The 110,108-nt window shown below is 70.1% G+C and carries 118 protein-coding genes and 1 tRNA gene (1 of these 119 cut by a window edge); 60 read left to right on the top strand and 59 right to left on the bottom strand.

Features of this window, described 5'->3' with window-relative positions; translation table 11 throughout:
- The first annotated feature begins 356 nt into the window (after positions 1-356).
- Positions 357-1,589: an ATP-binding protein gene (locus AB0J87_RS05085; protein ID WP_363962693.1), complete on the top strand. Its 1,233-nt coding sequence runs from the start codon at positions 357-359 to the stop codon at positions 1,587-1,589.
- A gap of 386 nt (positions 1,590-1,975) precedes the next feature.
- On the top strand, positions 1,976-2,398 hold the full coding sequence (locus tag AB0J87_RS05080) for a hypothetical protein (RefSeq protein ID WP_363962692.1): 423 nt from the start codon (positions 1,976-1,978) through the stop codon (positions 2,396-2,398).
- A gap of 153 nt (positions 2,399-2,551) precedes the next feature.
- On the opposite strand, the gene AB0J87_RS05075 is transcribed toward AB0J87_RS05080, so the two are convergent.
- A complete protein-coding gene (locus AB0J87_RS05075) occupies positions 2,552-2,779 on the bottom strand; it encodes a CGNR zinc finger domain-containing protein (RefSeq protein ID WP_363962691.1) in 228 nt (75 codons plus the stop codon).
- 177 nt (positions 2,780-2,956) lie between these two features.
- Between AB0J87_RS05075 and AB0J87_RS05070 the strand changes: the two genes are divergently transcribed.
- Both AB0J87_RS05070 and AB0J87_RS05065 read left to right on the top strand, forming a co-directional pair.
- Positions 2,957-3,451: a hypothetical protein gene (locus AB0J87_RS05070; protein WP_363962690.1), complete on the top strand. Its 495-nt coding sequence runs from the start codon at positions 2,957-2,959 to the stop codon at positions 3,449-3,451.
- A gap of 101 nt (positions 3,452-3,552) precedes the next feature.
- On the top strand, positions 3,553-4,065 hold the full coding sequence (locus AB0J87_RS05065) for a hypothetical protein (RefSeq protein WP_363962689.1): 513 nt from the start codon (positions 3,553-3,555) through the stop codon (positions 4,063-4,065).
- Positions 4,066-4,073: 8 nt separating this feature from the next.
- Here AB0J87_RS05065 and AB0J87_RS05060 read toward each other — a convergent pair whose 3' ends face one another.
- Entirely contained in the window at positions 4,074-4,208 is a 135-nt protein-coding gene (locus AB0J87_RS05060; RefSeq protein WP_363962688.1) for a hypothetical protein, read from the bottom strand.
- A 43-nt stretch (positions 4,209-4,251) separates the two neighbouring features.
- Here AB0J87_RS05060 and AB0J87_RS05055 point away from each other — a divergent pair, with 43 nt between their 5' ends.
- Entirely contained in the window at positions 4,252-4,611 is a 360-nt protein-coding gene (locus tag AB0J87_RS05055) for a hypothetical protein (protein WP_363962687.1), read from the top strand.
- Positions 4,608-4,877: a hypothetical protein gene (locus AB0J87_RS05050; RefSeq protein ID WP_363962686.1), complete on the top strand. Its 270-nt coding sequence runs from the start codon at positions 4,608-4,610 to the stop codon at positions 4,875-4,877. Before AB0J87_RS05055 ends, AB0J87_RS05050 begins: the two co-directional genes overlap by 4 nt.
- A 345-nt stretch (positions 4,878-5,222) precedes the next feature.
- Here AB0J87_RS05050 and AB0J87_RS05045 read toward each other — a convergent pair whose 3' ends face one another.
- On the bottom strand, positions 5,223-6,128 hold the full coding sequence (locus AB0J87_RS05045; protein WP_363962685.1) for a hypothetical protein: 906 nt from the start codon (positions 6,126-6,128) through the stop codon (positions 5,223-5,225).
- A gap of 112 nt (positions 6,129-6,240) precedes the next feature.
- Here AB0J87_RS05045 and AB0J87_RS05040 point away from each other — a divergent pair, with 112 nt between their 5' ends.
- From AB0J87_RS05040 to AB0J87_RS05015, 6 genes are read left to right on the top strand one after another with little or no spacing between them, the layout of a single operon-like run.
- Positions 6,241-7,203 carry an STM4015 family protein gene (locus tag AB0J87_RS05040; RefSeq protein WP_363962684.1) on the top strand — a complete coding sequence of 321 codons (963 nt, stop codon included), beginning with the start codon at positions 6,241-6,243 and terminating at the stop codon, positions 7,201-7,203.
- Positions 7,203-8,150 carry an STM4015 family protein gene (locus tag AB0J87_RS05035; protein ID WP_363962683.1) on the top strand — a complete coding sequence of 316 codons (948 nt, stop codon included), beginning with the start codon at positions 7,203-7,205 and terminating at the stop codon, positions 8,148-8,150. Before AB0J87_RS05040 ends, AB0J87_RS05035 begins: the two co-directional genes overlap by 1 nt.
- A gap of 5 nt (positions 8,151-8,155) precedes the next feature.
- Positions 8,156-9,196 carry an STM4014 family protein gene (locus AB0J87_RS05030; RefSeq protein ID WP_363962682.1) on the top strand — a complete coding sequence of 347 codons (1,041 nt, stop codon included), beginning with the start codon at positions 8,156-8,158 and terminating at the stop codon, positions 9,194-9,196.
- Positions 9,197-9,219: 23 nt separating this feature from the next.
- Positions 9,220-10,011 carry an STM4013/SEN3800 family hydrolase gene (locus AB0J87_RS05025; RefSeq protein WP_363963105.1) on the top strand — a complete coding sequence of 264 codons (792 nt, stop codon included), beginning with the start codon at positions 9,220-9,222 and terminating at the stop codon, positions 10,009-10,011.
- Positions 9,998-11,263, top strand: a complete 1,266-nt coding sequence (locus AB0J87_RS05020; RefSeq protein WP_363962681.1) for an STM4012 family radical SAM protein — start codon at positions 9,998-10,000, stop codon at positions 11,261-11,263. The genes AB0J87_RS05025 and AB0J87_RS05020 overlap by 14 nt, the downstream gene beginning before the upstream one ends.
- The gene (locus AB0J87_RS05015) at positions 11,257-12,087 is read left to right on the top strand and encodes an STM4011 family radical SAM protein (RefSeq protein ID WP_363962680.1); all 831 of its coding nucleotides are present in this window, start codon (positions 11,257-11,259) and stop codon (positions 12,085-12,087) included. Before AB0J87_RS05020 ends, AB0J87_RS05015 begins: the two co-directional genes overlap by 7 nt.
- A gap of 2 nt (positions 12,088-12,089) precedes the next feature.
- Here the strand turns inward: AB0J87_RS05015 and AB0J87_RS05010 are convergent, their stop codons facing one another.
- From AB0J87_RS05010 to AB0J87_RS05000, 3 genes are all read right to left on the bottom strand, one after another.
- Entirely contained in the window at positions 12,090-13,424 is a 1,335-nt protein-coding gene (locus tag AB0J87_RS05010; protein ID WP_363962679.1) for a DUF6745 domain-containing protein, read from the bottom strand.
- Positions 13,424-13,720 (bottom strand): hypothetical protein, encoded by a 297-nt coding sequence (locus AB0J87_RS05005; RefSeq protein WP_350728630.1) that lies wholly within the window; start codon positions 13,718-13,720, stop codon positions 13,424-13,426. The genes AB0J87_RS05010 and AB0J87_RS05005 overlap by 1 nt, the downstream gene beginning before the upstream one ends.
- A 137-nt stretch (positions 13,721-13,857) precedes the next feature.
- Positions 13,858-14,460 (bottom strand): CGNR zinc finger domain-containing protein, encoded by a 603-nt coding sequence (locus AB0J87_RS05000; protein ID WP_363962678.1) that lies wholly within the window; start codon positions 14,458-14,460, stop codon positions 13,858-13,860.
- A gap of 28 nt (positions 14,461-14,488) precedes the next feature.
- Between AB0J87_RS05000 and AB0J87_RS04995 the strand changes: the two genes are divergently transcribed.
- Positions 14,489-15,370 (top strand): arginase family protein, encoded by an 882-nt coding sequence (locus AB0J87_RS04995; RefSeq protein ID WP_363962677.1) that lies wholly within the window; start codon positions 14,489-14,491, stop codon positions 15,368-15,370.
- A 38-nt stretch (positions 15,371-15,408) separates the two neighbouring features.
- Here AB0J87_RS04995 and AB0J87_RS04990 read toward each other — a convergent pair whose 3' ends face one another.
- Entirely contained in the window at positions 15,409-16,965 is a 1,557-nt protein-coding gene (locus AB0J87_RS04990) for a DUF4434 domain-containing protein (RefSeq protein ID WP_363962676.1), read from the bottom strand.
- Between the two features lie 96 nt (positions 16,966-17,061).
- Between AB0J87_RS04990 and AB0J87_RS04985 the strand changes: the two genes are divergently transcribed.
- Positions 17,062-17,844, top strand: coding sequence for an SDR family oxidoreductase (locus tag AB0J87_RS04985; RefSeq protein ID WP_363963103.1), 783 nt, complete (start codon positions 17,062-17,064; stop codon positions 17,842-17,844).
- A gap of 52 nt (positions 17,845-17,896) precedes the next feature.
- On the opposite strand, the gene AB0J87_RS04980 is transcribed toward AB0J87_RS04985, so the two are convergent.
- Positions 17,897-18,313, bottom strand: a complete 417-nt coding sequence (locus tag AB0J87_RS04980) for a VOC family protein (RefSeq protein ID WP_363962675.1) — start codon at positions 18,311-18,313, stop codon at positions 17,897-17,899.
- Between the two features lie 43 nt (positions 18,314-18,356).
- On the opposite strand from AB0J87_RS04980, the gene AB0J87_RS04975 reads away from it, so the two are divergent.
- From AB0J87_RS04975 to AB0J87_RS04945, 7 genes are all read left to right on the top strand, one after another.
- Entirely contained in the window at positions 18,357-18,803 is a 447-nt protein-coding gene (locus AB0J87_RS04975) for a MarR family winged helix-turn-helix transcriptional regulator (protein ID WP_363962674.1), read from the top strand.
- 109 nt (positions 18,804-18,912) lie between these two features.
- Entirely contained in the window at positions 18,913-20,067 is a 1,155-nt protein-coding gene (locus AB0J87_RS04970) for an ABC transporter ATP-binding protein (protein ID WP_355191198.1), read from the top strand.
- Positions 20,060-21,154 carry an ABC transporter ATP-binding protein gene (locus AB0J87_RS04965; RefSeq protein WP_355191196.1) on the top strand — a complete coding sequence of 365 codons (1,095 nt, stop codon included), beginning with the start codon at positions 20,060-20,062 and terminating at the stop codon, positions 21,152-21,154. Before AB0J87_RS04970 ends, AB0J87_RS04965 begins: the two co-directional genes overlap by 8 nt.
- Positions 21,151-22,047 carry a sugar ABC transporter permease gene (locus tag AB0J87_RS04960; protein WP_363962673.1) on the top strand — a complete coding sequence of 299 codons (897 nt, stop codon included), beginning with the start codon at positions 21,151-21,153 and terminating at the stop codon, positions 22,045-22,047. The genes AB0J87_RS04965 and AB0J87_RS04960 overlap by 4 nt, the downstream gene beginning before the upstream one ends.
- A gap of 4 nt (positions 22,048-22,051) precedes the next feature.
- Positions 22,052-22,873, top strand: a complete 822-nt coding sequence (locus AB0J87_RS04955; protein ID WP_192790434.1) for a carbohydrate ABC transporter permease — start codon at positions 22,052-22,054, stop codon at positions 22,871-22,873.
- Positions 22,874-22,875: 2 nt separating this feature from the next.
- Entirely contained in the window at positions 22,876-23,151 is a 276-nt protein-coding gene (locus tag AB0J87_RS04950; RefSeq protein WP_350728620.1) for a DUF2160 family membrane protein, read from the top strand.
- Positions 23,152-23,169: 18 nt separating this feature from the next.
- A complete protein-coding gene (locus AB0J87_RS04945) occupies positions 23,170-24,939 on the top strand; it encodes an ABC transporter substrate-binding protein (RefSeq protein ID WP_350728619.1) in 1,770 nt (589 codons plus the stop codon).
- 116 nt (positions 24,940-25,055) lie between these two features.
- Here the strand turns inward: AB0J87_RS04945 and AB0J87_RS04940 are convergent, their stop codons facing one another.
- From AB0J87_RS04940 to AB0J87_RS04915, 6 genes are all read right to left on the bottom strand, one after another.
- Complete coding sequence (locus AB0J87_RS04940; protein ID WP_363962672.1) at positions 25,056-26,081, bottom strand: dienelactone hydrolase family protein; 1,026 nt, start codon at positions 26,079-26,081, stop codon at positions 25,056-25,058.
- Positions 26,071-27,351, bottom strand: a complete 1,281-nt coding sequence (locus AB0J87_RS04935; protein WP_363962671.1) for a Gfo/Idh/MocA family oxidoreductase — start codon at positions 27,349-27,351, stop codon at positions 26,071-26,073. The genes AB0J87_RS04940 and AB0J87_RS04935 overlap by 11 nt, the downstream gene beginning before the upstream one ends.
- Positions 27,352-27,360: 9 nt before the next feature.
- On the bottom strand, positions 27,361-28,644 hold the full coding sequence (locus AB0J87_RS04930; RefSeq protein WP_355191186.1) for an extracellular solute-binding protein: 1,284 nt from the start codon (positions 28,642-28,644) through the stop codon (positions 27,361-27,363).
- 45 nt (positions 28,645-28,689) lie between these two features.
- Positions 28,690-29,556, bottom strand: a complete 867-nt coding sequence (locus AB0J87_RS04925; RefSeq protein ID WP_355191184.1) for a carbohydrate ABC transporter permease — start codon at positions 29,554-29,556, stop codon at positions 28,690-28,692.
- A complete protein-coding gene (locus AB0J87_RS04920; RefSeq protein WP_363962670.1) occupies positions 29,540-30,505 on the bottom strand; it encodes a sugar ABC transporter permease in 966 nt (321 codons plus the stop codon). Before AB0J87_RS04920 ends, AB0J87_RS04925 begins: the two co-directional genes overlap by 17 nt.
- 214 nt (positions 30,506-30,719) lie before the next feature.
- Entirely contained in the window at positions 30,720-31,673 is a 954-nt protein-coding gene (locus AB0J87_RS04915) for a LacI family DNA-binding transcriptional regulator (protein WP_363962669.1), read from the bottom strand.
- A 179-nt stretch (positions 31,674-31,852) separates the two neighbouring features.
- On the opposite strand from AB0J87_RS04915, the gene AB0J87_RS04910 reads away from it, so the two are divergent.
- From AB0J87_RS04910 to AB0J87_RS04885, 6 genes are read left to right on the top strand one after another with little or no spacing between them, the layout of a single operon-like run.
- Positions 31,853-32,743, top strand: coding sequence for an NAD(P)-dependent oxidoreductase (locus AB0J87_RS04910; RefSeq protein ID WP_363962668.1), 891 nt, complete (start codon positions 31,853-31,855; stop codon positions 32,741-32,743).
- A complete protein-coding gene (locus AB0J87_RS04905; protein WP_363962667.1) occupies positions 32,740-33,612 on the top strand; it encodes a 5-dehydro-4-deoxyglucarate dehydratase in 873 nt (290 codons plus the stop codon). The genes AB0J87_RS04910 and AB0J87_RS04905 overlap by 4 nt, the downstream gene beginning before the upstream one ends.
- Entirely contained in the window at positions 33,609-34,664 is a 1,056-nt protein-coding gene (locus AB0J87_RS04900; protein ID WP_363962666.1) for a mandelate racemase/muconate lactonizing enzyme family protein, read from the top strand. Before AB0J87_RS04905 ends, AB0J87_RS04900 begins: the two co-directional genes overlap by 4 nt.
- A complete protein-coding gene (locus AB0J87_RS04895; RefSeq protein ID WP_363962665.1) occupies positions 34,661-36,595 on the top strand; it encodes a DUF6807 family protein in 1,935 nt (644 codons plus the stop codon). Before AB0J87_RS04900 ends, AB0J87_RS04895 begins: the two co-directional genes overlap by 4 nt.
- A 56-nt stretch (positions 36,596-36,651) precedes the next feature.
- Positions 36,652-37,650, top strand: coding sequence for an acyltransferase family protein (locus tag AB0J87_RS04890; RefSeq protein WP_363962664.1), 999 nt, complete (start codon positions 36,652-36,654; stop codon positions 37,648-37,650).
- A gap of 13 nt (positions 37,651-37,663) precedes the next feature.
- Entirely contained in the window at positions 37,664-38,887 is a 1,224-nt protein-coding gene (locus AB0J87_RS04885; RefSeq protein ID WP_363962663.1) for an acyl-CoA dehydrogenase family protein, read from the top strand.
- Positions 38,888-38,912: 25 nt separating this feature from the next.
- On the opposite strand, the gene AB0J87_RS04880 is transcribed toward AB0J87_RS04885, so the two are convergent.
- On the bottom strand, positions 38,913-39,503 hold the full coding sequence (locus AB0J87_RS04880; protein WP_363962662.1) for a DUF6879 family protein: 591 nt from the start codon (positions 39,501-39,503) through the stop codon (positions 38,913-38,915).
- A 62-nt stretch (positions 39,504-39,565) separates the two neighbouring features.
- On the opposite strand from AB0J87_RS04880, the gene AB0J87_RS04875 reads away from it, so the two are divergent.
- A complete protein-coding gene (locus tag AB0J87_RS04875; RefSeq protein ID WP_363962661.1) occupies positions 39,566-40,126 on the top strand; it encodes a kinase in 561 nt (186 codons plus the stop codon).
- Positions 40,127-40,144: 18 nt separating this feature from the next.
- Here AB0J87_RS04875 and AB0J87_RS04870 read toward each other — a convergent pair whose 3' ends face one another.
- Positions 40,145-40,999: a helix-turn-helix domain-containing protein gene (locus AB0J87_RS04870; protein WP_363962660.1), complete on the bottom strand. Its 855-nt coding sequence runs from the start codon at positions 40,997-40,999 to the stop codon at positions 40,145-40,147.
- On the opposite strand from AB0J87_RS04870, the gene AB0J87_RS04865 reads away from it, so the two are divergent.
- Positions 40,965-41,507 (top strand): TIGR03086 family metal-binding protein, encoded by a 543-nt coding sequence (locus AB0J87_RS04865; protein WP_350728603.1) that lies wholly within the window; start codon positions 40,965-40,967, stop codon positions 41,505-41,507. The two genes, AB0J87_RS04870 and AB0J87_RS04865, sit on opposite strands and share 35 nt — an antisense overlap.
- Positions 41,508-41,660: 153 nt before the next feature.
- Here AB0J87_RS04865 and AB0J87_RS04860 read toward each other — a convergent pair whose 3' ends face one another.
- The 4 genes from AB0J87_RS04860 to AB0J87_RS04845 all read right to left on the bottom strand — a co-directional run bounded on the left by AB0J87_RS04860 (position 41,661) and on the right by AB0J87_RS04845 (position 45,321).
- Positions 41,661-42,581 carry a polyphosphate polymerase domain-containing protein gene (locus AB0J87_RS04860; RefSeq protein ID WP_363962659.1) on the bottom strand — a complete coding sequence of 307 codons (921 nt, stop codon included), beginning with the start codon at positions 42,579-42,581 and terminating at the stop codon, positions 41,661-41,663.
- A gap of 44 nt (positions 42,582-42,625) precedes the next feature.
- Positions 42,626-43,165 carry a DUF4956 domain-containing protein gene (locus AB0J87_RS04855; protein WP_355191456.1) on the bottom strand — a complete coding sequence of 180 codons (540 nt, stop codon included), beginning with the start codon at positions 43,163-43,165 and terminating at the stop codon, positions 42,626-42,628.
- 87 nt (positions 43,166-43,252) lie between these two features.
- Complete coding sequence (locus AB0J87_RS04850) at positions 43,253-43,921, bottom strand: response regulator transcription factor (RefSeq protein ID WP_350728600.1); 669 nt, start codon at positions 43,919-43,921, stop codon at positions 43,253-43,255.
- On the bottom strand, positions 43,918-45,321 hold the full coding sequence (locus AB0J87_RS04845) for an ATP-binding protein (RefSeq protein ID WP_363962658.1): 1,404 nt from the start codon (positions 45,319-45,321) through the stop codon (positions 43,918-43,920). Before AB0J87_RS04845 ends, AB0J87_RS04850 begins: the two co-directional genes overlap by 4 nt.
- 211 nt (positions 45,322-45,532) lie before the next feature.
- On the opposite strand from AB0J87_RS04845, the gene AB0J87_RS04840 reads away from it, so the two are divergent.
- Both AB0J87_RS04840 and AB0J87_RS04835 read left to right on the top strand, forming a co-directional pair.
- A complete protein-coding gene (locus AB0J87_RS04840; protein ID WP_363962657.1) occupies positions 45,533-46,081 on the top strand; it encodes a hypothetical protein in 549 nt (182 codons plus the stop codon).
- Between the two features lie 444 nt (positions 46,082-46,525).
- Positions 46,526-47,314: an SDR family NAD(P)-dependent oxidoreductase gene (locus AB0J87_RS04835; RefSeq protein WP_363962656.1), complete on the top strand. Its 789-nt coding sequence runs from the start codon at positions 46,526-46,528 to the stop codon at positions 47,312-47,314.
- Positions 47,315-47,674: 360 nt separating this feature from the next.
- Here AB0J87_RS04835 and AB0J87_RS04830 read toward each other — a convergent pair whose 3' ends face one another.
- On the bottom strand, positions 47,675-48,340 hold the full coding sequence (locus AB0J87_RS04830) for an alpha/beta fold hydrolase (RefSeq protein WP_363962655.1): 666 nt from the start codon (positions 48,338-48,340) through the stop codon (positions 47,675-47,677).
- Positions 48,341-48,376: 36 nt separating this feature from the next.
- Entirely contained in the window at positions 48,377-49,327 is a 951-nt protein-coding gene (locus tag AB0J87_RS04825; protein WP_363962654.1) for a zinc-binding dehydrogenase, read from the bottom strand.
- An 80-nt stretch (positions 49,328-49,407) separates the two neighbouring features.
- Between AB0J87_RS04825 and AB0J87_RS04820 the strand changes: the two genes are divergently transcribed.
- The 3 genes from AB0J87_RS04820 to AB0J87_RS04810 all read left to right on the top strand — a co-directional run bounded on the left by AB0J87_RS04820 (position 49,408) and on the right by AB0J87_RS04810 (position 52,240).
- Positions 49,408-50,013, top strand: coding sequence for a TetR family transcriptional regulator (locus tag AB0J87_RS04820; protein ID WP_363962653.1), 606 nt, complete (start codon positions 49,408-49,410; stop codon positions 50,011-50,013).
- Positions 50,014-50,231: 218 nt separating this feature from the next.
- Positions 50,232-51,200 carry a hypothetical protein gene (locus AB0J87_RS04815; protein ID WP_363962652.1) on the top strand — a complete coding sequence of 323 codons (969 nt, stop codon included), beginning with the start codon at positions 50,232-50,234 and terminating at the stop codon, positions 51,198-51,200.
- Positions 51,197-52,240 (top strand): hypothetical protein, encoded by a 1,044-nt coding sequence (locus AB0J87_RS04810; protein ID WP_363962651.1) that lies wholly within the window; start codon positions 51,197-51,199, stop codon positions 52,238-52,240. The genes AB0J87_RS04815 and AB0J87_RS04810 overlap by 4 nt, the downstream gene beginning before the upstream one ends.
- Before the next feature lie 16 nt (positions 52,241-52,256).
- On the opposite strand, the gene AB0J87_RS04805 is transcribed toward AB0J87_RS04810, so the two are convergent.
- Positions 52,257-52,958, bottom strand: a complete 702-nt coding sequence (locus AB0J87_RS04805; RefSeq protein WP_363962650.1) for a helix-turn-helix domain-containing protein — start codon at positions 52,956-52,958, stop codon at positions 52,257-52,259.
- 114 nt (positions 52,959-53,072) lie between these two features.
- Between AB0J87_RS04805 and AB0J87_RS04800 the strand changes: the two genes are divergently transcribed.
- Positions 53,073-54,230 (top strand): FAD-dependent monooxygenase, encoded by a 1,158-nt coding sequence (locus tag AB0J87_RS04800; RefSeq protein ID WP_363962649.1) that lies wholly within the window; start codon positions 53,073-53,075, stop codon positions 54,228-54,230.
- 18 nt (positions 54,231-54,248) lie between these two features.
- Here the strand turns inward: AB0J87_RS04800 and AB0J87_RS04795 are convergent, their stop codons facing one another.
- The gene (locus AB0J87_RS04795; RefSeq protein WP_350728589.1) at positions 54,249-54,944 is read right to left on the bottom strand and encodes a class I SAM-dependent methyltransferase; all 696 of its coding nucleotides are present in this window, start codon (positions 54,942-54,944) and stop codon (positions 54,249-54,251) included.
- Positions 54,945-55,030: 86 nt separating this feature from the next.
- Here AB0J87_RS04795 and AB0J87_RS04790 point away from each other — a divergent pair, with 86 nt between their 5' ends.
- The 4 genes from AB0J87_RS04790 (at position 55,031) to AB0J87_RS04775 (ending at position 59,588) form a co-directional block, all read left to right on the top strand.
- The gene (locus AB0J87_RS04790; RefSeq protein ID WP_185079465.1) at positions 55,031-55,225 is read left to right on the top strand and encodes a hypothetical protein; all 195 of its coding nucleotides are present in this window, start codon (positions 55,031-55,033) and stop codon (positions 55,223-55,225) included.
- 3 nt (positions 55,226-55,228) lie between these two features.
- A complete protein-coding gene (locus AB0J87_RS04785) occupies positions 55,229-56,329 on the top strand; it encodes a histidine kinase (RefSeq protein ID WP_363962648.1) in 1,101 nt (366 codons plus the stop codon).
- The gene (locus tag AB0J87_RS04780; protein ID WP_363962647.1) at positions 56,326-56,958 is read left to right on the top strand and encodes a response regulator transcription factor; all 633 of its coding nucleotides are present in this window, start codon (positions 56,326-56,328) and stop codon (positions 56,956-56,958) included. Before AB0J87_RS04785 ends, AB0J87_RS04780 begins: the two co-directional genes overlap by 4 nt.
- Positions 56,959-57,041: 83 nt before the next feature.
- Positions 57,042-59,588 carry a tetratricopeptide repeat protein gene (locus AB0J87_RS04775; RefSeq protein ID WP_363962646.1) on the top strand — a complete coding sequence of 849 codons (2,547 nt, stop codon included), beginning with the start codon at positions 57,042-57,044 and terminating at the stop codon, positions 59,586-59,588.
- On the opposite strand, the gene AB0J87_RS04770 is transcribed toward AB0J87_RS04775, so the two are convergent.
- Complete coding sequence (locus tag AB0J87_RS04770; RefSeq protein ID WP_363962645.1) at positions 59,564-59,923, bottom strand: hypothetical protein; 360 nt, start codon at positions 59,921-59,923, stop codon at positions 59,564-59,566. The genes AB0J87_RS04775 and AB0J87_RS04770 overlap by 25 nt on opposite strands.
- A 157-nt stretch (positions 59,924-60,080) precedes the next feature.
- Between AB0J87_RS04770 and AB0J87_RS04765 the strand changes: the two genes are divergently transcribed.
- Positions 60,081-60,794, top strand: a complete 714-nt coding sequence (locus tag AB0J87_RS04765; RefSeq protein ID WP_363962644.1) for an expansin EXLX1 family cellulose-binding protein — start codon at positions 60,081-60,083, stop codon at positions 60,792-60,794.
- 6 nt (positions 60,795-60,800) lie between these two features.
- Here the strand turns inward: AB0J87_RS04765 and AB0J87_RS04760 are convergent, their stop codons facing one another.
- A complete protein-coding gene (locus AB0J87_RS04760) occupies positions 60,801-61,790 on the bottom strand; it encodes a GlxA family transcriptional regulator (protein ID WP_363962643.1) in 990 nt (329 codons plus the stop codon).
- A gap of 131 nt (positions 61,791-61,921) precedes the next feature.
- On the opposite strand from AB0J87_RS04760, the gene AB0J87_RS04755 reads away from it, so the two are divergent.
- Complete coding sequence (locus AB0J87_RS04755; protein WP_363962642.1) at positions 61,922-62,548, top strand: DUF2238 domain-containing protein; 627 nt, start codon at positions 61,922-61,924, stop codon at positions 62,546-62,548.
- Between the two features lie 125 nt (positions 62,549-62,673).
- On the opposite strand, the gene AB0J87_RS04750 is transcribed toward AB0J87_RS04755, so the two are convergent.
- A complete protein-coding gene (locus tag AB0J87_RS04750) occupies positions 62,674-63,504 on the bottom strand; it encodes a maleylpyruvate isomerase family mycothiol-dependent enzyme (protein WP_363962641.1) in 831 nt (276 codons plus the stop codon).
- A 323-nt stretch (positions 63,505-63,827) separates the two neighbouring features.
- On the opposite strand from AB0J87_RS04750, the gene AB0J87_RS04745 reads away from it, so the two are divergent.
- Positions 63,828-63,956, top strand: a complete 129-nt coding sequence (locus AB0J87_RS04745; protein ID WP_363962640.1) for a hypothetical protein — start codon at positions 63,828-63,830, stop codon at positions 63,954-63,956.
- Here the strand turns inward: AB0J87_RS04745 and AB0J87_RS04740 are convergent.
- Positions 63,949-64,794 carry a helix-turn-helix transcriptional regulator gene (locus AB0J87_RS04740; protein WP_363962639.1) on the bottom strand — a complete coding sequence of 282 codons (846 nt, stop codon included), beginning with the start codon at positions 64,792-64,794 and terminating at the stop codon, positions 63,949-63,951. The two genes, AB0J87_RS04745 and AB0J87_RS04740, sit on opposite strands and share 8 nt — an antisense overlap.
- 59 nt (positions 64,795-64,853) lie before the next feature.
- Here AB0J87_RS04740 and AB0J87_RS04735 point away from each other — a divergent pair, with 59 nt between their 5' ends.
- Entirely contained in the window at positions 64,854-66,425 is a 1,572-nt protein-coding gene (locus AB0J87_RS04735; RefSeq protein WP_363962638.1) for an FAD-dependent oxidoreductase, read from the top strand.
- 65 nt (positions 66,426-66,490) lie between these two features.
- Here the strand turns inward: AB0J87_RS04735 and AB0J87_RS04730 are convergent, their stop codons facing one another.
- The 9 genes from AB0J87_RS04730 to AB0J87_RS04690 all read right to left on the bottom strand — a co-directional run bounded on the left by AB0J87_RS04730 (position 66,491) and on the right by AB0J87_RS04690 (position 79,415).
- Complete coding sequence (locus AB0J87_RS04730) at positions 66,491-68,104, bottom strand: FAD-dependent oxidoreductase (RefSeq protein ID WP_363962637.1); 1,614 nt, start codon at positions 68,102-68,104, stop codon at positions 66,491-66,493.
- Positions 68,104-69,216 (bottom strand): hypothetical protein, encoded by a 1,113-nt coding sequence (locus AB0J87_RS04725; RefSeq protein WP_363962636.1) that lies wholly within the window; start codon positions 69,214-69,216, stop codon positions 68,104-68,106. The genes AB0J87_RS04730 and AB0J87_RS04725 overlap by 1 nt, the downstream gene beginning before the upstream one ends.
- Positions 69,213-70,181: an acetylxylan esterase gene (locus AB0J87_RS04720; protein ID WP_363962635.1), complete on the bottom strand. Its 969-nt coding sequence runs from the start codon at positions 70,179-70,181 to the stop codon at positions 69,213-69,215. Before AB0J87_RS04720 ends, AB0J87_RS04725 begins: the two co-directional genes overlap by 4 nt.
- Positions 70,182-70,217: 36 nt before the next feature.
- Positions 70,218-71,114, bottom strand: coding sequence for a carbohydrate ABC transporter permease (locus AB0J87_RS04715; RefSeq protein ID WP_363962634.1), 897 nt, complete (start codon positions 71,112-71,114; stop codon positions 70,218-70,220).
- A complete protein-coding gene (locus AB0J87_RS04710; RefSeq protein ID WP_363962633.1) occupies positions 71,111-71,983 on the bottom strand; it encodes a sugar ABC transporter permease in 873 nt (290 codons plus the stop codon). Before AB0J87_RS04710 ends, AB0J87_RS04715 begins: the two co-directional genes overlap by 4 nt.
- Positions 71,984-72,097: 114 nt before the next feature.
- Positions 72,098-73,462, bottom strand: coding sequence for an extracellular solute-binding protein (locus AB0J87_RS04705; protein WP_363962632.1), 1,365 nt, complete (start codon positions 73,460-73,462; stop codon positions 72,098-72,100).
- A 44-nt stretch (positions 73,463-73,506) separates the two neighbouring features.
- Positions 73,507-74,772 (bottom strand): enolase C-terminal domain-like protein, encoded by a 1,266-nt coding sequence (locus tag AB0J87_RS04700; protein ID WP_363962631.1) that lies wholly within the window; start codon positions 74,770-74,772, stop codon positions 73,507-73,509.
- Positions 74,769-75,686 carry an NAD(P)-dependent oxidoreductase gene (locus AB0J87_RS04695; RefSeq protein WP_363962630.1) on the bottom strand — a complete coding sequence of 306 codons (918 nt, stop codon included), beginning with the start codon at positions 75,684-75,686 and terminating at the stop codon, positions 74,769-74,771. The genes AB0J87_RS04700 and AB0J87_RS04695 overlap by 4 nt, the downstream gene beginning before the upstream one ends.
- Before the next feature lie 183 nt (positions 75,687-75,869).
- Positions 75,870-79,415 (bottom strand): hypothetical protein, encoded by a 3,546-nt coding sequence (locus AB0J87_RS04690; RefSeq protein WP_363962629.1) that lies wholly within the window; start codon positions 79,413-79,415, stop codon positions 75,870-75,872.
- A 196-nt stretch (positions 79,416-79,611) separates the two neighbouring features.
- On the opposite strand from AB0J87_RS04690, the gene AB0J87_RS04685 reads away from it, so the two are divergent.
- Positions 79,612-80,616: a LacI family DNA-binding transcriptional regulator gene (locus AB0J87_RS04685; protein ID WP_363962628.1), complete on the top strand. Its 1,005-nt coding sequence runs from the start codon at positions 79,612-79,614 to the stop codon at positions 80,614-80,616.
- Between the two features lie 64 nt (positions 80,617-80,680).
- Here AB0J87_RS04685 and AB0J87_RS04680 read toward each other — a convergent pair whose 3' ends face one another.
- Complete coding sequence (locus AB0J87_RS04680; protein ID WP_350728579.1) at positions 80,681-81,061, bottom strand: helix-turn-helix domain-containing protein; 381 nt, start codon at positions 81,059-81,061, stop codon at positions 80,681-80,683.
- Between the two features lie 134 nt (positions 81,062-81,195).
- On the opposite strand from AB0J87_RS04680, the gene AB0J87_RS04675 reads away from it, so the two are divergent.
- Complete coding sequence (locus AB0J87_RS04675; RefSeq protein WP_363962627.1) at positions 81,196-81,612, top strand: RidA family protein; 417 nt, start codon at positions 81,196-81,198, stop codon at positions 81,610-81,612.
- Positions 81,613-81,646: 34 nt separating this feature from the next.
- On the opposite strand, the gene AB0J87_RS04670 is transcribed toward AB0J87_RS04675, so the two are convergent.
- The gene (locus AB0J87_RS04670; RefSeq protein WP_363962626.1) at positions 81,647-82,294 is read right to left on the bottom strand and encodes a response regulator transcription factor; all 648 of its coding nucleotides are present in this window, start codon (positions 82,292-82,294) and stop codon (positions 81,647-81,649) included.
- 4 nt (positions 82,295-82,298) lie between these two features.
- Positions 82,299-83,429 (bottom strand): histidine kinase, encoded by a 1,131-nt coding sequence (locus AB0J87_RS04665; RefSeq protein WP_363962625.1) that lies wholly within the window; start codon positions 83,427-83,429, stop codon positions 82,299-82,301.
- A gap of 160 nt (positions 83,430-83,589) precedes the next feature.
- Here AB0J87_RS04665 and AB0J87_RS04660 point away from each other — a divergent pair, with 160 nt between their 5' ends.
- The 3 genes from AB0J87_RS04660 to AB0J87_RS04650 all read left to right on the top strand — a co-directional run bounded on the left by AB0J87_RS04660 (position 83,590) and on the right by AB0J87_RS04650 (position 86,381).
- Complete coding sequence (locus tag AB0J87_RS04660; RefSeq protein ID WP_363962624.1) at positions 83,590-84,303, top strand: ATP-binding cassette domain-containing protein; 714 nt, start codon at positions 83,590-83,592, stop codon at positions 84,301-84,303.
- The gene (locus AB0J87_RS04655) at positions 84,300-85,061 is read left to right on the top strand and encodes a hypothetical protein (protein ID WP_363962623.1); all 762 of its coding nucleotides are present in this window, start codon (positions 84,300-84,302) and stop codon (positions 85,059-85,061) included. Before AB0J87_RS04660 ends, AB0J87_RS04655 begins: the two co-directional genes overlap by 4 nt.
- A gap of 468 nt (positions 85,062-85,529) precedes the next feature.
- Positions 85,530-86,381 (top strand): aminoglycoside phosphotransferase family protein, encoded by an 852-nt coding sequence (locus AB0J87_RS04650; protein WP_363962622.1) that lies wholly within the window; start codon positions 85,530-85,532, stop codon positions 86,379-86,381.
- Positions 86,382-86,567: 186 nt separating this feature from the next.
- Here AB0J87_RS04650 and AB0J87_RS04645 read toward each other — a convergent pair.
- Positions 86,568-86,639: transfer RNA gene (locus AB0J87_RS04645), tRNA-Arg, on the bottom strand.
- Between the two features lie 116 nt (positions 86,640-86,755).
- On the opposite strand from AB0J87_RS04645, the gene AB0J87_RS04640 reads away from it, so the two are divergent.
- The 5 genes from AB0J87_RS04640 (at position 86,756) to AB0J87_RS04620 (ending at position 89,385) form a co-directional block, all read left to right on the top strand.
- Positions 86,756-87,145 carry a response regulator gene (locus tag AB0J87_RS04640; protein WP_357726914.1) on the top strand — a complete coding sequence of 130 codons (390 nt, stop codon included), beginning with the start codon at positions 86,756-86,758 and terminating at the stop codon, positions 87,143-87,145.
- 48 nt (positions 87,146-87,193) lie between these two features.
- A complete protein-coding gene (locus AB0J87_RS04635; RefSeq protein WP_350728567.1) occupies positions 87,194-87,832 on the top strand; it encodes a hypothetical protein in 639 nt (212 codons plus the stop codon).
- A gap of 76 nt (positions 87,833-87,908) precedes the next feature.
- Entirely contained in the window at positions 87,909-88,571 is a 663-nt protein-coding gene (locus tag AB0J87_RS04630; protein ID WP_363962621.1) for an AIM24 family protein, read from the top strand.
- A 36-nt stretch (positions 88,572-88,607) separates the two neighbouring features.
- Complete coding sequence (locus AB0J87_RS04625) at positions 88,608-88,910, top strand: winged helix-turn-helix domain-containing protein (RefSeq protein WP_363962620.1); 303 nt, start codon at positions 88,608-88,610, stop codon at positions 88,908-88,910.
- Complete coding sequence (locus tag AB0J87_RS04620) at positions 88,900-89,385, top strand: YbaK/prolyl-tRNA synthetase associated domain-containing protein (RefSeq protein ID WP_363962619.1); 486 nt, start codon at positions 88,900-88,902, stop codon at positions 89,383-89,385. Before AB0J87_RS04625 ends, AB0J87_RS04620 begins: the two co-directional genes overlap by 11 nt.
- Here the strand turns inward: AB0J87_RS04620 and AB0J87_RS04615 are convergent.
- The 3 genes from AB0J87_RS04615 to AB0J87_RS04605 form a co-directional block, all read right to left on the bottom strand.
- A complete protein-coding gene (locus tag AB0J87_RS04615; RefSeq protein WP_363962618.1) occupies positions 89,382-90,446 on the bottom strand; it encodes a cellulose binding domain-containing protein in 1,065 nt (354 codons plus the stop codon). The genes AB0J87_RS04620 and AB0J87_RS04615 overlap by 4 nt on opposite strands.
- Before the next feature lie 118 nt (positions 90,447-90,564).
- A complete protein-coding gene (locus tag AB0J87_RS04610) occupies positions 90,565-91,407 on the bottom strand; it encodes a universal stress protein (RefSeq protein WP_363962617.1) in 843 nt (280 codons plus the stop codon).
- Positions 91,408-91,419: 12 nt separating this feature from the next.
- Positions 91,420-91,767: a hypothetical protein gene (locus AB0J87_RS04605; protein WP_225963971.1), complete on the bottom strand. Its 348-nt coding sequence runs from the start codon at positions 91,765-91,767 to the stop codon at positions 91,420-91,422.
- A 116-nt stretch (positions 91,768-91,883) separates the two neighbouring features.
- Between AB0J87_RS04605 and AB0J87_RS04600 the strand changes: the two genes are divergently transcribed.
- The 3 genes from AB0J87_RS04600 to AB0J87_RS04590 all read left to right on the top strand — a co-directional run bounded on the left by AB0J87_RS04600 (position 91,884) and on the right by AB0J87_RS04590 (position 94,041).
- Positions 91,884-92,318, top strand: a complete 435-nt coding sequence (locus tag AB0J87_RS04600; RefSeq protein WP_363962616.1) for a CBS domain-containing protein — start codon at positions 91,884-91,886, stop codon at positions 92,316-92,318.
- Positions 92,319-92,440: 122 nt separating this feature from the next.
- A complete protein-coding gene (locus AB0J87_RS04595; protein WP_363962615.1) occupies positions 92,441-92,947 on the top strand; it encodes a SigE family RNA polymerase sigma factor in 507 nt (168 codons plus the stop codon).
- Entirely contained in the window at positions 92,944-94,041 is a 1,098-nt protein-coding gene (locus AB0J87_RS04590) for a hypothetical protein (protein WP_363962614.1), read from the top strand. The genes AB0J87_RS04595 and AB0J87_RS04590 overlap by 4 nt, the downstream gene beginning before the upstream one ends.
- Positions 94,042-94,086: 45 nt before the next feature.
- On the opposite strand, the gene AB0J87_RS04585 is transcribed toward AB0J87_RS04590, so the two are convergent.
- From AB0J87_RS04585 to AB0J87_RS04540, 10 genes are all read right to left on the bottom strand, one after another.
- The gene (locus AB0J87_RS04585; protein ID WP_363962613.1) at positions 94,087-95,217 is read right to left on the bottom strand and encodes a hypothetical protein; all 1,131 of its coding nucleotides are present in this window, start codon (positions 95,215-95,217) and stop codon (positions 94,087-94,089) included.
- Positions 95,214-95,714, bottom strand: coding sequence for a SigE family RNA polymerase sigma factor (locus AB0J87_RS04580; RefSeq protein ID WP_363962612.1), 501 nt, complete (start codon positions 95,712-95,714; stop codon positions 95,214-95,216). Before AB0J87_RS04580 ends, AB0J87_RS04585 begins: the two co-directional genes overlap by 4 nt.
- 78 nt (positions 95,715-95,792) lie before the next feature.
- Positions 95,793-96,638 (bottom strand): geranyl diphosphate 2-C-methyltransferase, encoded by an 846-nt coding sequence (locus AB0J87_RS04575; RefSeq protein ID WP_350728557.1) that lies wholly within the window; start codon positions 96,636-96,638, stop codon positions 95,793-95,795.
- 17 nt (positions 96,639-96,655) lie between these two features.
- On the bottom strand, positions 96,656-97,822 hold the full coding sequence (locus AB0J87_RS04570; RefSeq protein WP_363962611.1) for a family 2 encapsulin nanocompartment cargo protein terpene cyclase: 1,167 nt from the start codon (positions 97,820-97,822) through the stop codon (positions 96,656-96,658).
- 38 nt (positions 97,823-97,860) lie between these two features.
- A complete protein-coding gene (locus AB0J87_RS04565) occupies positions 97,861-99,246 on the bottom strand; it encodes a family 2B encapsulin nanocompartment shell protein (protein WP_363962610.1) in 1,386 nt (461 codons plus the stop codon).
- A gap of 129 nt (positions 99,247-99,375) precedes the next feature.
- The gene (locus AB0J87_RS04560; RefSeq protein WP_363962609.1) at positions 99,376-100,395 is read right to left on the bottom strand and encodes an iron chelate uptake ABC transporter family permease subunit; all 1,020 of its coding nucleotides are present in this window, start codon (positions 100,393-100,395) and stop codon (positions 99,376-99,378) included.
- Positions 100,392-101,390 (bottom strand): iron ABC transporter permease, encoded by a 999-nt coding sequence (locus tag AB0J87_RS04555; RefSeq protein ID WP_363962608.1) that lies wholly within the window; start codon positions 101,388-101,390, stop codon positions 100,392-100,394. Before AB0J87_RS04555 ends, AB0J87_RS04560 begins: the two co-directional genes overlap by 4 nt.
- Positions 101,387-102,382, bottom strand: a complete 996-nt coding sequence (locus tag AB0J87_RS04550; RefSeq protein ID WP_363962607.1) for an iron-siderophore ABC transporter substrate-binding protein — start codon at positions 102,380-102,382, stop codon at positions 101,387-101,389. The genes AB0J87_RS04555 and AB0J87_RS04550 overlap by 4 nt, the downstream gene beginning before the upstream one ends.
- A 10-nt stretch (positions 102,383-102,392) precedes the next feature.
- The gene (locus AB0J87_RS04545) at positions 102,393-103,268 is read right to left on the bottom strand and encodes a siderophore-interacting protein (RefSeq protein ID WP_363962606.1); all 876 of its coding nucleotides are present in this window, start codon (positions 103,266-103,268) and stop codon (positions 102,393-102,395) included.
- Positions 103,269-103,368: 100 nt separating this feature from the next.
- Positions 103,369-104,202, bottom strand: coding sequence for an alpha/beta hydrolase (locus AB0J87_RS04540; RefSeq protein WP_363962605.1), 834 nt, complete (start codon positions 104,200-104,202; stop codon positions 103,369-103,371).
- A 169-nt stretch (positions 104,203-104,371) separates the two neighbouring features.
- On the opposite strand from AB0J87_RS04540, the gene AB0J87_RS04535 reads away from it, so the two are divergent.
- From AB0J87_RS04535 to AB0J87_RS04520, 4 genes are read left to right on the top strand one after another with little or no spacing between them, the layout of a single operon-like run.
- Positions 104,372-104,821, top strand: a complete 450-nt coding sequence (locus AB0J87_RS04535; RefSeq protein WP_192790359.1) for a hypothetical protein — start codon at positions 104,372-104,374, stop codon at positions 104,819-104,821.
- 10 nt (positions 104,822-104,831) lie between these two features.
- Entirely contained in the window at positions 104,832-105,428 is a 597-nt protein-coding gene (locus AB0J87_RS04530; protein WP_350728549.1) for a cell wall protein, read from the top strand.
- A 15-nt stretch (positions 105,429-105,443) separates the two neighbouring features.
- Positions 105,444-106,199 carry a MauE/DoxX family redox-associated membrane protein gene (locus AB0J87_RS04525; RefSeq protein ID WP_363962604.1) on the top strand — a complete coding sequence of 252 codons (756 nt, stop codon included), beginning with the start codon at positions 105,444-105,446 and terminating at the stop codon, positions 106,197-106,199.
- Positions 106,200-106,236: 37 nt separating this feature from the next.
- Complete coding sequence (locus tag AB0J87_RS04520; RefSeq protein WP_363962603.1) at positions 106,237-106,683, top strand: hypothetical protein; 447 nt, start codon at positions 106,237-106,239, stop codon at positions 106,681-106,683.
- A gap of 50 nt (positions 106,684-106,733) precedes the next feature.
- Here AB0J87_RS04520 and AB0J87_RS04515 read toward each other — a convergent pair whose 3' ends face one another.
- The 5 genes in view from AB0J87_RS04515 to AB0J87_RS04495 are tightly spaced (each overlapping or abutting the next) and all read right to left on the bottom strand, a layout consistent with a single transcriptional unit that may run on beyond the window.
- On the bottom strand, positions 106,734-107,354 hold the full coding sequence (locus AB0J87_RS04515) for a VOC family protein (protein ID WP_363962602.1): 621 nt from the start codon (positions 107,352-107,354) through the stop codon (positions 106,734-106,736).
- Complete coding sequence (locus AB0J87_RS04510) at positions 107,351-107,926, bottom strand: alkylhydroperoxidase domain protein (protein WP_363962601.1); 576 nt, start codon at positions 107,924-107,926, stop codon at positions 107,351-107,353. Before AB0J87_RS04510 ends, AB0J87_RS04515 begins: the two co-directional genes overlap by 4 nt.
- Positions 107,923-108,513 (bottom strand): CMD domain protein, encoded by a 591-nt coding sequence (locus AB0J87_RS04505; RefSeq protein ID WP_363962600.1) that lies wholly within the window; start codon positions 108,511-108,513, stop codon positions 107,923-107,925. Before AB0J87_RS04505 ends, AB0J87_RS04510 begins: the two co-directional genes overlap by 4 nt.
- Positions 108,510-109,502 (bottom strand): putative FMN-dependent luciferase-like monooxygenase, encoded by a 993-nt coding sequence (locus AB0J87_RS04500; protein WP_363962599.1) that lies wholly within the window; start codon positions 109,500-109,502, stop codon positions 108,510-108,512. Before AB0J87_RS04500 ends, AB0J87_RS04505 begins: the two co-directional genes overlap by 4 nt.
- Positions 109,499-110,108: the 3' portion of an ABC transporter ATP-binding protein gene (locus AB0J87_RS04495; RefSeq protein ID WP_363962598.1), read on the bottom strand. Its footprint extends 929 nt past the window's final position; 610 of the gene's 1,539 nt are visible here — the last part of the coding sequence; the start codon falls outside the window, past its right edge — the gene reads right to left on this strand; its stop codon occupies positions 109,499-109,501. The genes AB0J87_RS04500 and AB0J87_RS04495 overlap by 4 nt, the downstream gene beginning before the upstream one ends.

Genomic DNA, 110,108 nt, shown 5'->3' with positions numbered 1-110,108 from the left:
CCGCCCGTTGCCCGGTCACCGGGTGGGCCTCCTGGAGCCCGCCCCGAGCGGTCCTCGCTGCCGCTCGGTCGCCTTCCTGGAGCGCGCATGGTCCTTCGCAAGGGGGCGCTTCGCGCACGGGGCTCAGGCGATGCTTCCAGTCGGGCCAAGCCCCGACCCCTTCGCTGGGACGCTCTTCGGCAAAGCGCCCACACGGGCATCGGCAGAACGCCCACGCCTCATGCGGCAGAACGTCCACGTAATGTTCGGCAGAACGCCCACATAGCTAGCGGCAAACTGCCCATACAACCGGTTGACCTCCGGTAATCTCCGTCAGTGTGACACAGCCAGCTCTGTTCTCTCGCCGCGCCCAAGCCATGACCCTGGAAGCACTGGCGGACACGCGGGTGGTCGTCGTCAACGGCGCTCGGCAAGTTGGAAAGAGCACGCTGGCGAGCTTGATCGCCAGCCAGGTGGACAACGCCCGCCAGCTCTACCTGGATGACCCTGCGATCCTGGCCGCAGCCGAAGAGGATCCCGTCGGCTTCGTCCGGCACGACGCACTTCTGCTGATCGATGAGATCCAGCGTGCCCCGCAACTACTCCTGCCGATCAAGCACGAGGTTGATCGGGATCCGCGAGCAGGCCGTTATCTCCTCACCGGTTCCGCACGCCTACTGGACCTACGCGATCTGCCAGACGCCCTGCCGGGCAGGACGGAGACCATCGAGTTGTGGCCACTGTCCCAGGGGGAGATCGACAGCGCTCCGGATGGCTTCGTGGATTACGTCTTCACACATGGCGCCGACGTTTCCATGCGTCCCTGCTCGCTGCGTAAGCCTGACTACGTGGACAGGGCGCTGCGCGGCGGCTACCCGGAGGCGGTCCGGCGGGACCCGGGACGCCGGCGCAACAGGTTCTTCGACTCCTACATAACCGATCTGATCACCAGAGACGTCCGCCAGATCTCCGACATCGAGCGTCCGGCAGAGATGCGCAGGCTTCTCAGCGTCATAGCGGCCCGGATGGGAGGACTGGCGGTGGTCCAGTCGATCGCCGGCGACGTGGGTCTTCCTCGGATGACGCTCTCCCGCTATTTGGACCTCCTGGAACTGGTCTTCGTGATCAAACGCATACCTGCCTGGTCGTCGAATCTCACTCGCCGCGCCATCTCCACGCCCAAGCTGCTCGTCACAGACAGCGGACTCGGCGGCCAGCTCATCGGCATGTCACCAGAACGCGCTAGAGACGTCACCGCCCCCGTTGGCCCCCTGCTCGAGAATTTCGCGATCGGTGAGGTGGCACGTCAGCTCACCTGGGCCAACGAACCCGTCCAGCTGCTCCACTACCGAGACCGCGACAAAGTGGAGGTGGACATCGTCCTGGAGCACGCATCCGGCGAAGTGATCGGCATTGAGATCAAAGCCGCCGAAACCGTCCGAGGCGACGACTTCCGTGGACTGCGCCACCTGGCCGACAGGCTCGGAGCAAGATTTCGCGCTGGGTTCGTCCTCTATACCGGCGAACAGGTCCTGCCTTTCGGCGAGAGGCTGCGCGCGCTCCCCATGGCGTCCTTGTGGACGCTCGGCAACACGACCGAGAAAGAATAGCCAGGTCAGCGCGCCAAAGCACGTATTTCCCTGTACGGGGCGGGCGGACCTGGAGCCGAGCCGGTGGCCCAGATCTGTTGAGCACACCACGAGAGTCACTATCGCCTTCCGGCCTGCCGCCATTACTCGCCCTTCGTACGGACAGCCTCTGGTCCGTTGCTGGATAAGGGCAGCCCTTGGGACTATCCGCAATTCCGCTTGCCCGGCGGCCGCGGTCGGCGAAAGCGCCCTTGCAGGCGCTGGCCGCACAGAGGTGGAGGCGTTGCCAGCCGCCCGAGGCGGCGTTCCATACTCTTTTACTGTGGATACACGGATGTTGTGGCATGGCGGGGTCACGGGTACGGATGGAGCCGGCGTCCCCCTCCACCGACCTGGTACGAGGAAACATGAGTCGTGACGTCTCCGTCGGCCTGGAGTTCCAGCGCGACATCGACTTCGAGGAAATCCTCGATCGGCTCGCTCGGGCCGGTTGGGAATTCCTCCGCGAAGAGGACTCCATCTGGTACTCGACCGACTCCGACTGGAAAGTTCTGCCACTGGCCCGCCTGGACGAGGCGAAGCGCGACATGCGTACCGCTTACGAGGCCGGGGAGGCAGTGAGCATCACGGCCAGGCTGCCCGATGAGGAGACCTTCGCGAACGTGCTGTTCCACGAGAAAAGGACGTCGGTCTGGCTGATCCCCCTACTGGATTACCGCGCCATCGCGCACCTGCCTGAGTTCGTCGATCTCGGCTGGTATCTCGAGAGGTTCCTGGCTCCGTGCCGAGATCTGCCCATCCTTCGAACGGAAGCCAGCGAGCAGCGGTGACGGTGCCGGATGGGAGGGCATGCTGACGCGCCGGGCGGTTGAGGGTCTCGCTGCCGCCGGAAGCGCGACGAGCTCGGTGGAGGTGCCGGCAGGACCTTCAACGGCGGTGGGGAGCCTCAGCCACTACGGGCCTATGCGCCCTGGCGGGCACCCTCAGCGATGGCGGGCGCGGTTGGCGCAGCGGGTCGAGCAGAACTGGCGCTTGCTCGGGCGACTGTGGTCCACGAAAGCGTCCTTACAGGGGTCGGCCGTGCAGAGGCGCGGGTGTTCCCAGTCGCCCGTGGCGGCGAGGTCGAGCAACTCGGCGACGGATCGTACGGCGAGCTGTTCAGCCAGGTCGGGCACCATCCGGAGCGGTGAGCCGCTGGCGTGGTACTCCACCCGCGTCCTCCACCATCAGCGGTCCTCGTTGCCGCTCGGTCGCCTTCCTGGGGCGCGCCTGACGCGCACCATGATCTGCCTGAGTCGCTGGTGTGCGATCACCGCACCCACCTCGCAGAACGGCCCGACGCCACCGCTTCGTTAATGGTTGTACGTCCTGGGAGCCAGCCTGGAACCATGACGGCCATGGAACGAGTCGTGATCCTGGGGCGTGGCGGTTCAGGAAAGTCGACGCTGGCGGCCCGCCTGGGCACAATCACCGGACTCCCCGTCATCGAGCTGGACAAGCACTTCTGGCGACCAGGTCTTGAAGCGACGCCTCCCGATCAGTGGGCTGCCATCCAAGGTGAACTCGTCCGGGCCGAGACTTGGATCATGGACGGCGACCTCGGTCCCTACGACGTCTTGGACGTCCGGCTCCAAGCGGCGGACACCGTCATCCTGCTGGACTTCTCGTTCTGGCGCTGCGCCTGGCGAGCGATCCGACGCTCTCGAGAACGCGCCGACTTCTGGTTGTGGGTATGGGCCTACCGACGCCGAAGTCGACCGCTTCTCCTCACGGCGGTCGCGACTCACGCAGGTGATGCGAAGCTGCATATGATCCGGAATCCGTACGCGCTGAGACGCTTCATAGCCCAGGTCACGGACGATCAGGCCTCAGCCCGACCGTAACCACATCCATGCCAGCCGAACACCACTTCCCCACTTTTCTGCCGCCGGAAGCGGGATACCGATGCGATCATTCACCTGAAGCATGCCCTTACCGTTGAGGCGTGCAAGAGGCGCTCACGTATCTAGGTCAGACATTCATCAACTTTCGTGAGTTCCTCTTCGAGGATCACGCACGTCGCTGGGTCGACATCAAGCGCTTCGGTATGTCTCACTCGGATGTCGGCGATACCCACATACTGACGGAGCTGATCGGCCATGAGCAGTTCCGGGACGACTATGCCGGAGGGGGAGTCGAGGCCGATGGGCTTCGCCATGGCCCCTACTGGCTGCGGAACGTGAGCCCGGCCGCATACGTGCGCATGGACGAGATGGGCGCGAACGCCATGCTGCGCGACTGGGCGGCACAGTCGGGCCCTCTTCCTGTGGCTCTGTCCGCCCGGCTGGAGCACGAGGTTCATCCGCTGGTCGCAGGAGCCACGGAGAGATACCGGCTCTCAGATCTCGGTCATGAGGCCTTTCACGACTGGGGTGGGGTTCATATCGACTTTCACGAGCTGGTCTTCATCGACCGCCCCGCCAAGATCTTGTCGCTCCTGGTCGCCGCTGACGACTGAGCGCGGGTTCAGGAGGGCTGGTAGGTCGGCCGGTCAAGGACGTACCGCCGCTGGTGTGTAGTGGAGTTTCCGCGGGTGAGGCGGCGGGCCAGGCCGGCGATGGCGGCCCACCGGATGATGGCCTCGGATCGGCTGGGCCGCATGATTCCTCGCTGAACATGACATCGATAGGGGAGGAGTTCGCCCGTGCTGCAGGAACTCTGCGAGCAATCGCGTTCACGTCGTACCCTGAAGACCATGAAAGGCGGTGTCATGAGTGCTCAGCCCGTTGGCAGTGGCCCGGTAGACCATCCGAGAGTGCCGAAGACGATCGGCGGCATCTCCAACGCGCTGCGCGGAAGCCGCCGCGCTCAGTTCTTCGCCGAGCTTCTGGAAGCTCAGCAGGGCCCTGAGCTAGACGGGGTCTTGACCGCTTGGTGGGGTCGCGCGATGCTCGACACCGATCCCGACCGGGATCGGGTACGCGCGGCGGCCGAAGCCGGAACCCTGCCGACCATGACCATGGATGAGGTCCTCCGTCGACGGCGGGAGAGCGGCACCCGGTGAGCGAGGACGACGATCTATGGCCTGTTGTGCCTTCAGAGATCGTGGCTGACACGCTTGCTGACCCGTCGGTCTCAGCGGAGGTCTTCTCGACGGTGGCGGCACTCACGGTCGCGATCTGTGAGGACCCATGGCTGACTGGAAGCGAGCAAGTCGGTGCCGATCTCGATTGGAGGGAGATCTTGATACCTAAAGGGTATGGCATCGCGGAGTATCGGATCGACAGGAAGAACCAGCAAGTAATCCTCACCCGCATAGTTCTGTTCTGACAGAATCCGCCTGTCACCGCTCCTCACTCTCGATCATCTCCTGCAGTCGGGGCAGCACTGATCCCTTTCCGTACCAAGTTTGAAGCCGGTCGGATAAACCGGTGAACAGGTCCTGCCTTTTCGGCGAGAGGCTGCGCGCACTCCCCATGGCGTCCTTGTGGACGCTCGGCAACACGACCGAGAAGGAATAGCCGGGTCAGCGCGCCAAAGCACGTGTTTCCCTGTGCGGGCGGGGGCGGGTCTAGGGTCGAAACGTTCGAGAATTCGCCATTGTCGAAGTGCGGAACATTTCCGGCTTCGTCTACCGCGACATGGTGGACATGCCACAGGACGTACACCTTCACGCTACCCATCCCCGTCGAGGTCGAAGGCGACGTCGGCGAGCCGGACCGTCCGCACCTCCGAGTCGTCCAGGAGCTTGCGCACGTCGGCGAGTTTCCAGCTGTCTACGACAAGCCCGTACACGAGGCCTTCCTTGGCCGCCCCGTCGAGCCACCTGTAGTCCAGCATGAACGCGCTGAGGTCGTACCCCTCGCCGAGTTGCCCGACCCACTTGCGGAACTCCGCCAGCGCCGGCTCGGGCTCGGTCTCGCACTGGTAGGTGAGTTCGCCCTGGATGAGGTCCTCGGTCATGTCGCGGTTCCAGACGACCGCGTTCAATGGGGGATCGTTGCTGGAGTCGTCGTACTGGAACCAGGACGGGGCGTACACGTAGGAGACGTCCCGTCCTCCGCAGATCTTGTGCCTGCGGTTGAAGGCGATGAGCCGCTCGCTGGTCATCGGCTTCGCGAACTGCACGACCGCGACCGCGTCGAGCGTCTGGGGAAGCGCGTCGATGGTCTTCCGAACGTCTGCCGGAACGACTTCGGGGTCCGCCTCCAGGACGGAGATCGCATAGGAGAAGCTGCCGGACGGCCCGTCGAGGGAGGGGGCCCGGACGGTGCCGAACCAGTTCGGGACGATCTCGTACTCTTTCCCCCCACCGCCGGGACCGGCCAGGCGTGGCTCGCCCTGCAGGGTGTAGGTGGTGTTCAGCAGCCATCCGGCGTCGTCGTGACCGCCCGACAGGCGCTTGTCCGGGTTCGCGACGCGGGCGGCGGTGCCGTACACCAAGGCCGTCCGCTCGTCGTCGACGAACAACCACAGAAGCCGGTCGAACGCGCTCAAGGCCAGGTACAGCGCCGTGGTGACGGCCAGGACCTTGATGAGGGACCGGGCCACGTACGCCCAGTCGGGCTCCCGCACGTTCATCGGCGCGCTCCTAGATCAAATCGGGTACGGCGCACCATAGCCGGTGGGACGGAAGTGTCGGCCGGTTCTGGTAGGACAGGACGCGTCAGGCCCCCCGACCCGAGGATCATCCGTGACCGACGACGACAATCCGAGCTGCTCGGACCGCTACACCGGCACCTACGCCGGCCTGCCCGTGGCCGACGTCCCCAGGGACGAGGACGGGTGGCAGCCCGACCCCGGTTCCGTGGCGTGGCGGCTCAGCGCCGGCTGGGACGGCGGCCGCATCGCCGAGTGCTTCGACCGGTTCTTCGCGCACGTCGACACCGCGAAGGTCACGGCCATCGTGATCGGCGCGTGGGAAGACTGCTACAGCGACAGCAGCGCGTCCATCGTCCGCCGCCTGGCCGACGAGGCCGGCAGGCTGCCCGAGCTGCGCTCGCTCTTCCTCGGCGCGATCTCGTCGGAGGAGTCCGAGATCTCCTGGATCCAGCAGTCCGACATCACGCCGCTGCTGGAGGCGTACCCGAAGCTTGAACGGCTGGAGGTGCGCGGCGGCTCCGGGCTCCGGATGCGGCCGGTGCGGCACGAGGCGCTGAAGAAGCTGCGGTTCGAGTCGGGCGGCCTGGACGGCTCGCTGGTCCGCGCCGTGGCCGCCAGCGACCTGCCCGCGCTGGAGCACCTGGAGCTCTGGCTGGGCGTCCCCGAGTACGGCGGCGACAGCAACGTCTCCGACGTCGACCCCATCCTCAGGGGTGAGCGGCTGCCCGCGCTGCGTCATCTGGGGCTGCAGGACAGCGAGATCCAGGACGAGCTCGCCGCCGCCGTGGCCACCGCGCCGATCGTGGCCAGGCTCGAGACGCTGCGCCTGTCGATGGGCGTGCTCACCGACGCCGGGGCGGAGGCGCTGCTCAGCGGCCAGCCGCTGACCCATCTGCGCGTGCTCGACCTGCACCACCACTACATGTCCGACGAGATGATGCGGCGGGTGACCGAGGCCCTGCCCGGGGTGGAGGTCGACGTGTCCGAGAACGAGGAGCCGGACGTGGACGAAGAGGATGGCGAGGCGTGGCGTTACGTGGCGGTGGACGAGTGATGCGGGAGTTCGACGAGCAGCCCAGCCACTACGAGACCTACGACCAGAGCTACGTCAGCCTGCCGGTGGCCGAGGTCCCCTGGCAGGGCGACGACGAGAAGCCGCCCGAGGCCGGGTCCGCGGCCTGGCGGCTCAGCGCTCACGCCTACGACGACGACCTCCCCGACCACATCGCCGAGTGCTTCGACTGGTTCTTCGAGCACATCGACACCTCGCAGGTCACCGCCGTCGTGATCGGCGGTTGGGAGGAACCTTACGACGGCGACAGCAGTCACCTCGTCCGCCGCCTGGCCGACGAGGCCGGCAGGCTGCCCGAGCTGCGCTCGCTCTTCCTGGGCGCGATGTCGCCGGAGGACTGCGAGATCTCCTGGATCACGCAGTCGGACATCACGCCGTTGCTGGAGGCGTACCCGAAGCTGGAGCGGCTGGAGGTGCGCGGCGGCACCGGTCTGCGGTTCTCGCCGGTGCGGCACGAGTCGCTGAAGGTGCTGCGGTTCGAGACGGGAGGGCTGCCGGGAGAGGCGGTTCGCGGCGTCGGCGCGTGCGACCTGCCCGCGCTGGAGCACCTCGACATGTGGTTCGGGGTCGACACGTACGGCGGTGACGCCACAGTGGGCGACGTCGCCGGGACCCTGGGCGGGGAGCGGTTGCCCCGGCTGCGCCACCTGGGGCTGCAGAACAGCCAGATCCAGGACGAGCTCGCCGCCGCCGTGGCGTCCGCGCCGATCGTGGCCGGGCTCGAGACGCTGAGCCTGGCGATGGGCGGGCTCACCGACGCCGGGGCGGAGGCGCTGCTCAGCGGCCAGCCGCTCACCCACCTGCGCCGGCTGGACCTCTCTCACCACGACATCGGCCCCGAGATGAGGGCCCGCCTGACCGCGGCGCTGCCGGGCGTAGACGTCGACCTGTCCGGCCCGGGCACGGGCTACGTGGCCGTGACGGAGTGAGTGGCGTGCGGTTCGCCGTGGTCGGGACGCCCGGGGATCGGCGGGTGACGATGTTCCGGGACGCCGCGGTGGCCGCCGGGCTGGCGGAGCCCCACGTGATCCCGTGGCGGGACGTGCTGGCCGGGCGGGAGATCGGCGCGCCCGAGGGTTCGTTGCTGCGCGTGGATTCGCCGGGCGAGGACGCCGGGGCCGACGAGTTGCTGCGCGGGCCCGGGGATCCCGCGCGGGTCGGTGGCGGGGCGGCCTGGTTCAAGGCGTTCACGGCGGGGCTGTCGCGGGTGGCCGCCATCCCGGGTGTGCGGCTGCTCGGCGACGTCGAGGAGATCGCGGTGATGTTCGACAAGCGGCGCTGCCACGCCGTGCTGGCCGGGGCGGGGGTGCCGGTGCCGCCCGCGTTCGAGGCCGGTTCGTACGACGGGTTGCGGGCGGAGATGGAGCGCCGGGGCTGGTCCCGGGTGTTCGTCAAGCCCGCGCACGGTTCGTCGGCGTCCGGGGTGATCGCGTTCCAGGCGCACGGCGACCGGGTGCGGGCCGTCACGTCGGCGGCCTGGGTCGACGGGGTGCTGTGCAACTCGCTGCGGGTGCGCACGTACACCTCCGCCGGTGACGTGCGGCGGATCGTCGACTTCCTCGCCGGCGACGGGCTGCACGTCGAGCGGTGGTTTCCGAAGGCGTCCACCGGCGGGAGGGTGTTCGACCTGCGGGTGGTGACCGTGGCCGGGGTCCCGACGCACGCGGTGCTGCGGGCCGGCCGCAGCCCGATGACCAACCTGCACCTCGGCGGGTCGCGGGGTGATCTGGACGCCGTACGGTCGCGGCCGGACCTGTGGGAGCGGGTGCTGGAGGCGTGCTCGCGGGCGGCGGCCTGCTTTCCCCGGAGCCTCAGCACGGGGGTGGACGTCATGGTGGGAGCGGATTGGCGGTCGGTGGCGGTGGCCGAGGTGAACGCGTTCGGGGATCTGCTGCCGGGGTTGGGGGATCTCGCGGGGAACGGGCGGGACACGTACGCCGAGCAGGTACGCGCGGTCCTGGCGGGGGCGCGGTGAGCACAGGCGAGCCGGCGTTCGACATGAACGGGATCGTGGGGAGCCACGACATCCTCCTCGTCACGCTCGACACGCTCCGCCACGACGTCGCGGTCGCGCTCGAAGCCGCCGGGCTGCTGCCGAACCTCCTGCCGCCCGGCGCGTCCTGGGAGCGGCGGCACAGCCCGGGCAGCTTCACGTACGCCGCCCACGCCGCCATGTTCGCCGGGTTCCTGCCCACTCCGGTGACCCCGGGGCCGCATCCCCGGCTGTTCGCGGCCACGTTCCCGGGCAGCGAGACCACCGGGGGGCGCACGTGGGTGTTCGACGCGCCCGACCTGCCCGCCGGCCTCGCGCGCGCCGGCTACCACACGGTGTGTGTCGGCGGCGTCGGCTTCTTCAACAAGCTGACCCCGCTCGGGTCCACGCTGCCGAGCCTGTTCGCCGAGAGCCACTGGGAGCCGGCCTTCGGCGTGACGAACCCGTCGTCGCTGGAGCGCCAGATCGACCGCGCCGAGGAGGTGCTGGCCGACCGGCGCGAACCGGTCTTCCTGTTCGTCAACGTGTCGGCCCTGCACCAGCCGAACCACTTCTACCTGCCGGGAGCCGCCGGAGACTCGCTGGAGAGCCACGCGGCGGCGCTGCGGTACGTCGATCAGCACATCGGACGCCTCTACGCGCTGATGCGCCGCCGCCGTCCCTGCCTGGTGATCGTCTGTTCCGACCACGGCACGGCGTACGGCGAGGACGGCCACGTCGGCCACCGGATCGGCCACGAGGTGGTCTGGACGGTCCCCTACACCGAGTTCGTTCTGGAGAGCAATGCGGCCTTATGAGGGTTACGTCTACGCCTATCCGCACAAGACCGCCTACCGGCCGCTCGATCCGCGACCGCGGCTCAAGGAGGTGTGGGCCGGGGAACGGCCGGGAGCGTTGTACGTACACATCCCGTTCTGCGAGATGCGCTGCGGCTTCTGCAACCTTTTCACCCGCACCGGCGCCCCGGAGGAGCTGGTCGCGGCCTACCTCGACGCGCTGGAGCGGCAGGCCGTCCAGGTACGGGACGCGCTGGAGGAGACCGCGTTCACCACGGCCGCGTTCGGTGGCGGGACGCCGACGTACCTCAGCGCTCGCGAGCTGACCCGGCTGTTCGACCTGACCGAGCGCACGATGGGGGTGGATCTCGCCCGGATCCCGCTTTCGGTGGAGACCTCCCCCGCCACCGCGACCCCCGACCGCCTGTCCGTCCTGGCCGAGCGCGGCACGTCCCGCGTCTCGATCGGCGTGCAGAGCTTCGTCGACGCCGAGGCCCGCTCCGCCGTACGCCCGCAGAAGCGGGCCGAGGTGGACGCGGCCCTCAACGCGATCAGGGCCTCGGGCGTGCCGGTGCTCAACATCGACCTGATCTACGGCATCGACGGGCAGACGCCGGAGTCGTGGCTGTACTCGCTGGACACCGCGCTCGGGTGGCGGCCCGAGGAGCTCTACCTGTACCCGCTCTACGTCCGGCCGCTGACGGGGCTCGGCAAGCAGGGGCGGGCATGGGACGACCAGCGGCTCGAACTGTACTGGGCCGGGCGCGAGCACCTGCTGGCCGCCGGGTACGAGCAGGTTTCGATGCGGATGTTCCGGCTGCCCGGCACGGGTTCGACCACCGGCTACTGCTGCCAGACCGACGGGATGGTAGGGCTGGGGTGCGGGGCGCGCTCGTACACGAGCGAGCTCCACTACTCGTTCGAGTACGCCGTGGGGGCGCGGCACGTGCGCTCGATCATCGACGACTACGTGCGGCAGGACGAGTTCGACGTGGCCAACGTGGGCTTCTCCCTGCCGCTCGAGGAGCGCAAGCGGCGCCACCTCATCCAGTCGCTGCTGCAGGGCGACGGGCTCTCGCGGCGGCTGTACGCGGAGCGGTTCGGCGGAGACGTGCTGGCCGACTTCGCCCTGGACGAGTTCGGCGAGTGGCTGCTGGCGGACCCGGCGACGGTCCGGCTGACGCCGGAGGGGCTGGCCTACTCCGACGCGATCGGGCCCTCCCTCTTCTCACCCGAGGTCAGGAGGCTCATGGAGGGGTACGCGGCGTGCTGACCATCCTCTACCGCGGGCCCCTCGCGAGCTGCGACTACGACTGCGCCTACTGCCCGTTCGCCAAGCGGCGCGACAGCCCCGAGCAGTTGCGGGCCGACCGGGAGGCGCTGGAGCGGTTCGCGGGCTGGGTGGGCGAGCAGCCGTTCGAGGTGTCGGTGCTGTTCACGCCGTGGGGTGAGGGCCTGGTCAGGTCGTGGTACCGCCGGGCCCTCGTGGAGCTCTCCTGGCTGCCCAACGTCGCCAAGGTCGCCATCCAGACGAACCTGAGCTGCCGTACCGACTGGCTCGCCGAGGCGTCGGACCGGGCCGCGCTGTGGGTGACGTATCACCCGACGCAGGTCACGTACGACCGCTTCCTGGGCAAGCTCCGCTCGCTGCCGGTGCGCCACAGCGTCGGCATCGTCGGCGACCCCGCGCACCTGCCGGACGCGCGGCGGCTGCGGTCGGACCTGCCCGCGCAGACGTACCTGTGGGTGAACGCCGAGGAGGGCCGCCTCTACACCGACGAGGAGGCGGCCGAATGGTCGGCGATCGACCCGCTCTTCCACGTCAGCCGCTTCCCGCACCGGAGCGCCGGGCTGCCGTGCCGGACGGGCGACAGCGTGATCTCGGTGAACGGCGACGGCACCGTGCGTCGCTGCCACTTCATCCCGGAGATCCTGGGCAACCTGTACGACGGCTCCTACCGCGCGGCGCTGCGGCCCCGGCCCTGCCCCGCTGCGGCCTGCGACTGCCACATCGGCTACGTGCATCTGGAGCCGCTCGGCCTCTACGACGTCTTCACCGGCGGCGTCCTCGAACGCATCCCGGCGGTCTGGCCCTGACCTCAGGTCTCGCGTTCGGGCCGGTAGTCCTCCTCAGTGACCCCGAACGTCCACGCGACGCCCTCCCGCGCCCGCTCCACCCACGGCGGCACCCGCAGGAAGTAGGTGCGACTGGTGCCGTCGGGCTCGGGCGTGGAGTTGACGACCTCCACCATGGCCAGCGGTTCGTCGTCGGAGAGCTCCACCCGCCACAGGACGCCCGTCTCGTCGGAGTGCACCGGCTTGGCCCCCGACTCGGCCAGGTAGCGGTCGAGGCCGAAATGCTCCAGCATGGCCCGGCGCAGCTCGGCGTTCTCCTCTTCGCGGATCCGCTCGACGGTCAGCTCGCGCATCGCGGCGCCGAAGTCGGCCGGAACGGGCATGCCGTGCCAGGCGTGCAACGCGAACCCGTCGGAGTAGGACAGGGCCGGGCCAACGGCCCGATGCAGCCGCCCCACCTCGTCGAGGTGCAGCTCGGCGGGGCGCTCCGTGACGATCGCCAGCCGCTCGAACGGCCACCACCAACCGGTGCGCTCGGCCGTCCGCTTGAGCCCGTCGAGCCCGTCGAACGCCGACAGCCAGGGGGCGTCGTGCTGCCCCAGCACCGCGTCGAGCGTCACCCGGCGCAACGCCACACCGACCTGACCAGCCTCGCCGCCCCCGCCGGCCTCGCCGCCAAGCTCGGCGATGCCCCGGCGGATGTCGTTGACCAGCCGGTTGACCTGCGGCCAGAGCCGTCCGCCGGTCTCGTCCCACAAGGCCGCCCAGCCGACGGGGCCCAGCTCGGCGTGGGCGGCCGCCCTGGCCCGCTCCCATGGCACCGTACGGACCGCGTCCCGCACCGACCGGCCGGGATCCCCGTACGACTCCCACGATCTGAGCGCCTCACCCACCGCCCGGCGCAGCTCTGGAACGCCCTGGTCACCGGGCTCCTGCTCGTCGGAATTGCTCTCGCCACGCGGATCGCGCATCACGGCGCGGCCATCCCCCGACGAGCCGTCCCCACTCGGTGACCTGGTCGGCGAGTCGTCCCCACTCGGTGACCCGGTCGGTGAACCGCCGCTGCCCGCCGACCCGGTTGATGAGCCGTCCCCGCTCGCTGACCCGGTCGGCGAGCGGCCGTCGTCCGGTGAGCGGTGCGGCAGGGCCCCCAGTCCGGCCTCCTCCAGGGCGCGGCGCACCGCGTCGCCGCCCGTCAGCCAGGCCGCCGCGACGGCACCGGCCGCGGGCGAGGGCAGCACCAGCACGTGTTCGGGCTCGGCCAGCCCGGCCTCGCGGTACGCCTGCCGGACGGCCGCCTCCGGATCCTCGCCCGGCCCGGTGGCCACGGCCACCTGCTCCCACGTCAAGGTCGTCATCAGTCGGCCACCACCCGGTAGGAGCCGGGCACGTATTCACGCTGCCTGATCACCCTGTACCAGCCCTTGGGCAGCGAGATCGCGGCGTGCTCCTCGTGCACGAGCCGCCCTCCTTCGGGCAGGTGCAGGAAGCCGCCGGCCAGGGTGCCGGGGCCGGGGATCGCGTGGCAGTGTCCGGTGGCCTCGCCATAGGCCAGCACCAGCCGCCCGCGAGCGTCCCGCGGCTCCGGCCGCAGCGTGCGCGGGGCGGACTCCTCCGGCACGGGCATGATCAGGATGTCGCCCTGTCGATACATCGACCAACCTCCATCGTCGGGGGGATGATCGAAAGCTATCGACCCGGACCGACAATTCCCGCTGCCCGGGACGCCGCCGCAGGGGGCGCGGGGGCAGCGGCCTTCGGGAGCGGGGGGCAGCACCGATAGCGGGGGGCTCAGCGGCGGCGGGCGCGGGAGGCGGCGGCGTGGGCGCGGTTGGCGCAGCGGGTCGAGCAGAACTGGCGCTTGCCCGGGCGGCTGTGGTCCACGAAGGCGTCCTTGCAGGGGTCGGCCGCGCAGAGGCGCAGCCGTTCCCAGTCGCCCGAGGCGGACAGGTCGAGCAGCTCGGCGACGGATCGTACGGCGAGCCGTTCGGCCAGGACGGCTCCCTCCGGGGCGGTGAGGCGTTGTCGGGGTGCACCGTCCGAGTCCTCCACCGCCACCCGGATCGGCAGTTCGCCCGCCCACTGCGCCAGGGCGCGCGTCCGGTCGGGAGGATCGCAGGACAGCACGGAACGCAGCCGCTCCCGGACCGCCCGCACCGCCCGCAGGTCCCCCGCGTCCGGCCTGCCGGTTCCCGCCGAGTCCTCGCTCGGCGCACCACTGAGCGGCCCCCCCACCGACAGCACCCTCGCCCGCGTCTCCGGTGAAAGGTGCAGTTCGTGGCAGAAGCGGTGCAGGGCCGCCGTGTCGGGCAGGCGCTCCGGGTCGTCCAGGTACTCGTCCCACGTGTTGGCCAGATCCAGTGCCACAAGACCCGTTTCAGCGAACTGGCGCATCCATCCTCCCTCTGTTACCGTCACGACTATGAACAGAATAACCCCTGACAGGCACCTGACGATCCTCGACGCCCCGTCCAATCTCGGCCTGCGCCCGCTCGCCCCCGACACCATCCCCGGCTGCTACAAAGCCCCCTGGGCGCTGCGGAACGCGAGCCTCGTGCGGCGGCTCGGCGCCGCCGACGCGGGGACGCTGGTCCCGCCCCGCTATGTCGCCACATGGGAGCCCGGGAGCGGCGTGCGCAACGGCCCAGCCATCGCCTCGTACGCCCGCAGGCTCGCCGACAAGGTGACCGGCATCCGGGCGGCGGGAGGGTTCCCGGTGCTGCTCGGCGGGGACTGCTCGATCCTGCTCGGCCCCGCCCTCGCCCTGCGCAGGAGCGGGCGGTACGGGGTGGCGTACCTGGACGCGCACGCCGACTTCCGGCACCTGGGCAACAGCCCGCACGTCGGGGCGGCGGCCGGGGAGGACCTGGCGCTGATCACCGGGCGCGGTGACGACTACCTGGCGGACATCGACGGGCTGCGGCCGTACGTCAGGGACGAGGACGTGATCGTGATCGGGGTCCGGGACGAGGAGGACCTGCGGGACATCGCGGACAGCGGCATCGCGCACCTTCCGGGCACCGACATCTCCCTCGACGACGCGAGCAAGGTGCTGGTGCGTGACGAGCTCGACGGGTTCTGGATCCACGTGGACGCCGACGTCCTCGACCCGTCCGTGCTGCCCGCCGTGGACTCCCCCACCCCGGGCGGGCTCGACGCCGCGCAGCTCACGGAGCTGATCCGCGGCCTGGCGCAGCTGCCGGGAGCCGCCGGCCTGGAGGTGACGATCCTCGATCCCGACCTGGACGAGGACGGCAGCCAGGCCGCCCTGCTGGCGGACATCCTCGTGTCGGCGCTGACCTAAGGCGCTGACCTAAGGGGCTGACCTAACGGCCTAACGGCCTAACGGATCGTGTAGCCGCTCGTGCTGGAGTGGCCGGTCTCGTTCGTGGCGGTGATCGAGGTCCAGGGGCCCGTGGGTACGTACGGGGCCCACGCCGACTCCAGCCGCCCCCGCCCGTACCACTCCTGCTTGACCACCGCCCCCTGCGGGTCGAAGCGGAGCATCCCGCCGCGCAGGTTGTAGCCCTCGACGAGGATGCCGGGCCGCCCGTTCATCTCCTTGCGGGTGGCGCCGACGATGATCGGCTGCCGCCAGCCGTTCACGATGTCGTCGGCCAGCGAGGGTGTGTCGTAGCGGGCCTGGCAGGTGAAGAACGGGTCCCACCCATAAGAGATGATTTTTCCGGCGTAGGTCCCCGCCGCCATCACCTGCGTATCGATCCGGCCCTTCGTGGTACGCCCGCGCAACGGCAGCGGATCCACCCGCCCGCACTCCCCGTCCACCGGCGTCGGCTCGAACCCCTCCACGTTCACCCACAGCTCCACCCCGGACGGCACCCGCCGCGCCGCGGCCTCGATGTAGTCGCGCGTGGACCCGTAGTACGCCCGGGCATTGCTCACATCCCCGACCACCGGCGCCAATCGCGGAGCGACGTGCGCCTCCTCCTCATGAACCCCGTACACCGGCACCTTCCCCGTCCCCCGCCCGTCCTGCACGGCGACGGCCATGGGCGCCCCGGCCCGGGTCGCGGCGATGTCCGCCAGCCCCTTCTCCACCTGCCCGGGCGGGAACCCGCGCCCCCTCCGGGCGTCGATGTACGGGCTGACCACGATCTTCTTCCCGGGCAGGGCCGCGGCGACGACCGCGTGCTGGGCCGCGTACAGCTCGATGATCGGATCCTTCGGCCCCCGCCCCCGCATGGCCAGCTCGAACGACTGGTAGACCCCGCCGAACGCCGCCGACCTCCCGAACCGCTCCCGGTAGTCGGCCAGCACCCGCGCGGTGAAGGCGCTCAGCGCGGGGGTGTGCGCGCTGTCGGGCTCCCACGGCTTGCCCTCCTGCTGCGGCGCGGCGGGCAGCCCGGGGAACACCGTCATCCCGTACGCGGCCGCCTCGGTCATCAGGTGGCCGAGCCCGTCGCCGTCCGTGGAGACGAGCACGAGATCCTGGACGGGGTCCGCGCAGGACCCGGCCAGCGAGACCCGGTAGAAGATCCGGCCCCGGCTCTCGATCCGCCGGTCCAGCCCCGGGCAGCGCAGCAGCCCCTTCCCGAACTCCTCGCTGGTCACGTACGTGTAGACGTGACGGACCCCGGGCACCTCGGCGCACGGCCGCCCGTCCACGAGGCAGTCGGCGAAGACGGGATCCTCGCGGGCGCTGAACCTCGGCCCGAACGTGATGAGCGTGTCGCCGCCGATCGCGTGGACGGCCTCGACCATGCGCCGCGTCACGCACGGATCGGCGCGGGGGATGACCCAGTAGCCGGTGACGACGTACGGGGCGACGACCCGGGTGTCGCGCGACTGGCACTCCTCCACCCCGGAGGAGTCGCCGGGCACGACCAGACTCGCCGCGAAGGCGCCCGCCACGACCAGCCACAGGATGATCCGGTGCACCCACGCCCCTTCCACGCCACCCCCAGCCTACGCATCCGGCGCGCCGTGCACGTGTCCCGGCGTGACCTCCGGCACCTGATCACCGACAATGACATGGTGCGCATCGATCTCAGCGGCAAGACCGCGCTGGTCACCGGCTCGACTCAGGGCATCGGGGCGGCCATCGCCGAAGGGCTGGCGCTGGCGGGGGCCCGCGTCGGGATCAACGGCCGCACCGAGAGCTCCGTCGCGATGGCGATGGAGCAGATCGGCGTCGGCGACCTGATCGAGGCTCCAGGCGACGTGACTTCGGACGAGGGCTGCGCGGCGGTGCTGGACGCGCTGCCGCAGGTGGACATCCTGGTCAACAACCTGGGGATCTTCGGGGCCAGGCCCGCGCTCGAGATCGACGACGCCGAGTGGCGGCGCTATTTCGAGGTCAACGTGCTGGCCGCGGTCCGGCTCACCCGTACGTACCTGCCGGGCATGATCGAGCGCGACTGGGGCCGGATCCAGTACATCGCCAGCGACTCCGCCGTGGCCATCCCCGTCGAGATGATCCACTACGGCATGACGAAGACCGCGCTGCTGGGCGTCTCCCGGGGCTTCGCCAAGGCGGCGGCGGGCACGGGGGTGACGGTCAACTCGGTGCTCGCCGGGCCGACGCACACGGGAGGCGTGGAGGAGTTCGTCTACCAGCTCGTGGACAAGGACCTGCCGTGGGAGGAGGCGCAGCGGGCGTTCATGCGGGAGCACCGGCCACAGTCGCTGCTGCAGCGCCTGATCGAGCCCGAGGAGATCGCGAACATGGTCGTCTACCTCAGCTCGCCCTTCGCCTCCGCGACCACGGGCGGCGCGGTGCGGGTGGACGGCGGCTACGTGGACTCGATCCTCCCGTGAAGACCTCCTCCGAAGATCTCCCCTGAAGATCTCCCCTGAAGATCTTCCATGATCAGTACGACTGGAGCTCGATGAGGTTGCCCTCCGGGTCGCGCAGGTGCGCGGTCCGCAGGGTGGGCGCCCAGTCGGGGCGGTCCTGGGGCGGGGCGACGACCGTGGCGCCGTGGCGGGTCAGGCAGTCGGCGGCCGCGTCGACGTCGTCCACCTTCATGACCAGCATGGCCGTGTCCTGAGCCGTGTCCTGAGCCGTGTCCTGAGCAGCCTGGGGCAGGTCCGCGGTGCCGACGGCGGCCGCGAGCCGGTCCCGGCCGAACAGGACCAGCCCGGCCTGCCCCTCGATGTCCCAGTTGGCGTATCCGGGCAGGACCTTCACCGGCTCGACGCCGAGCAGCTCGCGGAGCACGGCCTGGTAGAAGGCGGCACTGGCCGGGAAGTCACGCACCAGCAGGCGGGGGTAGAGCGCGTCCATCGGAAGCCTCCAGCGAGAAATAGTGGGTAACTACCAATTATTGGTGACAACCTACACTAGGGACATGGACCTGCCGCCCACCCTGCTCGCGATCACGACCTTCGTCCTGCACAAGGTCGGGGTGGGGAGCCGCCGCGCCGTGGCGGCCCGGCTGGCGGACGAGGCCGGGCTGAGCCTGTGGCAGTTCGCCGTGCTGGCCACCCTGGCCGACTCCGGACCCGCCGCCCAGCGCGAGATCGGCGGCCGGCTGGGGCTCGATCCGAGCGACATGGTGCGCCTGATGGATGAGCTGATCGGCGCGGGGCTGGCCGAACGCGACCGCGACCCGGCCGACCGGCGGCGCTACCGGGTCTCGCTGACGCCCGCGGGCCGCGACGCGCTGGAGCGGGGGCGGGCCCTGGTGGAGCGCGTGGAACGGGAGACGCTGGCGCCGCTGACGGCGGACGAGCGGGAGCGACTCCACGAGCTGATCACGAAAATCTTCAGATAACGGCGATGAGCAGGGAAAAAGCCGCCGGAGTGATAGGCCCGGCCGTTCACGGCTGTCCCGACATCGAATCGTGATTACTCATCCGTCACATTCTGCACAGCAACACCACATGCCCTCTTTGCACACAGTTACAGATCATGTTAGATGGAGGCGAGCAGAGAGGACCGGCACAGTGACGCTGATTCTCGATGGCGTCTTCGTACGGCAGCGCGGGGAGACCTGGCTTGACGACGTTCGCCTGGAATTATCCAACGGAATGACCACACTCGTCGGCCCGATGACCGCGGGAAAAACGACATTGATGCGCGTCGCCGCCGGACTGTTACCGCCGGATTCGGGCCGCGTCGTGGTCGACGGAAAAGACGTCACCGCGATTTCGGTGCGGAAACGCTCGGTCGCCTTCGTCTATCAGCAATTCATCAATTACCCGTCCCTGACCGTCCACGAGAACATCGCCTCTCCTCTCCGCCTCGACCCGAAGTTCCGGGGCGCGGGGATCGACCGCCGGGTGCGCGAGGTCGCCGAGCTCATGGGCATCGCGGGGCTGCTCGACCGCCGCCCCGCCGAGCTGTCGGGCGGCCAGCAGCAGCGCACCGCCATCGCCCGGGCGCTGGCCCGCCCCGTTGACCTGCTGCTGCTCGACGAGCCGCTGGCCAACCTGGACTTCAAGCTCCGCGAGCAGTTACGCGCCGACCTGAAGACCATGTTCGCCGACTCCCCCGGCGTGGTCCTCTACTCCACGGCCGACCCGAACGAGGCGCTGACGTTCGCCGCCCCGACCGTGGTCCTGGGCGAGGGCAGGATCCAGCACGTCGGCGACGTGGCCGAGATGTACGCGCACCCGCCGACGCTGGCCGTGGCCGCCACGCTCAGCGACCCCCCGCTCAACCTGCTGCCCGGCGTCGTACGCGACGGCCGGATCGAGGTCCTGGGCACGTCGTTCCCCGCGCCCCGCGCGCACGCGTCGGGCCGCGAGGTCATGCTCGGCATCCGCCCCCACCAGGTGAGCATCGAGCGCGCCGGCCCGGGGGCGCTGGAGCTGCCCGCCGAGATCAGGCTGGCCGAGGTGACCGGCAGCGCGACGTTCGTGCACCTGCTCCTGCAGGGGAGCGTGCACCTGGTCGCGCACCTGACGGGCACCCGGCTGTTCACGCCCGGCGAGTCCGCGGTCGCGTACGTGGACCCGGCCCATGTCTTCGTCTTCGACGAGGACGGCGGGCGCCTGCTCGCCACCAGCGCCGCGGAGGTCGACCTGCATGGCTGACATCCGCCTGGAAGGCGTGGGCCACAGCTACGACGGCGGCGAGACCTGGGCGCTCAAGCCGATGACCTGGACCTGGCAGAGCTCCCGGGCGTACGCGCTGCTCGGCCCGAGCGGCTGCGGCAAGACCACGCTCCTGAACATCATCTCCGGCCTGCTCACCCCCACGGTGGGCCGGATCTTCTTCGACGACCGCGACGTCACCGACGTGCCCACCTCGGGCCGGAACATCGCGCAGGTCTTCCAGTTCCCGGTCCTGTACGAGGAGATGTCGGTCTACGACAACCTCGCCTTCCCCCTCCGGAACCGGAAATATCCGAAGAAGGAGATCGACGAGCGGGTCCGCCAGGTCTCCCGGCTCCTCGGCCTCGACCACCTGCTCGGCCGCAGGTCGCGCCGCCTGGACGCGGGCCGCCAGCAGATCGTCAGCCTGGGCCGCGGCCTGGTGCGCTCCCAGGTGGCGGCGGTGCTGCTGGACGAACCGCTCACCGTGGTCGACCCGGCGCTGAAGTGGACGCTGCGCAGCAAGCTCAAGGAGATCCACCGCGACACCGGACACACGCTCGTGTACGTCACGCACGACCAGACGGAGGCGCTGACGTTCGCCGACGAGGTCGTGGTGCTCAACGACGGGGCGATCGTGCAGGCGGGCGAGCCGGCCGAGCTGTTCCTGTCGCCGGCGCACGAGTTCGTGGGGCACTTCATCGGCTCGCCCGGCATGAACATGCTCCCGGCCGAGATCGTCGGCGACGTCGTACGCGTCGGCCAGGCGGACGTCGGCCAGGTCTCCGGTGAGCTGCCTCCCGGGCCGGTCAGGATCGGGGTGCGCCCCGAGTTCGTCGAGATCACCGGCGCGGGCCGGTCGCCGGGCGTACCGGCCACGGTGACCGGGATCGACCGGATGGGCGCGTACGACCTGGTCCACGCCAGGGTCGGCGAGCACCCGATGATCGCCAGGACCGAGGCGGGCTCGCCGTACCGGCCCGACTCGGTCGAGTTCCTCCACTTCCCCGCGGACCGGACGTTCCTGTTCCGGGACGAGGTCAGGTGCGGCTCCCTCGCGCCCTTGAACGGAAGGGGTACGGCGTGACCGAGGTCCAGGAGGAGCCGCGGGCCGCGGACCTGAAGCGGAAGGACAACCGGGCCTGGTTGCTGGTGCTGCCGGTGGTCGTGTCGGTGGCGTTCACCGCCGTGATCCCGCTGATGACCGTGGTCAACTTCTCCGTGCAGGACGTCTTCAACCCCAATGACCGGATCTTCGTGGGCCTGGAGTGGTTCCGCGAGATCTCGCGCGACCCGGAGGTGCGCTCGGCGTTCGTGCGGACGCTGCTGTTCTCGGCGCAGGTGCTGCTGCTGGAGATCCCGCTCGGGGTCGCGCTCGCGGTGGTGATGCCACGCCGCGGCTTCTGGGTGTCGGTGGCGCTGGTGCTGGTCGCGCTGCCGCTGCTCATCCCGTGGAACGTGGTGGGCACGATCTGGCAGATCTTCGCCCGCGGCGACATCGGGCTGGGCGGCTGGACGATCAACAACGTCCTCGGGATCAACTTCAACTACACGCTGGACTCCACGGACGCCTGGATCACGGTCCTGGTCATGGACATCTGGCACTGGACGCCGCTGGTGGCGCTGCTGGCCTACGCGGGCCTGCGCTCGATCCCGGAGCCGTACTTCCAGGCCGCGCAGATCGACGGCGCGTCGGCGTGGGCCACGTTCCGGCACATCCAGCTGCCCAGGCTGCGCGGGGTGCTGACGATCGCGATCCTGCTCAGGTTCATGGACAGCTTCATGATCTACACCGAGCCGTTCGTGGTGACGGGCGGCGGCCCGGGGAACGCCACCTCGTTCCTCAGCATCCTGCTGTCGAAGATCGCGGTCGGGCAGTTCGACCTGGGCCCGGCGGGCGCGTTCTCGCTGCTCTACTTCCTGATCGTGCAGATCCTCTGCTACGTCTTCTTCACCGTGCTGACCAGGTCGGGGAGGTGACCCGATGGCCAGGCGCACCGAGCGGCGACTGCCCTGGGCACGGACGGTCTTCTGGCTGTACGTGGCCACGCTGATGCTGCCGCTGCTGTGGATGTTCGGCATGTCGATCCGGCCGAACGAGGACATCCTCGGCAGTTTCTCGCTCATCCCGCAGCGCGTTACGTTCGACAACTACGCCACTTTCTTCTCCGACTCCTCCTGGTATTCGAGCTATCTGAACTCCATCATCTACACCTCGATGAACGCGGTGATGTCGCTCGTCGTGGCGCTGCCGGCGGCGTACGCGTTCTCGCGGTTCCGTTTCGCCGGGGACAAGCATCTGTTCTTCTGGCTCCTGACGAACCGCATGGCGCCGCCGGCGGTGTTCCTGCTGCCGTTCTTCCAGATTTACCAGAGTGTCGGGCTCTTCGACACGCATCTCGGCGTCGCCATCGCGCACATGCTCTTCAACGTGCCGCTCGCCGTGTGGATACTCGAGGGCTTCATGTCGGGAATTCCCCGGGAAATAGACGAGACCGCGGCGATCGACGGCTATTCGCTGCCGCGTTTCTTCATTCGTATATTCCTGCCGATGATCCGGTCCGCGATCGGCGTGACGCTGTTCTTCTGCTTCATGTTCAGCTGGGTCGAGCTGCTGATCGCCAGGACCATCACCTCGGTGAACGCCAAACCGATCGCCGCCACGATGACGCGGACGGTGAGCGCCGCGGGCGTGGACTGGGCGCTGCTGGCGACGGCGGGCGTGCTCACCATCGTCCCCGGCGCGATCGTCATCTGGTTCGTCCGCAACTACATAGCCAAGGGATTCACCATGGGGAGGGTCTAGGGATGCTGGAGTGGATGGTCTGGACCGTCCCGACGGCCCTGGTGTTCGCCGGGCTCGCCCTGCTGCTGGTCGTCATGGCGGTCTGGGCCCGCGTCTCCCCTCCCGTGGCCAGGCGCGGCTTCCTGCGCATCGAGACCGACCGTGGCGACCGGCTCTACATCGGCCTGATCAGCGCGGCCGTCGTGCTGGCCGGCTGGATAGCTGTCACCGACCTGTCCATGTGGCTCGCACTCGGTTGCGCGCTGCTGGTGGCGGTCGTGATCGGGATATGGGGCTAACAGAGGAGGAGCCGAGCGATGAGGCATCGGGCAGGCAGGTCCGCGGCGGTAGGTCTGGCCGCGCTCGTCCTGGTAGTGGCCGGCTGCACGCAGGGCGCGAAGAAGCCCACGAGTGATTTCAAGGAGTCCGACGGCAAGGCCGCGGCGCAGCGGTGGGTGACGGAGGAGTTCACGCCGAGCACCCTGTCCAAGGACCAGCAGCTGGCGGAGATGGACTGGTTCATCAAGGCCGCGGCGCCGTACCGGGGCATGCAGATCAACGTGGTCTCCGAGACGATCACCACCCACGAGTACGAGTCTCAGACACTGGCCAAGGCGTTCACCGAGATCACCGGGATCAAGATCAAGCACGATCTGATCCAGGAGGGTGACGTCATCGAGAAGCTGCAGACCCAGATCCAGGGCAACCAGAACATCTACGACGCGTACGTCAACGACTCCGACCTCATCGGCACCCACTCGCGCGGCGACTACGTCTTCCCGCTGTCCGACTACATGGCGGGCGAGGGCAAGAACGTCACCTCACCCACGCTCGACCTGGACGACTTCATCGGCATCAGCTTCACCACCGGCCCCGACAAGAAGATCTACCAGCTCCCCGACCAGCAGTTCGCGAACCTGTACTGGTTCCGCTACGACTGGTTCACCGACCCGGAGATCAAGAAGCAGTTCAAGGCCGCGTACGGCTACGACCTGGGCGTCCCGGTCAACTGGGCGGCCTACGAGGACATCGCCGACTTCTTCACCAACAAGATCAACGGCAACGGGACCATCGACGGCAAGAAGGTCTACGGCCACATGGACTACGGCAGGAAGGACCCGTCGCTGGGCTGGCGCTTCACCGACGCCTGGCTGTCCATGGCGGGCAACGGCGACCCCGGCATCCCCAACGGCCTGCCGGTGGACGAATGGGGCATCAGAGTCGAGAACTGCCGCCCGGTCGGCTCGTCGGTCACCCGCGGCGGCGACGTCAACGGCCCCGCGGCGGTCTACGCGCTCACCAAGTACGTGGACTGGCTGAAGAAGTACGCGCCCCGGGAGGCCGCGGGCATGAACTTCAGCGAGGCGGGCCCGGTCCCGGCGCAGGGCAACATCGCCCAGCAGGTCTTCTGGTACACCTCGTTCACGGCCGACATGACCAAGCCGGGCCTGCCGGTCGTCAACAGCGACGGCACACCCAAGTGGCGCATCGCGCCGAGCCCGCACGGCGCCTACTGGAAGCAGGGCAACAAGCTCGGCTACCAGGACGCCGGCTCGTGGACGCTGCTCAAGAACACGCCGCAGGACCGCCGGGCCGCGGCCTGGCTGTACGCGCAGTTCGTCACGTCGAAGTCGGTGTCGCTGAAGAAGTCGATCAAGGGCCTGACGTTCATCCGCGACTCCGACATCCGCAGCGACTTCTTCTCCGAGAACTCCAAGAAGTACGGCGGGCTCATCGAGTTCTACGCCTCGCCGGCCCGCAAGCAGTGGACCCCGACCGGGACGAACGTCCCCGACTATCCCAAGCTCGCCCAGCTCTGGTGGCAGAACGTGGCCACCGCGGTGACCGGTGAGACGACCGCCCAGCAGTCGATGGACAACCTGGCCAAGCAGCAGGACGAGATCCTGGCCCGGCTGGAGCGGCGCGGCTACGGCGGCAACTGCGCGCCGAAGCTGAACCCGGAGCGGCCCGCCCAGTACTGGCTCGACCAGCCGGGCGCGCCCGCGCCGAAGCTGGCCGACGAGCGGGGCAAGCCGGAGACGCTCGACTACGACAAGCTCATCGCCACCTGGAAGTCGGGGAACTAACCGCTGAGATGGATCCGCAGCGAAGCGAGGACATCCATCTCAGCCCGCCGAGCTGGCTCGGCCAATGAACGCAGAGCGCCGCCGCCCGGGGGCAGGTCCCGGGCGGCGGCATTCTCCTAGGCCTTCAACCGCTGAGCCAGCCAGTCGAAGGCCTGCTCCTGCCTGGTCACGTCGAAGCTGTGGGGCACGTCTGCCCACACCGCCTCGTAGGCGTCAGGAGCCTCGCGATAACGTTCCTCGATCATGGTGTGCGCCCGGCGCATGCCCGGCTCGGGGAAGAGCTCGTCGCGCAGGGCGTACTGGACCATGAGCGGCTCGGGCGCGCGGGCGGCCACCAGGTCGGGCCAGTCGCCCAGGCGCGGCAGCCCCGGCGGCCAGAGCATCCAGGTGTGCTTCTCGACGTACCCGTCGATCATGTCGCGGTAGGAGGAGACCATCGCGGCGACCACGACGGCCCGCATGTCAGGGTCGAACGCGCCGAGCAGCGCGGCCCGCAGGCCGCCGCCGGAGAGCCCGACGCATCCGACGGTGCCCACGTCGGGCCTCGATCGGAGGTACGCCGCCGCGGCCAGGTCCTCGCCCGCCGCCACGCCCGCGAAGGACGTGCCGAGCGCGGCACAGTACTTGGCGACCACGTGCTCGTGATCCCTGGCCGCCGCGTCGTAAGGGCCGGGCTCGTTTACGCCGAGCGGGAAGCGGCGGCTGCCCCAGGTGAGCACGTCGGGGGCCAGCACCACGAACCCGCGCCGGGCCAGCTCGTTCGCGTACGCGCGACCGCCGTAGAGCCGCTCGCGGACCCGCTGGACCTCGAGGGATGGACCGGAGGGACCGTCGGCGATCTTCTCCTTGCCCACCCACTTCATCCCGCCGTGGCAGTGCAGCGCCACGACCCCGGGCAGCGGCCCGGCCGCGTCAGCGGGACGCAGGAGGTACGCGTGGGTGCGCGGCCCGAACCCCACCGACCAGGAGAGCTCCTCCCCGGCGAGGTCCCCGTCCGTCCACGAGCGCTCGACCCGCACGTCACCGGCGGCCAGGTCGAGCACCCCCATCGCGGCACGCGCAGCCCGCCGCAGCTCGGGCCCCGGAAGAGACGGGTACGGCCCGAGCCGTGCGGCGGCGACCTCGGCCAGCTCAGCGAACACGCGTGCCGTCGTCCACCAGGTGCACCGGCTCGCCGGTCGCGGCCGACACGTTGGCCGAGTGGCCGGTCAGCACGCTGCGGATCCCGTCGCGGTAGCCGGCCTGCCGGGCCAGCGGGTCGTCGCCGGGGCCGCGGAAGACGTCGTTCAGCAGCAGCCGGTCGCCGCCGCCGTGGCCGCCGGCGCCGCTCTCGATCGGCACCTCCTCCGCCTCGCTCCAGTGGCGGTGCAGGGTGAGCTTCTCCCAGGAGTCGGCCTTGTGCTTCTTGGAGGCGGAGCTCGGGTCGATGGCCGCGTGCGGCGGGGTCCACGCCCGCTCGACGACCTCCAGCTCCAGCCGCCCGCCCGTGCCGTTGAACGCCACCCGGTAGCCCTCGGCGGGCGCGTAGGCGTTCAGCGCGTAGGTGAGCACGGCGCCGTTGGTGTAGCGGACCATCACCGACATGGTGTCGTCGATGGTGATCCCGTCGCTGAAGACGTCCTGGTCGCGGAGGTAGCCGTCCTCGTGCTCGGCGTCCAGGTAGAGCCGCTTGAGCCGGGGGTCCTTGGAGATGTCCAGGATGAACGGGTCCGTACCGAGACCCGGGGCGCCCTGGCCCCGCACCGGACGGTCGGTGACGCCGCGCTCGCGGGCGTTCTCCGAGCCGTAGAAGCGCAGGTCGGCCTGGGCGAAGACGGTCTGCGGGGCGGCGGCCAGCCACCAGTTGACCAGGTCGAAGTGGTGGGTGGACTTGTGGACGAGCAGCCCGCCCGAGTTGATCCGCTCGCGGTGCCAGCGGCGGAAGTAGTCGGCGCCGTGGATGGTGTCGAGCGTCCACTCGAAGTGCACGGACGTCACCCGGCCGATCGCGCCCTCCTGCAGCAGGCGGCGCACGGCCGAGTTACGCGGCGAGTAGCGGTAGTTGAACGTGACGATCAGCTTGCCGCTGCTGCGCTCGGCCGCCTCGGCGATGGCCGCGCAGCCCTCGGCGTCGATGGTGAGCGGCTTCTCCACGATGACGTCACGCCCGGCGTCGAGCGCCGCGCACACGTACCGGGCGTGCGTGGCGTCGACGGTGGTGACAATGACCGCGTCGGCGAGCTCGAGCACCTTGTCGAACTCATCGGGCGCGAAGCGCGGCACCTCGTGACCGATCCGCTCGACGTAGTAGTCCATGCGAGTCCGGTTCGTGTCGCACAGGGCGACGATGGTGCCGGCGTCGCGCCACTCCCCGAGCAGCGCGTCGACATACATCTGCGCACGATGCCCGAGCCCGACGAACGCGTACTTCATGTCTCTCCTTTAGCCTGCGATCGAGGCGTTGGCCTCGGTGATGAACTTCTGCGCGGCGTCGTCGGGGGTCATCCTGCCGAACAGGACCTCCTCGGAGTAGCGCGTGAGGATGTCTTCCATGGCGCTGGCGCCCTTCGGCGGAGCGGCCGGCGGGTCGGCCAGCTCACCCTTGACCTTGTCGAGGAACTCCAGCGTCTTCTTGTCCGTGGGCGGCAGCTTGTCCTTGACCGCCGCCAGCACCTTGGAGCTGGCCGGCAGGCCGCGGTCGCTGAGGATGATCCCGCCCGCCTCAGGGTCGTTGATCATGAAGTCGATGAACTTGGCGGCCTCGGCCGCGTGCTCGGACTTCGACGAGGCGGTGTAGAACATCGCGGGCTGCAGGAACATGCCGCCGGTGGTGGCGCCCGGCAGCTTCGGCATCCGGAGCAGGTCCACGTCCTTGCCGGACTTCTTGGCGATGCCGCCGAGCTGGTTGCTCCACCACATGCCCATCGCGCCGGTGCCGGTGGCCAGCAGCGACTGGTCCACGCTCTGGGCGCCGATCTCGGCGGTCTTGGCGGCGTCGGGCGAGCCCTTGGTCTTGATCAGGTTCTGGTGAGTGGCCCACCAGGCTTTGATCGTCTCGGGCGAGACGCCGATCTTGTTGCCGTTGTAGAAGGGCTCGCCCTTCTGCGCGGCGAAGATCTGCAGGTAGGCCGGGTTGAAGCTCTGCTGCGTGCCGTAGATCTTCCCGGCGCTCTTCTCGCTGACCTTCGACGCCAGGTTGACGTAGTCGTCCCACGTCCACTTGGTGTCGTCGGGGAGCTTCTGCCCCGCGGCCTCCAGCTCGGTCGGGCTGACGACCAGGGAGAAGGCGTTGACGCCGGTGGGGATGGCGAACTGCTTGCCGTCGATGGCGCCGGTGGCCAGCACCTTGGGGTCGATGTCGCCGGTGTTGACCGAGCTGGCCAGGTCGGCCAGCGTGCCGCGGTCGGCGTACTCGCGCAGGCCGCGAATCTCGAGGGTGATGACGTCCGGCGCGTCACTGGCCGCGACCTTGGTGGACAGCGACTCGTAGTATGCCGCGAAGTCGGAGAACTCGCCCTCGACGTCGATGGTCGGGTTCTTGGCCTCGAACTTCTTGATCGCCTCTTCGGTCATCTGCTGCCGCGCGGCGCTACCCCAGTAGGAGAAGCGCAGCTTGACCTTGCCATCGGCGCTTTCGCCGCCGCTGCCGCTGCCGCAGGCCGCGGTGACCGCCAGCATCGCGGTGGCGAGCAATGCCGCCGACCACACCTTCTTGCCAGAGCTCACGGCTCTACCTCCTAGGGGTTTCCTCTTGTTGGGGGGTGGATGGAGCTACTTCAGCCCCGTCGTGGCCACGCCACGGATCAGGTACTTCTGGCCGGCCAGGAAGAAGCCGAAGATGGGACCGAGCGCGATGATCGACATGGCGAACATGGGTCCCCATTGCGAGTCGCTGCTGGCGTCCAGGAACGTGCGCAGCGCGACCGGGACGGTGAAGTTGTCCGGGTTGTTGAGGTAAAGGAGCTGGCTGAGGAAGTCGTTCCACGTCCAGATGAACGTGAAGATCGCGGTCGTGGCCAGCGCGGGCAGGCAGAGCGGCATGACCACTCTGATGAAGATGCGCCAATAGCCCGCTCCGTCGATCTCGGCCGCCTCGTCCAGCTCCCTCGGCAGCGTACGGATGAACTGCACCATGAGGAAGACGAAGAACGCGTCCGTCGCCAGCACCTTGGGCATCACCAGCGGCCAGATCGTGTTGATCAGGTCGAGCTTCGAGAACATGATGTACTGCGGCACGATCACGACGTGGTGGGGCAGCATGATCGTGCCCAGCATGATGGCGAACCAGAGCTTCTTCAGCGGGAAGTTCAGCCGGGCGAAGGCGTAGGCCGCCAGCGAGCAGGCCACCAGGTTGGCCACCACGGACAGCGCGGTGACGACCGCGGAGTTCCACAGGTAGTAGCCGAAGGGGTGCTTCAGCGCCGTCCAGCCCTCGGTGTAGTTGTCGAAGGTGACCTGGCTGGGCCACAGCCCCGGCTCCCGGAAGATCAGCTCCTCCGGCTTGAGCGAGCTGGAGATCATCCAGAGCAGCGGATAGAGCATGACCAGGCCGAAGCCGATCAGCAGGATGTGCTTGACCACCGGCCCGCCCTTGAGGGGGCGGAACAGCACCGGGAGCGGCCTACTTGGTGTCGCCATAGAAGACCCAATACTTAGACGCGAGGAAGTTCACTCCGGTCAGGGCGGCGATGATGAGCAGCAGGATCCACGCCATCGCCGCGGCGTAGCCCATGTCGTAGCTCTTGAACCCCTTCAGATAGAGGTAGAGCGTGTAGAAGAGGGTGGAGTCGGCCGGGCCGCCCTTGCCGTTGCTGACGATGAACGCCTGCGTGAACGACTGGAACGACTTGATGACCTCGAGCACGAGGTTGAAGAAGATGATCGGCGTCAGCAGCGGCAGCGTGATCGAGCGGAACTGGCGCAGGGTCCCGGCGCCGTCCACCGCCGCCGCCTCGTAATAGCTGCTGGGGATCTGGCGCAACCCGGCGAGGAAGATGATCATCGGGGCGCCGAACGTCCACACGTGCAGGAGGATCAGCGTGCCCAGCGCCGTGTCGGGGTCGCCGACCCAGCCGGGCCCCTGGATGCCGAAGATCGACAGCGCCGCGTTGACCAGGCCGTCGGCGCCGAAGACCTTGCGCCAGAGGATCGCGATCGCGACGCTGCCGCCCAGCAGCGAGGGCAGGTAGAAGATCGAGCGGTAGAACGACAGCCCGCGCAGCCCCCGGTCGAGCACCAGGGCCAGCCCCAGCGCGAAGGCCAGCTGCAGCGGGACCGACACGACCACGTAGATCGTGGTCACCTTCAGCGAGGACATGAACCTCTCGTCCTCGGTGAACATCTTGACGTAGTTGTCCAGCCCGACCCACTTGGCCTCCTTGAGGAGGCTGTAGTCGGTGAAGGACAGGTAGAGCGAGGCGATGATCGGGCCGACCGTGATGACAAGCAGGCCGACGAACCAGGGCGCCAGGAACAGGTAGGCGGCCCTGGCCTCGCGGCGGGCGCGTAGGGAGCGGGGTCCGCCTCCGCCGGCCTGCGTGGCCGGTTCGCGCGGGGCTCGGGTCTTCACCGCCACCGTGTCAGCCATGACGGAACTCATTCGTCATTCACGGACCTTCCGGCGAGATGTGAATGGATAGCGCTTTCCTATAGCTGGCGGGAAAGTTACGTCAACCCTTTGCAGACGTTACATAGCCGTTACCGATATATCGTTACGACGTTTTCCCAGGTAGAGAGCCTGCCTGTCCGAGAAGTCAGATGAATTCGCTGCTCAGTTAGTACAACCGTTTGCAGCCGACCCGCTACCGTGGCGGAGCGGTGGAGTCCCTGATCACCAGGCGCGTCTCCAGCGAGGTGGTGGCCGTGACCTCCTGGATGAGCAGATCCACGGCGAGCCGGCCGGCCGCGGCGGTGGGCATGGCGACAGTGGTGAGCTTGGGGCGGTTCAGCCGTCCGGAGACGATGTCGTCGATCCCGACCACGCTGACGTCCCGCGGCACGCTCAGCCCCAGGTCGCCGAGCCCCTCGATGAGCCCGATCGCCACCAGGTCGTTGTAGGCGAGCACGCCGGTCGCCCCGGAGTCCCGCACCCGCCGCGCGGCGGCGAGCCCGCCCCGCTCGGTGGGCGCGTTGGGGCCGATGGCGACCAGCTCGACGCCCTCCACCTGTTCGGCGGCCGTACGGATCTCCGCGCTGGTCCACGAGCCGGCCGGGCCCGACACGAGCGCCACGCGGCGGTGCCCGAGCCCGGTCAGGTGCTCGACCGCCAGCCTGGCCCCGTGGCCGACGTCCATCAGGACCGTGGCGGCGCCGCGCAGCCGCCGGTTGATCACCACGAACGGCACCCGCGCGGCCAGCCGTTCCAGCGCCTTGTTGGACGAGCGCGGGCTGCACAGCACCAGGCCGTCCACCTGTTTGGAGAACGCCTGCACCAGCTCCTCCTCGGTGGCCGCCTCCTCGTCGGTGTCGGCCACGAACAGGTGGTAGTCGCGCTGCCGGGCCGCCGAGTGTGCCGCCTTGATCAGCGGGGGGAAGAACGGATTGGCGATGTCGGCCACGATCAGGCCGAGGTTGTGGGTGCGGCCCGTCGTGAGCGCCCTGGCCGCCCGGTTGGGGCGGTATCCCAGCTCCTCGGCCACCGTGAGCACCCTGGTACGGGTGGCCGCGTTCACCATGTGCGGTGCGGAGAACGTCCGCGACACGGTCGATACATGGACACCGGAAGCCCGGGCCACATCACGAATCGTCACTGTCACAGTCGCCCACCCTAACGCAACCGCTTGCAGAATCCCTGAGTACCATGAAAGCGCTTGCCGCCCCGTTGCATCAGGAAACCCCTGCTCCAGCGAGGGGGGCGAAATCACCCCTTGACGACCTCGCCCTGAGGACACAAAGGTTTAGTGCAACTGTTTGCAGTCTTGAAGGAGCCCTCACGGTGAGCAGAGTCCTCGTCACCGGAAGCGCAGGACGCCTCGGCCGTAGCGTGGTCACCACGCTCGCGGCGGCCGGGCACGAGGTCATCGGCGTCGACCGAACACCCGGCACGCCATCCGAGGCCGCGATGGCCTTACCGGCCGATCTCACGGACACGGGCGAGACCTTCGAGGTCATCGCCAGGTTCCGGCCCGAAACCGTGATCCATCTGGCCGCGATCGCGACCCCGTTCAGCCTCCCGGAATCGGTGATCTTCAAGGTCAACACCCAGCTCGCGTTCAACGTCTGCGAGGCGTCCGTCGCGCTGGGCGTGCCGGGCGTGGTGGTGGCCAGCAGCCCCACCGTCATCGGGTACGGCGCCCCCGGCGGCTGGGCGCCCGCGTACCTGCCGATCGACGAGGACCACCCGGTGCGCCCGTGGAACGCGTACAACCTGTCCAAGGTCACGGCAGAGCAGACCATGAAGGCGTTCGCGCTGGCCGGGACGACCAAGATGGCCGCGATCAGGCCGTGCTTCGTCATCCCGCCCGAGGAGTGGGCGGGCGCGCCCACCCAGTCGGGCCACACGGTGCGCGAGCGCCTCGACCGGCCGGAGCTGGGCGGGGTCTCGCTGTTCAACTACATCGACGCCCGCGACTGCGCCGACATGATCACGGTGCTGGCCGCGGCGCTGCCCGAGCTGCCCAACGGCGAGGTGTTCTTCGCCGGGGCCGCGGACGCGCTGGCCCGCAAGCCGCTCGCCGACCTGCTGCCCCAGGTCGTACCCGGCACCGCACCGTTCGCCGCCGGTCTCACCGGCACCACCCCCGCCTTCTCGATCACCAAGGCAGAGCGCCTGCTCGGCTGGCAGCCCAAGCGGAGCTGGCGTACCGAACTGAAGGAAGCTGAATGAACCTGAGCGGTGTGCTGTTCTTCCCCGTGACCCCCTTCGACGCCGACGGCCGGCTCGCCGAGGAGGTGCTGGCCGAGCACATCCGGCAGGGCATGGAGCACGGCCCCGGCGGCGTGTTCGTGGCGTGCGGCACCGGCGAGTTCTCGGCGCTGTCGGAGGCCGAGCACGCGCGGGCGGTGCGGGTGGCGGCCGAGGTCGTGGGCGGGCGGGTGCCGGTGTTCGCGGGCGCGGGCGGCCCGCTCGGCACGGCGCTGAACCAGGCGCGGGCGGCTCGCGAGGCGGGCGCCGACGGGCTGCTGCTCATGCCGCCGTACCTGGCCCAGGGGCCGGGGCACGGCTTCGCCGCCTACGTGGCCGCGGTGGCCGCGGAACTGCCGGTGATCGTCTACCAGCGGGGCTCCGTGGTGCTGGAGCCGGAGGCCGTGGTGGAGCTGGCCGGGATCCCCGGGGTGATCGGGCTCAAGGACGGCGTCGGCGACATCGACCGGATGCAGCGGATCGTGCTGGCGGTGCGGGAGGCGTACCCGGACTTCCTGTTCTTCAACGGGCTGCCGACGGCCGAGCTGACCATGCCCGCCTACCGGGGCATCGGCGTGGAGCTGTACTCCAGCGCGGTGTTCGCGTTCGCGCCGGAGATCGCGCTGGCCTATCTGAACGGTGACGAGCGGCTGCTCACCGGGTTCTACGCCCCGCTCGTACGGCTGCGCGGCAAGGTCCCCGGCTACCCGGTCGCCCTGGTCAAGGCCGGGGTACGGCTGCGCGGCCTGGACGTGGGCGCCGTCCGCCCGCCGCTGGTCGAGCCGACCGACGAGCACCTGGAGGAGCTGGAGGCGCTGATCAAGACGGGGCTGGAGCTGGCCGCGTCATGACGATCGCCGACCTGCGTACCTCGCTGCGGACGGCCCCGCTGCCGCGGCCCTGGGGCGCGGACGTGCCGGCCAACCACGTGGTCGTGTGCGAGGTCACGCTGGAGGACGGGCGGACCGGCACCGGGTTCTCGTGGACGCCGCAGATCGGGGCGCACGCCGTGCGGGCGCTGCTCGACCACGACCTGCGGGAGGCGCTGATCGGGCTGCCCGCGCACCCCGAGGTGGTGTGGGACCGGCTGTGGCGGCACCTGCGCGAGGCGGGGCCCGGCGGGATCACGACGATCGCGCTGGCCGGGATCGACCTGGCGCTGTGGGACCTGCGCTGCGGTGACAGCGGCCTGACCGACGTGCTGGGCCGCCGGCGTGACGAGGTCCCGGTCTACGGCAGCGGCGTCAACCTGCACTACCCGCTGGAGGAGCTGGTGGAGCAGGCGCGGCGCTGGGTGGCGGCCGGGTACCGGGGGGTCAAGATCAAGGTGGGCCGGCCCGACCTGGCGGAGGACGTGGCCAGGGTGGCCGCCGTGCGCGAGGTGATCGGGCCCGACCGGCTGCTGATGATCGACGCCAACCAGCGGTGGGACCTGCACCGGGCCAGGCGGGCTCTTTCCGCGTTGCGGGAGTTCGGGCTGCACTGGATCGAGGAGCCGCTGCCCGCCGACGACGTGGCCGCGCACGTGGAGCTGCGGCGCTCCATCGACGTGCCGGTGGCGGTCGGGGAGAACGTCTACACCACCTACGGCTTCCGTGACCTGCTCGCGACCGGGGCGTGCGACATCGTCCAGCCGAACGTGGTGCGGGTCGGCGGGATCACGCCGTTCCTGCGGATCGTGGAGCTGGCCAGGACGTACGACGTGCCGGTCTATCCGCATCTGCTGAGCGAGGTGTCCGGGCAGCTCGCGCTGGCCCTGCCGCTGCCGGTCATGGCGGAGGACGTGGAGGACGCCTCGTTCGCGGCCCTCGGGCTGCTGGCGGAGCCGTACCCGGTGCAGATTTCCGACGGGGTCCTGCGGGCGGGCGCGCACGCGGGGCTCGGACTGAGGTGGTCGCGATGAAGGTGGTACTCGCTGGTGCGCACGGCCATGGGCGGCACCATCTGGGCAATCTGCGCAGGCTGGCCGACCAGGGGCTGATCGAGCTGGCCGGGATCTGCGACGTGGTGCCCGTCGAAGTGGACTTCGGCTCGCCGCTGCAGTCGCCCGACCTGGGCGAGCTGCTCGCGAAGACCGGCGCGGAGATCACGGTCATCTGCACGCCGATCCACACGCACGCCGACCTCGCGGTGACCGCTCTGCACGCGGGATCCCACGTGCTGCTGGAGAAGCCGCCCGCGGCGAGCCCCTCCGCGCACGCCCGCATCGCCGCGGCGGTGGCGGAGACGGGGCTGGCCTGCCAGGTCGGCTTCCAGTCGCTGGGCTCGGCGGCGGTCCCCGCGCTGCGCTCGCTGATCGCCGACGGCACCATCGGGCGCGTGCGCGGCATCGGCGGCGCGGGCGCCTGGGAGCGGCCCTCGTCCTACTTCACCAGGTCGGCCTGGTCGGGCAAGCGCCGGCTCGACGGCGTGGACGTGGTGGACGGCGCGCTGACGAACCCGTTCGCGCACGCCGTCGCGACCGCGCTCGCCCTGGTGGACGGCCCTGTCGCGGAGATCGAGGCCGAGCTCTACCACGCCCATCCGATCGAGTCGGACGACACGTCCTGCCTGCGGATCCGTCTCGACGACGGCTTCGTGATCACGATCGCGGTGACGCTCTGCGCGACCGGCCGGAGCGAGCCGTACCTGGTCGTGCACGGCGACGCGGGCCGCGCCACGCTCGTCTACACGCAGGACCGGCTCAAGGTCGAGCTGCCGGACGGCACGGTCACGACGACCGCGTACGAGCGCACCGACCTGCTGGAGAACCTCATCGACCATGTCCGCACGGGCGCCGAGCTGATGGTGCCGCTGTCCGCCACGGAGACGTTCACGCAGGTGCTGGACGCGGTGCGGCTGGCTCCCGAGCCGCTGCCGATCCCGGAGCGCTACCAGGACGTCAAGCGGGACGCCGCGTCGGGCGAGGTCACGCACCGGTTCCTGCCGGGTGTCGCCGACCTGACGGCCCGCAGCGCCGAGACGCTGTCGCTCTACTCGGAGCTGGACGTCCCCTGGACCCGGGTGGAACTGCTGGCCTCCGGGCGGGCGGTGGCCTCGTACGAGCTGCGGCCCGACCTGCCGGCGACCGACTCCCCGCGGCCCTACCTCCACGGGGTGCGGACGCTGGGCGGCGTCGAGGTCACCGAGGTGCGTCCCGAGGACCACGTGCACCACCTCGGGGTCGGGGTGGCGATCTCCGACCTGGGCGGGGCGAACTTCTGGGGCGGCCGCACGTACGTCAAGGACCAGGGGCCCGCCTGGCTGGACGATCACGGCATTCAGCGGCACCTGTCGTTCTCCCGGCTCGACGACTCCGGCTTCGTCGAGCACCTAGAGTGGGCGGGGCCCGGCGGGCGGCTGGTGGCGCGCGAGGAGCGGACCGTGACGGCCCGGCCGTTCGGGGACTTCTGGGCGCTGGACTTCGCGTTCACGCTCACCAACCTCACCGGCGCGCCGCTGGAGGTCCGGAGCTCGGCCACCAAGGGGCGCGTGGGCGCGGGGTACGGCGGCTTCTTCTGGCGCGCCCCCGGCACCTCCACCGCCCGGATCGCGCTCCCCGGGGACGAGGAGGCCGTGCACGGCAGCCGCGACCCCTGGGTCGCCCTGTCCGGCACCACACCGGAGGGGCGGGACTGGACGCTCGTCTTCGTGCAGTCGGACGGCGACCCGTGGTTCGTGCGGGTCGAGCACTATCCGGGGGTCGGGCAGGCGCTGGCCTGGGACCGGCCGCTCGTCGTCGAGGACACGCTGACCAGGCGGGTCGTGACGGCGGTGGTGGACGGCAGGCTCGACGCCGCCGCCGCGTCCGCGCTGGCGGACACGGTACGCGAAGCGACACCGGCCCTTCGGTAAGCCCTCACTCGGCGTTTCCTGGCGGTTACGCGTTCGGTGGCTAGGGTGCGGGATCTGTGAGTGCAGCCGCCACTGTGGACACCCGGCCCGTGACCGCCAGGGACCCGTTCTTCGACAACGCCAAATACCTGGCCATCCTGCTCGTGGTGTGCGGTCACCTCATCGAGGACCAGCGGGACCACCCCATCGCCCACGCGCTCTACTTCTACGTCTACGTCTTCCACATGCCGCTGTTCATCGTGCTGAGCGGCTATCTGTCGCGCCGGTTCACGTTCTCGGCGGGGAAGGCGCGCAAGCTCATCTCCACGCTGGCGGTGCCGTACCTGATCTTCGAGGTGGCGTACTCGTTGCCGCGGCTGATCCTGTACGGGAAGTTCGAGCTGACCCTGCTTGATCCGTACTACCTGACCTGGTTCCTGCTGTCGTTGTTCCTGTGGCGGCTGTCGACGCCGGTGTGGCAGCAGCTCAGGTGGCCGCTGGCGGTCGCGGTCGTGCTGTCGTTGCTGACCGGGATGAGCGCGCTGCCCGACGAGCTGGCCATGAACCGGACGTTCGCGCTGCTGCCGTTCTACGTGCTCGGGCTGATGCTCAAGCCGGAGCACTTCGCGTGGCTGCGCAGGCCGTACATGCGGCTGACCGGCTTCCTGACGCTCGGGCTGGGGCTGGCGGCGGCGCTGCTCGTGCACGACCAGGTGCCGACGGAGTGGATCAGATGGCGGCTGTCCAACTCGGCGCTGCACGTGGACGACCTCACCGGCACGGCCGTGCGGCTGGGGCTGCTGGTGGCCGGGGCGGTGCTGGTGGCGGCGTTTCTCGCGGTGACCCCGGCGCGGCACACGTGGTTCAGCGATCTGGGCTCGGCCACCATGTACGCGTACCTGCTCCACGGATTCGTGGTCAAGGTCGCCGAGCGGTTCGAGCTGGGCGTGCCGTTGTCGATCCTGCTCGGCGTGGCCGCCGCCACCCTGCTCTGCACGCCGCCGGTGCGCAAGCTCTTCCACTGGGCCGTGGAGCCGCGCATGTCCTGGGCCTTCACGCCGCTCCGCCGGCCGTGACACGGTGGCAGTTATGGCCATCGACTTCACCCTCGCTCCCGAGCACGAGGAGATCCGCAAGCGGGTCCGCGCCTTCATCCAGGGGACCGTCATTCCCGCCATGGAGGAGGTGAAGGAGGCCGACCGGGACGCCTACCTCCGTACGATCTTCCGGCTCCGCTCCCAGGCCAAGGCCGAGGGGCTGTGGCTGCCCCACATGCCGAAGGAGTGGGGCGGCATGGGGCTGGGCCACGTCGAGCTGGCCATGGTGCAGTCGGAGGCGGCCAAGACCCGCGTCGGGCCGTGGGTGCTCAACTGCATGGCCCCGGACGAGGGCAACATGCACACCCTCCTGCACTGGGCGACGGACGAGCAGAAGGAGAAGTACCTGCGGCCGCTGCTGGAGGGCACGCAGATGTCCTGCTTCGCCATGACGGAGCCGGAGGTGGCGGGCTCCGACCCCACCCTGATCCGCACCACGGCCGTCCGGGACGGGGACGAGTGGCTGATCAACGGCCACAAATGGTTCATCTCCAACGCGCGCCGGGCCAACTTCGCGATCCTCATCGCGCGGACGGAGCCGGACGTGCCCGAGGGCTCGCGCGGCGCGAACACCGCCTTCCTCGTCGACCTCCCCGACCCGGGCTGGAACGACGTGCGCGAGGTCGAGACGATGCACGGCTCCACGGGCCACAGCGAGATCGTCATCACCGACCTCCGCGTGCCCGACAGCCGGATCCTGGGCGGTCGCGGCAACGGCCACCGCCTCGGCCAGTACCGCCTGGGCCCGGCCCGGCTCGCCCACTGCATGCGCTGGATCTCCCAGGCGGAGACGGCCCTGGACATGATGGTCGAGCGCGCGCTCAACCGCTACAGCCACGGCTCGCTGCTGGCCGAGAAGCAGGGCATCCAGTGGATGATCGCCGACTCGGCCATGGAGCTGTACCAGTGCAAGCTGATGGTCCTGCACGCCGCGTCCAAGATCGACAAGGGTGAGGACTTCCGTACGGAGGTGTCGATGGCCAAGCACTTCGTGGCCAACAGCCTCAACCGGATCGTGGACCGGGCGATCCAGGTGCATGGCGCGCTCGGCTACTCGACGGACACGCCGCTGGCCGGCATGTTCCAGCACGCCCGCTGGGCCCGCTTCGCCGACGGCGCCGACGAGATCCACCAGATGCGCATCGCCGAACGCACCATCGCCGCCTACCGGGCCACCGGCTCCACCAACTCCGCCACCGGCGGCCTCCCCCTGTGACGGGCGGTCGTCACCCGGGGCAGCTTCAGACGGTCGTCACCCGGGGAGCCGGCATCGTCACGATCTCCCGCTCGTAATAGGCCCGGAAGTCCTCCCCGGCCGCGAACAGCTTGTCGAGCTCGCCCCGGCACGCCGCGATCACATCAGGGTCGTCGATCCGCCTCGCGCCGCTGTGGGTCCCGCAGGCGTCGTACGTCACCTCGTACATGACGGACGACCCCAGCACGACGAGCTCCGGCAGGCGGCGGTCGATCTCGAGGTCGGACACCTCCGCCGCGTCGAGCACCCGCACCTGCTCGGCCACCCCCACCCGCAGCGCCAGCACGTGCATCTCCCACTGCAGGTACGGCGTGACGGGTTGCTCGACGATCCGGATCCGCCGGCAGGGATAGGCCCTGCTCCGGCCTCCGTCACCCGTGTCGTCGACCAGCTTGAGCGAGCGTTCCCAGTCGCAGTCCATCATCGCGAGCCAGCTCGGCTCCCCGGCCTCGAAGCGCTGAATACGCTGGAGTTTCCAGAACACGTCATCAATGTTCCGGAAATTCGGCCAGAAATCGTCAAGATATCCGTCCGCACTTAGCAAGACTCCCGATATCTCGTGAATGCGCTCAAGCATATGACGACCGTACCCATCAGATTCGCGGCACGAACCCGTGAGCAGCGGCTACGCTGGCCGCGATGCTCACACAATTGATCGTCCTGCGCGGCAACTCCGGCTCGGGCAAGACGAGCGTCGCCCGAGCCCTCCGCAAGGCGTACGGCAGGCGCGGCCTCGCGGTGGTGAGCCAGGACGTGCTGCGCCGCGACATCCTCCGCGAACTCGACGTCCCGGACGGCGTCAACATCGGCCTCATCGACACCGTCACCCGCTACGCGCTCGGCCACGGCCACCACGTCATCCTCGAGGGCATCCTCACGGCCGGCAGGTACGCCCCGATGCTCCAGTCCCTGCGCGAGGACTTCCCCGGCCGCAGCCGCTTCTTCTACCTCGACATCCCCTTCGAGGAAACGCTCCGCCGCCACGCCACCCGCCCGCAGAGCGCGGAGTTCGGCCCGGACATGATGCGCGAATGGTACATCGAGCGGGACCTGCTGCCCGGCGGCTACGAAACCGTCATCGATCAGAACAGCTCGCTCGACGAAACGGTACGACGGCTGCTGTCCGAAACACTCGAATGCGCAGAAACCCGCAATTACCAGAAATCCACTCGAACCCCAGCAAATCACCTCATCAACTAATCGCTTATACGCATGCGCCTATCCTCTGAGGCGGGCGTAGGCCGCGGGTGGCATCCCGACCGCGGCGGTGAAGTCGCGGGTCAAGTGAGCCTGGTCCGTATAGCCGAGTTCGACGGCCAACGTCGCGAGGTCCAGTCCTTCGTAGACCCGCTCCGCCGCCTCGTGCAGGCGGAAGCGGCGGATCACCCATTTGGGGCCGATGCCGACATAGTCCCGGAACAGCCGCTGCAACGAGCGCACCGACCGCCCCGATCTGGCCGCCAGCTCATCGACCCTGGTCACGGAGACCTCGTTCTCGGCCATCTCCACCAGCGCCGCAACCTCTTCGGCCAGCGGATCCCGCTCCGGCCCCAGACTCAGCAGGAACCTCTCGACCAGCCCGATGGCGGCCCGGGCATCGGACTCGGCCAGAACCTGCTCGACCAGCGAGGCGCCCGCCGAGCCGTACATCTCGCCGATCTCCACGAAACGGTCGGTCAACTGCGACACCGGACCGCCGAGAAACGGCCGGAAGCCGCCCGGACGGAAGCGCGTGCCGAGCACGCGGCCGCTGCCCCGCATCGTGTACGAGAACCCGCCCTTGATCACTCCCGCGAACTGATGGAAGTCCGTGGTGATCGTCATGTTCACGGTGGGGTGCGAGACGATGCGCTGTTCGTACGGCTCGGCGAGGTCGGTCCACGTGACGACCCAGAAGTGCTCCACAAACGTCGCAATCTCCGCTGATGGCGCCTGTCTGAAGAAATCGAAGGCGTCGAGCCCCGCGTACGGGTCGACCCAGCCGCGCTGTCGCGTTTCTACAAGCCGCGCCTGGGTCAGGCGGGGCATCATGGCTGCCATGGACGACATGATGCCGCTGATGACGCGCGCCACCGAACGGACCGCCGGATTGGTCCGCGCGGTGCGGCCCGAGCAGTTCGGCTCCTCGACGCCCTGCGCGAAGTTCGACGTCAAGGACCTGATCAACCACCTCGAGTGGGTGGCGGACCTGTTCGAGTCGCTGGGCCGCCAGGGGGAGAGAATCGAGCAGGAACCGTACGCGGGCGACTTCCCCGAGCGCGCGGAGCGCACGCTGGCCGCCTGGTCCCGCCCCGAGGCGTGGGAGGGCACCAGCCCCGCCATGGGCCTGCCGATGACCACGCTGGCCCACATGTACCTCGTCGACATGGTCGTACACGGCTGGGACCTGGCCAGAGCCACCGGCCAGGACTACGAGCCGGACGCTGAGACCGTCTCGCGGGCACTCCACTTCACCGACCAGATGGCGGAGATGGGCCGGCAACGCGGCGCCTTCGGCCCACCGGTAGACGTGCCGGACAGCGCCCCGCAATTCGACCGCCTCCTCGGCATCATCGGCCGCGACCCAGCCTGGACCCCGTAAACCGCACCACCCTCGACGAGCCGCCGTCACAACGAAGGGAGACACACCGATCCCCCCGCCCGCCGAACCAAACCCACACGCAGCGATCCCTCCACCCACCGAACCAAACCCGAGCACGGCGATCCCCCCGCCGAACCAAGCCTGGACACCGAATCACCCCTGAATGCCGATGCCGATGCCGAGGCCGCTGCTCCTCCCCCCGGCGTGTGCTCCCCGAGGCGCCGCCCACCTCCTTCCCCGCGCGGCCGCCTGGCCCCAGCACCCTGCTGAGCCCCGGGACACCAGGCGTTGGACACCCGATTCGGGACGATGGACGAGGTAGCGCTGCAGCACCGGGTGCCAGCGGTTGGCGGGCAGGTTCCGAAGCGCCGCGACGGCCAGGCAGTACTTGCTCACGGTGACCGGCCGCACCCCCAGCCCTCGCAGGACCTTGTCCACCAGCGCCTTCCCGTCGGCGGACTTCGACTCCAGCAGCACCAGGTCGCGGCGCGCCGGTGCGCTGGAGCGCCCGTCGTGGCAGAGCAGGCCCGTGTCGCAGGTGAGCCTGGCCGCGCCCGAGGGGTCGATGAAGGTCACCCGCTTGTAGTCGGTGGACAGCACCGGCCCCAGCGTCTCCGGGGCGATGAGGTGTAGCTCGGCGAGAAGGGTGTCGCGCACGAAGTCGAACGCCTCCCGGGTGAGCGTCCGGCTCGGCGCGTCGTCGTACGGGATGCGGTGTTTGTCGGTGCTGCCACGGGTGCCGTTGAGCTTGAGCTCCAGCCACCGGCCGCCCCCGTCCAGGTAGGTGCGGGTGCGCAGCTTGAACCTGCGCCGCCGATCCTGCCGGTGCTGGTGGAAGGTGAGCAGGTCAGGCGTGTCGAAGTAGGTCGACGTGTAGCGGAACTGGCGTCTTGCCCCGATGCGCAGCACGGCGAACCGGTCTCCCAGCTCGGCCGCGAGTGCCGCCATGGTGGCGGCCGTCACGATGTATTTGCGATCCACCCGGCTCATCAGCTCCGGCACGTCCTCGAGCCCGATCGGCGCCACCTCGGCCGCGATCCCGGCCAGCAGCACATCCGCGTCCAACTCACCCATCACCACACCTCCACCACCTTCTGCATGACTCCGGCTCACGGGGTTCAGCGGACGCCGGCCCGTTGGGGAGGGGCCACGTAGCGGACGTCGACCACCGTTATGTCGCGGACGTAGTCGATCTGGGTGACCACGTAGTGGAGGACGTGTGCCCGCAGGCGGCTCTCCAGGTCGACCCGGAGCAGGTCCGGGTCCGAGTGGACGACGTCCAGGGTGATGACCTGGTGGCGGGTGCGGCCGAGCAGGGCCGGGTGGTCGGCGACGTACATCACCACCAGCAGGACGCCGTCCAGCAGCAGAGCGGTCAGCGGCCACGCGCCCGCGATGCCGTTGACCAGGCCCAGCACGATGGCGATGAAGTAGTAGGCGATCTCCTGCTGGGTGATCTCGCTGGAGCGGAGGCGGATGATCGACAGGACCCCGAACAGGCCGAAGCCGACGGCGACGTCGACGCGCTGGACGAGCAGGAGCGAGACCACCGCGAAGATGCCCACGTTGAGTGCCACGTAGGCGAAGAGCAGGTCACGTCGATGATGTCGCCGGTAGTAGAGGCCATAGGCCAGGGCGACGATCGACGCGAGATCCATTACCAGTCCGGCTGTCACGGCGCTCCCTCCGTCGGTGCTGATGAGAACAGCTTTTCGGGGCGGGGTGAGGCGAGAGTGAGGTGATGATTAGGCGGCTCTCATGCGGTAGCCGGTGCCACGGACGGTCTCGATGCGGTCGGCGCCGATCTTGCGGCGTAGGTAGCGTACGTAGACGTCCACCACGTTGGAGCCGGGGTCGAAGTCGAAGCCCCACACGTGGCTGAGGAGCTGTTCGCGCGTCAGGACCTGGTCGGGGTGCCGGCAGAAGATCTCCGCCAGCGCGAACTCCCTGGTCGACAGGTCCACCGCCCGGTCCCCGACGTATGCCCGTCGCGTACGCAGATCCAGCGACAGGTCCGACACCCGCAGCACGGTCACCTCCGGTGTGCGGTCGGCGCGCACGCGCAGCCGCAGCCGGACCCTCGCCAGGAGCTCCTCGAAGGCGAACGGCTTGGCGATGTAGTCGTCCGCGCCGCCCTCGAGCCCCGCCACGGTGTCGCTCACGCTGTCGCGGGCGGTCAGGATGATCACCGGCATGGCCACCCTGGACTGCCGCAACCTCCGCAACACCGTGAACCCGTCGCTCAACGGCAGCCCGATGTCCAGGATGAGCAGGTCGAACCCGCCCGCGCAGGCCAGGTCGTACGCCGCGACCCCGTCCGTCACCACGGCGGTCACGAAGCCGTTGGCCCGCAGCCCCTTCTCCACGAACGACGCGATCCTGGCCTCGTCCTCGGCGATCAGTATCCGGTTCATCCCAGCCTCCAGAGCTCCCACAGCGGGATGGACATGACGAAACGGGCTCCGCCGCCCTGGGCTTCCGTCACCTTGACGTTGCCGCCGTGGGCCTCGGCGATCGATCTGACGATGGCCAGGCCCAGACCGGCGCCTTCGTACGTCACGGTGCGGCCCGCGCCGCGCACGAACCGTCCGAAGATCCGCTCGCGCTCGGCGGGCGCCACCCCGGGGCCGCTGTCGCGTACCCACAGCTCGACCCACCCGTCGCGGACGGCGGAGCCGACGGCGATCAGGTCGTCGTCGGTGGTGTGGCGGACGGCGTTGGCCACGAGTTGCATGAGCGCCTGCGTGAGCCGCTGGCGGTCGGCGGGCACGCGGGCCTCGGCCACCTCGTCGACCCGCCAGCGCCGGGTGCCGAGCGCGCGGGCCTTGGCGACGACGCTGACCGTGAGGTCGGCCACCTCGACGTCGTGTATGTCGAGAAAGCCCGGCTGCTCGGCTCTGGCGAGGGTGAGGAGGTCTTCGACGATGCGGTTCATCCGATCGAGCTCGTCGGTGACCAGGGCGAGCGTCTCCGCGCGGTCGCGCGGATCGTCGCCCATGAGCTCCAGGTGGCCGCGGATGACGGTGATCGGCGTGCGCAGCTCGTGGCCGGCGTCGTCCATGAAGTGCCGCTGCACGACGAAGGCGTTCTCGAGCCGGTCGAGCATGTGGTTGAACGTCGCGGCCAGCGCGGCCACGTCGTCGTCGCCCGGCACGTCGAGCCGGCGCGTGAGATCGGTGGAGTCGCTGATCTGCTCGGCCGTCTGGCCGATCAGCCGGACCGGCGCCAGCACCCGCCCCGCCACGAACCACCCGGCCGCCCCCGCTAACGCCAGCGCCGCCAGCGCGGACAGCCCGAGGACCCGAACCGCGTCCACGATCTCGTCGCGGTGGCGGTCGTAGAGGATCGCCACGACGAGGTGGCCCGGGCGGGGGTCGGGCTTCACCGTCACCGGGATCACCGCATAATGGACCGTTCCTTTCGGGCTCTCGATCTCACCGCCGCCGGGCTTGATGGCCGTGGCCAGCCGCGCGACCAGCGCGTCGTCGATGTCGAGGCGTACGGGTGGCGGGATCGCGGTGATCTTGTGAGCCTTGCCGTCGACGATGCTGAAGAACGTCTCCCACCTGTCGGGCGCGTTGAGCGCCAGATATCCCGTGAGCAGCTCTCCCACGTCGGTGATCGTGCGGCCGGTCTCCGGGTCGCGCGCGGTCGCGGCGTACCGGCGCAGCTTCTCCGCCTCGTTGCTGAGCTCGAGGTTCGTACGGTCGTCGAGACGAGCCAGCAGGATGGTCCAGGTCGCGAAGATCGAGACCGCGAGGGCGAGGCCGACGACGGCGAGCATCCAGCCCACGATCCGGGCACGGGCGCTCACCCGCATTCGATCGCCTGGTCAGTCGTCGCCGTCATCGTCATCTCCACCGCCACCGCCACCGTCGTCGTCATCGTCACCGCCACCTGGTCTCGGCGCCGGCGGTCTGACCGGCTCGGCCCTGGTCTGGCGCGGGGCGGGCCGCACGGCGGTCCCGCGCGCCGCGGCCTCGTCGCCGTCGCGCGACCCGGTGGCTCTGGCGGGTCTCGGGCCGGTGCTCGTGCCGACCTTCGGTCTGGCGCTCGCGGTGGGTTTCGGTTTCACGCCTGTGGTGGGCTGCGGCCTCACCCCGGCAGCGGGCTGGGACCCGGCGTCGGCAGCCGGCCGGGATCCTGCATCGGCGGCAGGCTGGGATCCGGCATTCGCGGCAGGCCCGGACCTGGCATCGGCGGCAGGCTGTGACGCCGTGCCCGTGGCGGGCGGTGGCGTCGTGCCCGTAGTGGGCTCCTGTTTCGTGCCTGGGGTGAGCTCCGGTCTCGCGCCCGGGGTGAGGCCTGGTTTCGCGCCCGGGGTCGAGGGGCCGGAGCCCGGCCCGGGGGCGCCGCTGCTCGCGGGGGCCGACATGCCGGCCTCGCCAAGCGCGGGCGTGTGTGACACCACGACGGCCTCGCCCAGATCGGGCTCGCTGTCGGCCGCGCGCACCAGCCCCACCGACATGAACCCCGCCATCGCCGCGGCCAAGGCGAAGAGGACCAACGTTCCCCGATGCTTCATGACCTTGACCTTGACGCCCTTCGAGGAGACCACGCTGAAGCCCAGATGAGAAACCTCTCATCTGATCACGCTGAGCCGCAGTAGAATCACGCTCTAATTGCTGGGGTTCGCCGCCCATACCGCCTCTTCTCGGGCGGGGGTTCCGACGGGAGGCGTTCAGGGTGGGTTCGCCTTCTCGGGCGGGGGTTCCCGACCGGAGGCGTTCAGAGTGGGTTCGCTTTCTCAGGCGGGGGTTCCCGGCGGGAAGCAGTCAGGGCGGGTTCGCCTTCTCGGGCGGGGGTTCCGGCGGGAGGCAGTCAGGGCGGGTTCGCCTTCTCGGGCGGGGGTTCCGGCGGGAGGCAGTCAGGGTGGATTCTGCGTGGGAGGTCGGGCTTCGGCCGAAGCGGCCAGAGGCGGTCGAGATACGCAAGGGCGGAGTCGTTCCCGGCAAGGGCGGGGCGGTGGAAGTGCCTGCCCGGCACGGCGGACGCGCTCGGGACCGGAAGGAGTGCAGATGCGGGTACGGGACAAGGTCGTCGTCGTCACGGGTGCGGCCGGCGGGATCGGGAGGGCGATGGCGCTCAGGTTCGCCGCCGAAGGAGCGGCCGGGGTCGTCGTCGCGGACCTCGACGAGGCCGGGGCGATCGCGGTGGCCAAGGAGATCGGTGACCGCGCCACCGCAGTACGCGTGGACGTGTCCTCGGAGCCGGAGGTGGCCGCCCTGGCCGAGACGCCGTTCGGGCCGGTCGACCTGTTCTGCTCCAACGCCGGCATCATCGGCGGCCACGGCCTGGACGCCCCCGACCAGGAGTGGAGCCGCCTGTACGCGGTGAACGTGCTGGCCCACGTGTACGCCGCCCGCGCCGTCGTACCCTCCATGATCGCCCGAGGCGGCGGCTACCTGCTGAACACCTGCTCCGCCGCGGGCCTGATCAGCTGCCCCGGCGACGCCCCGTACGCGGTGACGAAGGCGGCGGCGATCGCGTTCGCCGAGTGGGTGGCCATCCACTACGGCTCGCGGGGCATCAAGATCAGCGTTCTGTGCCCGCAGGGCGTGCGTACCGGGATGCTGGAGCAGGGCCTGGAGGAGGACCATCTGACCGCGAGGGCCGTGGCTGCCTCGGGCATCATCCTCGATCCGTCGGACGTGGCGACCGTGGTCGTCGAGGGCCTCGAAGCCGAGCGCTTCCACATCTTCCCGCACCCGGAGGTGGCCGAGTTCGTCCACCGCAAGGCCGAGAACCCCGACCGATGGCTGGCCGGAATGTCGCGCTTCGTGGACTCCCTGACCTCGACCCCCTGACCTCGACCCCCTGACCTCGACCCCCTGACCTCGACCCCCTGACCTCGACCCCCTGACCTCGGCCCGCTGATCTCGGCCCGCTGACGGCCGACTCCCCAACCTCGACTCTCCGACGTCGGATTACCGAGTCACGAATGCCTGGCACCGATCGCGCATGGAGCGCCCGGCTGCGGTCGACGGTTCGGCGATTCGGCTGTGGGGGTCGGCCGTCAGCGGGTCGGCCATCGGTGGTTCGGCGGTCGGCGGTTCGGCGGTCGGCGGTTCGGTGGCTTTTCGTTGGAGGAGTTCGAGCAGCGGTCGAACAGGGTGCTTGGGCATCGCACGTTCGACGAGGCCGCGCCGAACGGACCGGTGGATGTGCTAAGCGATGTCGAGCAGGATCTCCAGCAGGTCCTGCGGCGCGTCGCGCATGAGGTTGTGCGCGCTGGCCACCGCGTGTGTAGTCCACGCGGGGTCGTGGCGCAGCCGCTCGTATATGGACGTGAACGGCGACTCCCCCTCCCACTCCGCCGCGTACACGTACTCCCTGCGGCGCACGTGCGCGAGGTCTCCGGTGAGCCGTAGCGGCTGGAGCAGCGAGGCGATCGGATGGGCCGTGGCGCGCGGGTCGAAGAACGGCAGCGGCCGGGTCGCGTAACCGCTGTCCACCACGTCCACGTACCATCGCCGCTCCTGATCGGTGACGAGGCTCCAGCAGGAGTCCCCGTGGCCGGGCACGACGGCGTCGAGGTAGACCAGGTCGCGCACCCGCTCGGGCGCGCGGTCGGCGGCCCCGGTGATCACCATCCCGCCGTAACTGTGGCCGACCAGGATCGCTTCGGTGAGGTTCTCGGCGGCCAGGACGCCGGTCACGTCCTGGATGTGCGTGTCGAGGTTCACCCCGCCGGTCAGCAGGTGGCCGCGCTCGGCGATGCCGGTCAGGGTCAGCGGGTACGCGCGATGCCCCCGGCTCCGCAACTGCTCGGCGAGCTCGTCGAAGCACCAGCCGCCATGACACATACCGGGGATCAAGACAAATATCGCCACAAGTCCGAATACTAACAGAGATCGAACCGATCGGTTCTATCTTGCCGGGTCGAGGACGAGCTTGCCGACGGTCCGGCGGCCACGCAGGTCCGCGTGCACGCGCCGTACCTCCGACATCGGGTGGTCGCCGCCGTGGACGACGCGCAGCTCACCCGCCGCGACCTGCCCGGACATCTCCATGTACGCCTTGCCGAGGACCTCCGGATAGGCGAGGGCGTTCATCAGCCAGAAGCCGCTGACCGTGGCCGAACGGCGCTGCAGGTCGCGCGGCGGCACCGGGGCGGGCTCGACCCCGCCCGCCATCCCGTAGTAGGCGAGCCTGCCGAACGGGGCCAGCGCGGCGACGCTCTGGTCGGTGACGCGGCCGCCCGTCATCTCCAGGACCACGTCGACGGGATCGCCGTGGTTCGCCGCCCGCAACGCCCCGGTGAGGTCGTCCGCCGCGGGGTCCACGGCGGCGTCCGCGCCGAGGGACAGTGCGAATTCGCGCTTGTCCGGCGTGCCGGCCGTGGCGATGACCCGGGCGCCGCGCAGCTTGGCCAGCTGTACGGCCAGCGAGCCGACGCCGCCCGCCGCCGCGTGGACGACCACGCTCTCCCCCGGCTGCACCCGAGCGGTGCGATTGATCAGCCACCAGGCGGTCAGCCCCTGGACGAGCAGCGCGATGGCGGTCACGTCATCCACCCCGTCGGGCACCGGGAAGGCGCTGTCCTCCACCACCACGGCCTTCTCGGCATACCCGCCGTCGGAGATCATCGCGGCCAGCCGTCGCCCGTCCGCGGTCCGGCCGACGACCTCGATCCCGGGGATCAGCGGCAGCGTGACGGCGGCGATGTAGCGGTTCTCGCGCAGGAGCGTGTCGGCGAAGTTCACCCCGCATCGCGCCACGTCGATGAGAACCTGACCGGTTCCCGGCCGGGGCTCGGGCACCTCTCGCACGGCCACGACCTCGGGCCCGCCGAACTCGGTGATCTGCACCGCTTGCATGTCCAGTTCCTTGGAATTGAGTACCTAAATGGTACTGCGTACCATAATGGATCGAAGTACAGCACGACTAGACTGAGGCGGTGCCCCGATCCACCCTCCGCGCCCGCAACCAGCAGCGAGCCCGTGACGAGATCGTCGCGGCCGCCTACGAGCTGTTCGCCGAACGCGACTACGCCGGCGTGACGGTCGCGGACATCGCCGACCGGGCCGGGGTCGGCCGCACCACGTTCTTCCGCTACTTCGGCGACAAGCAGGAGGTCGTCTTCGCCGGCGAGGAGGAACTGCTGGACAACGTCGCCCGGCGACACCGCGAGCTGCGGCTCGACCGTCCGCCGTCGCTGCCGGAGGCGCTCGCGCTGCTGCGCGACACTGTGGCGGCGGTCTGCGCATGGGCGACGCGGGACACCGACCGCTACGTCCTGCGCGAACGGCTGATCGCGGCGAACCCCGAGCTGGACGACCGCGCGGCCCGCAAACAGCGACGCCTCGTCGAGCTGGCCGGCGAGCTCCTGCGGCGGCAGGGCGCCTCGGCGGAGACCGCCGCACTGGCCCCGCAGGTGGCGCTGGCCTGCTACAAGGCCGGCCACGAGGTCGCGGCGGGCGACCCGGCCGCGCTGTGGCCGAGCGTCGGCGCGGCCTTCGACCAGCTCGGCGTCACCTCAGACGCCGGGCCGGACCAGACCTGAGCGCTCGGCGTCACCTCAGACGCCGGGCCGGACCAGACCTGAGCGCTCGGCATCCCCTCAGGCGCCGAGCGGGACCCGACCTGAGGGCTGGAGACGGCGACCGTCACGCCGCCCTCCGAGGAACGTCGCTTTGAGTAAGGGGGTACTCATGCGATCCCAGCCGGAGGAGCCGATTCTGGGACTTGGTGAGGGATCGGCGACGCACTCCAGGAGGATCCATGACGCCATCGCGGGCACGCATGCTCATCATGGCCGGAATCCTCGGCCTCGTGGCGGTCCTCGGGATCGCCTGGCTGGCCGGCGTCGCCACCGGCAACGGCGCGGAGCCGGTGGCCGGCACCGGGACGAACGCCACCGCGGACGCCCCGGACGGCTCGGCGGACGCACCCGACGCCGACGGCTCGGCGAGCGACGCACCTGACGCCGACGGTACGACGAGCGGCGCGCCCGACGACGGCAGCTCGGCGACCGGAGCGCCGGACGGCTCGACCGGTCAGGGCAAGGATGCCGACGGGCGACCGACCGGCGACAGGTCCACGCCTCCGGGAACGCGCAACAACCGCCGCAGCGTCCACTGGAACGGCGTACACCTCGACGGCTCCCCTGGCGATGACGGTTGCGTCACCATCATCAACAAGACCTCCACCGTCGGGACGATCGAGTCCGTCTCCTTCACCGTGCAGTCGGGCCCCGGCCGCGCCACGGCCCGATCGGCCCCCGGCCACTGCGACCCCACCGGCGACCCCTTGTGCCAGGGGGTCCAGCTGAGGGCCGGTTCGCAGTGCCTCGCGGGCGCGATCATCACGGGCGACGCCTCTGACCGCCCGTACGTCATCCAGGCGGTGGTCCGCTTCCGCTACCTGTGCGTCAACGTCGAGGACGCGCCCTGCGACCAGGTCCGCGACTGGGGCGGCCCGCCGCCGACGGCGGAGGCGCCGGTGGAAGTGACCGGCCAGACATCCAACAACGTTCCGCAGTTCTCGTACTACATCGGCGATTCGGGCACCTCCTCCGAGGAGTCCCCGACGCCGTCGCCGGACGACGACACCGGCACCTCCACCGACGACTCGGGCAGCTCTCAGGAGAACTCGGACTCCGGATCGCAGGAGGGCTCGGACTCCGGATCGCAGGACGACGGGCCGGATACGACGGATGAGGGCACGACCACGGCTCCGGAGGGAGAGTGACCACCACGCACGAGCCCGCGAGCAAAACCGCAACCGGACAGGAGCCGGCGACCGAGCGGGGGACGGCACCCGATCAGGAGCCGGCAAGCGCGCAAGAGACGGCACCCAGGCAGGAGACGGCGAGCGCGCCGGAGGCAGCGAGCGCGCAAGAGACGGCACCCAGGCAGGAGGCGGCGAGCGGGCAGGAGGCGGTTTCGGCGCGGGTGCGGCAACTCGCCGAGGCCGTAGGCCCCACCACGCTGGCGACCGCGCTGCTGATCTACTTCGGCTACGTGGCAACCCGCGCCCGCTTCGACTACTTCGGCATATCCCTCGACATGACCGGCCTGTCCAACCAGAGCCTGCTCCTCGACGGCCTCGAAGTCGTGCACGTCCCGGCCGCCCTGATCTGCCTGGGCACGCTGCTGGTCATCGCCGTCCACGCCACCGTCTCCCGGCAGCTCGCCCGCCGCCCCGGCGACACCGTCAACACCTTCCTGGCCGCCGGCTTCACGCTCGTCGGACTGCTCCTGATCGGCCGCGCGATGATCGGCATCTTCCTCGGGGACGCCGACACCAGCGTCGTCATCGGCGCGACGCCGCTCGCGCTGGCGTCCGGCCCGGCCATGGTGGCGTACGGGATCCACATCCACGGCAAGAACCGCGGCCGCCCGCTCATGTCACCCCGCCTGGCCAGGAACGGCGTGCTGAGCGTGCTGGGCCTGGCCGTCGCCGGCCTGTTCTGGGCCTCGACCACGGTCGCGTGGGCCTACGGCACCGGCCGGGGCGAGCAGGACGCGCACGACCTGCCCAAACGCGCCGAGGTCATCCTCGACATGAAGGAGCCGCTGCAGGACGTACCTCCCGGCATCACCCACATCCGGCTGAAGACCACCGGCAAGGACCCGAGCTACGCGCACCGCTACCGCGGCTTCCGGCTTCTGCTCGCCTCCGGCGGCCGGCTGTTCCTGGTCAACCCGGAGTGGAAGCTCGGCCGCGACCAGACGATCGTGGTCCCGTACGACAACGGCATCCGCGTCCAGCTCATCTCCCAGCCGTGACCAGCGCGCCGGCGCTCTACCCCTCGGGGATGCCGGACTCGGCGCGGTCGGCGTCGATCACGTCGCCGAGCAAGGTGACCACGGCCGCGGCGACGTCCCGCAACGTGGCGTCGGGGACCGCGGACTCGGTCTCGAACGCCCGCCGGACGGTACGCGCGAGCAGGTCCGCCCGCTGCTCCCGGCCGTCCGAGGCGCCCCCCGCCCGCAGGAACCCCTCGAACGTCGCCTGGTAGGCGAACCCGAGCTCATCGACGCTCATGTCGTCGCGGAGCAGGCCGTGCTCGGCGAGCAGCCCCAGGTAGTCGCGGGCCATGGCGCCGTGCCGCTCGTCGCGGGCCGGGTCGGGGGAGCTGGTCAGCTTGCCGACCAGGTCGGGGTCGGCCAGGAGGAAGCTGAGCAGCAGCGGCCGGTTCGCGATGGCCAGGAAGTAGGCCCGCGCGAACCGGTGCAGCAGGCATGCCCGCGGATCCTCCCGGAGCGCCTGGCGCAGCTCGTCCATCGCCCGAAGCACCTCACGCGCGAAGACCGCGCCGAACAGCTGCTCCCGGGTCTTCCAGTGCAGGTAGACGGTCCCCTTGCCGATGCCGGCCCCGGCGGCCACGTCGTCGATGGTCACCCGCCGGTAGCCGTGGCGCAGCAGCAGGTCCGCCGCCACGTCGAGGATCCGTGCGGCCCGCTCGGCTCGCTGCCGCGGGTCTCGGAGTCGTTCGGCGCTCACCCGCAGACCATATGACCAAATGCGAAATCTGGTCAACTCATCAACTAGCGATTGACTAACTTTCAAATCTCGTCATATGGTCACGTCGAACCACGGCAACCCGAGGAGTGAGTCATGAAGACAGTCCTGATCTCCGGAGCCGGCATCGGCGGCACCACGCTGGCGTACTGGCTGGCGCGGCACGGCTTCCGGCCCACCGTCGTCGAACGCGCCGCCGGCCTGCGCTCCAGCGGCAACCCCGTGGACGTCCGCGGCCCCGCCGTGACCGTGGCCGACCGCATGGGCGTGATGCCGCGGCTGCGCGAGGCGGCCACGCAGGTGACGGCGCTGAGCTTCGTCAACGCGTCCGGCCGCCAGGTCGGGCGGGTCGACATGCGGGCGCTGCGGCAGGCGTCCGGCAGCCGGGAGGTGGAGGTGACGCGTACCGACCTGGCGGCCATCCTGTACGAGGCGAGCCGCGACTCGGCCGAGGTCCTGTTCGGCGACACGATGACCGCGCTGAGCCAGGACGGCGACGGCGTGGACGTCACCTTCGAGAAGGCCGCGCCGCGCCGGTTCGACCTCGTCATCGGAGCCGACGGGCTCCACTCGACGACCCGGCGGCTGGCCTTCGGACCCGAGTCCGCGTTCGTCCGCCACATGGGCCTCTACGTCGCGACGATGCAGCTCGACGGCCCGGCCGACAACCAGCAGGACGTCGTCCTGCACAACGCCCCCGGCCGGCTGGCCTCCGTCCACCCCGTACACGGCCGCGCCCTGGCAGCCTTCATCTTCCGTCACCCGGAGGTGCGGGGCTTCAACCACCGCGACCTCGCGCAGCACAAGCGGATCCTGACCGACGCCTACGCAGGTGACGGGTGGCGCGTGCCCGAGCTGCTGGACCAGGCCCGTGCCGCCGACGACCTCTGGTTCGACTCCGTCAGCCAGGTGCGCCTCGACTCCTGGGCCAAGGGGCGCGTCGCGCTGCTGGGCGACGCGGCCTCGTCGGTGTCGCTGTTCGGCGACGGTTCCACCCTGGCCATGGCCGGCGCCTACACCCTCGCCGAGGAGCTGGCCGCCACCCCCGCCGACCCGCAGTCGGCCTTCGCGCGGTACGAGGCCGAGCACCGCACCCTGGTGGACCCGCGCCAGGGGAACGTCGCGACGGCCGCGGCCATGATGGTCCCCGCCACCCGCGCCGGGATCGCCGCACGCAACCTGGCGAGCCGGTTCTGGCCGACCGCGGCAGCCGCCTCATGGGTCCGCAACCGGCTCACCCCGGTGGCCGTCTGAAGAACCCCGCCGCCGCGGTCAGGGGCGTACGAGCCTGACGGCGAGGAAGGACGGCCGCTCGTTCAGCTTGTCGTAGGCGGCCTCGTCGATCTCCCGCAGGGCGGCCACCGGGCGCGGCTCGACGACCCGTTCCAGGACGAACCCGGCGGCCAGCAGCTCCCCCAGGAAGACCTCCAGCGACATCCGCTGGAAGTGGATCGAGAACGGGCCGTCGCCCACGGGAAGCTCGACCCAGTCGCCGGCGTGGTACGAGCCCCCGAAGTGCTGCCAGTCGGCGGTCGGATGGCCGGTGGAGACCACGAGCCACCCTCCCGGCCGCAGCACGCGGCGCAGCTCGCCCAACAACTGCGCGCGGCGGGTGACGTGGGGATACACCAGCGCGCACACGGCCCCGTCGAACGACGCGTCATCGGCGAAGTCCAGCGGCTCCTCCAGATCGCGCAGAAGGAGCTCGGCCCGCTCCCCCACCCGGGCCCGCGCGTGGCCCAGCAGCGCGGCGCTCCCGTCGACACCGACCACCTCGGCCCCGCGGGCCAGCAACTCGGCCGCGTAGTGCCCGGCTCCGCACCCGACGTCGAGAACCCTCGTCCCGGCGAGGTCACCGGCGAGCTCCAGCATCGCGGGCCGGTCGACGTAGGCGTTGTACGGGCTCGTGGTGGCATGTTCGGCGAACTGGTCTCCGAGCGCGCCGTGATAAGCGGTCTCAGGGGGCATCCGCCCATCATGACAGAGCGCCTCCACCCCGCTCTCCACCTTTCGGAGGTGCCGCTCCACCCCGCCCCGTCCCTACCGTCCCAGGCATGGACAAGCACTCTGGACGGCCGGGCAGCCTCTGGCTCGAACTGCTGCACCGGCTCCTGGACGCCAACGGGGGAAAGATGAACGGCAAGTTCCTGCTCGCGATCGTCGTCGTGGCGCTGCTGGTGGTCGTCGGTTTCGTGGCCTTCCGGCTTATCTTGGTGGACATGATTCTGACCTTGAAGGACTCGCGCTAGGCGATGCGAGAGGTGTGGGGGCGGGTCGTACGGCTCCTGGCGGCCGACGACCCCGAAACGGGGCGCCTGGTCAGGCTGCTGTTGAGCCTGGTCCTCGCCTGGTCGCTGGCGGCCGCCGAGCCCGATCGCGTCCCCGCGCTGCTGTGGTCCGCGCTCGGCGTGTCGATGGCGTGCTGGCTCGCCTTCGTCCTGCTCGACGGCCGGTTCCCGCGCGTGGCCGTGGCCGCGCTGGCGGCGGGTTCGGCGGTCGCGGCGTCGGTGTCGGGGTCGGTCGAGCCGGCGCCCACGGTGTTCGTGTTCGCGATGTTGCTGCTGTTCGCGGCGCACATGACGCCGAGCATGGCGGCGATCGCCGCGGTCACCGCGACCGACCTGGTGCTCATGGTCGGCAGCCTGCTGTGGTGGGAGCAGCCGCGATCGGCGATCGTGGTCCGCGGGACGGTCGTGATGCTCACCGTGCTCTTCGCGTTGCAGCGGCGCCAGTACCGGCAGGCCCAGCACGACCGGGCCAGGGCCATGGCGCTCGACGAGCGGACCCGCATCGCCAGGGAGCTGCACGACGTGCTCGCGCACTCCCTCGGCGCCCTGGGGGTGCAGCTGGAGGTCGCCGAGGCCATGCTCACCGAGCGGGGCGACGTGGAGGGGGCGGTGGCGCGCGTCCGCAGAGCGCGGGCACTGGCCAGGGAAGGGCTGGTCGAGGCCCGTTCGGCGGTGGCGGCGCTGCGCGAGGACGTGCCGCCGCTGCCCGACGCGCTGAGCCTGCTGGTCACCGAGCACCGCAGGGACCACGAGGCGCCGGCCGAGCTGCGTACGACGGGCACGCGGCGGCCGATCACCCCGGCGGCGGAGGTCTGCCTGCTGCGTACGGCACGCGAGGCGCTCACCAACGCCGCCAAGCACGCGCCGGGCGAGCCGGTCACGGTGGAGATCGGCTACGGTGAGGGCGCCGTCCGGCTGGTGGTGCGCAATCCGTACGCGGCCGCGGCGCCGTCATCCGGGCACGGGCTGCAGGGCATGCGCGAGCGGCTGGCGCTCGCGGGCGGGACGCTGAGCGCGGGACCGTCGGGGGGCCTGTGGGAGGTACGGGCGGAGGTGCCGGAATGAAGGTCCTGGTCGTGGACGACCAGCAGCTCATGCGCGAGGGCCTGGTGGCGCTGCTGGACCTGGTCGACGACGTGGACGTGGTGGGCGACGCCGGGGACGGCGAACAGGCCCTGCGCCTGGTGGCCGAGCTGCGCCCCGACGTCGTGCTGATGGACCTGCGCATGCCCGTGATGGACGGCGTCGAGGCCACGCGGCGGATCGCCCGCACGCATCCGGAGGTGGCCGTCGTGGTGCTGACGACGTACGACGACGACCGGTCCGTGGACTCCGCCCTGCTGGCCGGGGCCTGCGGCTACCTCACCAAGGACGCCGGGCGCGCGGAGATCGCCGCCGCCCTGCGCTCGGCCGCCGCCGGGCAGTCGACGTTCTCGGCGGCGGTGTCCCGCCGGCTGGTGGACGCGCTGTCCCGTGCCGCGCCGCCGCCGGTCTCGGCGTGTCCCGACGGGCTGACCGTACGGGAGGTCGAGGTGCTGAGGCTCGTCGCCCGGGGGATGAGCAACGCGGAGATCGGCTCGGCGCTCTTCATCGCGGAGACGACGGTCAAGACGCACATCAACAACGCCTTCGCCAAGATCGGCGTACGCAACCGCACGGAGGCCGCCGCCTACGCGCGCGACAGCCTCCTGTAGCGCCTGCGCCAGGGCCAGCGGGCCGATGGAGAATGACATAGGCTCGTTCTTGATCCGGACAGCTGACCACAGGAGATGGGTTCATGCCGTCAGGAGTACGCGACGGCGCCGAGGCGGGCCGTCCGGTCGGGGGGCCGGGCCTGGGCGCGTTGTTACGGAGCTGGCGTGAGCGGGCGCTGCTGACCCAGGAGCAGGTGGCGGCGCGGGCGGGGCTCAACGTCCGCACGGTTCGCCGGTTGGAGGCGGACGAGCTGCGGCGGCCGCGCAGCGCGTCGGTGCGCTCGCTGGCCGTGGCGCTGGGCCTGGACGCCGCGGAGGTGTCCGTACTGACGCGTGCCGCGAACGGCCTGTCAGAAGGCGCGCGGCCGACACCGCGGCAGCTGCCCGCCGACGCGGCGGCGTTCATCGGCCGGGCACGGGAGCTGGCCGTTCTCGACGACGTCGGTGACGCCGCCACGGTGGTGGTCACCGCCATCGACGGCATGGCGGGGGTGGGCAAGACCGCGCTGGCCGTGCACGCCGCGTACCAGCTGGCTCCGCGCTTTCCCGACGGTGATCTGTTCGTCGACCTGCACGGCTACACGCGGGGCATGCCCGCGGCGGACCCGGCCGACGCGCTCGCCCGCGTGCTGGAGGTGCTGGGCGTGCCCGGGGAGACGATTCCGCAGCACCTCGACGACCGGGCCGCGCTCTATCGCAGCGTGCTGGCCGACCGGAAGATGCTGATCGTCCTGGACAACGCCGCCGACGAGGCCCAGGTGCGGCCCCTGCTGCCGGGTGCGGGCGGCTGCCTGGTGCTGGTGACGAGCCGGCGGCGGCTGGTCGGGCTGGACGACGCCCGTACGGTGTCGGTCGACGTGCTGCCGCTCGCGGACGCGATCGCGCTGTTCACCGGCACCGCAGGCGAGGAGCGGGTCGCGGGGGTGCCACGGGAGGTGCTGGCCGCGGTGGTACGGCGGTGCGGGCTGTTACCGCTGGCCATCCGCCTGGCCGCGGCCCGGCTGAAGGCCCATCCGGCCTGGAGCGTGCGGCACCTGTTGCAGCGGCTGGAGGAGCACCAGCACCCGCTGAGCGAGCTGCGCGCCGGGCAGCACAGCGTCACCGCCGCGCTCGACCTGTCCTACCAGGAGCTCACGGACACCGAGCGGCGGGCGTACCGGCTGCTGGGGGTGCACCCCGGCATGGACCTCGCGCCCGACGCGGCCGCCGCGCTGCTGGCCACCACCGTCAAGCGGGCCGCGACGCTGCTGGACCGGCTGCTGGAGGTCCACCTGCTGCAGGAGCCGATCCCCGGCCGCTACCGATTCCACGACCTGATCAGGACACACGCCGCCGAACGGGCCGCCGGAGAAGAGCCCGAGTCCGACCGGCGCGCTGCCTCGGCGCGGCTGCTGAACCACTACAGCCGCGCGGCCTCGGCGGCGATGGACCTCCTCTATCCCTACGAGGCGGACATGCGGCCGCGTATCGCGCCGGGCGAGGTGGCGCCGCCCGCGGTGGCCGACGCCGCCGCGTGGCTCGAGGCCGAGCTGTCCAACCTGCTCAGCCTCGCGCAGCTGGCCGCCGAGCACGGCTTCTCCGAACACGTCCGGCACCTGTCGGCCACCCTGCACCGGTGCCTGCGCACCCGCGGCCGGTATGCCGAGGCTGAGACGCTCCTGGAGCGGGCGCTGTCGGCGGCCCAGGCGGCCGAATACCGTACGGGCGAGCTGGAGGCCCTCCTCGGGCTCGGCGAGATCCGTCAGATGCAGTGCCGGTACGAGGCGGCTCTGGAGGACTCCTCCCGCGCCCTGGCCATCGCCTGCGCCATCGGTCATCGAGCGGGCGAGTTACGGGCGCTCAACGGCATCGGCATGGTCCGCGGGTTCCAGGGAGAGTACGCGCGGGCCGCCGAGCACTTCGAGCAGGCGCTGGACATCGCCCGGGCGATCGGTCACCGTACGGGTGAGCTGGACGCGTTGATCGCCGCCGGCAACGTCCACCGGATCATGGGGTGGTACGACACGAGCGCCGACGAGCTGGCGCGGGCGCTCGTCATCGCCCGCTCGATCGGCCACCGCACCGGCGAGTTACGGGCCCTGCTCGGCATCGGCTTCATCCACCTCGGGCGGGGCGCGCACGGCCCGGCCACCGACTACTTCACGCGGGCCCTGGGCCTGGCCCGCGGCACCGGGCACCGGCTCGGCGAGCTCGACAGCCTCAACGGCCTCGGCCACCTGCACCGCTTCCAGGGGCGGTACGAGGAGGCGTACGACTGCTACGAGCAGGCCCTGCGCCTGGCGTGCGAGATCGGCAACAGCAACTGGCAGTTCGAGGCCCTCCACGGCATGGGCCGGCTGCAGCATGCCCGCGGCCAGTCCGACCAGGCGCTCGACTGCCACCGCCAGGCGCTGGACCTCGCCTCGGACCTTCACCAGCCGAGCGACCAGGCCCGCGCCCACGACGGCCTCGCCCACGCCCACGCCGCGCTCGGCCGGCCCGACCACGCCCGGCGCCACTGGAGCGAGGCCCTGACCATCATGTCCGTCCTCGGCATCGACCGGACCGAAGAGACGGGGGTGGACGCCGAGAGCATCCGCGCCCACCTGGCGTCAGCCGATTCGCATCAGCTGCCCGCGGCCGGCCCGTAAGCGCAGGGCGGAGCCGTGCCCGGCTGCATCCGGACGCGAAGCACCTGGCGGAGCTCGGGCGGCAGGCTTCCGCGCCCCACGCAGAGCACCTGGCTCGCGCCCGTACGGCCGGTGAGCACGACCTGGCAGCCGGGAACCGGCTGGTTGTCGAACGTGTCGACCTCGTACAGCTCCACCGGCTGGTCCCGGGGCGGCTGGCAGGTCGTGTAGCTGAAACTGACGCCGGCAGTCCCGCTGATCAACGTCAGCCGTCCGATGGCCGCGTGCGCCGTGCCCGTCGTGCCCGCCACCGCCAGGCAGGCCAGCGCCGACCCGGCGAGCAGTGTTTTCGTCATCGATTTCATGACGCGAGTGTCGATTGCCGCTGCCTGAACATCCAGGGCAATAACCGGCTATTTCCCGGACATATCACGGAAGATCTGCAGCTTTACCGTACCGAGATATACCGATTTCGCTACTGTCGCATCCATCACATATGAGAGGAAAACCTGGATGCGCCGCTTACCCACTGTTCTCGCCGCCGCGCTCGCCGCGACCTCGCTCCTCCCTGCCTCAGCCCTGGCCCAATCCGGCCGGAGCAAGGAGAGCACCGCGGCCGCCGGCGCGTCGGCGAAAGCGACCAGCGGTAAGGCGACCTTCTACGAACTCCGGTCCGGGGGCGGCAACTGCTCCTATCCGTCGCCTCCCGCCGGCGATCTCTACGTCGCGCTCTCCCGCGGCGAGTACCGCGCCGCGGCCGCCTGCGGCGGCTACCTGACCGTCACCGGGCCGAAGGGCTCCGTGCAGGTCAAGGTCGTCGACCAGTGCCCGGAGTGCCCCGCCGGGCACATCGACCTCAGCCGCAAGGCCTTCGCCCGCGTCGCGGACCCCGGCAGGGGCTTGGTCGGGGTCACCTACAGGCCGGCCGCCAACCCGAAGATCGGCAAACCGCTCTCCTTCCGCGTCAAGGAGGGGTCGTCGCAGTGGTGGCTGGCCCTGCTGGTCAACAACCACGGCAACCCGCTCACCTCGGTCGAGGTGAAGACCGCCGGCGGCGCGTGGCGCAAGCTGGCCAGGGCCGACTACAACTACTGGATCGCCGAGTCCGGCGCGGGCCAGGGCCCCTTCTCCGTACGGGTCACCGACACCCGCGGCCACCGGGTCACCGCCAACGGCGTCCGCCTGGCTCCCTCCGCCGTCCAGCACACCACCACGAAGATGTACTGAACGCCGTCAGCCTTGGGTCTGAGGATCCGCCACGGGCCGATGGCCGGCCAGCCGGAACCGATTCCGGTACGCCGACGGCGCCACACCGAGCACCCGCAGGAACGCCTGGCGCATCGTCTCCTGCGAGCCGAAGCCGCACGCCTTGGCGATCTCCCGCACGATGGCGTCCCCGGACTCCAGCCGGGCCTGCGCCGCTTCGACCCGGAGCCGCTCCACGAACTGGGCCGGCGTCGACCCCAGCTCGCGGCGGAACAGGCGGGTCAGGTGACGCTCGCTGACGGCTAGGCCGGCGGCCATCGTGGCGAGGCGATGGTCCGCGGACAGGTCCGCGGCGACCAGGTCGAGCGCGCGGCGTACGGTCGGGTTGCGGGGCGCGGGAGCGGCGCCCGGGACGCTGAACTGGCGCTGCCCGCCGGGACGCTGCAGGAACACGACGAGGTGCTTGGCCACCGTACGGGCCCGGTCCTCGCCCTGGTCCTCCCCGACGAGCGCCAGCGCGAGGTCGATCCCGGCGGTGACACCCGCTGACGTGACGATCGAGCCGTCGCGTACGTAGATGGCGTTCGGCTCCACCGTGACGCCCGGGAACCGCGCCGCGAACTCGGCGCAGGCGTCCCAATGCGTCGTGGCCCGCCGGCCGTCGAGCAGCCCGGCCTCGGCGAGCAGGAACGCGCCCGTACACACGGACACCACCCGACGGGCCCGCGGCGCCAGCTCCCGCAGCCTGTCGACCAGCGCGGACCCGAGAACCCCTGACGACCTCCTCGGATAGCCCGGCACGACCAGCGTGTCCACGTCGAGGTCCGGATCCGACAGCGCGAGATCCACGCTCAGCGAGATGCCGACATCGCTGCGAACGGGCTGCCCGTCCGGCGAAGCCAACCGCACCCGATACCCACCGGCGTCGTTGAAGACCTGGACGGGGCCGGCCACGTCGAGCAGCAACACTCCGTCGGACACGGCGAAGATCACTTCGTCGGACCGAATCGTCGTCATATGGATAGTCTGTGGGCGCACGACGGATGTCCGCAAGGACGCCTGTCCCACGGATCCGGACATCAGGCGGTCGATGAAGATGACCTGCTCCCCTCGCTTCTCTCACCCCCACCGCTTTCGAGGCTGATCGCATGACTCCTGCTTCCGCCGCCCGGCGGCTGCCCTTGGTGCTGGCCGCCGTGGTGCTCCTCGCTCTGGTCGTCTCGGGTGTGCGTCCCTACGACCGGCTCACCTGGCTCCTGGAGACCTTCTGGGTGATCGGCGGTCTGCCGCTCCTGGTGGTGCTCTGGCGGCGCTTCCCGCTCACCACGCTGCTGTGCTGCCTGCTGGCCGTACACGCGCTGGTTCTGATCGTCGGGGGGCACTACACCTATGCGCGGGTTCCGTTCGGGCACTGGCTGCAGGACGTGCTGGCGCTGTCGCGCAACCCCTATGACCGGGTCGGCCATCTGGTGCAGGGGTTCGTGCCCGCGATCCTGGTCCGTGAGGTGCTGGTGCGGACCTCCCCTCTGCGCGGCAGCGCGTGGCTGGCCCCGCTGACCGTCTGCGTCTGCCTGGCTTTCAGCGCCTTCTTCGAGATGCTGGAGTGGTGGTCGGCGCTCGCGGCCGGGTCGGCGGCCGACGCCTTCCTCGCCGTCCAGGGCGACCAGTGGGACACCCAGTGGGACATGGCCTGCGCCCTCATCGGCGCCGTCGCGTCCCTCCTGCTCCTCACCCGCCTGCACGACCGGCAGCTCGCGCGCCTGCGCCGGGATTGAGGAGCCTTGTCGGCTCTTGCGCACCCGAAAGGGCGGTGCAGGTGGCACGAAGAGCGGCCAGGAAAGCGCAACCGCGGAGATCAGGAAGAGTCCACAAAAAGCGCCGCGCTCACGGTCCGGTCGTTTCAGGCGACGACCGCGAGCAAGGTCGTCATGGCCGCGGTGAGCTCCGGGTCGCCGCTCGGGTTGGAGCGTGCGCGGGCCTCCTCGACGCTGATGCCCCTGGTCGCCAGCCGCCAGAAGGTGTCCTGGTCCATCGAGACCCGCGCGGCCGGCCGGTCGCCGGGCATCACCGGCTGCCATCGGCCGCCCTGCCAGGCCACGCTCCACTGCCCGCCGGCCGGCCCGAGCACCTCCAGGTGAGCCACTGTGCCGTCGGGGCGTTCGTACGTCCTCAGGGTGTGCGGCAGGGCGCGTGCGAAGAGGTCCAGCACCGGCGCCATGAGATCGGGCTGGGTGGCTCCGGGCCGGGAAACCGCGTCGCGGACCTGCTGCTGGTGAACCCAGAACTCGGTGTATTCGCGGCCGATGTCGAGCCAGGCGGGGCTGTCGAGGTCCGTGGCGGCCCAGGACACGTTCAGGTCGGCGGGCGCCTGCAGGTCGCGTGCCGCCCAGAGGGCGTCCAGCTGCGGCCCCAGGTGCTCCAGCAGGTCGATCAGCAGTTGCGGGCTGAGCTGGCGACCGGCCCGGACGAACTCGTCGTTGGTCCGCGCGAGATAGGCGGGAAGCGTCTCGTCGTCGGCGAAGACGGCGCCCCCGTGCCCGTCGCGGCTGCCCGACAGGCGCCGCATGTAGTCGTTGAGGACGTGACAGACCACGTCGTGTACGTCCCAGCCTGGACAGATCGTCGGTCTGGCCCAGTCCGCCGGGTCCAGGGCGCGCAGCAGGTCCAGCATGGCCTGCCGCTCACGCGGGAACAGGGGGCGTACGTCGATGACCGAACCGAAGAGCGTCATGACGTGACCCTATTGAACCGCCGCATCCAGGGAGAACTCGTTTTCGAGCTGCCATCCGGTCAGTCCATGAAAGCGCTCCATGCGACGACGCTGAGGTTGTCGGCGAGGCAGATGTCGGTCCCGCCGAGGCGCTTGTCCCATGACGTCGGCATGAGCTCCGCCGCACGTGGATGAACAGATTGCCCGGCAGGTGCCAGTCTCCTTTGTACTCGAGGACGAACCGCTCTCCGTCGATGTCCAGCTCGCTTCTCGTTCCGCCGAAGGTTTCGTTGGGCAGAGGCCGGTTGCCGTCGTGCGCCTCCTTGATGAATTCGTTCGCACCTGTGCCGGAGTTCGCGCTAGGACCGGACCATGCCATCGACGACGGATCCCGCTGGGTGGCCGAGGTCAACGGCTGGATCGGCATCGTGCCGGCGCACGGCCACGGCGAGTTCCTGCGCTCGATCACCTGATGGACGGGCTTCCCGAGCGATATTCAGAAGGCGACTGACCGGTGGTGGCTTTGAAGACCCGGCTGAGGTAGAACGCGCTGCGATATCCGCACCGTTCGGCGATGGTCTGCAGGGTGAAGTCGGTCCCGGTCAGCAGCTCCCGCGCTTTCTGCAACCTGACGCCACGAAGGTATTGGCCCGGTGTGACACCTCGAACGTCCCGGAAACGTCGCGAGAGCAGCGAAGAACTGACGCCCAGCGTCCTCGCGAGGTCGCCGAGCGAAAGGTCCGGCGAGGTGAAGCACTCCAGGATGCAGGCGGTCGCCTTCCGCACCAGAACGTCTTCACGCACGTCTCCCCGCGTCCGCTCCCAAAGCAGGGTGATGAGTACGTCGTCGACCACATGCGCCGCGACCATCTCCGCATCCAATCTTTGATGACCTTCACCGGAAGCGGATTGCGTGGATTCGAGAAGTGCGAGGTCGGCGCGCAGGCGATCGACGTCGCGCAATCGACTGCAGCCGATCGGCGGCTCCAGAGCGGTCAGGAATCGCGCGAAGAAGAACGACGTCGGCGTTTTCATCTGCCGCCGTAGCGTGCTGCCCGGCGGGCTGATGACGACATCGCCGAAATGCGCCTCGCCCCGAAGCCCGGCCTCACCCACCGCTCTGGTTCTGTGCGCCGCTTCATCCTCGACCTCATAGCAGAACGTTCCGTTCCTCGGCAGCAGCATGCACCACCCCTCGTACGTGTCGGAACCGAGGCTGAACCGCGGGCGCCGGGGCGCCAGCAGGTAACCATCAAGACCCATCCCATGGCCTCTCATCAAAATGTGCATGGTCTCCACCAAAATCGCCATTCCGTGGTCCTGCGCAGTCCGAAAAAATATGAGGACCAATCTCGAACAGGACGGAATCAATGACGCTGAGGGCCGATATCTGCGTGTACGGAGGAACGCCCGCAGGCTGTGTCGCCGCCATCACGGCACACCAGGAGGGCAACTCCGTCATACTCGTCGAGCCAGGTCGTCGGCTCGGAGGAATGCTGGGCTCAGGAATCAAGCCGCTCCAGGACTGCCCCCTTCCCGAGGCTGTCGGAGGACTGACGAACGACGTGATCTTTCGTTTCGGGGACCATCCCCCGGACATCGTGCGCGGGTTCCACGAGTGGCTTTCCGAGACCGGCATCAAAGTGATCTTCGAGCACCGCATCCGCTCGGCGACGCGAAACGGCGACCATATCGACACCATCCAGCTTGAGCCTTCACCGCCGAGCAAATGGGGAGTGCCGCCGCCGGCATCCGAATCGGAAGAGCCTTTCAGCATATCGGCGTCGATTTTCCTCGACGCTTCTTACGAAGGCGACCTGATGGCTCTCGCAGAGGTTCCCTATCGAACCGGACGCGAATCACGTGAGGCGTTCGGCGAGGCACCGGCAGGCGTCGGTCACATCACGAACTGGACGCCGATCGACCCCTACGTCGTACCGGGCGATCCCACCAGTGGGCTCATCCCGCTCATCGACGAGGACCACGGATTGCCGATCGGCTCGGCGGACGGCTACACCCAGGCATACAACTTCCGTTTCTATCTGACGTCGGACAAGCGTCACAGGGCTGAGATCACCGCGCCGGACGACTACTCACCTGACACATTCGAGTTGGTCCGCCGCTACGTCGAGCACATCAAGTCCGTGAGCACGAGCACCGGCGACCAGCTGGACAGGCTCCGAGCCGTGTTTCCCGGATGGCTCAATTCAGGTGAATACAACTACCAGCGCGCCTCCCTAGTCACGAATGCGCCCGTCGGCGTGAGCCACGACTACCAGGACGGCGACTGGAACGTCCGGTCGCGGATCTGGCGCCACCACATCGACTATCTCCGCGGCCTGCACCACTTCCTCTCGACCCACCCTGAGGTGCCCGAGGAGTTCCGGCGAGAGACGGCCGCGTACGGCTTGGACGCCGGCGTCTTCCCGGAGACCCACGGGTGGCCGCACCAGCTCTATGTACGGGTATCCCGGCGCCTCAAGGGCCGGTACACCCTTACCCACGCGGATGTGTCGAACCAGACCGATCCCGCCGATGCCATCGGGCTCGCCCTCTTCGGCGTGGACGTGTACCCCGCCCGGCGCATCGCCCATCGCGATTCCGCAACAGGGCGACTCGGGGTGGCGACCGAGGGCGACATGTTCATCGGCGGACACATGGGAACGGGCCGGCCGTACCCCGTTCCCTACCGGGTCATCACTCCGCACAAGAGCGACTGCGCCAATCTGCTCGTGCCCGTGTGCCTGTCGGCGACGCACATCGCGTACGCGGCCACCCGCATGGAACCGGTCTTCTGCGTTCTCGCGGAGTCGGCTGCCGTCGCGGCGACGTTGGCGATCCGGAACCAGGTCGCCGTTCAGGACGTCGACCCCGAGCAGCTTCGGAAACGCATCACCGAAAGAGGCCAGATCATCGCCTGGAGCCCTCAGGGATCCGGGTGAGAAACGGCCGGCTCTCATGCCGGGGGATCGGTCGCTGCCGTCCGGGAAACTCATCGCCGAGCCGCTCAGCTCGCGGACCGACCGGTGCGGATGTCATCGGGCCACTCGAGAGTGACACCGAGGTCATCACGAAGACGTCCCTGCAGGCGGCGGAGGCTCGCCGGATCGGCCCGGAGCTGCGCCGGGGTCTGGGCCGTCCCGGCGACCTGGGCCGCCAGAGCGCCGACCGCCTCGCCGATGGACCATTCGACCGGATGCAACCGGTACGCGCCGTTGGCGACATGGGTGGTGCCGATGTTCTTGTTCGCGGCGACGAGGTTGTCGACGTCGACCGGGATGAGGGCTCCGAGCGGAATCTGGAACGGGAAGCAGTCGATGTCGACATAGCCTCGGCCGGAGGTGCTGGGATGCAGGTCGATGCGGTAGTGGCCGATGCCGACGCTGTCCTCGAAAAGGGCGCTTCCCTCGCCGGGTCCCCGCATCTCCACCCCGATGTGCGCCTCGGTCACCCGGAAAAGGGGACGAATCCGGCGTGACTCGCGAATGTACACCTCCTTCGCCAAGCCATCCGAGGTGCCCGTGACATCGCCCCTGGGCCGCAGCTCGGGATAGCCGGTGCCGCCGTCATGGCGAGGGGCCTCGGTCTGCATCCAGTGGACGAAGCTGCGGGTGAGGGAGCGTGCCTCCGCCAGCGCCTGCTCGCGCTCCTCCGCGCTCACGCCGAGCAGCGGACGCTCCCAGTAGTCGATCTGCGGCCAGTTCACCAGCGTGATCTCGCCTCCGGGAAAGCTCGGGTCGAGGTTCTGCCGCGACAGGATCCGGCGGTAGTGCCACAGGTCGTCGGCGCCTGTGTGGACGGCCTGCTCGGGCGAGTGGACGAACAGCGGCCGCCACCGCACCGCACCCGTATCGGGCACGATGTCCTTCCAGGACAGCTGCGGGCCGGGCCAGCGGGGGTCTACGGTGTCGCGCCAGTGCTCATAGTCGCCGGGCCTGTCGATGGTGTGGTCTTCACCCTCGCGATATTCGAGTGCCACGCACCAGGTGACCGCCTGCTGATCCCGTGGATCCGGCTCCGGCGGTGCGTGGAGTTCGCCGGTGTCGTCGTGCGACTCCGCCCCGATCGTGAAGAACATGCCGGTCTGCTCCAGGAGGTCGCCTTCCTCGGTGGCGTCGGCCACGAGGCGGGCGGTCACCTCGACGAGGTCGCCTTCCCGGCTGCGCAGCCGTACGTTGGCGATCTTCCGGTCGCGGCGGTCCACGTTCACCACGTCGTGTTCCCGCAGCAAGGTGATCGCGCCCGAGGCGAGGTGCGGAGACAGCAGTTCCTCGATCGCCAGCGCGCCCACCCTCGGCTCGTGACACAGCCGCGAGACGTTACCTCGACCCGGATTCAGCTGCGGGTCCGCGGCCGCGTCCGGGGCAAGCGGGTAAAGGCGGCGATAGTGGGCTCGGATGATCTCGCGGAGCTCGCGGTACGAGGTCGAGCCGAGCTCGGTCTCGATCCACCGGTGCTCGTCCGGCGGAACCGCCTGCGTGGTCAGCTGGCCGCCGAGCCAGTCCGACCGCTCGGCGAGCACCACCCGGATGCCGAGGCGCGCCGCCGTCAACGCGGCGGCGACTCCCCCGAGCCCTCCTCCGACGACCAGAAGGTCCGTGTGAAGCGTACGCTCGCTCATCACATGCCCCTTTCATGAACGATTGCGGGTCCGACGGTCGCCTCCATGCGCGCGAACCAGCCTTCGGCGAAGTCGATGTCAGGCGCCCGTCCGGCGGGCAGGACGATCGTCGGCTCCGTTGCCGCCTGTCCGCGTGGCCGGTCACGCAGTTCCGCGACCACCTCGGCCACCCGCGATCCGATCGGCTTCACCCGTCCTTCGGCGTCGATGAGGCCCAGGCCGTACTCGAGCTCGTCGAAGCCGGTGAAGCGGCGGCTGATGTCGTGGGACGCCCACCAGGTGACAGCGCCCAGTCCGGGGATCGCGGCGGCACGCCGCAACATCCGCTCGGCGAAGTCCTCCACGGCCACATCCGTGAGCCAGAGCGGGGAAACCCCGAGCTCCTGGATCCACACCGGCTTGCCGGCAGCGCCAGGGGTCGCGCGGGCGACCTGCGCGAGATAGTCGGGGACGGCCCAGGCGCGCTCCTCCCCGACCCTGGCCAGAGCACCGGTGAAGAACGGCCACGCGTGCACCGGGACGAGATCGCACGCGCCGGCCACGAACGCCCGCCCGATCGGGGCGTCATCGCTCATCCACGGCACATGGTCGACTCCCACGGTGACCGGCACGGAGGCCGCACGCGCGGCGTGGAGCATCCTCGCGGCCCAGGCCTCGCCTTCACCTGGCTTGAGACGGCGCATGAGGACGTTGGGCTCGTTCGCGACGTCGACGCACCAGAGCGCCGGGTGGCCTTCGACCGCTCGCGAGACGGCGCCGACGAGCAGCTCCGCGGCGCTGACGGCCGCGGCGTCGGTGAAGGGATCGACGTCCTTCAGCCAGGACGGCCGGAAGTCGAAGCCGCTCAGCCAGCCGTTCAGCACGGTCACGCAGACGTCGAGCCCGCTCTCCGCCGCACGGTCGAGCAGGCGGACGAGGCGGCGCAGCGCGCGTGGCGACACCCAGGACGGGTTGGGCTGGAAGAGCGGCCACAGGCACTGCACACGCACGTGGTCGAACCCGAGCGAGGCGATCTGGTGGAGATCCTCCGCGAACGCGTCGTCATCGTCCTCTGCCCAGGCGTACCACCAGTTCTCCCGCGGCAGGTAGTTGACTCCGAAGCGCGCGCTCATGCCCGTGCCGTCCCCGTCAGGAGGGCGACCTGCCGCGGCCATTGGGCGGCGGCTCCGCCTTCGTGCCCGTTGAACGAGTACACAGTGATCTCCTTGGGACCCGCGTAGGCGTTGAACGCGGCGAAAACCGTCGACGGAGGGCAGGTCTGGTCCATGAGCGCGACCGAGAACAGGGCGGGAGCGGTGGCCAGAGCCGCGAGATTCACGCCGTCGAAATACGAGAGCGTGTCGAAGACCCGCTCGGCGCTCTCGCGGTGCACGGAGAGATAGCGCGTGATCTCCGCGTACGGCTCGCGGTCGGTCAGGCCGACGGCGCGCTCGAAATGGCACAGGAACGGCACGTCGACGAAGACGCCCATGAGGTCCTCCGACAAGCCCGCGGCGGCGAGCGCGATGCCGCCTCCTTGGCTCCCGCCGGACACCGCCACGCGGGCGGCGTCCACGGACGGGTGCCGGCGCACCGCGTCGACCGCACGGAGGGCGTCGGTGAACAGCCGCCGGTAGTAGTACGTCCCGGGATCCTCGATGCCGCGGGTCATGACACCGTTCGCCGCCGGTCCGGACCCGTGCGGGTCGGGAGTGGCCCCGCCGACTCCCCAGGTGGAGCCCTGGCCACGCGAGTCCATCACGAAGCACGCGTATCCGGCGGCGACCCACGGAAGGTACTCGTGTGGCAGTCCGCGGCCCGCCCCGTAACCCAGGAACTGCACGACGGCGGGGTGGGGCCCGTCGCCGGGCGGCAGGAGCAGCCAGCCGGCGATCGGGTCGCCGGCGAACCCCGGGAAACGCACGTCGAGGGCGTGGCACCCGACGAGCGGCGTCGTGGCCGGGGTGAAGTGCGGATCTCCGCCCGCCTTCCGGGCGTCGGCGAGCGTCTGCCGCCAGAAGGTGTCGAAGCCGGCGGGGACCCGGACCTCTGGCCGGTACGCGCGGAGCTGGTCGATGGGCAGGTCGAAGTGGGGCATCGGTGTCCTTGGGGCGGGTGCGGACGGAGCGTCGGCTCAGCCCTTGAGTGCGCCGGCGTTGCCTGCCGCCTGCAGGAACTGGCGCTGGAGGACGAGGAAGAGACCGACGGGGATGATGACCGAGATGAAGAGCGCGGCCATGAACTGCGAGAAGTCGATGGAGCTCTGCAGCCTCGGCAGCGCGACCGAGATCGGCTGGTCCTGCGGGTTCGGCAGGACGAGCAGCGGCCAGAGGAACTCCTTGTAGGAGCCGACGAGCGTGAGGAGGCTGACGACGCCGAGAATCGGGCGTGACATCGGCAGGACGATGGAGAAGAACATCCTGAAGGGTCCTGCTCCGTCGATGCGGGCCGCGTTGAAGAGCTCCCGGGGGATGTTGGCGAAGAATCGCTGCATGAGCAGGACGTTGACGGCGTTGGCCGAGGACGGGAGCCACACCGCCCACATCGAGCCCAGCAGGCTGACATGGACGAGCGGAATGTCGATGACGGTCAGGTAGAGCGCCACAAGGGAGATCACGCCGGGAATGAACAGGGTGGCGAGGAGCGCCGCGAACACGGCCTTGGCGTACTTCGGCCGGAGAACCGCCAGACCGTAGCCGCCGGTCGTGGCGACGAGGAGCCCCAGGAACAGGGACCCGGCCATGAGCGCGAGCGTGTTCCAGAAATATCGGCCGAAGTCGACGCGTGTCCACACCTGAACGAACGAGTCCCAGTGGATGCCGCTGGGCCACAGGGAGAACGGCGCCGACAGCGTCTCGGTGGTGGTCGACGTGGCGGCCTTGAAGAGCCAGAAGAGCGGGCCCGCGCAGAGGATCACGAGGCCGGCGATGACGAGCGTGCCGATCGCCGCGACCGAGACGCGGACGACAGGTCTGCGACGATCGAGGAAGGAGAGGATGCCGCGTTCGGACGTAGCGGTTTCGGTGGTCATGAGGTGCTCCAGCGTCTGGTCGCCCAGAGGTACACGGCGGACAGGGCCGAGAGGACGACCGCCAGCAGGACGCTCAACGCGGTGGCTCGGCCGTAGTCGCCGGAGATGAAGGCGTAACGATAGATGAGCATCAGGATCGTGACGGTGCGGTTCTCCGGACCGCCGTTCGTCATGATGTACGGCTCGGTGAAGACCTGGAACGTGCCGATGACCTGGAGCAGGAACATCACCAGAAGGACGCCGCGCATCTGGGGCAGGGTGATGTGCCAGAACCGGCGCGACACCGCTGCTCCGTCGGCCTCGGCGGCGTCGTACAACTCGGTCTGGATGCTCATCAGCGTCGCCAGGTAGATGATCGTGGCGGTGCCGAACGACGCCCACGTCGCCTGCAGCACGATCGACGGCATGGCCAGATCGCCGTCGTTCAGCCAGGGGACAGGGCCGAGCCCGAACCAGCCCAGCACGGTGTTGAACACCCCCTTGGGGCTGGGGTCGAAGAACGCCTTCCACAGCAGCACGGCGACGACCGGCGGGAAGATCACCGGCAGGTAGACGAGGGCGGACGCGATACTCCGCGCGCGCCGCAACTCGCCGATGAACACCGCCAGAAGCACCGGGACCGGGAACCCGATCACGAAGGCCAGGATCGAGAACCACAGGGTGTTCCAGGTCGCCGTCAGCAGAAGAGGGTCCTTCAGGACGCGGGCGAAGTTGTCGAGCCCGACCCACTCGGAGGTGAGGAAGTTCGTGCGCTGCAGGCTGAGCAGCAGGGAGCGGAGAATCGGCCACCAGGAGAACAGCCCGAATGACGCGAGAAGGGGGATGAAGAAGATCAATGTCGAGAGTCCGCCGCGGCGGACCCAGCGCACGACACCGCGCGAACGCTCTGTCGTAGGGGGAATGGTTGCGTCCGTCATCGTTCCGGAGGCGCCTTTCTGCACTGTCGCCCCCGTCGCACCGGCCGGCGTGACGGGGGCGACGGTTCAGCCCGCGTCGATCGCGGACTGGACCTTCTTCTGAGCGTCGTCGAGCAGGGCGGTGATGTCGGCGTCCCGCCGGGTCAACACCGCCTGCACGACGTTGTCGAGGATTCCGTACGTCTCCTGCGCCTTCGCCGCCGGTTCGGGCACGAGCGGCAGCGTCTTGGCCGAGTCGAAGTACGCCGCGAAGTGCTCGCGCGGCACGTTCACGTAATCCTTAACCCACGTCAGGTACCGGTCGGTGGTGGCCTGGTCGAAGAGCGGGAGCACCGGTGCGCCCACCGGCAGCTTGTCGGCGGCGGCGGCCTTGGCGCCCGTGACGGCCGCCTGTTCGTTGTTGTACTTGTTGAACTCGGCGAACTCGATCCACTTGAGCGCGGCCTTGATCTCCTCCGCCGAGGCCCGCGGATTGATGATGGCCACGGACCCGCCGCCCAGAGTGCCGAGGCCCCCGGGCGCCTGCGGCATCGGGGCGAGGCCGAAGTCGTCCGGCTTCATCCCGAGAGACTGAACGACCGGGGTGTACGTGTCCGCACCCTGCACGATCATGCCGACCTTGCCGCTGGCCAGGGCGTTCGTGATGTCCTTGTACCCGATGAGGAAGTCGGACCCGAAGGTGTCGTCGTCCCAGCGCAGGGAGCGGTAGAACTCCAGCGCGGCGCGGGTGGCGTTGTTGTTGACGTTGGCCTGCTTGCCGTCATCCGACTGGATCTTGCTCCCGAAGGCGTAGCTCATGGTCGTGAGCGCCCAGCCTCCGGTGTTGTCCTTGGTCATGGCGCCGAAGCCCTGCACGCCGGTCTTGGCATGGATGGCCTTCGCGGCGGCCCGCACCTCGTCCCAGGTCTTCGGCGGCGCGTCGGGGTCGAGCCCTGCCTTGGTGAACAGGGCGCGGTTGTACAGCAGCCCCATGCTGTAGGCCTGGACGGGAACGCCGTAGACATGGCTGTCCGGGCTCGTGGCGACCTTCAGGATCGACGGGTTGACCCGCTTGACGGCGGCGTCCGCGCCGACGTGGCCGGTGATGTCCGCGGCCTGCTGCCGGGCGATGATCCCCTGCATCTCCGTGAAGGGCACGTAGAACACCGTGGGCAGCTTCCCGCCCGCGACCAGCGCCTGGAAGGTGTTCACGTCGAACGAGGACTCGTCACCGGTGACCGTGATGCCGGGGTTGGCCTTGGTGAAGTCGGTGATCTTGCGCTTGAACGCCTTGAGCTGATCGGGGTTTTCCTGGGTGGGCTGACCGGCGACGGTGATGGAAACGGAGCCGGGCTGCGACGGGCTCTCGGCGCCGCAGCCCGTAGTGAGAGCGAACGCTGCAGCACTGGCACTGAGGGCGGCAGCAAACTTCCGGACATTTGTGGGGGGCATGGGTCTCCTCAGTACTTTGTGCTGGTGTTGTCGCGGTGCTGCGGTCAGGGGGCGATGAGTCCTCCGTCCAGGCCTCGGACGCGGGCAGCCCAGGCATCGTGTCCCGACAGCCCTGCGGGGTGGCGGGCGGCGGCGGACTCGTCAAGATCGATGCCCCAGCCGGGAGCTTCGTTCGGGCGCAACCAGCCGTGCTCGATGCGCAAGGTACCTGGGAACACTTCGTGCACGGGTTCGCCGTACACGTGCCCTTCCTGGATGCCGAAGGCCGGGCTCGTCACGTCGAGCGCGACGTTGGCGGCGGCGCCGATCGGCGAGGTGTCGCCTGGACCGTGCCAGGCCGTACGGACGCCGACGAGCTCCGCGGCTGCGGCGATCTTGCGCGCGGCGGTCAGCCCGCCGATGTCCGACACGTGTGAGCGGATGAAGTCCACGCCGCCACCGAGGACCAGGCGCGCGGCATCCGTCACCGAGGTCGTCAGCTCGCCGACCGCGATCGGTACGGGCGAGGCGGCGCGCACCTCCGGCAGGCGATCCCAATGCTCGGGGGCGATGACGTCCTCGAGGAAGAAGAGCCGATAAGGCTCGAGCGCGCGGGCGAGAACGATCGCCTGCTTCGGGCTCAGCCGTGAGTGCACGTCGTGGAGCAGCTCGATCTCCTCGCCGAAGCGCTCGCGGGCGGCGGCGAACAGCTCCCGCGTACGCCGCAGGTACTCCGGCACGCTCCACCCGCCCGGGTACGGCGCGGACGCCTCGGTGACCTCGGCCGTCGGAGGAGCGCCGTAGGTGCCTCGGCCCGACTGGCCGACCTGGAGCCGGATGTGCCGCAGCCCGGCTTCGCGGAGGCGTTCGGCCTGGTCGAGGGTCTCCTCGATCGACGACCCGCCCGCGTGCAGGTACGTGTCGGCGGCGGCGCGTACCTTGCCTCCCAGCAGCTCGTGAACGGGTCTTCCCGCTCGCTTGCCGGCGATGTCCCACAGAGCCTGGTCGAGCCCGGAGATCGCGTTGTTGCCCACCGGCCCCTCACGCCAGTAGCCGGAGAAGCGGGCCAGCCGCACCAGGTCTTCGATGTCACCGGGGTATCGCCCGACGACGAGCCTGGCGAGATGCTCCTCGACGTACGAGGCGACCGCGCGCCACCGCTGCGTGTACGTGGCGCAGCCGAGCCCGTAAAGGCCGTCGTCGCTGGTGGTCACCTTCACGACCAGCAGCGGGATGCCCTCGGGGGCGGTGGCGATCGCCCGGACGCCCGTGATGCGCACGTCGTCGGGCGCGTCCCACGGCTGGGCGAATGCCGTCGTGTCGTCGCTCATGCCGGCGTCTCCTGAAAGGTCGCGTTGATCGGGCCGCTCGGGTCGCCGAGCCGGTGCCGCGGCACCCATCCGAGGACGCGGCGGGCGGCAGAGGTGTCGATGGGGGCGGTGCGGCCCGGGAAGTCGCGGCGGCGTTCGCTCGTGGGGGCGAAGCGATCGAGCAGGAGGTCCGTCGGCTCCCCCACGATGGTGTCCTCTGCCGCCAGGAGCAAGGTGTGCATCCCGGAGATCGGGTGCGTCAGCCCGCGCAGCACCGCGTCCAGTGCGTCGGCCATCGCCAGGTAGGCCCATCCTTCCCGGGCGAGACGCACCTGCTCGACCGGGTTCCGGCTCAACCGCGCGGCGATCTCCCGCAGTTCGGGAAGATCTCTCACCAGCGGGAAGCGCAGCGCCACCACCGTGATCCCCCAGCGGCTGTGTGCCCAGGCCCCGGTCTGCTCATCGACCCACTTTGACAGCGAGTACGCGTCGTCATGCGCGACCGGCGACAACTCGTCGAGCGGGTAGTAGGCGGGTGTGAGATCGTGCCGGTTGAAGGGCACGCCGAACGCGTTGATCGAGCTCGCGATGACGGCGCGGCGCACGCCGACCTCGCCGGCGACGTTCAGCACGGTGAAGGTGGCCGAGGTGTTGCCCACGAACACCTCGCGCGCGGTCCCCAGGCCGGGGTGCGGTATGGCGGCGAGGTGCACGACGGCGTCCGCGTCCTCGAGCGCCTGCCGGACCAGAGTCTCGTCAGCGGCGTCACCGGTGAACACCCGGTCGGCCGGCGACGGCCCTGACCATGCGGTCGAGAGTGCCGTCACGGAGATGCCCGCACTCAGCAGTGCCTCCACGACCGGCCGGCCGATGGTGCCGTCCGCACCGGTGACCAGCACGCGCGCGGGCTTCACGGGCGAGGCGGAATCAGTCAAGAGCAGTCCTAAAGATCTCAGCAAAGTCAGTTGCGAAACCGCTTTCGTAGCAGACCATAAGATCGCGGAGCGTGTCAATCACCGCGTTATCCCGTATCGGCCGCCGAATTCGCGGTTTTCAGGGCGTGCGCCATCCCGGGTTCGCCTTTCTGGGGCGAACCCGGAACGGCCCGGCCTAGGCGTTCAGACGCGGCACGTGACTCGCCGGTAGTCGAGCTCGCGGTCCTGATAGGCGAAGCTCCCGCCGGCGTCCAGGTACGACGCGGAAACCACCGCGGTTCCGCCGGCGAGTTCCTTGCCCGTGCCGGAGAACGTGTGCAGGACCGCACGGCCCGGCGCGACCCGCGGGTACGCCTTCTCGCCGAGCGGCGTCACGAGGCGGAGGTCGACCGGCACCTTCTCCTGGTTCATCGCCACGACCGTGAGGCGCGGCGGGGACGACAGGCAGGACGACAGCGCCGTGGCCTTCACCCTGACGTTGCCCGCGGGGGCCGCCAGCAGGCGCAACGGCCGGAACTTCGCGGGGTCCTTCGACTCCGCCACGCCCTTGCCCCACGTGCTCCATCCGCGCCGGCCGGCGCCGTCGTTCTCGTTGACGGCGACGGTCGCCGAAAGGATCCCGTTGCCGGGTTTCACCCCGATCGCGCCGAACGGGACCGACAACTCGTACGTGGTCGTCTTCGCGGCTTCGTCACGCGTCACCGCCGACGCGAGCCCCTCGGTCGTGGCGTTCGCGGGCAACCAGCGCGCGAGATCCACCGGGCCGGCGCCGGTGAGCGCCGTGCCGATCTCACTGACCGGTACGGCGCCTTCGCCGGGCCATCCCGGCGTCGTACCGAGCTGGACGCTGTCGCCCTGCCAGATGTTCATGGCCCGAGCGGGCTGGGCGTGCGCGTTGTCGGTGATCACGGCGGTCAGGTACAGGCGCTCGGTGTCGTGGGTGAGCCAGAGACGGCCGCTGTGGTCCTCATCGCCCGCCCAGCCGCTGATCACCTGCTCGGCCGCACCGAGCGTCTGCGCGGGAAGGACCGCTACGGCATCGTCGACCTTGCCGTCCACCTGCACCGGGCGGAACGCCACATCGACCGGATCCGCGCCGACGAGGGTCCCGCGCGCGGTGGCGGTCGCGTCACCGGTGGCGGTGGCGGTCCAGGCACCGAGCTCGGACAGCGGCACGTCTACGGAGACGCTGTCGTCGCCGGCGACAGTGGCGCCGGGCAGCGCCCGGCCGCTCGACGAGCCCACGGTCCAGTCGATCCCGTCGATCTTGACAGGTTCGGCGCCGCGGTTCACGAGGGTGAGGCGCAGCAGGCCGGCCCCGGTGGCGTTGAGCGCGTGCGTACCGGTGAGCCCGAGCCGGGCCACCACGTCGGCGGTCGCCGCGAGAAGCCCGACCGTGCGATCGCCCTCGCGGACCTCGGCGGTCCAGGTACGCGTCCCCACGCCCGCCGGCGGCAGCGTGACGGCGACCGACCGGGTCTCACCCTTCGCCACCTGCGCCGACGTCGTGCCGGCGTCGGTTCGCAGGGACACGTCCAGCGCCCGGTCCCCCGCGGTGACCGTCCACTTCGCCGCGGGCGCGAGACCCTCGATGGCCTGGTCGACCGCGAGCGCGTACGGCGACTGCACGGACACCTCTCCCACCTCTCCGGTGAGATACACCGGGTCCTTGCCGACGGCGACGTGGACCCGGCCGTCGGCGTCCGGCCGCAGCGTCGCCTCGGCGCCGTAGAGGTCGGTCACCTTGACCTCGCCCGCCGCCTTGATGCTCCAGGTCTCCGGCTTCAGCGCCCACAGGGCCTGCATGCGCGTGGCGGCGGGCTCGCCGGGGCGGGCGCCGAACTCCACGCCGTAGCGCCCGCTGCCGAGCGCCGGCACCTGCCGGACCGCGCGGTCGTCGGTCTGGCGGGTCAGGATGCCCTGCGCGACGAAGGCCGGTTTCGGGGTGTACGCGCCTCGGGGGTCGTTCTCGTTGCGGATGATGCCGAAGCGGTGCTCGGGATTCTTCGGGTCGGTGCCGTCGTCCTTGAAGTCGTAGACGGTGTACTTGCCGATCCCCTTGCCGAGGGCCAGCAGTTCCGCACGGGACAGATTGCGGGCCTGCGACTTCTCGTCGGCGCCGAGCGGCGTGTCGGAGGTGTGCCATCCGTGCTCGCTGAGCCAGATCGGCATGTCGCGGTGCCCGGCAGCGTCGAGTTTCGCCCGGATCACCCCCACGTGATCCATGAACGACTCCGGCTCGGTGGCGAAGTCGTAAGGGTGCGTGGTGAAGGCGTCGAGGTCGTCGAGGCCGCCGGCGGCGATGAAGTCGTCCACCCACTTGGACCATTCGTCCATCGGGGCCAGCGCCGGGCCGGCCAGCTTCGCGCCGGGATGAGCCGCGCGGACCCGATCGGCGGTCGTCGCCAGCAGCGCCGCGTAGTTCGCCGCGGTCGCGCCGGCGGGCCCGGTCCGGTCGCGCAGGTTCCACTCGTTCCACACCTCGTAGAAGGTGTCGTCCGTCCCGAACGTGGCGACCGAGACGTCGGCGTAGTTCGCGAACGCGTCACGTCCGGCCTGCGTGGCCGGCGCCTCGCCCTCGTGGTAGAGGCTGTTGCCGTACGCGAGGATGTCGAAGAACTGGAGGTTGTTGCTCGACAGCGCGGCGGTGTACGCGTCCACCTTCGCGGGGAAGTCGATCGTGCCCTTGACCTTCTCCGCCTGGGCCCAATAGGCCTCGTCCCGGGCGAAACCGGCTCCCGCGTCGGCGATGAGCGGGATGGTGTCGGTGGACCAGGCCTGACCGTAATGCGTCGCGACTCCGATGCGCTCCTCGCGCGCGTCGGACGCGGGGAGCACCGACACGTCGGTGCCGCCCGCGACGCGCCGGCCGTCAGGTTGCACGGCCACCAGGTCGACCGCGTACCAGCCGGTGGGCAGTTCGCCGAGCGACAGCGTGCCCCCCAGCTGCGAGGTCTCCTTCGCACCGGAGGTCACCACGGCGTTGTCGATGTCGCGTACGGTCCACTCCAGGGACTTCGCCGCGGTGTGGACGCCGAACGACACCTCCTGCCCGGTGGCGAACGCGTTACCGGTCGTCGTCGGAACGATCGCGAGGTCGGGCGCGGGGCCCCGCACGGTCACGTCGTCCACGTCGATCGTCGCCGTCGGGCCGTTGACGACGCGGAACGCGTCTACCAGGAGCGACAGGTGCTTGAGCGGCCCGTGCCAGACGCCGTCGTTCGCACCGCCCCAGTGGATGTACTCCGCCGCGCCGGCCGGGGCGAAATCACTCACGGTGACGGTCTGCCACTGCGATCCGGGAGTGAGGGGGCGAGTCTGCTGGTGCGCCTGCCCGGTGCCGTCGATCATCCGGACGACGATGCCCTTCAGCTGGGTGCTGCGCAGGGCGAAGGTCAGCGAGCGAGCGTCGATCGAGGGGATGCCGCGCGCCAGCTCCGCGGTCCCGCTGGGCGCGTTCACCTGGAGACGGGCGGCGCCGCTGCCGCTCGCCGGCGCGTCCGAGGTCACGGCCAGCGACACGGTCGTGCTGCCGCTGGTCGCCGTGAACCAGGGGGTGACGCCGTTCTCGAAGTCTCCGAGTACGACGTCGCCCGGTGCGGCCTGGGCCGGTGTGGCCGGTGCGACGAGTGTCGCGACGGCTACGCCGAGCGCGACCAGCCCGGAGACGACCGCTCGGCGTAATGGACTCCCTGTCAATCGGCGGGCGGGGGTGGGGCCAATCGACATGCTCACTCTCCTCGCTGGACGGCGACACGACCATGGTTGCGAAACCGATTTCGCAATGGGCGAAGTGTGAGCGGCGGCCAAGGTCACTGTCAAGGCTCACTTTCCGGAGGACGCGCACGCCCGCGGGACGCCGCCCGGCCTCCCCCGCGCCTCCAACCGGAGCGGGTCATTGACGCGCCTTCGGTACAATCGGCCGGTGCCGTCCAACCGCAAGGGCAGTGTTCGGCTGAGTGATGTGGCTGCGATTGCAGGAGTGTCGCTCTCGACTGCCTCGAAAGTGCTCAACGGAACGGACCGGATTTCCGAGGCGACGCGCGCGCGGGTGCTCGCCGTCGCCGAACGCCTCGACTTCAGGCCAAATGCGCTCGCGCGTTCCTTCGCGCTGGGCCGCAGCCGCACGGTCGGCGTGCTCACCCACCGCGCGGACAGTACGTTTTCCGGGCCCGTGGTCATAGGCGCGGTCCTGCAACTCGGCAGGCTCCAACAAGCCGCCCTCGTCTTCGACGAAGACGTTCTCGTCCATCGCGAGATAACCGAAAGCATCCGCCAGTTCCAGGCTCGCCAAATTGACGGACTCATCGTGATCGGGGACGGGCACGAGCGCCGATCACCGTCGATCACGCACCATTTCACCGTGCCGGTGACATACGCCTTCGCGGCCTCCGACCACCCCGAAGACGTCGTCTTCCTGCCGGACAACGAGGGCGCGGGAGCTCTCGCCACCCGCCATTTGATCGAACGCGGGCGCACACATATCGCCCACCTCACCGGCAATCCGTCGAGTATCGCCGTAAGCCTGCGGGAGCGCGGCATGCTCAGCGCGCTGAATGAGGCCGGGCTCCGCCCTGCCGCTCCGACGCGTTATGGCTCCTGGACCGAGGGGTCGGGAGTCAAGGCCATGCAGGAATTGCTCGAGTCCGGCGCGAAGGTCGACGCGGTGTTCTGCGGCAATGACCACATCGCCCGTGGCGTACTCGATGTCTGTGAGGCCAAGGGTCTACGCGTACCTCAGGATCTGGCAGTTGTCGGGGTCGACAACTGGGAGGGAATCATCGTCGACCAAGGGGTCCGGCGGCTGACGACAATTGACCTCGAGCTCAGGTCCATGGGACAACTCGCCGCCGCGAACGTTCTCGCCGACGACCGCACTCCGGGGGAACATTACGTCCCTCCCACACTCGTGCTCGGCCCGTCGTCTTAATCAGGCATTTTTTCCGCCCCTGATCCGGTTGATCAGGCTGCCTGCCGCCGGCCTACGTGAGCAGTCAGGCGTCGAAGCCGCGGCGGGCGGCCTCGATGTGACCGAAGTACTGGTGGGTCCAGCCGCAGATCAGGTCGACCGTCGCCCGCAGGGCCTGGCCCGGCTCGGTGAGGGTGTACTCCACCCGCGGCGGCACGGTGGGGTACACCTTTCGCTCGGCCAGGCCGTTGCGCTCCAGCATGCGCAGGTTCTGGGTGAGCATCTTGTGGCTGATGCCCTCGACCTCGTCCCGCAGCTCGCTGAAGCGCAGGGTGCGCTCACCGAGCGCCTCGATGATCAGCAACGCCCACTTGTTGGCGACATCCGAGAAGATCTCCCGCGCCAGGGAGTCCGCGCGCCTCAGATCCGCCTCATCGGACGAGCCCATGAACTGCTTGGTCACCATCTGGTTCCCCAGTCACTGAAAAGTTCGTTCTTCCACGTCAACGAACACTCTCCTATGGTTTCCCAGTAACCGCAAGAGACCACGAAGTCAGGTCGTCCGCCGCCTTGCGCTCACCTGACGTAATGAAAGGACCGATGGGAAATCTCATGGCCGTCTCGCTCATCAACCCTGACCAGCATGTCCGAGTCCCGATCTACCACCACGTCGCGGTGGCGACGGGCAGCAGGCAGGTCCACATCGCGGGACAAGTCGCCTGGGACGAGAACGGCGAGCTCGTGGCACCAGGCGACCTAGCCGGACAGGTCGCCCAGGTCTACCGCAACGTCGCCAAGGCGCTGGACGCGGCAGGAGCGACGTTCCACGACGTCGTCCGCTTCACGTGGTACGCCGCAGGCTGGAAGAGAGAGATGTACGACGCCTTCAACGCGGGAATCGAACAGGCGGCCCTCGAGTTCGACCTCGCCACGCCGCCGCTCGCGCTGATCGGGGTCGACATCCTCTTCGAGCCCGGCATTCTCATCGAGGCCGAGGTCACCGCCATCATCGATTGAGGGGCGTACAAGCGTCATCCGGGGCGTGTCAGCGTCAGAGGAGGCCGGCGTCGCGGACCTTCATGGCCACGTGGACCCGGTTGTCGGTGCCCAGTTTGGCGAAGATGCGGGTGATGTTGGCCTTCACGGTCGCCACGCTGACCGACAGGCTCGCGGCGATCTCGGCGTTCGAGGCGCCCCTGGCCACCTCGATCGCGACCTCCCGCTCCCGCTCGGTGAGCACGGCCAGCTCCGCCAGCGCCCGCGGCCGGCGCGGCTCGTGGCCACCGGTGGCGGCCGCGATGACCTGGCGCGCCACGCTCGGCGACAACACCGGCTCACCCCGGGCCACGGCCCGCACGGCCTCGATCATCTTCGGCGGCGGCGCGTCCTTCAGCAGGAAGCCGTGCGCGCCGAGCCGCAGGGCACGCAGCACGAGGTCGTCGGCGTCGAACGTCGTCAGCACCAGGATCCGGGGCGGCGCCGGCCGGCTGAGGAGCAGCTCGGTGGTGACGAGGCCGTCCTGCTCCGGCATGCGGATGTCCATCAGCACGACGTCCGGCCGCAGGTCGCGGATCACGTCCATGGCCTGCTTGCCGTCCCCGGCCTCGCCGGCCAGGTCGAGATCGGGCTCGCCGCCCAGGATGAGGCGCAGCCCCGTGCGCACCATCGGGTCGTCGTCCACGATCACCACTCTGATCACGGGTTCAAGCCTCCCACGGCAACCGGGCGTCCAGGACAAACCGCCCATCTCGTACGGCGTGCGTGAGCGTTCCGCCGGCCATCCGGGTCCGTTCCGCCAGCCCCACCAGCCCCAGCCGCCCTCCGGGCCCCGTGGGACCGCCGGGCGGGGCCGCGTTGCTCACCCGGATCCGCAGACCCTCGCCGGGCCGTCCGCCCAGCTCGGCCGTCACGGGGCTGCCCGGCGCGTGCTTGCGCGCGTTCGTGAGCGCCTCCTGCACGATCCGGTACGCGTGCCGCCCCGTCTGCGCCGGCAACGCGTCGCGGCAGGAGATGGCGTCGTCCACCTCGACCCGCTGCCCGGCGGCCCGTACCTCGTCGAACAGGGCCTCCAGGTGCGCCAGCGTCGGCTGCGGAGGCGCGAGGCCGTCCTCGCGCCGCAGCGTGCCGAGCACGGCGCGCAGCTCGTTGAGCGACTGGTGCGCGTTCTCCTGGATGGCCAGCGCGGCCTCGCGGGTCTGCTCGGGAGACAGGTTCTCGCGGTACGCCAGCCCGCCCGCCAGCATCGCCAGCAGCGAGATCCGGTGCGCCAGCACGTCGTGCATCTCCTGGGCTATCTTGAGCCGCTCCTCCAGCTTGGCCTGTTCCACCCACTGCGCCTGCGCCGCGACCACGGCGGCCTGCCGGGCGGCGGCCAGATCGCGCCGGCCGGCCAGGTAGAGCCCGAACAGGGTGCTCCCGGCCAGGATCACGGCCGCGGCCACCGCGTACACGAGAGTCAGCAGGCGGTTGTCCGACCACCGGGTGGAGGACACGACGCACAGCCAGAACACGACCGCCACCGTCGCCGTCTGCCGCCAGCGCCGGTACGCGGCCAGCGACCCGTACGCGACGACGGCCGGACCGAGCGCCGTGAAGGAGAAGGCGGTGGCCAGCGCCGTGGCCAGCGCGGTCTGCCACGGCCCGCGATGCCGCCAGCGCAGCAGGACGAGCGCGGCGACGCCCAGGGCCATGTCGACGAACGCCTTGGGGGGAGGGGTCGAGGACGCGCGGGCGGCCAGCACGATCAGCGTCAGGCCGAGGGGCAGCGCGGCGAGCAGGTAGGGCAGGGCGGCGGCCATGCGGTCGGGGCCGGGGTCGAGGGACGAATCGTGCACGGCTCCAGCCTAAGGAGCTCCGGCCTGCGGTTTTAGCGACCTGGGTCTACCGTCGTGCAGACCTGGGTCCACATCCGTCCGCGAGATCTGGACCCGGGGCGGTGTGGTCGTCGCCCCAGGTCCGATGAGCGGGCGGGTCCCGTTCCTGTGGACTTGCACCGTGATCGAATTCCAGCGCGTCAGCAAGGCGTACAAGGGGGTGACGGCCCTCGACGACGTGTCCTTCACCGCGCCGCCGGGCGCCGTCACCGGCTTCCTCGGCCCCAACGGGGCCGGAAAATCCACCGCTCTGCGCATCCTGACCGGGCTCACCCGGCCCACGTCGGGCTCGGCGACCGTGCTCGGCCGGCCGTACGCGCGGCTCGACCGCCCCGGCTACGACGTCGGAACGCTGCTCGACGCCGGCGCCCACCATCCCGGCCGCAGCGGCAGGGAGGTGCTCACCCTGGGTGCGCTGATGCTCGGCCTGCCCAGATCGCGCGTCGGCGAGGTCCTGGAGATGGTGGGCCTGTCCGGGCGCGAGGGCGGGCGGGCCGTGGGCGGCTACTCGCTGGGCATGCGCCAGCGGCTCGGCATCGGCCACGCGCTGCTCGGCCGGCCGCGGGCGCTCATCCTGGACGAGCCCGTCAACGGCCTCGACCCGCAGGGCATCCAGTGGATGCGCGGGCTGCTGCGCGGCCTGGCCGACGGCGGCTGCGCGGTGCTGCTCAGCTCGCACCTGCTGCACGAGGTCGAGCAGGTCGCCGACCACGTCGTCATGATCGGCCGGGGCCGGGTGCTGGCCCAGGGCACGGTCGCCGAGCTGAGCCGGGGCCACGGCCTCGAACGGACCTTCCTCGACCTGACCTCCGATGCCGACAGGAGCCCCGCGTGACTCGCGAACCGGAGCCCGGCACGGGCCGCATCCCCTTCGGCCGGTTGCTGCGGGCCGAGACCCGCAAGCTGTTCGACACGCGCAGCAGCATGATCATGACGGGGGTCCTGGCCGTCCTGGCGGTCGCGCTCGTCGCCGGCCGGGCCATCGTGCAGACCGGGCCACCGAAGCTGTTCACGCTGGCCGGCAGCGCGGCCATCGCGCTGGGGATCCTGCTGCCCGTGCTGGCCGTGCTGACGGTGACGGCGGAGTGGAGCCACCGTACGGCGCTGACGACGTTCGCGCTGGAGCCGCGCCGGGCGCGGGTCCTGGCGGCCAAGTGCCTGCCGGCACTGGGCACGGCCGTGGTGGCATGCCTGTTCGCGCTGGTGGCGGCGGTGCCGGCGACGGCCGTCGCGGCGGCGGCACGGGGTGTGGAGGCATCCTGGTACGTCGCCCCGCAGACCGTGCTCGGGTGGATCGCGGTGATGGTGCTGATGACCGCGCAGGGCCTGGCGATGGGCCTGCTGCTGCTCAACGCCCCGGCAGCCATCGTGATCTGCATGGCCGGTACGGCACTGTGGAGCTTCGTCGCGCAACTCGGCGGGGCGGGCGAGACCCTGGCCGCGTGGCTGGACCTCAACACGACGACCAACCCGCTCATGGGCGGGGCTTGGACGTGGGAAGCCGCCGCCCGCCTGACCACGTCGGTGCTGGCCTGGATCGTCATCCCCGGCGGGCTCGGGGTTCTGCGCGTCGTCAGAAAGGACGTGAACTGACGGCTCCACCTGCGCTTGTGCACGTGACCTGGACCAGTCTGCCCTGCTGGAGGCGCTGGAGGTCCTCAAAACCTCCGAGGCGAGCGAGCGGCCGGCAAGCGGACAAGATCATCTACCAGACCCCGATCGCGATCAGTGCCGCCCCGAACGAGCGCGCCCCGACCCGTCTGGCGCAGCGCAACGGGACCGACCCCGCACGCTGACCACCTTGCGGTGGTGAACCACAGGCTTTGCCCGAGGCGCGGGTGATGGGAGCCGATCCGGCGTACGCCTTCAAGGCGAGGTCGTCGGCGGCACGGCACGCGGTGTCGAGTCGTAGCAGGAGGGCCTGCAGTTGGCGGCCAAATGCTTTCCCGGGCGCAGCTGGACTTCGCGCCACCGCGGCTCTATCGACAACTTGGTAGGGTGCGCAGGTTGCACCACTTTGGAGAGTACGGCAGCACTCAAGGGAGAGGACACCAGGCGACGATGCAGGCGTCAGAGGTCCCGCGTGCGGTGGCCGCGGCCATGTCGACCGCCTCCTCACTCGGCCTGACAGCCGACGACGCGATCGTTCTTCATGACTCGAACAAGCTCACTCTGCGCCTGCTGCCTTGTGACGTCCTGGCCCGGGTGGCACCTGTAGCGCATCAGGTCGCACAGTTCGAAGTCGACCTTGCTCAGCGGCTCGCCGACTCCGGGTGCCCTGTGGCTGCTCTCGAGCCTCGAGTGGAGCCACGCGTCCATGAGCGTGACGGCTTCGCGGTCACGCTGTGGACCTACTACGAACCCGTGACACCTCAAGAGATCTCACCAGCCGACTACGCCAATGCGCTCGAGCGGCTGCACACCGGCATGCGCAAGCTCGATGTCCCGACGCCGCACTTCACGGATCGAGTCGAGCAGGCTCAACAACTCCTGGCGAACCGCGACCAAACTCCGGCGCTCGCCGACGCGGACCGGGAACTGCTCGGCGACACGTTACGAAGCCTGAGACGAGTGATCGGCGAGCGCGGCGGCGCCGAGCAGCTGGTGCACGGCGAGCCGCACCCGGGCAACGTGCTCACCACGAAGAACGGGCTGCTGTTCATAGACTTCGAGACATGCTGCCGTGGGCCTGTCGAATTCGACCTCGCCCATGCGCCCGAAGAAGTCAGTGAGCACTATCCGGGTGTCGATCAAGACTTGCTGCGCGAGTGCCGGATCCTCATGCTGGCGATGATCACAACGTGGCGCTGGGATCGAGGCGACCAACTCCCGAACGGGCGCCAACTGGGCACAGAGTGGCTCAGCCAGATCCGAGCAGCGCTCGATCGCAAAGGGCCGGACACCCATGGCTGATCGCGGGCCTTCGAGATCGTAGCCAGCCGACTGTTGATGCCGGGGTCTACCGTGATCCTGGCCTTGGCCGATCGTACGCTCCTCGTACGTGATCATGGGATCGGTGGCAGCGAGTGTCACACGCCGGAACGCAAAAGGACCTGCGTTTCCGCAGGTCCTTGCCCATCTTGCGATGGAGATCTCGAGTGCCCCCTGTAGGATTCGAACCTACGCACCCGGCTCCGGAGGCCGGTGCTCTATCCCCTGAGCTAAGGGGGCTCGACGAGTGATAAGGCTATCAGCATCCCGGCACCACTCGGCACACGATAAAGGTCCTTGAACACATCCAGCGAAAACCACCCGTGACAACCTCGCTACAGGTTACCTTGGCGCCCGTGGGCGAGGTTCTTGGGAAAGTACTGGTCGTGGACGACGACGAGGTCATCCGGCAGCTCATCGCGGTCAACCTGAACCTGGAGGGGTTCGAGGTCGCGACCGCCACCGATGGGCAGGACTGCCTTGATCGTGTGCTCGACGTCATGCCGGACGTCATCACGTTGGACGTGATGATGCCGTGCCTGGATGGATGGACGACGGCGCAGAGGTTGCGGACCGAGGAGGCCACCAGGCATATCAAGGTGGTGTTGATCACGGCGCGGGCGCAGGACGATGATAGGCGGCGGGGGTTGGGGATCGGGGTCGACGCTTATCTGACCAAGCCGTTCGATCCGGCCGAGTTGATTCAGGTCGTACGGGATCTGGCGACGGCGGCCGGCAAGGGATAGGGGCGGCCCGATTCCCTCGCTCCCCCGGACCTGATGGGAGTGGTGGGCATGGACGGGCGGCTTGAGCGGGCCAAGGAGCTCTATGAGCGGGCCGTTTTCGGCGGGGATGTGGCCGGGCTGGAGGCCGCCGATCGGGGGCTGGACGGCGTGGAGGCCGATCTTGCGCTGGTGCGGGGGCGGATCATGCACGGCCGGTTTCTCGATGGGCAGGGCGAGCAGGGCGACGAAGAGCTGAGGCTGTTCGAGAGGGCCGCGGAGCTTTACCGGGCGCTCGGGGATGTCCGGGGTGAGGGTGAGGCGCTGCTCTGGGTGGGGACCTTCCATCAGGTCGTCCGCGGGGACGAGGCGCCCGCGGCGGCGGCTCTGGAGCGGGCCCACGAGCTGGCGACGCAGGCCGGCGACAAGCTGACCCTCTCGTACGTCCTGCGCCACCTGGGCATCGCCGAGCACATGGCCGGACGGCTGCCGGCGGCGCGCGAACGGCTGGAGGAGTCCGTACGGCTGCGCCGGGAGCTCGGGTTCATGGCCGGGGTGGCGGCCAACCTGGTGGGGCTGGCGTATATCGCTGCCGCGGAGGGGCGGCGTGAGGACGCCGTGGCGGTGCTGGACGAGGCCGCTGAGATCGCCGGTGCCGAGAAAGCGGCAACCGTGCTGGCGTGGGTGGAAGAGGCGCGAGGGCAGTTCTAGCCGGCGGCTTCTTTTGCGAAAAGTTTGCGTACGGTGGGCCGTAGCGTCCCCCTCCCGAGCCTAGGAAGGCCCAACCGTGCGTAGCTCCATTTTCGGCAATCTCGAGTCCCAGCAGCTGCCACCCGGCTTCGCGCTCCAGAACGGCAAGATGCTGCGCGTGCAGCTGCCGCACGAGGTCCTGGCCAAGCAGGGCTCCATGGTCGCCTTCCAGGGGAAGATGGACTTCGACTACGAGGGCGGCGGGCTCGGCAAGCTCTTCAAGAAGGCCGTGACGGGCGAGGGCGCGTCCCTCATGCGCGTACGCGGCGAGGGGCTGCTCTACCTCGCCGACAACGCCGACGACATCCACCTGTTCTACCTGGAGAACGAGGGGATCACCGTCAACGGGCGCAACCTGCTGGCGTTCCAGCCGCAGCTCACCTGGGACATCCAGCGCGTGCAGGGGGCCGGGATCGCGGCGGGCGGGCTGTTCAACACGACGGTCACCGGGACCGGGTGGGTCGCGGTGACCACGCACGGCACGCCGGTGCTGCTCGATGCCGCCCGCATGCCCACGTACGCCGACGGCCAGTCCGCCGTGTGCTGGAGCACGGGGCTGCACGTCGGCGTCAACCGGACGATGAAGGTGGGGGCGCTGATCGGGCGGGGCAGCGGGGAGGCCATGCAGCTGGCGTTCAGCGGGCAGGGGTTCGTGCTGGTGCAGGCCAGCGAAGGGGCGCCCGTCGTGACCCAGTCCTAGGTAGACAGGTAATTAGCTAATTGCCATAATACCTTTGTGCTGGACGTCGACCTGGTCAAGGCACTGGCCAATGACAAGCGGCTGCTGATCCTCGATTGGCTGCGCGATCCCGAGCGACACTTCCCGCCGCAACGCGACGGCGACCTCGTACGCGACGGAGTTTGCTCGCTCTTCATCGCCGAGAAGCTCGGCGTGAGCCAGCCCACCTGCGGCGAGCACCTCAAGGTGCTCGCCAAGGCGGGACTGATCCGCGGCAGGAAGATCAAGCAGTGGGTGTTCTATCAGCGCGACGAGGACCGGATCGCCGCGGCGAAGGAGTTGTTGAGCAGTGGCTGGTGAGCTGTACGAGCGGCTGATCTCCGACATGGACGCCGCGGGCGCCCGCTACCGGGTGATCGAGCACGCGCCGGAGGGGCGGACCGACGAGGTCAGCGCCCTGCGCGGGCACGACGTCGCGCAGGCCGCCAAGTGCCTCGTCGTGATGGTCAAGATCGGCAAGAAGCAGACCCGGCACGTGCTGGCCGTCGTGCCCGGCAACGCCCGGCTCGACCTGCAGGCGGTCAAGTCGCTGCTGGACGGCACGTACGTGGCCTTCGCCGCCAAGGACAAGGCCGAGGAGCTGGCCGGCAGCATGAGCGGGACCGTGCTCCCGTTCAGCTACGACTCCCGGCTCGAGCTGATCGCGGACCCGACGCTGCTCGACCAGCCCGAGCTGTACTTCAACGCCGCCAGGCTCGACCGGTCCGTCGCGCTGGCCACCGACGACTACGTGCGGCTGGCCGAGCCCAGAGTGGCCCCCATCACAGCGAACTAGGAGCAGGTGGGCGTGGGGGCGGTGTTCGTGCCGCTCCACGAGGCGATGAAGCCGAACGTGGTCGAGGCCCCCGGCGCGAGCGAGCCGTTCCAGGCCACGTTGCGCACGGTCACCGCGGAGCCGGTCGCGCTCAGCGTGCCGTTCCAGAGCTGGCTGATCCGCTGCCCGTTCGCGAACGTCCACTGCACCGTCCACGCGCTCATGGCCGAGGCGCCGGTGTTCTTGACGGTGACCTCGCCCTGGAAGCCGTCCTGCCACTGGTTGGCGTTCTTGTACGTCGCCGTGCACCCGCCACCGGGAGTGGGAGTGGGAGTGGGAGTGGGGGTGGGGGTGACGGTGGGCGTCGAGGTGGGGGTGATCCCCGACAGGGCGCTCACCAGGGGCGGGTACCACTTGTCGGACATCTTCTGGTCACCGGTCGAGTTCGGGTGCACGCCGTCGTAGGTGTCCGTGCTCGTGCTGAACCCCGTCCATTGGTCCACCACCGTGATCGGCGACTGCTGCGTGGTGGTCGCGGCCGCCCAGGCGGGGATGGCGTTGTTGAAGTTCACGGCGCGCTGGCCGCAGTCGGCGCAGGTGGACGGGTTCATGGGGATGATCTTGGCGACGAGGATCTTCATGTTGGGGTTGCCGGCCCGCATCTGGTTCACGAGCGTGGTGAACGCGCTGAGGATCGTCGCCGGCGCGATGTTGCTCCACACATCGTTCGTGCCGAGGTGCATCAGCACGATGTCGGGTTTGGTCGCCGAGAGCCAGCCGGGCAGCTGGCTCTGGTTGGCGATGTTGGTGGCCAGGTAGCCGCCGTGGCCCTCGTTGTCGCCGTCGTACGAGACGCCGCAGCCCTGCGGCGGGAGGGTGCCGACGAAGTCGATGTTGGTGTAGCCGGTGCTCTGGAGCCGGTTCCAGAGCAGCGCCCGCCAGCAGCCCGGAGAGCCGGTGATCGAGTCGCCCAGAGGCATGATCCGGGTGGCGGCGGCACCGCTGGCCTGCGTGGTCGTCGCGAATAACACCGCCGCGGCGAACGCCAGCATCGCCGCCAGCAAGGTGCTGGTCCTGCGCATCGTCTGCTCTCCCGTCGTAGCCTGCGCAGATCGTAAGGACGGCGCCGGTACGGCGGGAAGGCGGCGAGCCCCGCGCGAGGCGGCGACCTGCGCGAACGCCGGGATCGGCGTGTAACTTTCAGACCCGCTCCCTGCGGACCACGGCGAGCGGGCAGGGGGCGTGGTGGAGCATGGCCTGGCTGATCGAGCCCATGAGCATCCCGGCGAACTGGCTGCGCCCGTGCGTGCCGACCACCAGCAGGTCCGCCTCGGCCGCCGCCTCCCGCAGCACCTCGACGGGGTGGCCGTGCACGACCTCCGGCACCACCTCCACCCCCGGATGCCGCTCCCGGTGCCCCGCCAGGAGCGCGTCCAGCTCGCGCGACTGGTCCAGCTCGCCGTCACGGTCGGCCGGCTCGAACCCGCTCGGATGCGGCCAGGCCCACGCGTGTACGGCGCGCAGCTTCGTACCGCGCAATTCGGCCTCGGCGAACGCGAAGCCCAGCGCCCGTACGCCCCCGGGAGACCCGTCGACCCCCACCACGATCTCGCCACGCGGGATCGAGGGGCGGGCGCGTACCAGGACGACGTCCGTGACCGCGTGCGCGGCGATACCGTACGCGACGGACCCCACCAGCAGCCCGCGCACGCCGCCGACGCCCCGGCTGCCCGCGACCAGCAGTTCGGCGTTCTCCGAGACCTTGACCAGCGCGGAGCGGGGGTCGCCGGGCAGCAGGACGGTCTCCACCGTGATCTCCGGCCGCTCCCGCAGAGCGCGGTCCCGCGCGGAGATCAGCACCGATTTCGCTCCCTCGCGCAGCCACCGGCCGACCTCGGCGTAGTGTCCGTCGGTCTCCTCGCACACCCACTTCGGAACGGCGTGCGCCACGGTAAGCGGCACCTGTCTCAGCGCCGCCTCCGTGGCGGCCCAGCCGGCGGCGTCCAACCCGGTTCTCGAGCCGTCAACGCCGACGATGATCATGGAACTGGCTCCTCAGGTGAAGGCGTAGCACTCCACCTCGGCGCGGCGGTACGTCAGCCCCGCGGAGACGGATTCGCGAACGCACTGGCGTTCGGCCTTACTGAGCTTGAGCGTGCCGCATACGGTCACGCCGGAATACGTGCGACAGTCGAGCGTCTTGTCGTATTTGCCGATGCGGTACATCTCCTTGACCGCCTCACGGCACTTCGCCTTGCCCTGGTCGGCATAGCGGCACTGGGAGATGAGGGTGTCGTACTGCTGCTGACTCACTTCGTGCTGGGCGGTACCGTCTCCGAAGGCGGCGGTCACGCCGGACGTGGCCATGACCACGAGTCCTGCGACAGCGGCGATCTTTTTCATATGTCCCCTGATGGGAGCATACCGCCCAGCGCCCTCGCCAAACCTCGTGCGATCTCCCGCAGGCGGGGTAGGGCTCAGATTGAAGATTCCTTCGACCCCTCTCGGAGGAGGTAGAAATGGGCACATCGGGAGTCGGAAAAACAGTCCAGGACGTGATGCACCGCGGAGCGCAGTGCGTCGGCGAACACGACAGCCTCCGCACGGCCGCGCAGATGATGCGTGATCTTTCGGTCGGCGCGTTGCCGATCTGCGGGGACGACGACCGGCTCAAAGGGATCATCACCGACCGCGACATCGTGATCAAGTGTTGCGCCGAGGGCAAGGACATCGACCAGACCACCGCGAGTGAGCTCGCCCACGGGCTGGTCTGGGTCGACGCCCACAGCAGCGTCGAGGAGGCGCTGCAGAAGATGACGCAGCACCAGATCAAGCGGCTGCCCGTGATCGAGAACCACCGGATCGTGGGCATGGTCACCGAGGCCGATCTGGCGAAGGAGCTGCCGGACAACAAGCTCGCCGAGTTCGTCCACCGCGTGTACGCACCCGCGTAAACGCGACGTATCAGATGCGAGGGGGTCCCAGAGCGGGGCCCCCTCACCATGTGAAAGCAGAGACGGATGTGCAACCTTTCGTCCCCGGACCGCATTGGTAAGGGGCGAGAGGAGACAGCACATTGGATCGTCACGACGGCTTCCGCGAGTTCGTGCTCGCCCGCCAGCAGGCGCTGATGCGGACCGCGTACCTGCTCGTGGGCGACGCCCACCTTGCCGAGGACCTGCTGCAGAGCGTCTTGACCAAGATTGTGAAGCACTGGCCCAAGCTGGCCAAGGAGGGCAATCCTGAGGCATACACGCGCAAGGCCCTGGTCAACCAGTACCTGGCCTGGCGCCGCCGCCCCCGGCCCGAGGTGCTGAGCGCCGCACCGCCGGAGCAGGCCGCCTCCCATGACAACGCCACGCTCGACCGGATCGTCCTGCGCCAGGCGCTGGCCAAGCTGACCCGCAAGCAGCGGGCAGTGATCGTGCTGCGCTACTGGGAGGACCTCACCGAGGCGCAGACGGCCGAAGCGCTCGGCTGCTCGATCGGCAACGTCAAGAGCCAGACCCATCACGCCCTCGCCCGCCTGCGCGCGCTCGCGCCCGAGCTGGCTGACCCGTACCTGCAGGAGGTAGTTCGATGACCAGGCTGCGCGAGGCGCTGAGCGGTCTCGCGGAGGAGGCGCCGCTGGTGAGCCTGGCCGACGCGGCCATCGCCGGCCACCGGCGCAGGCGGCGCACCACGATGGCGGCGACCACCGTGGCGACGGTCGCGGCGCTGGTGGCGTCGGTGGCGGTCACGGCGGTGGTCTGGCCCCGAGAGGCCTACCCGGCCGCCCCGCAAAGCGCGGACACGGTGGCCGACCTGCCCGACGGGAAGGTGGGGGCGATCGGGTACGGGTACAGGACGCCCTGCGACGTGTCCAAGGACCAGCAGGTCATCAACTGCCGCGTCCAGGAGTGGCGGGTGGTCACCCGCGCCGGCACGACGTACCGGGTGCCGCAGGCGCTGGCAGCCACCCGCAAGGGCGGTTACAGCCCCATCGCGATCAGCCGGGACGGGCGCATGCTCGCCTACTACAGCCGCGAGGCCCAGGCCCACGTGGTCCGCGACCTGACGACCGGCGCCGTGTCGACCTCCCCCTTCAAGGTGAAGGAGGAGCAGATCCAGATCGGCACCCAGCTCGTCGTCTCCGACGACGGCCGGTACGTGGGCTTCGATCCGCGCGTGGGGAGCAAGAGGGACACCGGGCTGCTGATCGACGTACGCACCGGCAAGACGGTGCGGGTCCCCGACCAGTTCGAGATCATCAGCATCAAGGCCGGCATCGCCCAGCTGCTCCGCAACGTCAAGACCGACATGTGGCTGATGCCCGTCACCGGCGGGGGCAAGCCGGTGCGCTTCGACGGGACGTTCATCCTCTTCAGCGAGCTCGCTCCGGACGGCCGCACGGTGGTCGCCCGCGACTACAAGGACAAGGAGCCGGCGCTAACCGTCCTCGACGCCAAGACCGGGCGGATCGTGCGGAAGGTGCCGATCCGCGGTCTGCCGAAGGGCGACGGCTTCCACGGCGCCACCATCTGGCAGAGCCCGTCCGAGGTCGTGATCCTCAGCGCCCGCAAGCAAATCAGCACGTATGCGGTCAACATCGAAACCGGGAAGGCCCGGCGCCTGGCCGACTACGCCAGCGGGCCCTGGACCAGCCTGGTCCTGCCCGGAAAGGGCGCCGGGAAGTAGCCGCCGCGAGGGCGAGACAGGTCTCGCCCTCGCCTGAGGCGGAGATCAGTGGATCCTGGCGAGGTCGATGATCACGTACTGGTCCTTAAGCGCATAGGACACCAGGCCGCCGTCGAGGATGCCCGGCTCCACCCCGGTCATCCGGCCCTTGTCGCTCGGCCGCAGGCCCAGGTCCCCCTGTTTGCCGGTGGCCAGGTCGAGCAGCACCTGACCGCCTGCGGCACCAGGCGGATCGGCGGCCATGAACCGGTCGTCGCCCAGCCCGAGCACCGAGGAGCCGGGCAGATCCCGTTCCCGCGAACCGTCGCGCAGCCGGTAGAAGCGCGTGTCGTCGGGCCTCATGCCGACGCACGTCGTCACGCCGCACCTCACATACCTCTCCCCCGGCCGGACGACCGCCCTGCTCGCCTGCCCGGTCTCGGCGTTGAGCAGCTCCCGGAAGCTGGGCTCGCGGTCCTGCGTGTACTCGCTCGGGGTCGCCACCCACGGCCAGCGCAGGATGTGGTGCCGCTCCGCACCGGCGACGGGGGTCACGCGCCCGCCCCTCAAAGGGAACGTGAAGACCCCGCCTTGGACCAGTGAGAACGCCACCCGGTCGCCGACCACGGTCAGCTTCTCACCGCGCGCTTTGACCGGGCCGCCGGTGTCGATGGCGGCGGGCTTCCCTCCAGAGACCGGCACCGACCAGAACCGCGTGTGGTCGTTCCTGTCGATCGTCTGCCAGACGATGCGGCCCGCGCCGACCGTGAAGGCGTACGCGGAGGGGACGTCCGCGATCTTCCGGGTCCGGCCGGTGCCGAGGTCGTAGGCGTAGATGGCGTCGGCCCGCTCGCCGCTCTTTTCCGTCCACAGGAGCACCGTGCGGTCGTCGATGAAGATCGCCGGACGGAAGTCCGGGACGCCCGGGAGCTGCCGGGGAATCTTCCAGACCGCGCCGGGCCAGACCTTCTCGACGGGTGCGGGCAACCTGGTCTGCGCCACCTGCGCCCCGTCGATGCCGCGTACCGTCACGCCGACGATCACCATGGCGACCGCCGCCACCAGCGCCTGCGTACGCGTCCTGCGGCGGCGGGAGCGCGCCGCGATCCGGCCGGGGAAGCCGATCGGGGCCTGCGGCGCCCCCTCGGCGGCACGGCCGAGCACCCGGCTCAGGTCGTCTTCCAGATCCGTGCTCATGGGGCGCTCCTCCTCGCGGACGTACGGTGGGCGATCGCGGAACGGAGCTTGGCCAGACCGAGCGACGCGTGGCTGCGTACGGTCCCCTGGGAGATGCCGAGCACGCCGGCGATCTCCGAGTCGTGGAGCTGCTCGTAGAAGCGCAGGACGAGGACGGCGCGCTGCTTGCGTGGCAGCCCTTCGAGCGCCTGCCAGAGCTCCTGGTCGGCGTCGGAGGGCAGCACGTCCTCGATCGGCGTCTCCGGGAGGGCCCAGGCGAGCTGCTCGCGGCGGCGGCGCCGCCAGGCGCTGATGTGCAGCCTGGCCATGATCGCCTTGGTGTAGCGCTCCGGATCCTCCTTCCTGCGCACGCGCGCCCACGCCCGGTGCAGCCTGACCAGCGCCTCCTGCGTCAGATCCGCCGCGTCGTGCGGATTGCCGCTCAGGGCGTAGCCGTAGCGCAGCAGCGCGTTGGCGCGTTCGGCGACGAACTCCGCGAACCGGGGGTCGTCTTCCACTTACCATCGCCTTTCCGTGATCGGTCTCCCCTCAGACGGACTTGGCGGTGGATTTGTTGAATGGAGGGGGAATCACCGTCAGATGCGGTCGGCGGCGATGAGCAGGTACTGGAAGCTGCCGTCCTTGTACGCGTCGAGGAACGCCTGCTCGATCCCCGTCGCGAGGTGGGTCTTGGCGCGCAGCTCCCAATAGGGGATGGTCGCGGCGGTGAGGTCGATGACGTCGATGGGGACGAGGCGGTTGGCCGCCATCTCCTTGAAGTAGGTGCTGCGGGGGTGGATGTCGCAGATGTAGTGGGCGTTGATCTGGCTCACGGCACGCGAGGGCAGGCCGTAGGCGTCGTTGTAGCAGCCGGTGATGCACACGTACCGGCCGCCCCGGCTCAGGAGGCGGGCGTGCGCGGCGAACAGCAGCGACAGCTCGACGTACATCGTGCTCTCGTTGTTCCAGATCGCCTGGAACGTTCCAGGTTCGAAGCCGGTGTCGAGCATGTTGCGGAAATGGAAGCGCACCTTGTCGGACACACCGCGCTTCTCCGCCTGTTCGTTGGCGAAGGCCACCTGGGACTCGGAGATGGACACGCCGTCTACCTGGCAGCCGTACCTGCGGTTGACCAGGAGGCTGGAGCCGCCACGGCCGCAGCCGGCGTCCATGGCCCGGTGCTCGGGCCGCAGGGCGCCGAGCTGGCCGATGAGGAGGTCGGCCTGCGCGTGCTCGAGCCGGTGAAGCTCCTCGATGATGCGTTTCTCGCGGGTGTCTTCCGGGCCTTCAAGGACCGACCAGTCCACCTCGCCGATGCCATAGTGGTGGTGGTAGATCCCGTCGACCTCACCCAGTCGGAGGTTGACCGGGTTCTTCTCGGTGTTCCAGTAGTCGGCGACGGAGTGCTGGTAGTAGGTGCTGAGTACGGGACTGGCCGTCATCGGCAATGCTCCTCTCTCTAGGACTTGTAGCGGCTGGTGGTGTCGTGCCATTCGACGCAGCCGGCCATCCAGCTCTGCGCCCCGCGCAGGAACCGCTTCAGCTCGACGGACGGTACGGCGTCGAGCGCAAGCCGGCTGGCCTCGAAACCTCTGACGAAGTCGTTGTGCATGGACACGGCGCGTTCGGTCGCCTCACGGATGGGGCAGCCCTCCTCGGCGGCGATCAGCAGGATCACGTTGGAGTCGGGGAGCTCGTCGGCCGCCTCCCTGGCGACGGAGTGCAGGTCGTTGACGAGGACGCTGGCGGTGCCCGCCTGCATGAGCGCAGTGTGGAACCTCCTGTCGAAGAAGAGATTGGCGGGGAGTTCGTACGCGCCCACGATGTCGATGAGCGTCATGGACGTGTAGAAGCTGTCGTGCTGCCGGGCCGCGAGGTAGCGCCACACGGGCGGCGGCGTCTCCAGGTAGCGCCAGGCGGCGTAGGCGGCCCAGCTCACGTACATCTGGGAAGTGATGTTGCAGATCCGCATGACCTGCGACGGGGTGGCGTGGCGGGTGATGTGGCTGACGGACGCCCGCAGGGAGACCAGGACGGGATCGGCCTCGATCGCCTCCTCGAGCTGGCGCGTGTAGTCGCCCGCGGGCGGAGGCGGGTCCATGGCCGAGGTCACGAGGGCGAGCCGCGGCGGCAGCTCCGTCGGCGTGGCGCCCAGCTCGGTCTCGTCGGCGTAGTAGTCGTCGGCCGCCCACCAGGCGGCGTTCGTCTGCGCCGCGATCAGCAGCAGGTCGGGGTCGTCGGCGTCGGGGTGGGCGAGCATGGCCAGCCGCCCGTAGCCGGTCGCGCCGAACTCCTCCATGCGCCCCTCGTGCAGGCCGATCCGCTCCGCCCACGCCACCAGCCGCCGGTCCACCTCGTCGCCCAGCTCCTGGTCGTTCCTGACGAGCTCGGGGCAGTAGAGCGGCGGATAGGTCCCGTCGCCCCACTGCCGTTCCCGGTAGGGCAGCGGGGCGAGACTGTGGCGGTAGGCGGCGCTGCGCGCCGCCTGCGCGGGATCCATCGGAGCGGGCCTGGGCGGCTCGTGCCCGTCCCTTTCGTCGGGCCGTGGCACGGGATGGCGGTCGAAGAGCGGCAGGCGCAGCGCGGAGGTGCCCAGACCGGTGGGACCTGCTGCGATCTCGGGCATGACGCGCCCCTTCCTGGAGTCGAGCCGGAGTCGGGCGGTCAGGAGCGCGGCGCGGAGACGTCGACGTTCTCGAGGATGCCGATGGCGTCGGGCACCAGGATCGCCGCCGAGTAGTAGGCGCTGACCAGGTACGACATCACGGCCTGGGAGTTGATGCCCATGAAGCGGGCGTTGAGCCCCGGCTCGTGCTCCTCCGGGAGGCCGGTCTGGTAGAGGCCGACGACCCCCTGGTCCTCCTCCCCCGTGCGCAGGGCCAGGATGGAGGTGGTCTGGTGCTCGGAGATCGGGATCTTGCCGCAGGGGAAGATCGGGATGCCGCGCCAGGCCGGGATCTCGTGGCCGTCGACGTCGGCGCTGCCCGGCACCAGCCCGCGCTTGTTGCACTCCCTGAAGAACGCGGCGATCGCCTTGGGGTGGGCGAGCAGCATCTTGGTCTTGCGCCGCATGCTGATCAGGTCGTCCAGGTCGTCGGGGGTCGGCGGGCCGGACCAGGTGCTGATCCGCTGGTCGTAGTCGGTGTTGTGCAGCAGCCCGAACTCGCGGTTGTTGACCAGCTCCCACTCCTCGCGCTCGCGGATCTCGTGGACCGTCAGGCGCAGCTGCTGTTCGAGCTGGCTCATGGGGTCGTTGAAGAGGTCGGCCACGCGGGTGTGGACCCGCAGGATGGTCTGCGTGACGCTGAGCTCGTACTCGCGGGGCCGGATGTCGTAGTCGACGAACGTGCCGTCGATGACCGGCTCGCCCACGTGCCCCGAGGCGAGCGCGACGGCCGCCTCGCCGCGGCGGTTGACCGGCTTGCGCGTCTCCTCCAGGTAGCGGACGACGTGCTCGCGCAGGGCGGGGGTGTCGCCGAGCAACTGCTGGATCTCGTGGCGCGGTGCTACCAGGATCGTGCCGGAGGTGGCGGCCCTGACCGTGAACGGCCATCGGGGGCTCTCCTGCACGAGCGCGTCGTCGCCCAGGTGCGCGCCGTCGGTGAGGACGCCGAGGGCCTGCGCGTCGCCGTACGCGCCGGCGGCCAGCCGTTCGAGCCGGCCGTGGGCGATCACGTACGTGTCGGTGACCGGCGTGCCCGCCGCGGCGATGACCTCTCCCGCCTGGAACTCCCGCGGCGCGAACGTCGAGGCGATCGCCGCCAGCGCGTCGAGGTCGTCGAAGCCGCGCAGCAGGGGGATCTCCTGGAGCGTCTGCGGGACGATGAGCACGTCGTCCGCCCCGTTGAGCACCACGCTCACCCGGCCGCGCCCGATGTGGTGCGTCAGCCGGCGGTTGACCCGGTAGGTGCCGCCGCGCACGTCGACCCACGGCAGCCTGCGCAGGAGCCAGCGGGAGGTGATGGCCTGCATCTGCGGGCGCGTCTTGGTGGTGGTGGCCAGGTTGCGCGCGGCCCGGGTGTCCAAGCTCAACCGAGGCTCCGTCGACATGTTCCCTCGCAATCGCTCGCCTGTGACAGCAGATGTCCGTGAGGCATTCACCACTGAACGTAGTCAGGCTGACACAATCCGTAGAGTGTCTTGATGGTCACGTACTGCTAACCCCGCTGCGGTAGCGATCTAACGGCGGCGGGCGCGAGCCAAAAGCCACAGCAGGAGGGGCGCTCCCAGCACGCCGGTGACCACGCCGACCGGCAGTTCGACGTCCGGGATCAGCAGCCGCGCGACGACGTCGGCGGCCAGGACGATGAACGATCCGGCGAGCCCGGCGGCCAGCGGCGGCGGCCAGGCGGTGCGGGCCAGCCGCTGCGCGATCTGCGGCGCGGCCAGCGCCACGAACGCGACCGGACCGGCCGCCGCGGTGCCGAACGCGACCAGCGCCACCCCGGTCAGCAGCAGCGTCAGCCGCGCCGCCTGCACCGGCGCCCCGAGCACGACGGCCACCTCGTCACCGAGCTGCAGCGCGCGTGTCCAGCGGCCGAGGAGGAGCGCGGCGGGCACGAGGACGGCCAGGGCCGGCGCGAGCGGCGCCACGTGGCCCCAGTCGCGCCCGTTCAGGTTGCCGAACAGCCAGCCCAGCGCCTGCTGCGCCTGGAAGTTCCCGGTGGTGACCATGAGGTACTCGGTGGCGCTCGTGCACATCCACGACACGCCCACCCCGACGAGCACGATCCGGTAGCCGCTCGCGCCGCGCCGCCAGGCCAGCAGGTACGTCAGCAGCGCCACGACCACCGCGCCCGCGAAGCCCAGCACCTGGAGCCCGCCGGCACCCATGACGATCCCCGCGACCACGGCCAGGCCCGCCCCCTGCGTGACGCCGATCATGTCGGGGCTGGCGAGCGGGTTGCGCGTCATCGTCTGGAACAGCGCGCCCGACACCCCGAAGGCGGCGCCCGCCAGCAGCCCGGTCAGCGCCCTGGGCAGGCGCAGCTCTCCCACCACGAACGCGGTGCCCTGGTCGCCCGCGCCGGCGAGCGCCTGGATCACCTCGCCGAGGCCGAGCGGGACCTCGCCGAGCCCGATGCCCAGGCAGAAGGCCAGGAACGCGGCCCCGGCCAGGGCCAGGCAGACCACGATGACGCGCGGGCGCAGCACCCCGGAGACGGGCGGCACGGACAGCCTGAAGGTCAGCTGGGTCATAGCTCCGCCAGGTGCTTACGCCGGGCCAGGACGACGAAGAACGGCCCGCCGACGAACGCCACGAGCAGCCCGGCCTGCACCTCGATCGGCGGCGCCACCACCCGGCCCACCACGTCGGCCGCGATCAGCAGGCAGGGCCCGAGCAGCGCGGCCATCGGCAGCAGCAGCCGGTGGTCGGTCTCGGAGCCGCCCGGCCGCGCGACGAGCCGGGCCAGATGCGGCACGACGAGCCCGACGAAGACCACGGGCCCGATGGCCGCCACGGCGGCCCCGGTGAGCAGCATCACGGCCGCCGCCGCCCGCGCCCGGACCAGGCCCACCCGGCGGCCCAGCCCTCTGGCCACGTCGTCGCCGAGCGCGAGGCTGTTGAGCGCGGGCCCGCAGGCCAGGGCGAGCGCCGACCCGGCGAGCACGAACGGCAGGAGCTGCGGCAGCACGTCCGCGCCCGCGTGGGACAGCGACCCCGCCGACCAGAACCGGTAGCGGCCCAGCGACTCCGGGTCCACGAGCACGAACGCGCTGGTCACCGAGCTCAGCAGGAACGTCACCGCGACCCCGGCGAGGGCCAGCTTGACCGGCGTGCTCCCGTCGCGGCCCAGCCCGGCCAGCGCGTAGACGAGGACGCTCGCGACCAGCGCCCCCGCGAAGGCGAACCAGACGAATCCGGCAAGCGCCGAGACGCCCAGCACGCCGATGGACACGACGACCGCGAACGCGGCCCCGGCGCTGACGCCGAGCACGCCCGGGTCCGCGAGCGGGTTGCGGGTCAGCGCCTGCATGAGGGCGCCCGACAGGCCGAGCGCCGCCCCCGCCAGCACGCCGACCAGCGTGCGCGGCACCCGTACCGACCAGATCACGTCGAGGACGTCGCGGTCGGTCACGGTCCCCGCCAGCGCACCCACCACCTGGTCGGGCGGGACCTGGCGGGCGCCCAGCGAGAGCGACAGCAGGCAGACCAGGACGAGCGCGCCGGCCGACAGTGCGAGGGGTCTCACGCCTTGGTCGCCGGGTCGCCGTCGGCGGCCGCGGCGAGCCGCGGCACCAGCCCGTCGAGCATGTACGGCAGGCTCAGCACGGTCACGAAGGAGACGGCGTTGCCCTGGTCGGTGTTCTCCTGCAGGAAGACCTCCCGGCCCTCCTTCACGACGCCGAGCCCCTTGTAGACGCTGTCGGCGTGCAGCGTGCCCTGGTCCTTGGCGACGTCGGCGGAGCTCCAGACGATCACGCCGGTGTCGACCAGGTCGAGGCGCTCGCGGCTGATGTTCGCGCCGAACTTGTCGCCGATCGCCTGGTCGAGGCCGTCGGGCAGCTTGAACCCGAGCGAGGCGAGCAGGCGGGAGCGCGGGTCCTGGCTGCCGAAGACGAAGTAGCCCTCGTAGACGGTGGCCATCAGCGCGGTCTTGCCCTGGAACTCCGGATGCTCCTTCCGCACCTGCGCGAACCGGTCCTCGACCTGCTTGACCAGCGTGTCCGCCTCGGTGGCGCGGCCGACGGCGACGCCGACCTTCCTGGTGAGCTCCTGCCAGGGGATGCCGTAGTCGATGTACTCCTTGGGCTGGGCCACGGTCGGCGCGATCTTCGACAGCGTCGTGTACTGCTCCTGGGTGAGACCCGAGTAGAGGGCCAGGATCAGGTCGGGCTTGAGTGCCGCGATCTTCTCGAACTGGGGGCCGCTGCCGGTGTCCTTGAGGACCTGCGGGAGGGGCGCGGCGCCCAGCTCGTCCTTGGCCCAGGGGCCGATCGCGCCCGGGTAGTCGCCGATCCACGTCGTGGCCCCGACCGGGGTGACGCCGAGGGCCAGCAGGGCGTCCTGTTCGAGCAGGCCGACGGTGACGATGCGCTTGGGGGCGGCGGGGACGGCGGTCTCGCCGTACTTGTGCGCCATCTTGACGGCGGCGGCGGACGGTGGGGAGGCGGCGGGGCGCGTCGAGCCGCAGCCCGCGATGGTGATCAGGACGAGTGCCACGAGGGCGAGTGCGCGGGTCATGGAACGCTCCTCACTCGTTGTGCTCGGCGCGGCCCTGGCGCCAGTAGCCCATGAAGGCCACCGCGCGCCGGTCCATGCCGCGCTCGGCGACCAGGTATCGCCGCAGGGACCTGATCACCGCCGCCTCGCCGGCCAGCCAGGCGTACAGCGGCTCCGTGCTCTCCTCCTCCGGCACCTCCCACAGCTCCTCCACGTCGACGTCCACGTCGTCGAACGTGTCGGGCACGGGCAGCGGCGGCAGCAGCGTGCCGGCGGCCGACCGCAGGGCCGCCTCCAGCAGGGCGCCGCGCTCGGCGTCGCCCCTGGCCAGCCACTCGATCTTCACCTGGCTGGCGGTCCGGATCTCCAGGAAGTCCTGCTCGCAGGGCACCTCCATGAGCGCGGTGCCCGTGAAGCCGTCGGGGAGCCTTTCGAGGATGGAGCAGATCGCGGGGACGGCCGTCTCGTCGCCGGCGATCAGCACCGTGCCGGTGCCGGCCGGCGGCTGGAACACCACGTTCCCGTGCGCTTCGGGGTGCCGCGCGTCGCCGCCGAACAGCACCGCGACGTCATCGGGCCGCACCTCCTGCGCCCACCGCGCCACCGGCCCGTCGCCGCCGGGGTGCATGACCACGTCGACGTCCACCTCGCGCTCGGCCTGCCTGACCAGCCTGGCCGTGTACGTGCGGATGGGGTTGCGCCTGTCGTCGTCCAGCTCGCGCCACCGCGGGAACCAGTCGGAGCCGGTGGGCAGGTGGGCGAGGCCGTGGCCGGGGAGGGGGAGGATGAGCTTGATCCGCTGGTCGTAGCCGTTGTCGGCGAATATGCCCAGGTCCTCCCCTGTGAAGGTGACCCGGAGGAACGATGGGCTCAACCGTTCCAACCTGGCCACACGCACGTCGAACATGCGATAGGGCTCCACCAGCGCCAGCCTCCCGCCGCAACTATTAGGTGAGGCTAACCTAACCCATCACGATCGCGAACGCCACGCCGGGCCCGCGTCCCGGTCAGCGGCGCAGGAACTCCCGCAGGTGGGCGAGCAGGGCCTCCGGGCGTTCCTCGGCGATGAAGTGCCCGCACTCGGGGATCTCGGCGGCGGTGACGTCGGCGGCGTACTCCCGCCAGATCTCCTCCGACGGCAACCGCGCCGGCAGCCCCACCGACCCCCACAGGGCCAGCACGGGCATGGTCAGGCGGCGCCCCGCGGCGGCGTCCTCGTCGTCGAGCGCGAGGTCGCGCTCGTGCGCCCGGTAGTCGTCGAACCCGGCGCGCAGGGCCCCAGGACGGCCGAACGCCTGGACGTAGACGTCGACCGCCTCGGCGGACAGGCCGTGCCGGTTGTACGTCCAGCGCTCGAAGAAGTACTCCAGATAGCCCCGGACGTCGTGCCCCACCAGGCGTTCGGGCAGGTCGGGCTGCAGGTGGAAGAGCCAGTGCCAGTAGCCCGCGGCCACGGTCGCGTCCAGGCGGCGGAACATCTCGCGCGTGGGGACGATGTCCAGCACCGCGACCTTGCCGACCTGGTCGGGACGGTCGAGACCCCAGCGGTGGGCCACCCGCGCGCCGCGATCGTGCCCGACGACCGCGGCCCGCCCGAACCCGAGCGCGTCCACCAGCTCCGCCATGTCCGCGGCCATCCGCCGCTTGTCGTAGCCGCCGGCCGGCTTGTCGCTCAGCCCGTACCCTCGCAGGTCGGGGGCCACCACCGTGAACTCGGCTGCCAGCGGCTCGACGATGTGCCGCCAGCAGTGACCGGTCTGCGGCCAGCCGTGCAGCAGCACCACCAGGGGCCCGTCGCCGGCCCGCGTGTAGTGCAACCGGATGCCGTCGACCTTTGCCACGCCCGTCGTATTCATTGGCTCAGTAGATCATGGGACGATCCCGTGACCCCATAAAGCGCCAAAAATAGGGGCATTGACGAAAAATCCTTACATGGTACTCATAGATCGAGTCGGAAAGTTTCAGGACCCCCCACCGAGACCGTCCAGAGCTCACCCGAGGAGGACGCGCATGGCGCGCACCCAGCCCCCCGAGACCCCCATCGACTTATACGCCGCCGTCCAGGGAGAGGTCTCCTGGTTCTGCTGCGGCACCGCCTGGGGACCGTGCAGCACCACAGGCAAGGGCGCCTGTGGCACCTGCAACTCCGGCAGCCTCCAGCACGCCTGGCCCAACACCTCCGACGCCTGCTGGGCCATCACCCACCCCGACACCTGCGGCTTCAACCTCTCCCGCCGGACCTGCGGTTTCCAGCACCGCACCACCAACCTGTGCAGCGGCGTCAGCGTCGTCACCTCCATCGCCGACTGCGGCCCGCAGACCGACCTGTTCTGCGGCGAGCGCAGTTGCTGCGGCTCGACCTGCGCCACCGACCGGATCATCGACCTCACGCCGGCGGCGTACAGCAAGATCGCCAGCCTCTCCACCGGCCTGCGTCCCTGCTCGATCGACGCGGCGTGAGGGGGCGACGATGACCACCAGAAGAGACATGCTCAGGTCCGCCCTGCTCGGCGGCGGCGCCACGGTCGTGGCCGCGAGCGCGATGGGCTCGCTCGGCCCCGAGGCGGCCTTCGCCAACACCGCGCTCGACGTCGACCCGGGCGCCCCCGACCCCAACTTCGCCGAGGGCCGGATCCGTTCGATCAAGGACAACACGCTGCTCGTCCTCGGCTCGAACATGGTCATCCACAACATCAAGGTCGTGGACGGCACCAGCCTGTGGAAGCTCGGCCCCGTGGCGTTCGACGCGGCCAAGCCCGGCGACGGCCTGTACGCCCGCGGCGTGCGGATGCCGGACGGCACCCTCGCCGCCGAGTCGGTCTGGCTCAACATCGTCAACATCAAGGGCCACATCAAGAACATCACCGACAAGACCATCCACCTCGACCACAACGGCAAAGAGGTGCTGTGCCACGTCGTGGCCGGCAAGTCGGTCGCGATCCACTCCGAGTCGCCGGCCACCTCGGACCTGTCGATGCTGAGAGTCGCCCAGCACGTGCAGATCCTCGGCGCCTGGCGGCCCGACACGAACGAGGTCGACATCGCCACCGTCTTCTCCCCGCACTAGGAAGGAGCATTGAGCATGCACGGGATCGCCGCGACGCAGCCGTACGTGATCGCCCTGTTCCTCGCCTGGGCAGGCCTGATGAAGCTGTTCAGCCGGCGGATGCGGGTACAGGCGGGGCAGACCGCCCTGGCCCGGCTGGTCGGCGCGGCGCGCGCGGTCCCGGCGCTCCGGATCGTCGGGGTGGCCGAGCTCGCGGTGGCCGCCGTCCTGCTGCTGCCGCCCGTCTCGCCCTGGGAGGGCGCGATGGCCGCGCTGCTCTCCGCCGGGTTCCTGGCGTATCTCACCTATTCGTACGTGGCCGCGCCCACCGCGTCATGCGGCTGCCTCGGCGCCCACTCCAGGCCGGTGGACGTGCGGGCCTTCGCCCGCGCGGGGCTCCTGCTGGCCGCGAGCCTGCTGGCCGTCCCGGCGGACCCGGGCCCGCCGCTGGTGGCGCTCGGCCTGGCGGAGGCCGTGGCCCTGATGGCCCTTTCTGCGGAGCTGGACCGCTACTGGCTGACCCCCTTGCGGCAGCTGCGCGTACGGCTGCGCGGCCCGCTCGCCGCGCAACCGTCGGAGCACGTCCCGCTGGGCGCCTCGCTGCACCTGCTCTACCGAAGCCCCGCGTACTGCTCGGCGTCCGCGCAGATCACCTCCGACGTCCAGGACACCTGGGACGAGGACGGCCTGCGCTTCGTCGTCTTCGGGGCCCGCGAGCGCACGGCGGTCTTCGCCGTCCCCCTCGCCGGGAACGACCCCTCGCGCGTCCTGGTCACCCTCGTGGGCGCCTGACCCGGCACCACCATCCATCACCCGAAAGGTCGACGCCATGCGATTACGTGCTCGGCTCGCGTCAGGGGCGGTGCTCGCCGCCGGCCTGCTGACGGCTCAACCCGCGATCGCGGCCCAGGCCGCGGTCGCCTTCCACGCCGACTCCGGTGACCAGTGCCTGCGCGGGGTCACGGAGGGGACCCTGGAATGGGCCGAAGCGCCTGTCGTCAAGGTAGACGGCTTCCTGGCCGACGACGCGCCGATCTCGTCGTGCGCCCCTGACGGGATGTACTCGCAGGCCACCTTCTCCGCCTACAAGGGCACCACCCTCGTCGACTCCGAGGCCGTCAAGGCGGACGACGCCAAGGTCGCGATCGCCCTCGCGCTGTCCGACCCGGCGGGGGTCACGGCCATCGATCGTGTGGTCGTGCAAGTGTGCCGGTTCAGCAGCACTCCGGTCGGGATCAGCTACTGCGGCAAGGCCGCCGAGTACAAGGCGCCCTGAGCCGTGGGACGACCCGTGCCCGTCCGCGCGGGGACGGGCACGGGTGATCGTCAGCTCAGGGTCACGGGGCCGCGGGGGGTGTCCAGCACCGCCCGCAACGCCGCTTCCGGCCCCTTCGATACCTCCAGCTCCGCGTCGATCGCGGCCAGCTCGCGGCGCAGCGCGTCGGGGTCGGGGTGGGTGGCGGTGAAGGAGGCCAGCAGCAGTTGCGGCAGCCCGGAGGCGGCCGGGTGCGCCGTCCGGCCCCAGTCGATGAGGAACGGCACCGGGTTGATCGCCGCCGGGTCGGCCCACCTGGTCAGGCGCCACTCCAGCAGCGTGCCCGCGGGCGTGCGGCGCGAGAGCGGCTGGACCTCGCCGGGGTCGACGCCGAGCGCGCGGGCCCGCCGTACCGTCTCGTCGATGTCGTCGGGCCGCACCGCCCACCCGGCGAGCCGGGGCGCGGTGAGGGTCTCCAGGCCGAACGCGCGTGGCCGCGCGCCCGGCGCCGCCGGGTCCGGGCCGATGATCTCCAGGTACGCGGTGGGGCCCAGGCCGACCAGGTAGTTGGCGGTTCCACCCGGGTGGGTCCCGCCCGGCACCGGGGTCACCCCGGTGGCCTCGGCGAACGCGATGACACCCGCGGCCAGGTCGGGCACCGCGTAGACGAGATGGTCGAGCTCCGCCGTCATGACGCGGGCTCCTCGACGGGCTCGCCGAGCGAGAGCATGAGGCGGTTGGCCCAGTTGAAGAACGCGGCCGCGTGGATGACGTCGCTGATCGCCAGGTCGTCGAGCCCGGCCGCGCGCAGCGCCTCGACGTGGTTCGCGCCGAACTCGGCCGGGGTGGCGGCCAGGGCCACCGAGGCGTCGATGATCGCCTGCCACTCCCCGTCCTGGGGCGCGTTGACCCCTTCGTCGAGCAGCCGCTGCACGTCGTCGGCCCGCTTGGAGTAGTGGGCGGCGAAGCGGGCGTGCACCGAGGCGCAGAACACGCACCCGTTGCGGCGCGAGGTCGCCGTCGCGGCCAGCTCTCGCTCGGCCCGCGGCAGCCCGCCGTCGGCGTTGTAGAAGATGTCGTTGTCGGTCCTCGTCCTGGCCTGCAGGATCGCCGGGTCCCTGGCCAGGAGCAGGAAGTACGGCGACTTCGCGCGGGCCTTGTCGACCAGCGCCTCGTAGTGCTCGTCGGTCAGCTCGTCCGTCTCCAGGGGCGCCAGCCAGGGCTCCCACCCGAGCTGATCCCGCGTGAACGCCAATTGAGTCATGAGGTCACTCCGTTCTGCAGGTGACGCAGCCCGGCCACCACGCGGATCTGGAAGGTGAGGAAGGCGACGAGCTGCGACAGCGTCACGACGCCCGTGGCGCTCCAGCCCGCCCTGGCCAGCGCGTCCAGGGACTCCCGCCCCGCCTCCCTGGGGCGGAACACGAGCAGGTGGGCGTGCTCGAACGCGGCGGCGAGCCGTACGCCGAGGTCGCCGGGGCGCCGCGCCCGGTAGCGCAGCCCCTCGTCGCTCTCCACCGACAGCGGGCCCTCGCCCGGGTAGACCCCGTACGGCCCGGTCGTGGCCCCGGCCGAGACCTCCGACTCGACCGCCGCGAGCAGCCCGGGCGAGAGCTCGGCCAGCCGGTCGGCGTAGAAGCGGGCGATGCCGGGGTCGTCGTGCAGCCCGGCCACGAAGGCGGCGACCGCGTCCCGCTCGACGAGCGTGATCTCCTCCTCCGTCTCGGGGCGGAACAGCGCGTCGTAGCTGCGCTGGGCATGCTCGCGGGCGGCGGGCCGGCGGGCGCGCAGCCGGTCGAGCGACGAGCCGGGCTGGATGCCCGCCAGGTGGTCGATGACGTCGGCGATCATGTGGTGCTCAATTCTGTGGAGGGGACCCAGCCGAGCGCGGGCGCGACCTCGGTCGCCAGCAGCTCGATCGAGCGGAGGACGAGCGGGTGCGGCGGGTCCACCGAGTGCACCTGGAGGACCAGGTCGGTGACCCGTTCGAGGGTCGGGTCGGCCTTGAGGCTCTCGATGACGTCCTGCGACGTGCCCACGTGCACGTCGAACGCGGCGATGCGCCGGTCGAGGTCGCTGTCCGGCAGCTCGAACGGCAGTCGCCCCCGCCCGAGCCCGAGTTCGGCGTAGCGCAGCGCCTCGGCCCGGCTGTCGGCCACGAACGCGGTGCGGGAGGCCATGATCCGCGGGGCCGCGCCGGCCGGCAGGTGTTCGAGGTAGGCGTCCACGATGGGCCGCTGGATCTGGGCCAGCGTGGCCTGCGGGTCGTCGGCCGGGCGGGGCTGCGTGCGCGAGAGCATGAGCCCGTGGCCCGCCTGCCCGGCGCGTACGCCGCCGCCGACCGAGAACGTCGCCTGCCAGACCGCCTCCAGCAGCCTCGGCGCGGGCGGGTAGAGCCGGTTGCCGCCGCCGAGGTCGCCCCCGGACCAGGCGTTGAGCAGCACCGCCAGGTGCTCGGCGTAGACGGCCGAGCGCTCCGCGCTGTCGTGCCCGAACGGCGCGAACGACGCGGGCGTCCCGCCGCTGCCCACGCCGACCTCCAGCCGCCCGCCGGTGAGCAGGTCGAGCACGGCGGTGTCCTCGGCCACCCGCACCGGCTGCTCCAGCGGGAGCGTGATGATCCCGGTGCCGAGCCTGATGCGGCTGGTACGGGCGGCCACGTGGGCGAGGAACACCAGCGGCGCGGGCAGGCCGCCCTCCGCGCCGTCGAAGTGGTGCTGCGCGACCCAGGCCGTGTCGAACCCGTACGCCTCGGCGTGCGCGATCTGCTCGGTGGCCAGCCGGTAGCGCTCGCCCGCGGGCACGTCGTCCAGCAGCCGGGTGAAGAAGCCGAGCCTCATATCGCGGGCTCCGGGATGGCGGCCAGGAGCTCGCGCGTGTATTCGTGCCGGGGGTCGGTGAAGACCCGCCGGGTCGTTCCTGATTCCACGATTCTTCCCTTGTTCATGACGGAGACGGTGTGCGAGATCTGCCGCACCACGGCCAGGTCGTGCGAGATGAAGAGATAGGTCAGCCCCAGGTCGCGCTGGAGCTGTTCGAGCAGGTCGAGGATCTGCGCCTGCACGGTGACGTCGAGGGCGGAGACGGCCTCGTCGAGCACGACGACCTCGGGCCCGGCCGCCAGCGCGCGGGCAATGGCCACCCGCTGCCGCTGCCCGCCGGACAGCTCGCGCGGCCTGCGGGTGAGCACGTCCCGCGGCAGCGCGACCCGGTCGAGCAGGTCGAGCACGCGGGCGCGCCGCTCGGCCCGGTCCCCCAGCCGGAAGTTGCGCAACGGCTCCTCCACGATGTCGCCGATCGGCTGCCGGGGGTCGAGCGAACCGTACGGGTTCTGGTGGACGAGTTGCACGTGCCGGCGGAACCCGCGGCCCTCCCCCGCCCCGGCGATGGTGACCGTTCCCGAGGTGGGCTCGGCGAACCGCACCACCATCCGGGCCGTGGTCGTC

The organism is Nonomuraea sp. NPDC049625, from assembly GCF_040675285.1.
Lineage (GTDB): Bacteria > Actinomycetota > Actinomycetes > Streptosporangiales > Streptosporangiaceae > Nonomuraea > Nonomuraea angiospora_A.
The sequence above is the reverse complement of the archived record's forward strand: the minus strand, read 5'-3'. Positions and strand labels throughout refer to the sequence as shown.

Coding starts and splice junctions, on each gene's coding strand:
- AB0J87_RS04770 (WP_363962645.1), bottom strand. CDS start 59,923: ATGACGAAAACACTGCTCGCCGGGTCGGCGCTGGCCTGCCTGGCGGTG.
- AB0J87_RS05035 (WP_363962683.1), top strand. CDS start 7,203: ATGCGGGAGTTCGACGAGCAGCCCAGCCACTACGAGACCTACGACCAG.
- AB0J87_RS05070 (WP_363962690.1), top strand. CDS start 2,957: ATGACGGCCATGGAACGAGTCGTGATCCTGGGGCGTGGCGGTTCAGGA.
- AB0J87_RS04535 (WP_192790359.1), top strand. CDS start 104,372: ATGGCGCGCACCCAGCCCCCCGAGACCCCCATCGACTTATACGCCGCC.
- AB0J87_RS04705 (WP_363962632.1), bottom strand. CDS start 73,462: ATGCCCCCCACAAATGTCCGGAAGTTTGCTGCCGCCCTCAGTGCCAGT.
- AB0J87_RS05000 (WP_363962678.1), bottom strand. CDS start 14,460: ATGCGCCAGTTCGCTGAAACGGGTCTTGTGGCACTGGATCTGGCCAAC.
- AB0J87_RS04815 (WP_363962652.1), top strand. CDS start 50,232: ATGACGCCATCGCGGGCACGCATGCTCATCATGGCCGGAATCCTCGGC.
- AB0J87_RS04750 (WP_363962641.1), bottom strand. CDS start 63,504: ATGACGCTCTTCGGTTCGGTCATCGACGTACGCCCCCTGTTCCCGCGT.
- AB0J87_RS04790 (WP_185079465.1), top strand. CDS start 55,031: ATGGACAAGCACTCTGGACGGCCGGGCAGCCTCTGGCTCGAACTGCTG.
- AB0J87_RS04615 (WP_363962618.1), bottom strand. CDS start 90,446: ATGCGCAGGACCAGCACCTTGCTGGCGGCGATGCTGGCGTTCGCCGCG.
- AB0J87_RS04740 (WP_363962639.1), bottom strand. CDS start 64,794: ATGGCGATTTTGGTGGAGACCATGCACATTTTGATGAGAGGCCATGGG.
- AB0J87_RS04720 (WP_363962635.1), bottom strand. CDS start 70,181: ATGCCCCACTTCGACCTGCCCATCGACCAGCTCCGCGCGTACCGGCCA.
- AB0J87_RS04515 (WP_363962602.1), bottom strand. CDS start 107,354: ATGACGGCGGAGCTCGACCATCTCGTCTACGCGGTGCCCGACCTGGCC.
- AB0J87_RS04955 (WP_192790434.1), top strand. CDS start 22,052: ATGGCCAGGCGCACCGAGCGGCGACTGCCCTGGGCACGGACGGTCTTC.
- AB0J87_RS04675 (WP_363962627.1), top strand. CDS start 81,196: ATGGGAAATCTCATGGCCGTCTCGCTCATCAACCCTGACCAGCATGTC.
- AB0J87_RS04925 (WP_355191184.1), bottom strand. CDS start 29,556: ATGGCGACACCAAGTAGGCCGCTCCCGGTGCTGTTCCGCCCCCTCAAG.
- AB0J87_RS04735 (WP_363962638.1), top strand. CDS start 64,854: ATGACGCTGAGGGCCGATATCTGCGTGTACGGAGGAACGCCCGCAGGC.
- AB0J87_RS04865 (WP_350728603.1), top strand. CDS start 40,965: ATGGACGACATGATGCCGCTGATGACGCGCGCCACCGAACGGACCGCC.
- AB0J87_RS04855 (WP_355191456.1), bottom strand. CDS start 43,165: ATGGATCTCGCGTCGATCGTCGCCCTGGCCTATGGCCTCTACTACCGG.
- AB0J87_RS04570 (WP_363962611.1), bottom strand. CDS start 97,822: ATGCCCGAGATCGCAGCAGGTCCCACCGGTCTGGGCACCTCCGCGCTG.
- AB0J87_RS04835 (WP_363962656.1), top strand. CDS start 46,526: ATGCGGGTACGGGACAAGGTCGTCGTCGTCACGGGTGCGGCCGGCGGG.
- AB0J87_RS04860 (WP_363962659.1), bottom strand. CDS start 42,581: ATGGGTGAGTTGGACGCGGATGTGCTGCTGGCCGGGATCGCGGCCGAG.
- AB0J87_RS04965 (WP_355191196.1), top strand. CDS start 20,060: ATGGCTGACATCCGCCTGGAAGGCGTGGGCCACAGCTACGACGGCGGC.
- AB0J87_RS04635 (WP_350728567.1), top strand. CDS start 87,194: ATGGACGGGCGGCTTGAGCGGGCCAAGGAGCTCTATGAGCGGGCCGTT.
- AB0J87_RS04590 (WP_363962614.1), top strand. CDS start 92,944: ATGACCAGGCTGCGCGAGGCGCTGAGCGGTCTCGCGGAGGAGGCGCCG.
- AB0J87_RS04880 (WP_363962662.1), bottom strand. CDS start 39,503: ATGCTTGAGCGCATTCACGAGATATCGGGAGTCTTGCTAAGTGCGGAC.
- AB0J87_RS04995 (WP_363962677.1), top strand. CDS start 14,489: ATGAACAGAATAACCCCTGACAGGCACCTGACGATCCTCGACGCCCCG.
- AB0J87_RS04920 (WP_363962670.1), bottom strand. CDS start 30,505: ATGGCTGACACGGTGGCGGTGAAGACCCGAGCCCCGCGCGAACCGGCC.
- AB0J87_RS04765 (WP_363962644.1), top strand. CDS start 60,081: ATGCGCCGCTTACCCACTGTTCTCGCCGCCGCGCTCGCCGCGACCTCG.
- AB0J87_RS05085 (WP_363962693.1), top strand. CDS start 357: ATGACCCTGGAAGCACTGGCGGACACGCGGGTGGTCGTCGTCAACGGC.
- AB0J87_RS04725 (WP_363962636.1), bottom strand. CDS start 69,216: ATGAGCGCGCGCTTCGGAGTCAACTACCTGCCGCGGGAGAACTGGTGG.
- AB0J87_RS04780 (WP_363962647.1), top strand. CDS start 56,326: ATGAAGGTCCTGGTCGTGGACGACCAGCAGCTCATGCGCGAGGGCCTG.
- AB0J87_RS04825 (WP_363962654.1), bottom strand. CDS start 49,327: ATGCAAGCGGTGCAGATCACCGAGTTCGGCGGGCCCGAGGTCGTGGCC.
- AB0J87_RS04525 (WP_363962604.1), top strand. CDS start 105,444: ATGCACGGGATCGCCGCGACGCAGCCGTACGTGATCGCCCTGTTCCTC.
- AB0J87_RS04530 (WP_350728549.1), top strand. CDS start 104,832: ATGACCACCAGAAGAGACATGCTCAGGTCCGCCCTGCTCGGCGGCGGC.
- AB0J87_RS04605 (WP_225963971.1), bottom strand. CDS start 91,767: ATGAAAAAGATCGCCGCTGTCGCAGGACTCGTGGTCATGGCCACGTCC.
- AB0J87_RS04690 (WP_363962629.1), bottom strand. CDS start 79,415: ATGTCGATTGGCCCCACCCCCGCCCGCCGATTGACAGGGAGTCCATTA.
- AB0J87_RS05010 (WP_363962679.1), bottom strand. CDS start 13,424: ATGACGACCTTGACGTGGGAGCAGGTGGCCGTGGCCACCGGGCCGGGC.
- AB0J87_RS04875 (WP_363962661.1), top strand. CDS start 39,566: ATGCTCACACAATTGATCGTCCTGCGCGGCAACTCCGGCTCGGGCAAG.
- AB0J87_RS05080 (WP_363962692.1), top strand. CDS start 1,976: ATGAGTCGTGACGTCTCCGTCGGCCTGGAGTTCCAGCGCGACATCGAC.
- AB0J87_RS04575 (WP_350728557.1), bottom strand. CDS start 96,638: ATGACGGCCAGTCCCGTACTCAGCACCTACTACCAGCACTCCGTCGCC.
- AB0J87_RS04600 (WP_363962616.1), top strand. CDS start 91,884: ATGGGCACATCGGGAGTCGGAAAAACAGTCCAGGACGTGATGCACCGC.
- AB0J87_RS04800 (WP_363962649.1), top strand. CDS start 53,073: ATGAAGACAGTCCTGATCTCCGGAGCCGGCATCGGCGGCACCACGCTG.
- AB0J87_RS05045 (WP_363962685.1), bottom strand. CDS start 6,128: ATGAACGTGCGGGAGCCCGACTGGGCGTACGTGGCCCGGTCCCTCATC.
- AB0J87_RS04895 (WP_363962665.1), top strand. CDS start 34,661: ATGAAGGTGGTACTCGCTGGTGCGCACGGCCATGGGCGGCACCATCTG.
- AB0J87_RS04755 (WP_363962642.1), top strand. CDS start 61,922: ATGACTCCTGCTTCCGCCGCCCGGCGGCTGCCCTTGGTGCTGGCCGCC.
- AB0J87_RS04700 (WP_363962631.1), bottom strand. CDS start 74,772: ATGAGCGACGACACGACGGCATTCGCCCAGCCGTGGGACGCGCCCGAC.
- AB0J87_RS04715 (WP_363962634.1), bottom strand. CDS start 71,114: ATGACCACCGAAACCGCTACGTCCGAACGCGGCATCCTCTCCTTCCTC.
- AB0J87_RS04850 (WP_350728600.1), bottom strand. CDS start 43,921: ATGAACCGGATACTGATCGCCGAGGACGAGGCCAGGATCGCGTCGTTC.
- AB0J87_RS04905 (WP_363962667.1), top strand. CDS start 32,740: ATGAACCTGAGCGGTGTGCTGTTCTTCCCCGTGACCCCCTTCGACGCC.
- AB0J87_RS04900 (WP_363962666.1), top strand. CDS start 33,609: ATGACGATCGCCGACCTGCGTACCTCGCTGCGGACGGCCCCGCTGCCG.
- AB0J87_RS04945 (WP_350728619.1), top strand. CDS start 23,170: ATGAGGCATCGGGCAGGCAGGTCCGCGGCGGTAGGTCTGGCCGCGCTC.
- AB0J87_RS04505 (WP_363962600.1), bottom strand. CDS start 108,513: ATGATCGCCGACGTCATCGACCACCTGGCGGGCATCCAGCCCGGCTCG.
- AB0J87_RS04795 (WP_350728589.1), bottom strand. CDS start 54,944: ATGCCCCCTGAGACCGCTTATCACGGCGCGCTCGGAGACCAGTTCGCC.
- AB0J87_RS04610 (WP_363962617.1), bottom strand. CDS start 91,407: ATGATCATCGTCGGCGTTGACGGCTCGAGAACCGGGTTGGACGCCGCC.
- AB0J87_RS04560 (WP_363962609.1), bottom strand. CDS start 100,395: ATGACCCAGCTGACCTTCAGGCTGTCCGTGCCGCCCGTCTCCGGGGTG.
- AB0J87_RS04585 (WP_363962613.1), bottom strand. CDS start 95,217: ATGAGCACGGATCTGGAAGACGACCTGAGCCGGGTGCTCGGCCGTGCC.
- AB0J87_RS04970 (WP_355191198.1), top strand. CDS start 18,913: ATGCCCTCTTTGCACACAGTTACAGATCATGTTAGATGGAGGCGAGCA.
- AB0J87_RS04950 (WP_350728620.1), top strand. CDS start 22,876: ATGCTGGAGTGGATGGTCTGGACCGTCCCGACGGCCCTGGTGTTCGCC.
- AB0J87_RS04500 (WP_363962599.1), bottom strand. CDS start 109,502: ATGAGGCTCGGCTTCTTCACCCGGCTGCTGGACGACGTGCCCGCGGGC.
- AB0J87_RS04520 (WP_363962603.1), top strand. CDS start 106,237: ATGCGATTACGTGCTCGGCTCGCGTCAGGGGCGGTGCTCGCCGCCGGC.
- AB0J87_RS05025 (WP_363963105.1), top strand. CDS start 9,220: ATGAACGGGATCGTGGGGAGCCACGACATCCTCCTCGTCACGCTCGAC.
- AB0J87_RS04785 (WP_363962648.1), top strand. CDS start 55,229: ATGCGAGAGGTGTGGGGGCGGGTCGTACGGCTCCTGGCGGCCGACGAC.
- AB0J87_RS04550 (WP_363962607.1), bottom strand. CDS start 102,382: ATGACCCGCGCACTCGCCCTCGTGGCACTCGTCCTGATCACCATCGCG.
- AB0J87_RS04775 (WP_363962646.1), top strand. CDS start 57,042: ATGCCGTCAGGAGTACGCGACGGCGCCGAGGCGGGCCGTCCGGTCGGG.
- AB0J87_RS04680 (WP_350728579.1), bottom strand. CDS start 81,061: ATGGTGACCAAGCAGTTCATGGGCTCGTCCGATGAGGCGGATCTGAGG.
- AB0J87_RS05005 (WP_350728630.1), bottom strand. CDS start 13,720: ATGTATCGACAGGGCGACATCCTGATCATGCCCGTGCCGGAGGAGTCC.
- AB0J87_RS05020 (WP_363962681.1), top strand. CDS start 9,998: ATGCGGCCTTATGAGGGTTACGTCTACGCCTATCCGCACAAGACCGCC.
- AB0J87_RS04565 (WP_363962610.1), bottom strand. CDS start 99,246: ATGTCGACGGAGCCTCGGTTGAGCTTGGACACCCGGGCCGCGCGCAAC.
- AB0J87_RS04760 (WP_363962643.1), bottom strand. CDS start 61,790: ATGACGACGATTCGGTCCGACGAAGTGATCTTCGCCGTGTCCGACGGA.
- AB0J87_RS05060 (WP_363962688.1), bottom strand. CDS start 4,208: ATGCGGCCCAGCCGATCCGAGGCCATCATCCGGTGGGCCGCCATCGCC.
- AB0J87_RS04730 (WP_363962637.1), bottom strand. CDS start 68,104: ATGAGCGAGCGTACGCTTCACACGGACCTTCTGGTCGTCGGAGGAGGG.
- AB0J87_RS04545 (WP_363962606.1), bottom strand. CDS start 103,268: ATGTTCGACGTGCGTGTGGCCAGGTTGGAACGGTTGAGCCCATCGTTC.
- AB0J87_RS04980 (WP_363962675.1), bottom strand. CDS start 18,313: ATGGACGCGCTCTACCCCCGCCTGCTGGTGCGTGACTTCCCGGCCAGT.
- AB0J87_RS04885 (WP_363962663.1), top strand. CDS start 37,664: ATGGCCATCGACTTCACCCTCGCTCCCGAGCACGAGGAGATCCGCAAG.
- AB0J87_RS04935 (WP_363962671.1), bottom strand. CDS start 27,351: ATGAAGTACGCGTTCGTCGGGCTCGGGCATCGTGCGCAGATGTATGTC.
- AB0J87_RS04510 (WP_363962601.1), bottom strand. CDS start 107,926: ATGACTCAATTGGCGTTCACGCGGGATCAGCTCGGGTGGGAGCCCTGG.
- AB0J87_RS04650 (WP_363962622.1), top strand. CDS start 85,530: ATGCAGGCGTCAGAGGTCCCGCGTGCGGTGGCCGCGGCCATGTCGACC.